The following is a 101,409-nucleotide window of genomic DNA, read 5'->3' as shown; positions in this document are numbered from 1 at the left end:
TTTGTAGTCCTCCAAATACCATAAATACATTATAAAATATTAACATTTAATAATGTGGATAACTTTTAAATCACAAGATTTTTACACATTTTTGTTAATAACTTTGAAATTATATCCTATAATTACAAGATATTTGAAAGTTTTCCACTTTTTCAAGTTATTCAACAGTTTTGTACAAAGTTATTAACAGTAATAAAATTAACTTTTTATAAAATATTGTGAAGTAATAAGATATAATTTAATATGAAGTTTTGTTTTATAAAGGAGGAAATAGCTATGAAAAGAACATGACAACCAAGTAAAATTAAGCACGCTAGAACACATGGTTTTAGAGCAAGAATGGCTACAAAAAATGGTAGAAAAGTTATCAAAGCTCGTAGAGCAAAAGGTAGAGCTAAATTAAGTGCTTAATTTTTATGAAAAATAAAAATATTATAAAAAAAAATCATCATTTTCAAAGAATAATAAGTAAAAAAAGGTTTCAAAAAGCGAGATCCTTTGTAATATATTATGTTAAAAGTGATGAGCTGAATTTTAAATACGGTGTTTCTGTAGGTAAAAAACTAGGTAATGCTGTAATTAGAAATAAAATTAAGCGACAAATTAGACAAATGGTAAGCAAAAGAATCGATAGCTTAAATAACAAAAAACTAAAAATAGTTATTATGGCAAGAAACGAATTCTTGAATAGATCATTTGAATACAATGAAAAAGAATTAGAAAAATTGCTGAATTCAATATATTAGAAAGATGAGGTGAGACTTTTTGTATAAACAAGATTATTCAAAGTATTTGAATAATAATAAAGGAAAAGGTAAAAAAACTAAAAAAGATATCGCAAAACAAATTTGAGGTTGAACAAAATTAGTATTATTTGCTTTCGTTATTATTTCAATGCTTTGAGGTTGTGTACAGATGTACCAATCAGAATTTACAGTCTCTACTGTAACTGACATGTCAGGTAACAAAATTTATGCTCCCGGTGTTTCATTTGAAATTATTATTAATAGTTTAAATGACTACGGAGGAAAAACTCACTGGTTTGTTATTAAGGATGGAAACATTTATGAATATCAACTTAAAGCAATCACAAGTTGAGGTTCTGCATTTGCAGAAACTGGTTCGCCCTTTTATGGATTCTTCGTATATCCATTAGCGTTTGTATTGGTAGGATTCATTAGAATGTTCTCAGGAACAACTGATGGAATATTGGACAGTTCAAAAGCTAATTACGGGGTATCTGCAATCTTTGCAATATTCTTTACATCAATTTTGGTTAGAGGAATAACATTGGCATTTACTTGAAAAACACAAAAAAATCAAGAAAAAATGACTTCAATGCAAGGTAAACAAGCAGAAATCCAAGAAAAATACAAAGGTTCAAACGACCCAGCAGCTAAACAAAAACAACAAATGGAGTTAATGAATTTATACAAAAAAGAAGGAATAAGCCCATTAGGTTCTATGGCAGCACAATTTATGTCAATGCCATTCCTATTTGCGATGTTCTCAATTGTAAGATCTGCAAGAGCATTAAAAGTAGCTACAGTTGGAAAGATTACTTTAATCGAACAACCATGAGCTCAAATTAAAGAAGGACATTGAATATATGCAGCATTGATCGCAGTGTACTTACCATTGCAAATAGCATCAATGATGTTACCGATGTTTTTACAAATGTTTAAAAAGACAAAAAAAGCAGAATCAGAACAACAAAAGAAATCTAAACGTAGACAATTAATCATGCAAGTGGTATTCATTGTTATGTTTATCTTCATTGTTTCTTCTATTGCTTCAGGGGTTGCTATCTACTGAATATTCTCATCTTTCTTCCAAATTTGTCAAACTCTAGCATTTCATTTTCTTAGAGAAACAAAATCAAAAAGATTTATTAAAAAAAGAGAAAAAACAATTCAAGCAGCAAAAGCAAAAGCACTTTCTGATAAAAATGCTAAAAGTGCTAAAAATTAATTCTAATAAATTTAATCACTTCTTTATGAATCATAGAGCTAAAATAAAATTAGCTCACAAAAATGAATCTAACGAAGTGATTTTCTTTTTAGAAAATAAAATAAGAATAAAATTGCTTGAAAAAACAAAAGAAGTCATACAAAACTTATTACCAGTTGAAGTAATTTCAATTGGTTGAAGTGAGTTACAACAAAAAAATATTGTTTATGTTGTGGGAGAGAAATTAGTTCCTCAAAAAACAACAATAAAAATATCAAGTATGTTGAAGTTACTTTATAAAAATCTTTTTGATCTTGAATTAAATGTAGACCTTGCAGACTACTATCAACTTTATCTTGGTGGTTTGTGAGTAAGTGAAGAAAATTTAGTTAAACTTTATTCAGAATGTTTAAGAAACAGAAAAACAATTTATACTTTACCGTTATCAAAAAGAAACAGACAAAAATATTATTATGTTGGAGCAAAACACACTTTTGTAAAAACTAAATCTGTCATATGTGGGGCGGGTAAAGCTTTAAAAATATATTATAAGATAGACAAATAGTCTATCTTATTTTTTGTTATAATAGGTTTGAAGGTAAGAAAATTATGAAACTATTTTTAGAAGATACAATAGTTGCACCCGCCACAAAAATTTCAAAACAAGCAATTTCTATAATAAGAGTTTCTGGAAACGATACTTTTAAAATTGTAAATAGTTTGCTGGATAAAGATTTGGTTGAGGACAACAAACAACAGTTAAGAAGAATATATGATAATAATATTCTAGTAGATGAATCTCTTATTTTAACTTTCACAAAGGGAAAATCATTTACTGGGGAAGACACTGTGGAGATAAATTGTCATGGTGGAGTTTTAGTTACCAATAAAATTATTAGACTTATTATTTCAAAGGGAGCAAGAATGGCACAACCTGGAGAATTTAGTCAAAGAGCTTATATGAATGGCAAGATAAGTTTATTACAAGCTGAGGGAATTAATAATTTGATAGAAGCAAAAAATGATTTGGCATTAAAAATTAATGCCAAATCAATGGCGGGTATTAATGATGATAAATTAATTTCAATTAAAGATAAATTAATAGATGTAATTTCAAAAATTCAAACATCAATTGATTATCCTGATTATGATGATATAGAAGGATCAACACCAGAAGAAATAAAAAGTGAGTTAGTTGAAGTTGATACAAAAATTGAAAAAATTTTAGACTTAAGCAAACGTGCTTTAAAAATAAATGAAGGTATAAAAACTTTAATTCTGGGTGAACCAAATGTTGGAAAGTCCTCGTTACTCAACGCCATGTTAAATGAAGAAAAAGCAATAGTAACAGACATCGAAGGGACGACGAGAGATATAGTTGAAGGAACAATTAATTTTGAAAGTTTTTCTTTAAATTTAATTGACACAGCTGGTATTAGAAATACAAATGACAAAGTAGAACAAATAGGAATTGAAAAAAGTTTAAAATTAATTGACCAAGCAGATTTGATTTTATATGTTGTTGACAACGATAATATAAATATGGAATTAGAAAAAAAATTAGAAAATAAAAACTTTATAAAAGTTTTTAATAAGTCAGATTTAAATAATAATATAAATAAGAAACCAGACATAGTTTATATAAGTGCTATCAATAATGAAATTGATGCATTGTTAGAAAAAATAAAAGAGTTGCTACAAAACGAAGAAATACTTGAGAGTGACTTACCTTTAATAACAAATATAAATTCAATTGCTCAAGTTGAAAATTTATTAGAAATTATAAAAGAAATTGTGAAAAATATTGACTTAGGATTTGACTTAGATATATTAGTGATAGAATTATATAAAGCATTAGATATTATTAACAACTTGTTAGGAGTAGTTGATGCAGATGAAGAAGTAATTGACAATATTTTCAAAAAATATTGTTTAGGAAAGTAGGAAAATTATATGGCAGGAATCTTTGATACACATACACATTTTACAGATGAAAGATACAAAGAAGAAGGTATGGAAACAAAGGAAATGATTAACGATGCTAAAGCAGTAGGGGTTGCAAACTTTTGCTGTGTAGGTTATGACGTAGAGTCTTCAAAAAAATCTGCAAAATACGCAATGGAATTTGACGAAGTATTTTGTGCTGTTGGTATTCACCCAACAGAAGCTCACACAATTAATGAGAAAGATATTAGTGAAATTGAAATTTTAGCACATGCAGACAAAACTGTAGCTATTGGTGAAATAGGTTTAGATTATTATTACACAGACGAATATGTGGAAGTTCAAAAAGAAATTTTTAGAAAACAAATTGCAATTGCATTAGACAATGATCTTGCAGTTATGTTACACCTTAGAGATAGAGATGGTTCAGACCAAGCATATCTTGATGCTCTAGAAATTTTAGAGGAAATGGAAGTTAAAAGAGCTATTGTTCATTGTTACACAAGAGGTTATGATTTAGCTCAAAAATTTGTAAGCAAAGGTTATTATATTTCAATACCTGGAGTTGTAACTTTTGACAACGCAAAAGATTTACACGAAGCTGTACAAAAATTAACAATTAACAATATTCTTGTAGAAACTGATGCACCTTATTTAACACCAGTACCACACAGAGGTAGAATAAATACTACTAAAGAAATTGTTCACACAGTTGAAAAAATTGCTAAACTAAAAAACCTAAATAAAGACGACGTTGCAGAAATAACAACTAGAAACGCCAAAAAAATCTTTAACCTACAATAGGATACAAAAAAAACAGCTTTCGCTGTTTTTTTATTAACTAAGACCAGATTAGATCAAGTTACTTTGACTACCTTTTTTAACGTCTTTTGCGTTTTTTCCATAGTAATCATTTTCAATACGTTTATTAATTGTTTTTTGGAATAATTTTGCTCCCTCAACAACTCCAGCTAATGGGTTTGGTGAGATTTTACATGGTACTGAGAAGATTCCATTAAAGTATTCTTTGATTCCTCTAATTTTTGCTCCTCCACCACAAATCATAAATCCGTTTGAGATAATATCTCCAGCTAATTCTGGTGGTGTGTTTTCCATTAATTCAATTAATAAGTCAGTAATTCTACTGAATGAGTTTACAAGTACATTTCTAATTTCTTCTGAACTAATAATAGCTTCTTTTGGTAAACCAGAAACGATATCTCTACCAAATACTGACATAGTTCTTTCACCTTTGTATTTTGCTAAAGAACCTAATTCCATTTTGATATTTTCAGCTGTTCTTTCCCCAATTGTTACATTGTATTCAGAACGAATGTATTTTTTGATTTCTTCGTCAAATGCATTTCCAGCAACTTTAACAGATCTTGAGATAACGATATCTCCTGCTGAAATAATAGCAATATCAGTAGTTCCTCCACCGATATCAATAACAACATTACCTTTTGGTACATCGATATTTAATCCAGCTCCTAATGCAGCCATTTTAACTTCTTCTTCAACGATAACTATTTCTGCTCCCATGTCGTAAGCAACTTGTTTTAAAGCATCACGCTCTAATTCAGTAACTTCACTAGGACATGCTAGTAAAATAATTGAGTTTTTTCAGTCATTTAACATTTTTAGTTTTGAAAAAACATGTTTTAATAAGTCTTTTGCAGCTTCTAAATCTGTAATAACTCCATCTCTAATTGGTACTACCATTCTGATGTTTTCGTGAGTTTTACCTAACATGTCATAAGCTTCGTGTCCTAAAGCTGTTAGACTGTTTGTGATATTGTCGTATGCCATAATTGATGGTTCGTTATAAACGATTCCTTGTCTTCCAACAAATGCAAGAATATTGCTTGTTCCTAAATCCAAGGCGATAAATGTACGATCTTCAAATTTCATAATCTTCCTCCTGGTCATATTTAATATGTAATCATATTATACATTGTTGTTTATCATAAAGCAAACACTTTACTTTAAACAAATTCGATATAGTGCCTTTTTATGGGCATTATGGCCCTAAAAAAAGTCAATATTTATGAGGTTTATTTGGTGTATGTTTATTAAAAAAATAGTCATAAGACTATTTTTTTAATGTTTGTAAGTAAGTTCCTTGAGAATCTTTGTAGAAACCTTCTTCGATTTTTCTTAGAATTATTTTTTCATAAGCTTTTGTACCTTCAATAACACAGTCCAATGGACTTGCAGCTATTCTTGTAGGTAATTGGAAGATATCATGGAAGTATTTGTCAGCATTTCTAACTAACGCACCCCCACCACAAAGAACCATTCCGTTTTTCATGATGTCCCCAGCTAATTCTGGTGGTGTGTTTTCTAATACTTCAATTACAAGGTCTGTAATTCTTCCAAAAGCTCCAAGTAAAATGTTTCTTATTTCTTCTGAATTTACTTTTGCTTCTTTTGGTAATCCTGAAACGATATCTCTTCCATAAATTTGCATTGAACGTTCGTTTGGATATTTAACTAAAGATCCAATGTTCTTTTTAATATTTTCAGCAGTTGTTGAACCAATTGCAATATTATATTCTGCTCTAACAAATTTTAGAATTTCTTCATTAAAGTAATTACCAGCAACTTTAACAGATCTAGAAAGAACTATGTCTCCTGACGCAATAATGGCAATATCAGTAGTTCCACCACCAATATCAACAATTAAGTTACCTGAAGGAAGTTCGATATTTACACCAGCACCAAGTGCTGACATTTTAACTTCTTCTTCAACGACAACAAGATCTGCTCCCATGTCTTTTGCAACTAATTTTAAAGCATCACGCTCTAATTCAGTAACTCCACTTGGACAAGCCAGTACAACTACTGAATTTTTTCAAAAGTTCATCATTTTTAATCTATCAAAAATGTGTTCTAATAAGTCTTTTGCAGCATCTAAGTCTGCAATAACCCCATCAACTAATGGTGTAACCATTCTGATGTTGTCATTTGTTTTTCCGACCATATCATATGCTTCTTCACCGATAGCAATCAATTTATTTAAATTGTTATCATAAGCCATAATACTTGGCTGATTATAAACAATTCCCTGTCCCGATACATACGCCAAAACGTTTGCTGTACCAAGATCTAGGGAAATGAAAGGTCTGGTTGATTCTACATACATAAATAAACCTCCTTTTTTGTTTTAACTGATATTAAACAAAAGGGAATTATCTACCCATGATGTCATCATGTAATCTTTGAGCTTTAATAATTTCTCAGATTTCTGATTCGAATTTTTTAGTTCCGTTAATAACGGCTAATAATGGTTGTTCACCAATTTTTGTTGGTAATTGTAATGTATCTGCGAAGTATTTGTCGATTCCTCTAATCAAGGCTCCTCCTCCACAAATAGTAATACCATTTCTAAAGATATCTCCAGCTAATTCTGGTGGTGTATCTTCTAAAACTTGAACTGTTAGGTCAATAATTCTTGATACTGGTACTTTTAGTACTTCTCTTACTTCTTCAGGAGTAATTTCGATTTCTCTTGGTAATCCTGAAACAACGTCACGTCCGTATACTTTCATACGTCTTTCGTCTGGGTATTTTGATAATGATCCAACGTTAACTTTAATTGATTCCGCTGTTTTTGAACCAATTTCTAGTCCGTATTGTGATCTAATGAATTTTTGACATTCATCATTTAAGTAGTTTCCAGCAACTTTAATTGATTTTGATAGAACGATATCTCCTGATGCTAATACAGCAATATCAGTAGTTCCCCCACCCATATCAACGATTAGGTTTCCTGTTGGAGCATAAATATTTACCCCTCCACCTAAAGCAGCCATTTTAACTTCTTCTTCAACGAAAACTTGGTCTGCACCTAAGTTTACAGCAATTTTTTTAAGAGCAGTTTTTTCCAATTCAGTAATAACTGATGGACATGCTAATAACATAATTGAGTGTCTTAATTGTTTTGTAATTCTTAATTTTGTAAAAATATATCTTAATTGAGCTTCTGTAGCTCTAATGTCAGTAATAACTCCGTCAACCATAGGTCTTACAACTCTAATAGTTTTGTTTCCTTTACCGATCATTTTGTAAGCTTCATCCCCTACAGCAACGATTTTATTTTCTTTAATTCTGTATGCAACGATTGAAGGTTCGTTATAAACAATACCTTGTCCAGCGATGTAAACAAGAGTATTGGCAGTACCTAAGTCCATTGATACGAATGTTGGTTTTTTGTTTGCCATTGTTCCCAATCTCCTTTTTCTAATTTTTTATTTAAGTAGAATTACGTGGCTCTATTTATGAGTAGAGTACATAATCTAGAAAGATTATAACAAAAAAGAAGACAAATTTCAATAGAAAATTGTCTTCCGTCATTTATTTAATTATAGCAAATTTTAATACATCATATACAATTCTTTTAAAAAATGATCCATTTCTTCTCTTTCTTCTTCTTTGACTACTTTTTTACTGTAATCTTTTTCCATTTGTTCAAAATCATAATAATCTTTTGACATTCTGTGCATGAAAGCTTTATATTGTCTTTTGTTATCAAAATCAAAAAAGTAGAAACAAACTGTACATTTTCAAATGTTATCACGAACATCTAGACCGATAACTTTATGAGAACAATCTATAAAAGAATTATTGTAATAAATTTTTTCAACGTTTGGAATTAGGTTTTTATCCAATTCAAATAATTTTTTCTTCATAGTCGCCCTCCTATAAATATTTCAATTATTATACCACAAAAATAGGGCAAAAAAAAGAGGTCTAGTATGAGACCTCCTCAACTGGGCTATGTGTAACCTCGTATTCTTCGATTGTTAATTCTTTATGAGCGATAGCTCCATCAATTGTAGCGTTTGCAGCATTTTTAACAACAGTTACTGGGATTTCAAAGAAATCTTCAAAATAGAATTTTACACCAGGGATGTTAGCCATACCTCCTGTTACAATAACTCCATTTTTAATAACGTCTCCTGCAAGTTCGTTAGGTGAGTCTTCTAAAACTCCTGTAATTAAATTTGTTAAATTTCCAAAAGTAGATTGTAATATTTTCGCAATATCTTTATCTGTTAATTCAATATCTTTTGGCATTCCAGATGTTAAATCATAACCATAAGCTATTGTTTTCAAAGGAGTTTTTGTTTTAATTAAAGTTGAAATTGAATTTTTAATTTTTTCAGCAGTAATATCTCCAATTAAGATTTGGTGTTTTGCTTTTAAATGTTTTACAATTTCTTGATCTGTTGTATTTCCAGCAGATTTTGATCATTTTGAAGTAACTGTTCCTCCAGTTGCAATAATTGCAGCTGTAGATTTTCCAGCTCCTAAATCAAGTCCTAAATAACCATTAGGTTTTGTGATATCAATTCCAGCTCCAAGCAATGCCAATTTAATGTCATCTTCAACTTGAACATGAAATACTCCTAATTCTTTAATTGCCTTAACTAATGAATTTCTCTCTAAATGAGTTACGCTAGTTGGACAAGCCAATGTAACGATAGCTCCTTTAATTTCATTTTCATATTTTTTTAATATCGTTGCCAAAAATAATTTCAGAATTGCCATATCAGAAATTACCCCACGTTTCATAGGGTATTTTAATTGTAAATTACCACTTAATTTTCCCACAAAGTTTTTTGCAGCATCTCCGATTGCAATAACTTTTTTTGTTTTAAAATCAGTTGCTATAATAGTTGATTCGTTAAATACCATACCAAGTCTCTCGATATGTATTCTTGTTTTGCTAGTACCCACATCTATAGCTACATGTGTTCTTTGATTTAAAGTAACTTTTGCCATATTTTTTACCTCTCAAGTCCTAATTACTATTATTTTATATGCTTTTTTCCAATTATTTACATACAAATTAAATAAAATTGCAAAATATGGGACTAAAAAAAGAAGCTCTAATTTGCTTCTTTTTTTATTATTTAATGTTATATTCTCTTGAATCACGTAATTCAACAACGTCTAATCATTTTTCGATTTGTTTTTCGTATTCTTTAGTTCCTTCAATAACTGTTAATAAAGGATCTTGAGCTTTTGTTACTTTTAATTGGAAAATTGATTCGAAGTATGTATCAATACCTCTTAACAATGCTCCTCCACCACAAATAGTAATACCATTTCTAATAATATCTCCAGCTAATTCAGCAGGAGTGTTTTCCATTACTTCAACAATTAAGTCAGTAATTTTTGAAAATGGTGCTAATAATGCATTTTTTACTTCATCTGGTGAAATAACAACTTCTCTTGGTAAACCTGAAATTACGTCTCTACCGAATGCACGGAAAGTACGCCCATTATCGATTTTTGTTAATGAACCGATCTCGATTTTAATTTTTTCAGCAGTTTTAATTCCGATTAATACGTTGTATTCTGCACGAATATATTTTCTAATTTCTTCGTCAAAGTGATTTCCAGCAGTTTTAATTGATCTTGAGATAACAATGTCTCCTGCAGAAATAATAGCGATATCTGTTGTTCCACCACCAATGTCAACAACTAAGTGTCCACTTGCGATAGCGATGTTAATTCCAGCTCCGATAGCTGATAATTTAACTTCTTCTTCAACAAGAACATTTCTTGCTCCCATATCAGCAACAACTTGTTTTAATGCTCCTCTTTCAAGTTCAGTAACTCCTGAAGGGCAGGCAAGAACTACTAAAGCATTTTTTAAGATATCTGATAATTTAATACGTGAAAAGATAATTTTGATCAAGTCTTTTGCAGCGTCTAAGTCAGCGATAACCCCGTCAACTAATGGTACAACCATTCTAATGTCTTCGTTAGTTTTCCCAACCATTTCGTAAGCTTGCTCACCAGCTGCTATAACTGTGTTTGTTTGTACATCGTATGCCATTGTTGAAGGTTCATTATAAATGATACCTTGTCCACCTAAGTATGCAACTACGTTAGCAGTACCTAAGTCTAGGGCAACGAATTCTCTTTTACGGTCTCATGATGCCATCTTTATTTCCTCCTCTATAAGAAAAAAACCCTTCGTTAATAATTATACATTAATTTGCTTAATAATGCTAGTATTAATATATAAAAAGAAAGGCGACAAAAAATGAAAATTAATCAAGTAATTGTTGTCGAAGGAAGAAGCGACACAGCTAAACTACAAAAGATCTTTGGAAAAGACAATGTAGAGACGATTGAAACCAATGGTCTTGCTTTGAGCGAGTCAACCTTAAATGTCATACAAGATGTAAACCAAAAGCGAGGAATAATTGTATTCACAGACCCTGATGGTCCAGGGCTTTTGATTCGCGACAAGATTAATTCTTATCTTAATTTTAAATGTTTTAACGCATTTATCAATAAGAAAAGCATAAAAGATTCAAAAAAAATTGGAATTGCTGAAGCAAATGACGAAGATATTAAAAATGCACTCAATAATTTGATAACATTTAATAGTGATGAACAAGAATCTATTACTTGGGAACAATACTTGGTTAATGATTTTTATTTACCAAAAAATAGAATAAAAATAGCAAATAATTTTAATTGAGATGAAAAAATTAATTCAAAAAGATTATTTAAATGATTAAATCTTTTATCACTAAGCATTGAAGATGTAGAAAAAATCCTGGAGGAACAATAAAGTGGATTATGCAAAGAAAAAATTCGGACAAAACTTTATAAGTGATAAAAATCTTATCAACAAAATAATAAATATTTTAGATCAAGAACAAGATCATTTGATAATAGAAATTGGACCCGGAAGAGGGGCGTTAACTAAAGAATTGTGTAAACGTTTCAAAAAAGTTGTAGCAATTGAAATTGATACAGATTTAGAAGTATTATTAAAATCTGAAATTAATGAATCAAACTTTGAATTAATCATGGAAGATGTCTTAAACGTTGATTTAAAAAAACTAATAGAAAGTAACTCATGTAAAAAAGTTTCATTAATTTCAAATACACCATACTATATAACTAGCGAAATTATTTTTAGAACTTTAGATGTAAGTAAGTTTTTGGATAAAGCTATTTTTATGGTTCAAAAAGAAGTGGCATTAAGAATATGTGCTAAAGCAAATGAAAATAATTATAATAACCTTTCGGTTGCAGCACAATTTTATTCTGAAGTTAATTATGAGTTTACAGTAAACAAAAATATGTTTAGACCTATTCCAAAGGTTGATTCAGCAATAATTAGTTTAAAATTTCATCAAGCATATTTAAATCAAATTAAAGATGATAAAGCTTTTGTAGCTTTCGTTAGAAAATTATTTAACAACAAAAGAAAAACAATACTAAATAATTTAAGTACCACTATTAACACCAAACAAAGAGCAACAGAAATTTTAGCTTTAACAAAAATAGAAAATAATAAAAGACCTGAAAACTTAAGTATTGAGGATTTCATAAATATTTACAAGGAAACAAAAAATGGAAACAATTAAAGCGTATGCAAAAGTTAATCTTGACTTAAAGGTTAGCAAACCATCTAAAAATGGATATCACAAAATTAAATCAAATATGGTTTTAGTCGAAGATCTATTTGATGAAATAAGAATTGAAAAAAGCAGTAGGGATTCATTTGAATGTAATATTAAAGATTTAGAAAAAAGCAATTTCATTCTAATTGTTATGGATATTTTGAAAAGAAACGGCTATATAAATGATAAATATAAAATTGTTTTGCACAAAAACATTCCGGTCGGTTCAGGATTGGGTGGTGGCAGCAGTGATGCTGTTGCTATTGCAAATTACTTTTTAGGCAGAAATAAGGCGAAAAAAATAAGAAGAGAAATATGTAAAGCAATTGGCTTTGATACATTTTTTTTCATGAAGGGTTATAGTAGTGCTTTTGTAAAAGGTTTTGGCCAAAAGATTAAAAAAACCGAATTAAAACTTATTAAAAAAGAACAATTAATTTTTACGGATGTAAATTGTGAAACAAAAGCAGTTTATAAACATTTTGACGAAATACAAGGTTGAAAAAGTAAAGAAAAAAACCAATTAACACAGGCAGCGATTGAATTATACCCGCAATTAAAAGAGTTTAGTAAAAATTATTCTATGAGCGGTAGCGGATCTACTTTTTTTAAAGAAAAATAAAAGACAGGCATTTAATAATGCCTGTCTTTTTTAGTATATATAACTATGAATTTAATTAAGAATGTTTTTTACATAGATGTATATTATCTAAGTCTTGTTGAGCTATACCTTGTTGCATTTTCATAGCCAAAATGCCAGCAGCAGCTCCTCCGTTATTGGTTTTTTTCATTTCTTCAACACATTTGAAGCATCCTGAATCGAAATCTTTTGTCATATAAAACCCTCCTCAAGTAAATTGAAAATTTACTTAAACTAATTTTACACTAATGTTTCGAAATCTAAAACCCTATCGGCTCATAATGTAGAAAAGTTGATATCATGAGTAGTTAAAAGAACAGTCCCTTTAAAAGCTTGTATTGCTTCTAAAAGTGCTTCTTTTGCTAAAACATCGATATGGTTTGTTGGTTCGTCAAGAACCAACAAACTACAAGGAACCATACTTAGGGCAGCCAATCTAACTCTAGTTTGTTCACCCCCAGATAGTTTTTCCATTGATTGAACCATTAAAGAGTTTTTTACCCCAAATTGTCCAATTTTTGCTCTAGCTTCAGATTCGGTAATGTCTGGAAATTGTCTTAATAAATATTGAACAGGTGTAATTCCTGCTACATCTTCAATTTGTTTGAAGTATGCGTAGTCCACTCCTTGTCCTAAATCCACTTTCCCTGAATAGGGATTTATTTCAGTGGCAGCTGTTTTTAAAAATGTTGTTTTACCAATACCGTTTCTACCACTAATAATACATTTTTCACCTTCACGTAAAGCAAAGTTTAATTCATGTAATAATGGAGATTCATATCCTATAACTAAATCTTTTGCTTCCAAAACAACTGAACTACTAGGTCTCTTGTATGAAAAACTAAATTTAGGTTTTGTTAAATCTCTTCTCTCAGACATTACATCCATTTTTTCTAAAACTTTTTGTCTAGATTGTGCTGACTTTGCAGTACTTGCTCTAGCTTTATTTTTGGCAACATAAGTTTCTAGTTTTTTAATTTCTCTTTGTTGAGCTGAAAAAGCTTTGTCATATTGTTCTCTTAACATTTGTGATTCAGCTAAATATTTATCATAGTTACCCACAAATCTTGTTAATTTAAAATTATCTAATGCATAAATTATTCCACAAGTTTTATTAATAAAGTCATTATCATGAGAAACCATAACGAAAGCTTTTTCAAAGTTTTGTAGGAATTTTGCAAGTCATTCGACTTGTTGAATATCTAAAAAGTTTGTAGGTTCGTCAAGTAATAAAAAGTCATCGTCACTTAAAAGAAGTTTTGCTAAAATAACTTTTCCTCTTTGCCCCCCAGACAATTCTCCCATTTTCATTTGTAATTTATCTAATCCAATTCCTAAACCATCAACCAAGTTTCCGATTTTTTTATCAATCATATCAAAATCATTTAGGTTTAAGATGTCTTGATATTTTAAAGCTTTAACAAGATCGTCTTCTTTATATTCAATTGCCATATCTTCATAAATTTTATTCATTCTTGCTTCTAATTCATAAAGACTACTGAAAGCTAATTTTAAATAAGCATCCACAGTTTGTTCTTTATCAACTTCCTGGTGTTGGTCAAGGTAACCAACTTTAGTTCTTGGGTGAACTTCCACTTCACCTTTGTCAGGTATTATTTTTCCTGCAATGATGTTTAACAAGGTGGTCTTCCCAGCACCGTTAGGTCCAATCAATGCAATATGTTCTCCCTTATTTACTTTAATTGCTGTATCCTCATAAAGTTTTTTATCTCCATTTTTATGAGTGATATTATATAAATTTGCCAGTCCCATGTTTTCTCCTCCTAAAAAGTCCCCAAAAAAGACACTATTTCTATTATATAGTATTTTCCAAGAATAAAAATTAAAAAAAATTTGGACGAAAACGTGCTCTACAAGGGCAAAACTTTTTAAAAAAGTTGGTTAGTTGGTTTACTTACCTATCAGAATTCAATGTTTTTTTACATCCATTTAAATTTATTCTATTTATTAAAGTTGAAATTTGTTATTATTAATATGGAGACTTAAAAAAATGGAAAAAGATAATATAAAAATATTTGGTTTATCATCAAGTAAACCTTTGGCAAAAAAAGTTTGTGATATTCTTGGAGTTAAAGAATCTGAAGCAAAGACATCTACTTTTAGGGACGGAGAAATGATTGTTCAATCATTGGACTCAGTTAGAGGACAAGAAATTTATATAATTCAATCCACTAACCAACCTGTAAATAATAACTTAATGGAATTGTTGATCGCAATCGACGCTTTCAAAAGAGCAAGTGCTCAAAAAATTAATGTTGTTATTCCTTACTTTGGTTATGCACGTCAAGACAGAAAAGCAAAAGGAAGACAACCAATTACTGCAAGATTGATTGCAAATTTAATTGAAACAGCTGGAGCAAACAGAGTAATAACTGTTGACCTTCACTCAGCTCAAACTATGGGATTCTTTAATGTACCAACCGATAACTTTTCAACGGCTCAAACTGTTGCATCAGAAATTATTGACACAATTATTAAAGATAACTTAGAACCCGAGGAATGTACCTTGGTTTCTCCAGATCACGGAGGACTTACAAGAGTTCATGGAGTTGCAAAGTATACTGGAAATGCAACAAATGGTATTGCAGTTATTGCAAAAAGAAGACCAGAACCTAATAAAGCAGAAGTTGAATTTATTCTTGGAGATATTAAAGATAAAGTTTGTTTTGTGATAGATGATATGATTGATACTGGTGGAACTATTATCAATGGAGCAAAAGCTTTAAAAGAAGCAGGAGCTAAAAAAATATATTTAATAGCTTGTCACGGATTATTTAACGGAGATGCAGTTAAGAATATGTCACAGGCAATTAAGGATAAAGTTATCGAGCAAGTTATTGTTGCAGATACAATTGATATTCCTGAAGACAGAAGATTTGAAGGACTTAAAATTGTTACGGTTTCAAACTTGTTAGCCAACATGATAAAAAGTTCTTATGAAAAACATTCGCTAACAGAAGTTTATGAAGATTTCAAATCTTCAATTACAAAAAAAGTGGATGACTTTTTAGAAGGAAGAAAAAAATAAATGCCAAAACTTATTGTTGGTTTAGGTAATCCTGGGAGACAGTATGAAACTACAAGACATAATGCTGGTTTTATTTGTCTGGATGCAATCATGAATAAATTTATTATTCAAAACGAAAAAGAAGACTTCAAAGCAAAATTATATTTTTCAAATATTAATGGTGAAAAAATAATATTTGCTAAGCCACAAACTTTTATGAACTTGTCAGGCGAAGCTGTAGTTGCTATTATGAATTTTTACAAAATTAAAATCGAAGATATTATAGTTATATATGATGACAAAGATTTAAACATTGGGAAATTAAGATTCAGAGAACAAGGAAGCGCCGGAGGACATAACGGAGTAAAAAATATTATCAAACTCTTAGGAACTGAAAAGTTCAATCGTGTAAGAGTGGGTATAGACCCACCTGCAGAAAATTATAAAATAGTAGACTGAGTCTTGAGTAAAATGTCTAATCAAGAAATCGGTGAAATAGAAAATAAAATTGTATCTGTTGCCAATTTTGTAAATGATTTTGCAAGCGGAGATGACTTTAAAAAAATAATGAACAGTTACAATAAATAAGGAGAACATTATGAATAATTTTAAAACACTTGTTGTCGTTGGATCACAATGGGGGGATGAAGGAAAAGGGAAAATAACTGATTACTTCTCTCAACAAACAAATGTTGTAGTTCGTTTTTCAGGTGGGGACAACGCTGGTCACCAAATTAATTTCAATGGACAAAAACATAAAGTAAGAATTATACCGTCAGGAATTTTTAATAAAAACGTTATCAACATTATTGGTAATGGATGTGTAATTAATCTTCAACAAATAGTTGATGAATTTGAATTAATAAAACAATCTGTAAAAGATTACGGAACACTTTTAATTTCAAATAGAGCTCAACTTGTTTTACCATATCATATTCAAATTGATACTGCTCAAGAAGAAGCAAAAGGTGATAAAAAAATTGGGACAACTAAAAGAGGAATTGGTCCAGCTTATCAAGACAAAGCTTCAAGAATTGGAGTACGTCTTGGTGATTTAGCTATACCAAACTTCAAAGAAAGATTTAAAGAAATTCATTCATATCAAAAAGACTTCTTGAAAAAAATGTATAATATCGAAATCGAAGATTTCGAAACTACTTACAATGAACTAATTGTAAACTATGAAAAAATAAAAGAACATGTTATTGATACAGGTGAATACATTGAAGCTGCAATAAAAGAAGGAAAAAAAGTTCTGTTCGAAGGAGCTCAAGGAGCTATGTTAGACATCGATCACGGAACTTATCCTTTCGTAACAAGTTCAAACTGTTCAGCAAGTAATGTTGCAACAGGTTCAGGAATTGGTTTTAAATATATTAATAAAATTTTAGGAGTAGTAAAAGCCTATTCAACAAGAGTTGGAGCGGGGGGATTCCCAACAGAACTTCTAAATGAAATTGGTGATGGAATCCGTGAACGCGGAAATGAATATGGAGCAAATACAAAAAGACCAAGAAGAGTTGGTTGAATTGATGCAGTAGCATTAAGATATGCAATCAGAACATCAGGAATTGATGCTCTATTCATTACATTGCTTGATGTATTGTCAGGTTTAGATGAAATTAAAATTTGTAATAAATATTTATTGAACGGTCGTGAAATTACAAACATGCCAGCGACTACAGAAGAGTATGAACAATGTGAAGCTCTTTATGTTTCAACTCCAGGTTGAAGCGAAGACATAACTGGAGTTACATCTTTTGATGAATTACCAGATGCTGCAAAAAATTATATTAAATTAATTGAAAAAATTTGTGAAGTTGATGTTGTGGGATTCTCAGTAGGTCCAGACAGAACACAAACAGTTTTATTAGATCAAGTATTTTAAAAAAGAAATTCAGGAGAACCACTTATGTTAGATAGATATGCTATAAAAGAAATTGAAAAAATTTGAGATGAAGATAACAAATTAGAAACATGATTGGATGTTGAAAAATTTGTTGTTAAAGCATGAATGGAATTAGGGGTAGTGCCTGAAAAAGATTGTGAATTAATTTTTAAGAATGCAAAAATAAATAGACAAAGAATGTTGGAAATTGAAAAAGAAACAAAACATGACGTTGTAGCTTTTACGCGTGCAATTTCTGAAACTCTGGGTGAAGAAAAAAAATGAATTCACCTGGGTTTAACTTCAACTGACGTTGTTGATACTGCGCAAAATAAATTAATACAACAATCAAATGAATTAGTTGAAAAAGCTTTAAATGAACTTTTATTGGTTTTAAAAGAAAAAGCAATTGAACATAAAGAACAAATTATAATGGGAAGAACCCATGGTATGTATGGAGAACCAACTTCATTAGGACTAAAATTCTTGTTATGATTTGAAGAAATGCAAAGAAATTTAGAGCGACTAAAATTAGCAAGAAAACAAATAGAAGTTTCAAAAATTTCAGGTTCAATGGGTAACTACGCTAACCTTGAATTAGAAGTTGAAGAAATAGTTGCAAAAGAAATGAATTTAAATGTAGACAATCTTTCTACACAAGTAACTCAAAGAGATCGCCATGCTAATTTAATAATGGCATTCTCAAGTATTGCAACAACTTTAGAGAAAATGGCTATTGAAATTAGACATTTTCAAAGAAGTGAAGTTAGTGAAATTTGTGAAGGTTTTGACAAGGGACAAAAGGGTTCAAGTTCAATGCCTCACAAAAAGAATCCAATAAGTAGTGAAAATATCTCAGGTCTTGCAAGATATGTGAGAAGTTTTATTACTATGTCATTAGAAAACAACTTATTATGACATGAGAGAGACATCTCTCACAGTTCTAATGAAAGACTTATGTTACCAGACGTTTTTAACATAATTATTTACATAATAAATAGAATGAAAAATACCATTGATAATGTGGTTGTTAATAAAATTAACATTGAAAAACACATAAATGAACAAAAAGGACTTTTCTTTAGTCAAAGGGTATTAACTTACATCTTAATGAAGTATAATTACTCTAGAGAGCAAATTTATGATTTCGTACAAAAATGTACTTTGGAAGCGCAAAGTAACGGAAGCGAATTCAAAGAAGTTCTACTAAATAACGGTATTTTAAGCTATATTGAAAATGAAAAAGAATTAGAGGAATTATTTGACCTGAAATTCTTTATAAGGAATGTAGATAAGATTTTTAGAAGGGTGTTGTAATAATGTCAGACAATCAGAAGTTAGTAACGGTAATTACAGAAGAAGAAATTAAAGCTGCTGTAATTAAAGCTGCAAATGAATATGGAAAAATGTACGAAAACGAACAGTTGACAATAGTTGCTGATTTATCTAGCACATTTGTTTTTGTGGCGGACTTAATTCGGGAGTTGCCAATTGATGTAACTATTCAATTTGTGGCAAAAACTAAAGACTCAAATTCAACAAAAATTGATTTGGGATTTGAAACATCATTAAAAGGAAGAAACGTGTTAATAGTTTCAGATATTTTCTATAAAGGAAATGCATTAAAAAAACTTTACGATATTGTAAATGAAGAAGAACCAAAAGATGTAAAGATTTTATCTTTAATTGAAAAAAAACATAAAGATAGATCTGCAGAATTAGAAGTTGATTCTTTATTTTCAATAGACGATATTTTCATCGTTGGTTATGGTTTAACAGCAAATGAAAGTTATAGAGGACTTAAAGCTATTTATCACCTACAAACAGAGGAAAAATAATTATGAAAAAATCGTTTTTTGTTTCAACGCCAATTTACTACCCAAGTGGTAAATTGCATATTGGACACACATACACAACTACACTAGCTGATGTTATGGCAAGATATAAAAAAGAAAATGGATATGATGTTTTCTTTTTAACAGGTTCAGATGAACATGGACAAAAAATTGAACAAAAAGCAAATGAAGCAAACCTTACACCTAAAGAATATGTGGATGGGATTGTAGAGTCTTTCAAGGATTTATGAACAAAACTTCATATTGACTTTGATAGGTTCATTCGTACAACAGACGAAGATCACATGAAAGCAGTTCAAAAAATATTTTCTTTACTTTTAGAAAAGGAATTAATTTATCCTTCGGAGTACAAAGGGAAATACTGTGTAAGTTGTGAAGAGTTTTTAACTTATGAACAAATGGATGAAAACTTTGTGCATAACGTTTGTAAAAACGTGGCCAAAGATTTTCAAGAAGAAACATATATGTTAAAAGTTTCTGCGTTCAAAGATTTCTTAGTAGATTTATTCAAAACTAATTTCTTAGAACCTGAAGCTAGAAAAAAAGAAATGTTAAATAATTTTATAAATAACGATCTTGAAGATCTTTCTGTAACAAGAGTAAGTTTCAAATGAGGGATACCAGTTATTGAAAATTCTAACCACGTTATTTATGTTTGAATAGATGCACTTTCAAACTACATCACAGCTTTGGGATGAGGAAGTGAAGATGATTCATTGCTAAAAAAATTCTGAAGTAAAGACAGTGAAGTTTTACAATTTGTTGGAAAAGAGATAACTCGCTTCCACTCAATTTATTGACCTGTAATTTTAAAATCACTTGATTTAAAAATGCCAGACAAACTTTTAAGCCATGGTTGAATTCTAAGTGGTGGAAATAAAATGTCAAAATCTTTAGGTAACGTTGTGGACCCAATTGAACTGATTGAAAAGTATTCAAGTGATGCAGTTCGTTTTTATGTGGCAAATAATTTGCCAACAGATAAAGATGGAAACTTAACTGAAGAATTATTTGTGGAATCATTCAATACAAACTTGGCTAACAATGTTGGTAATTTAATTTCAAGAGTATCAAACATGATCATAAAATATTTTGATGGTAAATTAAATAAAGTTGATCTAGACCTTAACCGCCCATTGGTTAAATTAGGTTTAGAAACAATTGATGAATATAAAAAACAAATGGATGTTTATAACATTAGTGAAGCTACACAAACTGTTTTGAAATTAGGACAAGAGTGTAATAAATTTATCGAGGATACAAAACCTTGAGCATTAGAAAAAGAAGGTAAGCTAGAAGAATTAAATTTAGTTCTGTCTATCTTACAAAAAAATATAATTATCATTTCATTTTTACTAAAACCAATTTTAACTGAAAATTATTCTAAGATGATTGGACAAATGGGATTAGAAAATAATGAAATAAATTTTGAAAATATTTCAGAAAACAATTTTGATTACAAACAAATTACAAATAAACTAGTTTTATTTGAAAGAATTAAATAGAAGGAGGTTCAAATAATGAAGGCGGATGTCGTTGTTGTTGGTGCTGGACACGCAGGAGTAGAAGCTGCACTAGCAAGTGCAAGACTTGGTAAAAAAACTATTCTTGTAAATTTATATGAAGATAAAATAGCAGCAATGCCATGCAACCCTTCAATAGGAGGACCTGCAAAAGGAATTGTTGTAAGAGAAATAGATTCCCTTGGTGGAGAAATGGGTAAAGCAGCTGACGCAACAGCTTTACAAATGAAACTTTTAAATTCATCAAGAGGACCTGGAGTTTGAGCTTTAAGAGCACAAACAGATAAATTAGAATACCAAAACTATATGAGAAAGATTGTCAAAGAACAATCTCTTTTGGAATTGGTAATAGGAATTGTTCACGACATAATGTTGGATGAACAAAATAATGTGAAATCTGTCTGCTTGGAAGATGGAAGAGAAATAGAATGTGAAGCTGTTGTTCTTACAACAGGAACATACTTATCAAGTTTAATTTTTAGAGGTGAAGAAAAATATTCAGCCGGGCCAAATGACGAGATAACTGTTAATTCACTTTCTAAATCTTTTGAAAAATTAGGAATTGAAACTTTAAGATTCAAAACCGGAACTCCTCCAAGAGTTAAAAAAGATTCAATTGATTTATCAAAAACTGCATTGGAACCTGGAACAGATAGAGAACTTGCTTTCTCTTTCTCAACTAAAAATCCAATTAAGTTTGAAGATCAATTGCCATGTTATTTAATTCATTCAACTGTAGAAACAAAAAAAATAATTGAAGACAACTTACACAGAAGTGCAATGTACTCTGGACAAGTTGAAGGTATTGGACCACGATACTGCCCAAGTTTTGAGGACAAGATTGTACGGTTCAATAAGAAAGACACACATCAAATTTTCTTAGAACCTGAATCAGTTCATCTTGATACTTTTTATGTGCAAGGTTTTTCAACTTCAATGCCAATTGAAGTTCAAGAACAAATGCTAAAAAGTTTACCAGGATTTGAAAACGTAGTTGTTGACAAATGAGCGTATGCAATTGAATATGATTGTATAAACCCGCAACAACTAAAACTTTCATTAGAACTTCAAAAAGTTGGTGGACTGTTTACTGCTGGACAAATTAATGGAACAAGTGGATATGAAGAAGCTGCAGGGCAAGGATTAATTGCCGGAATAAACGCAGTAAGAAAAATTGATAACAAAGATCCATTAATTCTTAAAAGAAATGAATCATACATTGGAGTTATGATTGATGATTTAGTTAATAAAGGTGTGGTAGAACCATATCGGTTATTGACAAGTCGGGCAGAGAATCGGCTAACATTAAGAAATGATAATTCAGAAATTCGTTTACGCAAATATGGTTATGAAGTAGGTTTGGTAAACGAAAACGAATACAAAGAATTTTTAGAATATAAAAAACAAATCGAACAAACAATCGAACTTTTAAAAGAAATAAGATTCAGTCCAAAAACTGAACTTGCAATTGAATTAGATAATTTAGATCAAGCACATTTAACTCAAGGGTTAAGTGCTTATGAGATTCTTAAACAACCAAAGGTAGAGATAAATGTTTTAAAAAAATATATTAATGAATTAAATAATTTAACCGACAATCAATTACAAAATGTTTTAATTAACATCAGATTTGAAGGTTACATAAAAAAAGAAAACGAAACAATAAATAAATTTGTGAGGTTGGAAACAAAACAAATTCCAACTGACATAGATTACTCTACAGTAGAAAATATAGCATTAGAGGCAAGACAAAAACTAGAAAAGGTAAGACCTGTTTCAATCGGTCAAGCTTCAAGAATAACTGGAGTTAATCCAGCTGATATTCAAATGTTATTATTTCATTTAAAAAAGAAATACAACGAGGTATAGAAAAAAATGGTAAAGGTAAATAAGAAAAATAAATTCAAAAACAAAACGTTTGAATTTCTAACAATCTTTTCTCTTACCTTTGGAATTGTTGTAGGATCGGGAATCTATTTAAAAAATTCAAGTAACGACGGAGTTCTTAAAGCTGCAGGAAATAATCCATGAGTGGCTATGGCTGTTTGATTATTTGTTGGAGTGTTCGCGTGTATGATGATGTTTTCTTTTATTGAAGCATCAACAGCTGCAAAAAAAGATGATCACAATACTATGGCAACAATGGGTGCCCAATTTTTAGGAAGAAGATTTGGAACTGTGTTCTCTATCTTCTATATAGTAATTTACTTACCAGTGCTTACAATCATTGGAGCATTGTTTACAGTTAATGCGTTGTTTGGCGCAATAGACACATTTTTAATTTGAACAAAGGACACAACTTTAAATGCGTTGTGAGGACAAGAAACTAGAATAACAGTTGAACTTCTAATTGGAGTTGTTGTGTTAGTTTCATTCCAATTTCTTAATTCAAAATATTTTACAACAGGAAAATGAATTCAAATTATTTTCACAATTCTAAAATTCGTACCATTACTAATGGTATTGTTTGGTGGGTTTGGTTTAGCAATATTTGGTAAAGTTGATAGCTCATCATTTGACATGGTTGATGCACAACCGTTCAAAGTAAATCAATTGTTTGCTTGTTTAATTCCAATCTTATTTGCATTTGACGGATTTGTAGATTCTGTTGCTGCTCAAAAAGATATTGAACACAAAAGCGTTGTTGCTCCCGCAATGTTGGCTGGGATAATTTCAGTTTCTGTATTCTATCTTTTAGTAACTGTGGCAATCTTTGTTTCAGCAGATGATGGAAATATTTTAGAAATGTTTAATAAATATGGTAAAGTTGGTCCAAGATTAGGTCTGGCTTTCAATGTTATAATAGTTACAACTTTACTTGCAACTATTAATGCATATACAACTTTATATCCAAAAGTTTTACAAGCTTCTGTTGAAGAAGGATATATTTATAACAAAAACTTTGGAGAAAAAATTAAATATGGAACAGCTTGCTGAGTTAGTGCCATGATTACAAATATAACATTAGTAATCTTTGTAGCGTTATCATTAGGGTTAACTTGAAAAACTGGAGAACCAGATTACTTCTTGGTAACTTACTACTCTGCAGACACTGGGATACTTTATGTATTTATTATTTACGCACTAATAATGGGTGGTGTTTTACATAATAGAAAAACAAAAAAAGTGGACGTTAAGCCATTTAAAAATACTTATTGAATTCAAGTTATAACACTTTCAGTTCTAATAATTATGGATGTTTGAATGTTATATGTAAGTATTATAGATGATGGGTTTGTAGCATTTGCCAGTTCAAAAGATGCAAGCGATTTAGTAATACCAATTCTATTTATAGGTTTTGGAGCTTTAATGGGTGGGACTTACTGATTAAATGAATATTTAATTACAAAAAACAATAAAATAAAAAACGTGAAATAAAAATTAAGAGGTAAAAAAATATGATTAATGTAAATAAAAAAAATAAGTCGAGGAACAGAATATTTGAATTCTTAGCAATATTTTCTATGGCTTTTGGACTGGTAGTAGGTTCAGGAATATATTTAAAAAATAGAAGTGAACCTGGGTCTGGTGGTGTTTTAGACGCTGCAAACAACAACCCCTATCTAGCAATTGTTGTGTGAATCTTTATAGGTTTAATTTGTACACTGATGATGATTTCGTTTTTAGAAATCTCATCTGCAATTGATAAAGATGATCACAATACAGTTCAGTCATGATCTGCAAAATTTATTAATAAAAAATCTGCATCAATGTTTTCAATTTTCTATGTGGCATTTTATATGCCAATACTTGGATCATTGGGAGCAATGTTCTTAGTTGATGTTTTATTCGAACAAGGAATGCAAACATTTGCTAGAGCAGCTTATGGAGTCGATAACTCATTGGCAATGTTTAAATCAAATCATTTAGGTTGATACATAACATTGAAAATAATATTGTCATCAATTTTATTAATTTCTTTTCAAGTGATGAATACATTCACTTCAAAGCCAAGTAAATTAATTCAAACTACTTTTACATTTGTAAAATTCATTCCTTTATTAGCTGTTATCATTGGGGGATTTGCAGTATTCTTCCTTGGAAATAAAAATGGAAACTCATTTGACGCTGCTCAAAGCGATTGAAAAGTTCCAACATTTTTCTCAACAGCTATTCCAATCTTATTTGCATTTGATGGTTTCATTTATGCAACAACTTTACAAAAAGATGTTGAACATAAACAAGTTGTAGAACCAGCAATGCTTGCTGCAATTATTGCAGTTACATTATTCTATATTATTATTACAGTCTCAATTTTTATAGGAGCAAATGACGGAGACATTTTCAATTTATTTGATACAGTCTTTAGTAAAGTTCCAGCTCTAAGTTTAATATTTAAACTTATAATAAGTTCAACCTTATTAACAATTGTAAATGGTTATACCACACTTATTCCAAAAACAATTGAATCAGCTTCACATGAAGGGTTTGTATACTTTGGTAAAAGATCAAAAACCCTATCACATAAAGAAGCGTCAATAATCGGAGCTATTATAACTCAGATTTTATTCTTCGTTACAATAGCAGCTTCACTTTCAATTCAGTCAATTACAGCTGAACCGAGTCACATGATAATTGCAGACTCACTTTCAAGCACAACGGTTCTTTATGCATTTGTTATTTATACTGTCTTAATATTTGGACAAGTTATAAATAGGAAAACTAAAAAAGTACAAGTAAAGGAAGTTAAAGGAGCATTTGTAACAGGGATAATAACTCTTTGTCTACTTTTAGTAATCATTCCTTATGTTTTATATCAATGTTTAATTGATGTATACATACAAAAAAATGTATCTGGAATGATAGTTTCAATTTCTTCGTTTGTTGTACTAATACCAATTGCTGTTTGATACTTTATTAACAAAAGCCTACTTCAAAAATATGGTGAATAACTTGCTTTGCAAGTTATTTTTTATTTAAAATAAATTTTACTAAACTTTTACTAGTAAAATTGGTAAAATAAATAAGGCGAACTCGCTTTTTTTGTTTGGAGGATACTATGTTAAATTGAAGTAATTTAGAGAGTTTAATTAAGGATTTTAACCAAGAAAAAAGACAGAATCTTGAAACCTATATGGAGTTACTTCAACAAGAGAACAAAAAATATAACTTAACAGCAATCGTTGAATCACAAGAAATTATAGATAAACATTTCTACGACTCAGTTATCTTTAGTGAGAGTATAGAAATTGAAAACCAAAGTATTATGGACATAGGAACTGGAGCTGGATTTCCAGGTTTGGTCATTAAAATTTTGTTTCCAGAAACTAAAGTTTATCTTGTAGAATCTAATAATAAAAAAATTAGTTTTTTAAATCTTGTTATAAATAAGTTAAATTTAAAAAATGTATTCACAAAAAATGAGAGAGCAGAAGATTTTAGTTTAGAAATGAAAGAAAAGTTTGACATCATCATTTCTAGGGCAATGGCACCATTAAATATATTACTTGAAGTGGGAGTTCAAGGACTTAAGGTTGGTGGGCAATTTATTTGCTTAAAATCAAAGAATGTAACAAATGAAATTTTAGATTTAAATAATAAAGAATCAGTAATTGGATTAAAATTATTAAAAGAACAAAAAATATCAATTGACAATATAGGCGAAAGAATAAATTTATTTTATTTAAAAGAAAAAAATACACCAAATTCTTATCCAAGAATGTATTCACAAATCAAAAAGAAACCACTGGGAAAATAGGACGGAGAAAAGTATATGGCAAAAGTAATTTCAGTATCAAACCAAAAAGGGGGAGTTGGTAAGACAACAACTTCAATCAATCTAGCATGTGGGCTTGCAATGGCAAATCAAAAAGTTTTATTAATAGATATGGACCCACAATTTAATGCAACAACAGGAGTGGGTTACGAAATAGATAATTCAACTCTAAGTATGTATCATGTTTTTGTTGGAGAAAAAGAATTATCTGAAGTAATAGTAAAAGATATTAAACCAAATGTAGATCTTGCACCAAGTTCTATTGATGTGGCAGCGGTAGACTTAATTTTATTAGAACAAAAAAATAATAATCAAAACGTTCTTAAAGAACAAATTGACAAAATAAAAGATAGCTATGACTTTGTAGTTATTGATTGTCCACCAAGTTTAGGATTAATAAACAGAAATGGTTTAGCGATATCTGACACTGTTTTAATTCCAATTCAAGCAGAGCACTATGCAATGCACGGGGTTGCACAACTTCTTAGAACAATAAAAAAAGTAAAAGAAACTTTAAACAGCAATTTAACTATCGAGGGTGTTCTTGTAACAATGTTTGACTCAAGAACCAGACTTGCACATGATGTGTTAGAAGAAATTATGAAAACTTTTGGACCAAAAGTTTACAAATCTGTTATTCCTAGAAACATTAAAGTTTCTGAATCATCAATTGAGGGTAAATCAATTTTTGAATATGACAGAAATGGACCCGGTTCAATTGCATACGTTGAATTTGTAAAAGAGGTGTTGAAAGAAAATGGCCGCAGCTAAAAAGAAATATAATTTTAAAGGACTAGATGACATCTTTGGAGAATCAGTAAGTGACGTTGTTGGAATTATTGAAAACGACAAAAAAGTCGCAACTGAATTATCTAAGACAATAGATGTAAATCTATTAAAACCAAATCCTTATCAACCAAGAAAAATATTTGAACAAGAAGAATTACAAGAACTTGCAGAATCAATTAAAATTCACGGACTAATTCAACCAATCATTATAAATGAGAAAAACGAAATAGTAGCAGGTGAAAGAAGAACACGAGCTTCTAAAATTGCAGGACTTAAAGAAGTTCCAGTTATTGTTTTAAATTTATCTAAACAGCAAATGGAAGAGTTTGCAATCATTGAAAACATCCAACGTGTTGACTTATCAGATATTGAAGAAGCTGTTGCCTATAAACAATTAGCTTCAAGTTTAAAACTGAAACAAGAAGAAATTGCTTCTAGAGTTGGTAAATCAAGATCTCATGTTGCAAATATAATGAGACTTTTAAATTTACCAGAAAATATTCAACAAGCAATGTTAGAAAAAAAAGTTACTATGGGTCAAACAAAACCTTTACTAACAATTTTAAATAATCCGATTCTATTGAATCAAATTTTTGAAAGAATATTAAGTGAAGATTTAACAGCGAGAGAAGTTGAAGCATTAATAAAAAATAAAGATGCTTTAAATGAAAAACCATCTAAACCAAACAAAAGACCAAACACAATTTATGTAGAAAACAAAATCATGAGAGTGTTAGGAACTAAAGTTTCTATAGATAACGGTAAACTTACAATTAGATATGCTGATGATTCTGACTTAAATAGAATTTTAGAAATCTTAGGATTGACTGATGAAGATTAATTTAAATGATATAGTCATTTTAAAAAAACCTCATCCAAGTAAAACCGAAAAATGAAAAGTAATAAGGGTTGGGGTAATTTATAAATTGCAATCAACAATAGATTCAAAAACTATTTTGGAATTTAAAAAAGAAAATTTAATCAAAGCTATCAAAGCTATAGAGAGTGAAAAATAATATGGGATTACAAGTTGGAATAGTTGGTTTACCAAACGTTGGTAAATCAACATTGTTTAATGCAATAACAAATTCAAAAGTTGAAGCTGCAAATTACCCATTTGCAACAATAGAACCAAACGTTGGAGTTGTTGAAGTACCTGACAAAAGATTAGATAAACTTGCACAAATTTTTGGAAGTAAAAAAACAATTTATACAACAATAGAATTTGTTGATATTGCAGGTTTAATTGCTGGAGCAAGTAAAGGTGAAGGATTAGGAAACGCTTTCCTTGCAAACATCAGAGAGACTGATGCAATTTGTGAAGTAGTTCGTTGTTTTGATGATAAAGACATCACACACGTTGATGGAAGTGTAGATCCAATTCGAGATGTTGAAACAATTGAATTAGAATTAATTTTGGCAGACGAAGCTTCAATTTTAAAAAGACTTCAAAAAGTTGAACCTAAGTTTAAATCATCAAAAGATAAAACAATTATTGCAGAATATAATCTACTTAAAAAATGTCAAGAACAATTAAGTGATGGAAAACTTTTAAACAAACTTGAGTTTGATGAAGATGAAAAATTATTAATTAAGTCTTTCCAATTACTTACAACTAAAAAATTTATTTATGTAGCAAACGTGTCTGAAAGTGAAATAGCATCAGACAATGAATATGTAACTAAATTAAAAAATCACGCTGCAGAAAACGGATGTGAAGTTGTAAAAATTTGTGCACGTATTGAAGAAGAATTAAGTGAACTTGATGCTGAAGAAAAAGAAGTATTTTTAAGTGATGCTGGTATTGAAGAACCAGGACTTGAAGTCTTAATTAGAGCAGCATACAAAACTTTAGGATTAAAAACTTATTTCACAGCAGGACCACAAGAAGCTAGAGGTTGACAATTTAAAGAAGGATTTACAGCTCCTCAATGTGCTGGAATAATTCATACTGATTTTGAAAAAGGTTTCATCAAAGCTGATGTTTACAAATGTGAAGATATCTTTGAAGCAGGATCAGAACAAGCACTTAAAGCATCTGGAAAAATGAGATTAGAAGGAAAAGCATACATTGTTCAAGATGGTGACGTTTGCTTCTTCAAATTTAATAACTAATAAATTATTGATTAACACACCTGTGTTGGTCAATAATTTTTCTTTTATCTATTTAAATGGGTTATAATCTTTTTGTTAGAGGTGAATCATGTTTAGGATAGGTTTTTCAAAAGACAGACACATTTTGACTCTGGGTAAAGGTTTAACATTAGGGGCTGTTAATGTTCCTAGTGTTTTTAAAGCAAAAGCTTATAGTGATGGTGATGTATTGTTGCACGCTATTTGTGAATCTTTATATGGAGCTATGGGTATGGATGATTTAGGGACGTATTTTAATAAAAATACAAAACCTAAAGGCTTTAGTTCAACAGAAATTGTAGAAGACGTTTTGAAAAATCTAAAAGAAAAAGAGTACAAAATAGAAAATATTGATACCCTAATAGTTTTGGATAAACCAAATCTAAAAGAGTATAAATCAACTATAAAAGAAAGTGTTTGTAACTTATTTAACCTAAAACTTGAACAAGTTTCAATCAAAGCTACAACATCAGAATATACTAATGAAAATATTTTAGATGTTTTTAGTAATGTATTAATTTCAAAAGGAGAATAATTATGAAAAATATTAGATTAAGATATGCACCTTCACCAACTGGTTACTTGCATATAGGAAATACAAGAACTGCATTAATGAACTATCTATTTGCAAAACATTATGATGGTGATTTTATTGTAAGAATAGAAGACACAGATATTGAAAGAAACGTTGAAGGTGCAATTGAATCTCAATTCAGTAATATGGAATGATTAGGAATTATTCCTGATGAATCTTTTTTAAAACCAAAAGATGGTTATGGTGAATATATGCAATCAAAGAAATTTGATAGATATAAAGAATTTGCAAACGACTTACTTGAAAGAGGATTGGCTTACAAATGTTTTTGTACACCAGAAGAACTTGAAAAAGATAGAGAAGCACAAATTGCAAGAGGTATTGTTGCAACTCAATATTCAAGAAAATGTTTAAATAGGACTGACATTGCAGAAATGGAAGGAAAACCTTTCAATATTAGATTCAAAGTACCAGATAATAAAGATTACACAGTTAATGACATTGTTAGAGGTGAAGTTACTTTCAACTCAAAAGAAATTGGAGATTTTGTAATTCTTAAATCTAATGGAATTGCAACTTACAATTTTGCTGTTGTTATTGACGATTATGATATGAAAATTACTCATGTTGTTAGAGGTGAAGAACATATTTCAAACACTCCTAGACAATGTATGATTTTTGAAGCGTTTGGTTGAGAAGAACCGACATTTGGTCACATGACATTAATTGTTGATGAAACTAAAAAGAAACTTTCAAAAAGAAGTGGAAATGCTGTATTCTTTATTTCTCAATATAGAGAACAAGGTTATTTACCAGAAGCTATTTTTAACTACATTGCCTTATTGGGTTGAAGTCCAAAAGAAGAAAAAGAGATCTTTACAAAAGAAGAATTTGTAAAAATCTTTGATGAAACAAGATTTTCAAAATCACCAAGTACTTTTGATATGGTTAAAATGAAGTGAATAAACAGTCAATATATGAAAAAATTAACTGAAGAACAATATCTTGAATTTGTTAAACCATTTATTGATAAAGAAAGATTTTCAATTGACAACAAAGACCAAGAGTGATTAGACCAAGTACTTTTATTATTTAAAAAAGAACTTGAATTTGCTCAACAAATTAATGATCACTTAGATATTTTCTTTAATGAAATAGAAATAAGTGAAGCTACAAAAAAAGTTTTATCAGAATTAAACGATTACCAAGAATTAATTGGTGGATTAAAATCAAAATTTGAAAGTCTTTCAAATTTTGAAGAACAACCTATAAAAGATGTAATCAAAGAATTAGGTGTAGAGTTTTCTAAAAAAGGAAAAGACTTATTTATGCCTATAAGAATTTTTTCAACATTTTCAGAACATGGACCAGAGCTTGCAAAAACTATAGCTCTTATTGGTAAAGAAAAAGTGCTTAGAAATATCAACTCTTTAATCTAAGGAGACTTCTATGGATAAATATATAAGAGATAATGTACACGGAGACATTCATCTAAAAGATAAAGTGGCTATAGAACTAATTGATACAAAAGAATTTCAAAGATTAAGAAGAATAATTCAACTTGGGGGAGGACAATTTGTGTTTCCTGGAGCTAACCACACAAGGTTTTCGCATTGTGTTGGTGTGTATCATGTTGTTTCAAAATTCTTAGCAAATGAAAAAATTTCAAAAAATATATCTGAAAAAGACCAATTACTTGTAAGAATTGCAGGTCTACTTCACGATGTAGGACATGGACCTTTTTCTCACACTTTTGAGTCAGTATCAAGCCAAGCACATGAAAAATATACTGTTGATATAATTGTTGGAAATACAGAGATTAATCAAGTATTAAAAAAACACTCAATTGATCCACAAGAAGTGGCATCAATCATTGAGTCAAAACACCCTAATAAACTTGTTAACCAATTGGTTTCATCTCAACTAGATGCAGATAGACTTGATTATTTAGTGAGAGATTCACTAAATACAGGAGTTAATTATTCAAACTTAGATATAGATTGAATAATTAGAAATGCAGATAGTGTTGATGATAAAATGGTTTTTAAAGCAAAAACCTTAAACGCTTTAGAACATTATTTATTAGGACGATATTATATGTTTAAACAAATATATAATCATAAGGTATCTGTTGGTTTTGACAGAACATTTACAAGTTGATTTAGAAGGGCTAAAGACCTATACAATGAAGGTTATGTCTTTAAAAATATTTTTATGGCAGAAACTTTAAAGGAAATCTTTGAAGAAAAAGTTTGCAGTTTAGAAAACTACAATAAGCTTGATGATTACACAATGATCGAATTCATAAAAACTTGTATGTATGAAGATGATGAAATATTAAAAACATTATCAGAAATGATAATAAATAGAAAATTTTTAAAAGTAAAACACTTAAATTCTGAACAAGAATTTGAAGATCTTAAAAAAAATTATGCTAAAGAAACTCACAAATATTTCTTTAGTACTATAAATGATGAAAGATTTAAAATTTACAAAAAGAATAACGGTGGAAAGGATGAAAAAATACTATTACAACAAGGTGATAAATTAAGGGAAATAACTGAAATCTCTGAAATAATCAGAATTTCACCCGAAAATAATGAAAAAAACTTGTATGTTTTTATAAACAATAATGTAAAATAGTATTTATGGAGGAACTATCATGGAAAATAAACCTACAATAGAAATGGCTTTTGACTTTTTACATAATAGCAAAGGCGATGCTAGTTTCGAAGATATTTGAAACGCAATTTCTAAAGAAATCGCAGGTTCAAATGAAGACAAAAACTTCATAATAGCAGAATTGTATAGTGACTTAGTATTGGATAATAGATTTGCGCTAACAGCTGATGGTAAATGAGGATTAAGAGACTATCTAAAATTTGACGATGTAAAGAAACAATATGACTATGTTGACAAATTTGAAACAACAGAAGAGTTTGAAGATATAGATTATGTGAGTGCAGATCTTTATGGAGATTCAGACACTACTAGCAAAATAGGAAAAGTTAAAGACATTCTTGACGCAGATGACTTGGATGACGATGACGAAGACGAAGATGATGATCTAGATTCAGATGAAATTTCATTAGATCTTGATGACAGTTTTGACGACTAATAACTTATAATCAAGTAGTTTTTAACGACTACTTTTTATTTTTTTAATAAAGAAGGGAAATTACAATAATGGCAAAATTTATTTTTATTACAGGGGGAGTCGTTTCTGGTTTAGGTAAAGGAATCACAGGGAGTTCTCTAGGAGTACTTTTAAAACAATCTGGAGTTAAAGTTTTCATGCAAAAATTTGACCCATACCTAAATATTGATCCTGGAACTATGAACCCAATAGAACACGGTGAAGTGTTTGTAACTGATGATGGTGGTGAAACAGATTTAGATTTAGGACACTATGAAAGATTTATTGATGAAAAATTACTTAGAAACTCATCAACAAGTGCTGGTAAAATCTATTCTGAAGCTTTAGATAAAGAAAGAATGGGGCAATACCAAGGAAAAACTGTTCAAGTTATTCCTCATATTACAAATTTAATTAAAGAAAAAATATATAAAGCAGAAGAAGTTAGTGGAGCTGATGTAATTATTTCAGAAATTGGTGGAACTGTTGGTGATATTGAATCACAACCATTTGTAGAAGCAATTAGACAGGTAAGAATGGAAAAAGGTTATGATAATGTTATGTTTATTCATGTTGCATTATTACCTTATTTAAGAGTTTCTGCTGAATATAAAACAAAACCAATTCAACACTCTGTTAAAGAAATGTTGAGTTTAGGTATTCAACCAGATGTTATTGTTGCACGTACTGAAGGAGAAATTGAAGATAGACTAAAAGGAAAAATTTCACTATTTTGTAATATAGCAAAAGAAAATGTAATAGTTTGTCCTGATTCAGATTCAATCTACAAAGTTCCTTTAATAATTAAAGAAACTAATTTACACAAAATTGTTGCAAATCACTTAAACTTAAATCTAAAAGAATTAGATCTTTCTGGATGAGAAAAATTTGTATCAAACATTGATGAATCAAAAGAAGAAATAAAAATTCACTTGGTTGGAAAATATGTAGAATTAAGTGATGCATATTTATCTGTTATGGAATCATTAAAAATAGCAGGTTATGAAATCAAAAAGAAAGTAAAAATTGTATGAGTTAATGCAAGAACATTAACAAAAGATAATTTAGAAAAAGAGTTAGAAGGTACTAAAGGAATTTTAGTTCCTGGTGGTTTTGGAGAATCTGGAATTGAAGGAAAAATTCTTGCTGCAAATTATGCAAGAATTAATAATGTTCCATATCTTGGAATTTGTTTAGGAATGCAAATTGCATGTATTGAATTTGCAAGAAATGTTTTAGGTTTAGAAAATGCTCATACAACAGAGTTAAATCCAAAAACAAACTACCCAATAATTGATATTATTGAAGGAAAAGATAGAGAAAAAATTGGTGGAACTTTAAGACTTGGAAGATATGAAACAAGTTTAGTTGAAAACACTTTAGCTTCAAAACTATACAATTCTTCAACAGCTATTGAAAGACATAGACATAGATATGAATTCAATAATGAATTTAAAGATCAATTTGAAAAAGCTGGTATGGTATTTTCAGGAATGTATGATAAAGAAGATTTGGTGGAAATAATTGAAATACCAAGTCATAAATTCTTTATAGCATCTCAATATCACCCAGAATTTACATCAAGACCAAATAAACCCAATCCATTATTTATGGGATTTGTTCAAGCGGTTAACGATAATAAATAAAAACGTCTCAAAGAGACGTTTTTATTTTTGTTTTTTATATCATAAGTTGTTAATTTCAAAAAAAAGTAATACTTTTTTTTGACAAGATATAATTAAAGTATAAGAACAGAAAGGATTTGTAGAGCAAGAAATATTTATATTGTATTAATAAATATAATTAAAAACACTACAAATAACTTTATTAACTATAATAATAAAATCATTTTTTTGTAAATAAAACTATAAATATATTAATAAATTAGTCCAATCTAATATTTTTTACTTTTGTATAAATATTATTTAGAAATCTTAAAACTGTCTAATGCAGTTTAAAATAACGATTTTAAAGGTGGGGGGAAATCATGAAAAAAATCCTAACAATAATGGGTTTGACCTTATCTGTAAGTACAACAACTAATTTTGTAGTGGCTTGCAAAGAAAGTTCACAAACATCTTACAATTTATCAAATGTGTCAAAGTTTAAGTTTTTTGCAAATCAAAAAAGAGTCGACCTTGAAACTACTTTACATAAAAACTTGGTCGCCCTAACAGGGTTATCTTTAGAGTTAGTTCAAGAAGCGTTTGAAATTACATATGAAGATACAGGAAATGCCCAAGATTATTTAAAAGCAGAAGAAATTATTAAAATCCAATCTACAAAAAAAACAAAAAATATTAAAGGTAAAGGCGAGATAAAAGTATCAAAGTTTCAGATGAGAGATTTAGAAGGGTTTTCTCAAGATGACCCAGATTTTTTTGCAGGAAAAACTTGAAAATCAGTAAAAAAAGCTATAAAAAATAAACTAACTTTAGGGTTTCAAAGAGAGGTTGAATTAGGTGTAAACTACGAAATAGTTAAAGAAGAAGGAACTTTAATTGAATCAGAAACGGGAGAATTAATAATAACTGGTGATAAAACAATAACAATTAATAGTATTGAAAACGATCACAATTTTTTTACTGGAATGTTTGCAGTCAAAACACAAAAATATAATTTAGCAGATATTGATTTTGGTGAAATTAAAGCAGGTTTAAAAAAAGAAGTTGCAGAAAAGGAGATTATCAAGAAAATTGAACTTTTAGATTGGGGAGTTGAGTACAATGTTGATTATTCAATTAAATTTGGATGATCTGGAAAATACTTAGCCCCAAGAGAACAAATTACTATTGTAACCACAAATGAAAGTTATAAACTTAGAGGCCTGCAAATAATTGAAATTGAATGAGAAAAACTACCTTATGATTCATATGCATTTGATTTATCTTGGATTTTATTTCCTTTTCTTAGACATGAATATATTTATAGAGGTCAAAAAATGGATGAAGCTAGAAAATACTTAGTAGAACTTTTAAAAGAAAGTGAGCCAAATGCTATAGAAAACATAGATTTTGTAATAAGTCATAATGATTCTATTTATGGAGATGACTACTTGGGCAAGCGAGTAGAGATATATGCTATAAAGGGTTCAAAATTTATGTACGGTCAAAAAACGTTTAGTTCTGACTTGTCATTCATTCATGCAAATGATAGTCAAAGATATTTACCAGAAAAACTTACTTATGAAGAAATTGAAAAGAAAGTTATTGAATGAGTTCATAAAATTGTAGAAATTGCAGAAATAGATATTGATTTTTATATCGATGTTTGAAGTGCTGACATGCAGGGTGATCACTTTATGAAAGGAAGCCTTTTTATTGTACGCCCTACAGAGAACTCTCGTTTTTTCGATTCACGTAGTAATTTCAAAATAAATATTACTTAGTAAATCAGTACATATTAAAAATGTAACCTTAGGTCATTTGATATATAAAAGATATTGATAACAATAATAAAAAAACTAAAAGTATAAAAGTCTATTAATAAATATAAAGAAAGGAATGAAAATGTGATAATATTACCTATTTTGGGATCGCTAAGTTTAGTTGTGAGCCCAGCAACAACAGTTTTTACAAATATAAATACGAATAAAATAACTGTTCAAAACAGTGCACAAGACCTATCAAAATTAGAAATAGAAAGTTTTGATGTTAACATGTATGGGTTTGGTGTAAAAGATTTTGAAGAAAAAATTATAGATGGTTTATTTGAAAATAATAAAGATAATGAAATTATCAAAAAAATTTATATGAGTTATATAAGAGGGGCTGATTGGATTATTAGAGGGCTTCCATCTTATATGCCTGACAAAGATCATAGCTTTATAGAAGCAAATATAAAAATGATACCACCTTTTTCGTTAACTGAATATAGCGGAATTTTAACATTTAAAGTAAGGATTTTTAATGATTTCAATTTCGAGCCTCTATCGGAATTAATTATTAATAGGCATTTGGGAAGTTTTAGAAATCCAACAGAAGAACAAATAGAAGCAGCGATTTTAGAAAAAAACTCAGAGATAAAAAAAGGAGATTTTTATTTAGAGGATTTAGGGTATAGAAATGCAAAAGTACATTCTTTAAAATATAGTGGAGTTGTTACGGTTTACTATTATAATGGAATTGAAAAAATGCATGAAAAAACTACAATTACTAACAAAGAAATTTTGGTGGAAGCTTATAATTCAACACAGAAAAAAAGTGTTTCTCAATTTGTGACTTATGATGTACATTTAGGAAAAGAGGCGCTTTTGAAATCGTATAATGAAGTGTCTTTGTGATGAAAAGGTTTTACTTGAAATAATGCAAATGGAAATAGATGACACAATCAGGAACACCCATCAGGGAAAAAGGATGAGGCTCTTTACACAAGAATAACATTAGACTTAAAGTCAACCACTACTAAGGTTAGTATAATGGACAGGGTTTATACAGGAACAAATTGAACAAAAGTTTATGGACGTGCTGTTTTAGTGTGAATAAATAATTACAGATTTAGAGTAGGTTATGAAATAGATATTAGTGCTTATGCAACTGCTTGAAATGCTCAATGAGCAAGAACTTCTGCAAGTATGCATATGACAACATTTACCTTAAAGCCAGAATATGGACTTGGTTAGAATATTGGGTAATGAAAGGATAAATCATGAAGAAATTTTTAAAAATATCTGGACTTTCCTTAATTTTGGGTGTTTCAACAAATCTGGTTGAAGCTTGCCAAAGTAGCCTAAATTCAAATGTTTACGATCTTTCAAACTTATCAGATCTAGAATTATTTGCAAACGAAGAAGCAAGAGTTGTGGAAGAAAAAGTTACTTCCAGAATATGAGATGGAACTTTTGGTCTTACTTCAGAAGAAATAGAAAATTCATTCGAAGTCTTTTTTATAAATTATGTTGGTCAAAATGATTATTTAAATTCTGGTGATATTATAAAAATTAATTCAACAAATAGTTCAAAGCATGTTAAAGGAGAAGCGAGTCTTATAGTTTCTAAATTTGATATTTCAAAAATAGATATGAATTATTTTGATAATTACTCATTACATGCGAATGTGCCCTGGACCTTTTTTAAAGAAAGTATTATTAGCTTTTTAAATAGACAAATAAGAAGAGAACTTATATTAGAAAATAATTATAAATTTATTTTAGAGCCAGGAACACTTGTGCAAGAATTTGATAATGCACCTGAAAGATTGGTTGGAGAAAAAACAATAATTATCAGAAGTGTTGATAATTCTAGAAATTTCATAACCGGTTCAATATCTTTGAAAACAATAAAATATGATCTAAATGATTTTGAACTTGGAATGTTTAGGGTAGGTTTAGAAAAAGAAAAAATTAAAGAAATTCTTATAGGAAGAATTAAACTTTTGAATGGAGACTTTAAATATGGTAAGGATTATGGAATTGAATTTGAGCATACAGGAAATCATCTACAGGAAGGTGAAAAAATTACTATATATTCAGAAAACAGTTCTACCAAACTTAAAGGTATTAAAGTTTTAGACCCAAATTTAGTGTAAGTTGATTTGGTTTCATTAAATTTAACTTAATTTTTCTGAAATATACAACAAAATATGCTATTATATAAGTGTCTAGGTTGCATAAACCCAGATAAACTAAAAAAAAATCTATCCTCTAATTGGAATTTAAATTAGAGAGTTAATGCAAGAAAAATGAACCGATGTACTGGTTCATTTTTTTGGTTTTAAAAGAAATATTCACAATAAAGTTGTATAATTATTTCTAGGAGGATTATTTTATGTCAAAAATATATCATAACAAACTAGTTAACGCTAGAGAAATGGTTAAAGCTGCACATGAAGGAAAATATGCAATCGGGCACTTTAACATTAATAATCTTGAGTGAGCAAAAGCAATTTTAGAAGCTGCTCAAGAATCAAACACACCAACTATTATTGCAACATCAGAAGGAGCAATAAAATACATGGGAGGTTTAAAAACAATCGTAGGAATGGTTAATGGTCTTTTAGATGATCTAAACATTACAGTTCCTGTAGCATTACACTTAGACCACGGTCAATCATTAGAAATGGCTAAAAAATGTATAGAAGCTGGTTATTCATCAGTTATGTTTGATGGATCACACTTACCATACGAAGAAAATATCGCAAAAGTTAAAGAATTAATGGACTTTGCAAATGAACACGAAGTTTCTGTTGAAGCTGAAATTGGTTCAATCGGTGGGGAAGAAGATGGAGTTGTTGGAGAAGGTGAATTAGGAGACCCTAACCAAGCAGCTGAAATGTCAACTACTGGAATTTCAATGTTAGCAGCAGGAATCGGAAACATTCACGGTAAATACCCTGAATGATGAAAAACACTTTCTTTTGAAACTCTACAAGACTTACAAGCAGCATGTAACATGCCTATGGTATTACATGGTGGATCAGGAATTCCTCAAGACCAAGTGAAAAAAGCAATTGAACTAGGAATTTCAAAAATCAATGTTAATACTGAGTTACAATTAGCATTTAGAGATGCTACAAGAACTTATGTTGAAGCTAAAAAAGATTTAGACGACGAAGCAAAAGGTTTTGATCCACGTAAATTATTAGCACCAGGATTTAAAGCACTAAAAAACACATTTGTTGAATTAACACAAATGTTTGGATGCTACGGTAAAGCTAAGTAATTCGAACGGATTAAAATGCATTTAACTGCAGAAGAAAAGATAAAAATAATTGAGGAGTATAAAAAGTCAGGTGCTTCGGTAACCAACTTTGCTCCAACAAGAAATGTTAGTGTTGTTTCGCTAAGAAATTGAATTAAAAAGTACGAGAAGGGCGGTAAGGATGCCCTAAAAACAAAATATGAAAAGTAAACTGATGTAGTTTACTTTTTTTATTGCTCTTTTAAATGTTAAAATTAAAATAGTTAGAAATGAAAAGAGTAACATAAGGAAAAATATAAATTTATTGACATATAACAATGTGTGATTTAATTTTTCAGATTAGGGAGAATGAAATGATAGAAATATTAGATATATCAAAGACTTATAAAAGAAAATACGAAGCTTTGAATAATGTAAGTTTTGATTTTAAAAAGGAAGATATTATAGCTTTTGTTGGTGATAATGGTGCAGGTAAAACCACAACAATAAAGGCTATTTTTAATGAATTAAATTTGAATAACGGAAGTATTTTAATTGATGGAGAAAATATTTTTTCAAACAATAATCTAAGTAGAATTGCATTCTTCTCAGATATTGAAAATACAAATTTAAATATTAGAGTGGATAAATATTTACAACATTTTGGTTTAATTAAAAATCAAAAATTAAAAGATATAAATGAAAGAATTGATAAGAATTTAGAACTCTTAGATATCTCTGAATTAAAAACAAAAAGAATTAAAGAGTTATCTGGTGGACAAAAGAAAAGAGTTATTCTTGCAGGAGTTCTTATGCAATCTCCTGAATATATATTCTTTGATGAACCTACTGCAAACATGGACGTAGAATCAAAAATAGAGTTTTTAGAAATAATTTCAGATATTAACAAAAATGGAGTAGGAATACTTATAACAAGTCATAATATTGATGAACTTCAAAAAGTTGCAAATAAACTAATTTTATTAGAGCAAGGTAAAGTAATTTACAACAAGAAAATTGATAAAGAAAAAGAAAATATTTTAGAAATCTATTCATCACTAAAAACAACTAAAAGAAAAAAAGTGGATATTGATTCTCTAATGAATGAAAACATCAAGGAGAGCAGGGAATAATTATGAAAAAGCAAGCTGTAATAAATAATTTAAAAGTTTTTTGAGTAATTTTAAAAGTTAATACAAGATTATCTTTAATTAGTGTAAAAAATTGAATTTGTGTAGCACTTTTTGTAATGATAATTTTTGCTCTTAATCTTTTCATTTCATTAATTAAGTTCAATGATGATGGAATTGCAAGTTTAACAACTTGGGTTTTAATTAAGTTTATGGTTATAATTGCATTATCAATTATATTTGTTGTATTTATTTCAATAAATTTATTTACAGATCACAAAACCAATGGATATCTTAAGACAGAACAAAGAAATGGAATAAACTTATACACTTCATTCTTTACAAGAGTCTTGGCAATTAACTTTATAGTTATAATTGCAAATACCATTTTGGTTTTATTGACTCTTTTAACTTTTTTTACAAGTAACTTAGGTGATAATTGAAATGAATTTGTCTTATCACCAACATTATCATTATATTTCTTTTTAATATTTTTTACACCATTAGCTATTTTTGCAGTTTCTATGTTAAGTGATTTATTTTCGCTATTATTAATGGGCTTCTTGTCATTGATAATAGTTGCAAGTCCTTTATTAAGTATGGCTGCATTCTATAAAGATAACGGTTTAATTAGTAATAAAAATCTTGTTCTATCTCAAGGATATAGACAAGACATCAAAATGGGAAGTAACTTTTATAATTTGTTAAATGATGATACAAATTATAAAAATGTAATAGAAGAAAGTTTAAGTGCTTTTTGAGATGATTTAACGATAGAATCGCATACAGAACAAAAAATAGATTGAATTAACATTCTTGGTTGAACTAATAACGCAGCTGAAGCGCAAATTGTGGATTCTAATGAACCAAGTTTTTATAAACAATTAAATATTGGTTTATTATTTTTTCTTAATGTTTCTGGTGAAAATTCTCAAAATTTTGAAACTATATTTGGGGATTCAAAATTAGGAAAAATAATATCAGAACTTATTAGAGTGACAAGCGAACATCAAGATGAGTTTGTAAAATTTAAATATAATGCCAAAGATAGAGATAATCCTGCTTTAAATAATAAACTTGAATATTTTGTCCCAAATTCTTATACATATTCACGTAACTCCGAACCTTATGAATTCGAAGGTTATATAAAAACTTTGAAGAAATATTTGTCAAATGAAAATAAAAAATTTGCAGATTTAGTTTTAAACTCATATGCAAATTATAGTGTCCCAGATCAATTAGGAATTGACAGAGAAATATTAAGGGACTCAAAAAGTTTTTGAGATACTCAAATATCAAAATATAACCCAATAAAAGCAGAGTTTAAAGATTCAAATAAAACCGAAATTTTAAAAGAAAAAAACAAAGAGTTGGCAGAAATTTATACAAATTATCCAGGTCTTGCTATTTTTAATAACATACTAACAAATCTACTAGTGAGAAGTTATTATTTAGATACTGAGGGAGAGGTTAAAAACCCTGATGCTTCAGGAGAACAAAAATATATTATAAAAAACTCTTATGATTTTTTAGATTTACAAAAGAAATTAAATAAATTTAATAAAGTCAATTTATTAAATCATTTTTATCAAATCTTTAATAGTAATTTGAATAATGAAAGATTCTATATCTTAAATCTTTCATGAGGGATAATTAAAATGCCAGCTAATGAAAATGTGATCTATGATGCCAAAGAGCTTGAAAAAATGAATGATATTAATAATGAAATTAGTTATTACAAAGACAATAAGGTAAAATTTAGCAATAATTCAAGTGTTGGTTCATTAATATCTATATATTTAATATTATCGTTATTGACTTATTTAGTATCAAGTTTTATATTTGTAAAAAGAAGCAAGGTTTAAATAATGTTTCAAAAAGTAAACTGATGTAGTTTACTTTTTTTATACCCTTTTTGTGAGGGTTAAGATGTTAAAATTAAGAAGTATTAATTATCAAAAATTTTGAAGGAGTGATGTATATGGCTTCAAAATTTTGAAAGCCACAAAATAATCCAACCAATTGAAAAGATGTTGATTTGGATAAAAAAATATTAAACAGTGACGGATTTACAGTTTTTCTTAGAGGAATGATAAGTTTCTTTACAACCCAAATAATAGTAGCTATAGCAATTCTGGCAATGTATTTTATTGTTAGAAGTATGGATTGATGAATTTTTTTAGCAGCATATGGTTTTTTATTTCTATTTTTAACCTTTCTTGTTACAAAAGGTTCAATAGAATATTTAGAACTAATGCAAATACTTGTTAAACGTCTTGATAATGGTGAAAAGTGAAATAAATCGATTAAAGTAACAAAGTTCTTTTGTTTCTTACCACTCATTAGAGTGTTATTAATATTTAATTTGTACAGAAAAATCAAGATGGATTTTGCCAAACAAGGTTATAAACTTATTAATAATAAGTTATTACAGTATGAAGGGGAAAGACCAAAAATACAATGATTTCCAGATAAAGGTTCATAAAAAGGGCATATATTTTTTTTAACAAAAACAAAAATTAATTGTTTTTGTTAAAAATATGGTATTATTAGTTTTGTATTGAACTATATGTTATTTTTTAGAAATCAGGAGGTAATAATTATGCCAAAAACAGATATCCATCCAAAAAGTTTCGAAGCAAAATTTGTATGTACAACATGTAGCAACGAATTTATGTCAGGATCAACAAAAGGAGAAGAAGTAAGAGTAGATACTTGCTCAAACTGTCATCCATACTACACTGGAAAACAATCTTTTGCAAATGCAGAAGGAAGAGTTGAAAAATTCAAAGAAAAATTTGTTAAAAAAGATGCTAAGGTTGCCGAAAAACAAGCAGCAAGTGAAGCACAAAAAGCTGAAAATGCAAAAAAAACAAAAAAATAACAAACAGTCTATATTAATAAGCGACCAGGAAACTGGTTTTTTTATTTTCTTAGCATTTTCATATACAATAATAAGAGTTGGAGGTATAACATGAGTTTTCAAATAAAGAATGCAACATTCGTAAATAAGAAGGTTACACCTCAAAATGTTAATTTTGAAGTAAATAAAAGTGAGGTTGCAACTGTAATTGGTGCAGAAGACAAAACTTTAAGACACTTTAAGAACATTTTAATGGGAAGAAACTTAGTTAAAAACGGAGTTTTTAAAATTGATGGTTTTGATAAAGTTAATGCACAATGAACAAGAAGAAAGGTAGCTTTAATAGACTCAAGAAATAGTCTTATTAGAAGATGACCAGAAAAGTTTTGATTATACTGATCATTACTTTTAAATAAGAATTTTTACTCAGAGGCTAAAATAAATTATATTAACTCTAAATATTCTTATCTTTCTTTTGTTACATCAAAGAATAATCAAAGTGATTTAGACATGAGAGCAAAAGTGGAATCAATGGTTGAACAATTCATTGAAAGTTCAGTTGCTATTGAAATGCAATGACTAGATGAGTTTTTGGATAAAATGGTAACTTTTAACGATAATAAACTTCAAGAAAAATATGGAAATATTGAAGAACATATTCGTATTATAGTTAAAGATTATTATTACCTTATTGAAAAAAATGCTAACCTTGAATTTTTACAAACTTTTTTACAAAGTTTGTGAGATAAAGTTTATTCATTCATAGACTTAAATTCTTTATGTACTTGTGAATACAATGCAAGAAAATCTAAAAATAGAGAAACAAGAAAAAAAGCTAAAGAACTTAAGTTTACTCAACAAAACTTTGTTATCAGAAAACAATTAAAAATCATTGATTTAAAAATAGCAAACATTAAAAGAAAAATTTCAAAAAACAAATTTATTATTAAGAACCTTTCAAAACAAATCATCTTTGAATTGAAAAAAACTGATGCTAAAAAATTCAAAAGATTAAAAGAAATAGATGAACTTTTTAAATGAAGACAACTTGCAAAAGATCAAAGATTTGAATTTAAACAAAAACAAGACAACATGGCTTTTGAAGCTCTAGCAGATGAGGCGACAATTATCAGAGGAAAAATTGTTGAGGTTATGCATAAGTATCATAAAGAAGTTTTGGAAGGAAAAGTTTTTGAAGGAGATTTAAAAACTTTTAGAATTACAAAACAAGAATACAAAGATAATATAAAAACAATTAATGCACAAGCATGAGATTGAATTAATAAAACTGTTGAAGATTTAGGAATGAAAATGAACTTTGTAAAAACTACTTTTAAAGTTAGTGTTACAAATAACATTTATTTTAAAATCTTAAATAGTATTTATCTAAAAAAATATAACTTCGTATTTTACAATATACTTTCAAGACTTTCTAAAGAAGAATGTGAAGAACTATTTAATATTGTAGAAAATTTAAAATCTATTAATCCAAAATTTAGTGCAGTCTTTTTAGAAAAAGGAATTGAAAACTCTTATAGACTTTCAAAAAACATTTATGTAGTTGATGAAGAAAAAACTTATGAAACAGATTTTGAATCACTAATGAAAGAAAATTGAAACACTTACGGGAGCTCAATTTTTGCAAATAAAAATAGAGTAGCTTACAGCTATGATGGAAAAACTGTAGAAGTGTTAGGTCAAAAAGTTAAACTTGAAAACACAAGACTTGATGAAAAAGGACAGTTCTTAATTAATCCATTTAAAATTTATTTATCTAAAAAAGAACTAAAAGGAAAGTATATTGAACTAACTGGAAAAATTCGTCAGACAGAAGAATTTAAAGATCCAAATATTTTTGAAATTATTTTAAATAGTGGTGTAAGAATTTTCTTCTACACAACTTTAAGATTTGAACACAAAGCAAGAACAACTATATACTTGTCAGAAGACTCAATATTGAGAACCATCTAGGAGAAAAGAAATGAAAATTAGCGAACAACAAAATGATTTGATTGAAAAAATTTCACAATATGAAAATATAATAATTGCAAAACATATTAATCCTGATTGAGATGCACAAGGTAGTGCTTTAGGTTTAAAAGAAATAATTTTAGATAACTTTGAAAATAAAAAGGTTTTTGTAGTAGGACATAAATTTAATGAAGACAAACTTTTTGAAGATGAACAATTATTAACAGAAGAAATAATTTCAAATTCATTAATGATTACAGTTGATGTTGCAAACTTTGAAAGAATAGATTTTATTGCAAAAGATAATGTAAAAGAAATTTTCAAAGTTGACCATCACATTGAAGTTGACAACTACGGAGATTTTAAATTAGTTGATGAAAGTGCAATAGCTTGTACTCAAGTTGTTACACTTTTTGCTCATGAAAAAAATTTAAAAATTTCAAGCAGTGCTGCAACTTATCTTTACTATGGTTTAATTACAGATTCTGGAAGATTCTTGTACACAAAAACAAATCAAGAAACTTTTAAAACAGCATCTATTTTATTTTCTTGTGGAGCTAAAATGGAAGAAGTTTATAACGATCTTTACACACAAGATTTAAAAATAAAAAAATGAATGAACAAAGGTTTTTCAATGGCAACTTACATTGAAGGTTATCCTATGGCATACATTAAAGTTAAAAAAACAGACCACAGTGAATTTGAACTGACAGAAGAAGAAGTTAAACTAGCTCTAAATGCTTTGGCAGGAATCAAAGAGATTTTAGTTTGATTTATTGCTTATGAAAGTGAAACTACAGATAAAATTAAAGTTTCAATACGTTCAAGAGCATATGACATTAATAAAGTTGCACAGATGTATAATGGTGGAGGACACAAATTAGCATCTGGTGCAAAGTTAAATAACTTTGAAGAAGTTGAAAATATTGTAAATGATTTAAAAAAATTAATCGATAATGAACTATAATAAGTCTTAGAGTGAATTAATACAGGAGAAACAAAATGAGTTACAGAATAAATCCAAAATCTAAAAGAGGTTGAATAGAGTTAATTACTGGTTGTATGTTTGCAGGTAAAACTGAAGAGTTTATAAGAAGGTTGCAAAGATACAAATATGCAAAACAAGATGTACTTGTCTTTAAACCAAAAATTGATGACAGATATTCAAAGAATGATGTTCAATCACATTCAGGTATGAGTATAAAATCAATCCCAGTAGCTTCAAGTGAAGAGTTAAGAGAATATGTTTTTGCTCAAGAGCATGTTGATATTATTGGTGTAGATGAAGTGCAATTTATGGATACAGGAATAGTTGATATTCTTTCAGAAATAGCAGACCAAGGAATAATAGTTATTGCAAACGGTTTAGACAAAGATTACAGAAATAACCCTTTTAGAAATGTGGATAAACTTTTAGTTCAAGCAGAGTATGTTGACAAGTTAACTTCAATATGTCACTCTTGTGGTGGAAATGCAAATAGAACTCAAAGAATAGTTGATGGAGTTCCTGCAAAATTAAATGAACCTTTAGTTGTAATTTCTGCAAATGAAAAGTATGAAGCAAGGTGTAGACATTGTTATATAGAACCAAGTTAGGAGATTTTTTATGAATAAAAAAACTATAGAGGCATTAGAGGTTATCTTAAAACGTTTCCAAACAATTGATTTGGAACTACAAAAAGAAGAAAACCTAACAGACATAAAACTAATGACAGAATTAAATAGAGAAAGAGCTCAATTAGAAGAAACTGCTTTAAAGTATGTTGAATATAAAAGAGTTCAAACAGATATAAGTGACGCTAAAGAAATTTTAGAAGCTGAAAAAGATGCTGATATGAGAGAACTTGCAAAAGCACAACTTGATGAAGGTCACGAACAAGAAGAAAAAATTGAAGAGGAACTTGAATTATTACTTCTTCCAAAAGATCCAAATGATGACAAAAACGTTATTTTTGAAATCAGAGGAGCTGCTGGTGGGGATGAAGCTAACATCTTTGCAGGTGATTTGTTTAGAATGTATTCAAGATATGCAGAAAGAACTGGATGAAAAATTGAAGTTCTAGATCAAAACGAATCTGCAGCTGGTGGATTCAGTTTAATATCATTTATGCTAAAAGGTGACAAAGTATATTCAAAAATGAAATTTGAATCTGGAAGTCACAGGGTACAACGTGTACCAAAAACTGAATCAAAAGGAAGAATTCAAACATCAACTGCAACTGTTGCTGTATTGCCAGAAGTAAGTGATGTTGAAGTTGAAATTAAATCAGTAGATTTAAGAATTGACACTTACAGATCAAGTGGAGCTGGTGGACAACACGTTAATACAACAGATTCTGCTGTAAGAATTACACATATCCCAACAGGAGTTGTTGCGGCATCACAAGATGGTAGAAGTCAACATGACAACAAAGAAAAAGCAATGACAATGTTAAGGGCAAGAATTTATGAAGCTGAACTTGAAAAACAACAAGCAGAATCTGCAAGTATGAGAAAGTCTGCTGTAGGTACTGGTGCTAGAAGTGAAAAAATTAGAACTTACAACTATGCACAAAATAGGGTAACAGACCACAGAGTTAATTTAACTTTAAACAAGTTAGACCAAGTTATGGATGGAAACATTGATGAAATTCTTACAGAACTTGTAAATAATGAACAAAAAGAATTAATTGCACAACAAATTGAAAGTAACTCATAATGAAATCTAGAGATTTATTTGATAAGTTTAAAACAATAATTGATGTAAATACTTTTAACGAAATAATTTATCATATAAAAAAAACATCTACCAATTTATTTCCGTTAGAAATTAATTTAACGGATGAAGAGGTAGATTGTTTTTTTAATATAGTTAATAAATTAGAACAAGGATTACCCTTGGCTTATGTAATTAATTCAAAATACTTTTTTGAAAATACTTTTTATGTTAATGAAAATGTTTTAATTCCTAGACTTGAGACTGAACTAATTGTAGAAGAAGTATTGAATTTAGATTTAAAAAATAAAACCCTATTTGATATTTGTACAGGATCGGGTTGCATTGGAATTAGTTTAAAGTTGAAAGAATCAACTTTAAACTTAATCTTGTCAGACATTTCAAACGAAAGTTTAGAAGTTTGTAAAAGAAACTTAAAATCATTTGGTCTAGAAGCACAAATTTTTCAAGCAGATTATTTAGAGGTTTTTGATAAATCAAATCAAAAACCTGACATTATAACAATTAACCCTCCCTATATTGACAAGGAAGATGAAAATGTTGACATGCAAACCTTAAAAAATGAACCACATTTGGCTTTGTTTGCAGAAAATAAAGGCCTATATTTTTACGAAACTTTATTTTCTAAATTAGAATATTTGTTTAATCTAAACGATGATTTAAAAATAGTTTGTGAATTTGGTTTTGAACAAAAAGATATTCTAGAAAGACAATTTAAAAATTTAGGAGTAAAATATAAAATAGATTTTAAAAAAGATTATTTTAATAATTGAAGGTATTTTGTAATAAGCAATTAAGGAGTGCAAGAAATGAAACTTAAAAATTCATCTTTCAAAGCGATTAAAAGCATAAGGGTATCAATATTATCTAAGTCAATTAAAGCTTGTCTTATTTTTGCTTTCATTTTTATTCCTTCAATTGCTTTCATTGGAATAGTTTATGCAAACCCAAACTTTAAACTGTATGTAAATAACTTTTCAACTTTTAGAGAAGTCTTTGATAAAAGTATTGTGCCAAGTAAAAACCTAATTTTCACATTAATTTGAGTAGGACTTGGTTTGGTATTGTTAGCTCTTATAATAATTATCTTTACAAAACAATTACTTGTTTTAATTGATAAAAGTATATTTTGAAAAAATGTGCACTTCGTATTAATTGTAACTTTATTGGTTTGTGCAAGTATTTGTTTTGCTTTTGCAGCTTATTCTTACTCACTGTTTTATGATCTATACGTATATTTAGCAAATGTAAGTCAAGGAGACCATGTTTTAGATAATGAAAAAATGGCTCAAATTGCTCAAAAGTTTAGTGTTAATTTTGCAAAGACTAAAAACTTTAAATGAAGTGATGAAAATTTAACTTGATGAGTATGTTTATTCCAAATATTAATGGTTATAATTTACTTCTCTGCATTCTATAGTAACTTGGACAGAAAACAAGATGATGAAATTGAGTCTCTTGCAAGTGTTAAAAAGAATTTAGATCAAAGTAAAGTTGCAAAATTAATTGGAAGATTATCAATAAATAACAATAAGAATGTAAGTATTTGATTAATTATTTCAACCATGATAGTTTTTATTCCACAATTCATATTTGTGATTAAACTATCAATGCAGAACTCGTATATTCATTCGTTACTTGATTGAACTTTTAAAGCACCTTACTTATTACAAGTTGAAGATTTAAATGAATTTGATAGATTTAAAAGTCTTAGATTTACAGTTTCTCACTTACCAATTATAGCTACAGGGTTCTTGTTGGCTACAATGTGCATCTTTGGTCTCGTATATTTTAAAGGGATCAAAGCTACAAAAGGATTCTTTATAACTCAGTTCGTAATTCTATTTATTGAATTAATATGTGTTATAAGTGTAAACACTTATGTAATGTATGAAATAAATTCAATAGTTAAATTTTGAAATGATAATGGTTTAATTGAAAAACTAAGTAAATATCAAGATAATTTTGCAAACATTGAAGATGTTAGAAACAACATTTTTGAACAAGAAGTTGTTAAATATCCTTGATTAAGAGGACAACAATACGTCTCACAAGTATTAATTTCAGTAACTTTTGTAATTGTTACTTATACAATTTTAGGAAGTAAAATGAAAAAATTATATAAATTTCCTTTAAACCCCATAAAATAGGGGTTTTTTGTTTGTCTAAATTTTAAAAAAAGTTGCATTGTAATAACAACTAGTGTATTATATATTACTTTTTTGTGTTATAATAGTTATGTGTTAGAGGGGTACTTATGAAATACATGACTAATCTTGAAACAAAAAGGGCAATAGAGTTAATAAATAACAATGAAATTGTTATATTACCAACTGATACGATTTATGGTATCAGTGCAAAAGTGTCTGAAGAAAATAGGTTAAAGATCAATCGCTTAAAAGAAAGCGAATTGGATAAACCATTAATTATTCTAGTTTCAAGTTTAGAGCAAGCTGAAAAGTTTATTGAACTTTCAGATAAAGCTATTGAATTTCTAAATAAAACTTATCCCACTACAGTTATTGAATATAACAAAGAAAAAACAAAAAAAAATGCTGTAAGGCTTGTTAAGAGAGAAGATTTGGTTGAAGTTATAAATCAAACTGGACCAATTTTCTCAACAAGCGTAAACAAAACAGGTCAAAATTTCTTGAGTTCGTTAGATGAATTCAAGAAATTTTTAAACCAAGATGGCATATTTTGATCGGGAGAATTGTCAAAAAACCCATCAAATATTGTGGATTTAACTACTAACGAGAAAAAAAGGTAGCATATATATTACCAAAGAACATTTGTCAATGCAACAATAAATGAGATATTTTTCAAATTTTTATGGTATAATAAGTATGTATTAAAGGGGTGAAACAAAATGTATGTAAATCCGTTCGAACGTATGAAAAAGAAACGTGAAGAGGCTGAGAAATTAAAACAAGAAGCTGAAAAAGAGCGTGAAAAATATGCAAGACTAGGTGCACAAATGGGTTTCACTCAAGATAAGGGCGTAATGCCTTCTTTTATTAAGAGTTTGATAGGTGAAACAAACCAAACTAATGTACCTCCGTTCGGAATGGGAGCTGGATCTCCTGATTCTAGTGGACCTGCATTTATGCCTTCATCAACTCCAAGTTTTGGAGCACCTGACATGGGTAGCACACCAAGTTTTGGCTCACCTGATATGGGTGGCTCACCAAGTTTTGGTTCACCAATGGAACAAACCTCAACAATAACACCAAGCTTTGGAGCACCTGATATGGGTGGCTCACCAAGTTTTGGTTCAATGCCAGCAAATAATATGGCACCAAGTTTTGGCTCACCAATGGAACAAACCTCAACAATAGCACCAAGCTTTGGAGCACCTGACATGGGTAGCACACCAAGCTTTGGAGCACCAATGCAAGAAACAGCACCTGCTGCACCAAGCTTTGGTTCACCAATGGAACAACAAACTCCAGCTGCACCAAGCTTTGGAGCACCTGACATGGGTAGCACACCAAGCTTTGGTTCACCAATGGAACAACAAACTCCAGCTGCACCAAGTTTTGGTTCACCAATGGAACAACAAACTACAGCTGCACCAAGTTTTGGTTCACCAATGGAACAACAAACTACAGCTGCACCAAGCTTTGGAGCACCTGACATGGGCAGCACACCAAGTTTTGGTTCAATGCCAGCAAATAATATGGCACCAAGTTTTGGTTCACCAATGGAACAACAAGTTTCAATGACACAAAATATGGGTATGGGATCACAACAGAATAATGTTGTAATGAACCAACCTAGAGGTCAAAAGATTGGTATTAATAATTTTATTAATGAAATAAATAACAATTCACAACAAGGACAAATATTTGCCCTTGTTGGTGGTGACACTCACCTAAATGAATTAACAAAACAATTCATTAATCTATTGCCACAAAATAAAAAAGTGGAAATCGAAATGAAAGAAGTTCATATGTATGCAGCTCCTTTCTTATTTTTATTGAAACAAATAGTAAACAATGTTCCGCTAGTTTCATTAGATGATAAGAGAGCTCTATGAGAAAGAACTTCATTATTATTGGCTGCAACAGAATATGGTAAAACGGGTTCTGAAGTTGATTTAATAATGGATGGTTTAGGATTAGCAGACCCAATAGAAAATATAAGAAGCGAATTTAAGCAATTATCATTTGATTATAATTTAGACCAAACAACAAGTTTAATGGTTTTAACAGGATTTAATCAGTTAGAAATAACTCAATCAACTAAAACAGTTCAATTTATTAATACTATTTTCCACGATATGCATGAATTTAAATTTGTATTTGAATTTAGTGAATCATTTATGTCACTTGCGCAAACAACTGATACAGTTGCTCAAATCGTTGGATTAATTGATAGTTATATAGTAGCGGGAGATGTTCCTATAACTAATAATAATCAAATGCAAAATCAAACACCTCAAGCTCAAAATTTTGAAGCACCTGACATGGGTGGGGGACCTGGATTTGGTTCACCGATGCAAGAAACGGCACCTGTAGCACCAAACTTTGGAGCACCTGACATGGGTAGCACACCAAGTTTTGGTTCACCAATGGATCAAACGGGAGCACCACAGTTTGGAGGTATGCCTTCAAATTTTCAAGAAGTGGCAACTCAACCTAGTTTTGAGGCACCATTAACGCCGCAACAGCCACAAGAAATGAATAATTTTAATGTACCAATGTCGGAGAACGCACCTCCGCCACAAAGTACGGGCCAAATGCCGCAACAAACATTTGGGGAAGGCCCAGTATCGTCTGCTTCATTTGAAGCACCTGGGGGCTTTACATCCCCTTCAAACAGCACACCATCAAGTGTGGGGTTCGGACTTCCAAGTAGTTTAATACAAGAAGAGGAAGAACCCGAAGAAGAATATGACCCTGGTTTGGATGGGAATATTAGAATTCGCGTTGACTTGAATTTACAAAGAAGAGCTGAAGAAGCTCTTGAGCGCGAAAGACAAGAAGAGCAAGCTCGACTTGAAAGGACTGGACAGGCCGGATTTAATCCGGCAATACTTGCAAAATCAAATGCACCAGTGCAATCAAATGCACCGGGTCAAAAAGTCTTTGAAAATATGAGTATGCACTCAAACAATTCATTAGAGTCTACAAGAGTTGAAGATCCGAGAGGATATGATGCTGTACATGCACAATTGCAAGGTATGGCAAATGCTTTTGAAAATAGACCAAACATTAGCATTGCAGAAGCAACAGCTAATGAAGCAAGAAAAAAAACAGGTGAAAACCTGATTAAAGTAACAGGTAACTGAAAAGACCTTAACAAATAGAAAGAACAAGGAGGAATAGTTATGTTTATACTACTTATAGCTCTAGCTTGATCAACAGTAATTGTTGGAGCAATATTCTTATTAACATTCTCAGTATTAACATTAACAGCATCAATGTGAATGACAACTACAATGTTTGCATCCACTGCTGGTAAGGGTAATTTCTTATATAAATTATTCTTATTCTTATCAAACAACCCAATTCGTACACCTATTTTTAAAATGGGAAATGAATCATTAGCAACAGCAACTTCTGGTGGACTTTTCACTGGAGGAATCAACCCATGAATCATTAATCCAGGAGCTTTAATGGCTCTTAAAAATGGTGGTGGAGCTGAAGGAGCTTTCGGATTCCACCAATGAAAAGTGATCTTAATGGCAGGTTTATTATTATCAACTGCTATTGGAATGATTACAATTTCAGTAATTGAACTAATTAGATTGAAAAAAAGACAAAAAATATCAAGACCTTACGTTAAAGCAATCTTAGTTGTTTTACCAGTATTATTATTAATTTACGGACAAATGGTTACAATTATTGCAGCTGTTTGTTTATTAGAAGCTTGATTATTATTAGAAGCAGTTCTATTTGATTCTGAAGCTCTAAACAACTACGCTGAAGAAAGAAACTTAATCTCTATTTACAAAGAAGAAAGAAAATTCGAAAGAGAGGTAAATAAAGAGGGAAAGTTAACTGGCAACGTAGATTTGGAAATTTTAAATCAGGAAAATCAAAAAAATATGCTGGACCAAAATGGGAAAGCAAAAGCAAATGATAATTCTGCGTTGCCAAAGAAACCAAATAAAGAAAAACAAGCAAAATACTTAGCGCATAGAGAAGAATTAGCTAAGTTAAGAGAAGAACTTTTAGCAAAAGAGTCTGAGTTGGAAGACAAAGACAAAAAAAGACTAAAGGCAGACTTTGACAAAAAAATTAGAAACCTTAACTTTTATGCAAAAACTGCAGGAGGGATCTCAACAGTTGTTGAACCTCTTAAATGAGCAAACTATGTTGAAGAAGAAAAAGTGGAAAAACTAAATACCACTGTTGTAGAAAATCCAAAACACAGAAAAGCTTATGAACAGTGAAAAGAATATAGACAAAAACTAGAAATGATGAGAGCTGGAGTTATGCAAAAAGCTCCATCAATGTCTGCTGGTGAAAAAGATAAAATAAGTAAAAAATTCAACGGAAAAGTTATGAGAGTAAATGCATTGGGTAAAAAATTAAAATTACCAGATGAATATCAAATTCCTTTCCTTGTATTGGATGGTTCAGGACAAACAGCAACTCTAAATGGAGAAGCTTCAAGATTTGAAAGCGCACCAACAAGCGCACCTTCAACTCAAAGTTTTGAACAACCTAATTTATCACAACCAAATGGAGCACCTTTACCAAAAAGTGCTCCAAAAGAATCTGGTTTTGTTCAAAATGCAAACTTCCAAACAGGTTCAATAGATGAAGCAACTGCTGCATTTGGTGGTATTTCATCAACAGCTATTGATCCAAATATTGAAGATTTACATACAAAATATTCTGCAGGTTCTAAACCAGAAACATTTGTATTACCACAAACAACAGTTCATGGAGTAGGCCAATCTAAAGCTGAACTTGAAGCATTAATGAAAGCTAGAATGGCATATGCTGTAAACATGAATATGACTCAAATACCAGTTTCAAAAGAGAATCCAAATGCTGATGAAAAATCAATTATGGAAGACTTTAACTTCAAACAACCTGACTTAATGTTCCAAGTTGTTGCAAAAGAAGCTGCAAAAATTAAAGCTCTTGAAGAAAGAGCTGCTGCAAATGGTACAACAGCAACTGGTACAATTACTGCACCACCAATGTTTGGAACTATTGAAGACTTTGGAAGTGAAGAGCCAGCTGCATTTGTAGCACCAGGAACTGAACAATTAGGAACATTTGTTGCTCCTCAAACCAAAACTCATGGAGTAGGCCAATCTAAAGCTGAACTTGAAGCATTAATGAAAGCTAGAATGGCATATGCTGTAAACATGAATATGACTCAAATACCAGTTTCAAAAGAGAATCCAAATGCTGATGAAAAATCAATTATGGAAGACTTTAACTTCAAACAACCTGACTTAATGTTCCAGGTTGTAGCAAAAGAAGCTGCAAAAATTAAAGCTCTTGAAGAAAGAGCTGCTGCAAATGGTACAACAGCAACTGGTACAATTACTGCACCACCAATGTTTGGAACTATTGAAGACTTTGGAAGTGAAGAACCAGCTGCTTTTGTAGCACCAGGAACTGAACAATTAGGAACATTTGTTGCTCCTCAAACCAAAACTCATGGAGTAGGCCAATCTAAAGCTGAACTTGAAGCATTAATGAAAGCTAGAATGGCATATGCTGTAAACATGAATATGACTCAAATACCAGTTTCAAATGAAAAACCAAATGCTGATGAAAAATCAGTTATGGAAGATCTAAACTTCAAACAACCTGACTTAATGTTCCAAGTTGTTGCAAAAGAAGCTGCAAAAATTAAAGCTCTTGAAGAAAGAGCTGCTGCAAATGGTACAACAGCAACTGGTACAATTACTGCACCACCAATGTTTGGAACTATTGAAGACTTTGGAAGTGAAGAACCAGCTGCTTTTGTAGCACCAGGAACTGAACAAATAGGAACATTTGTCGCTCCCCAAACAAAAGTTCATGGAGCAAATAATTCTAAAGCAGAAATTGAAGCATTAATGAAAGCTAAAATGGCTTACGCTATTAACATGGATTTAAATCAATTACCTGTTTCAGGTGAAAAACCAAATGCTGATGAAAAATCAATTATGGTGGAATTAGACTTCAAACAACCTGACTTAATGTTCCAAGTTGTTGCAAAAGAAGCTGCAAAAATCAAAGCTCTTGAAGAAAGAGCTGCTGCAAATGGTACAACAACAGGTACTATTTCAGCACCACCAATGTTTGGATCAATGGACGATGTTCAACCAAGTGCACCAGCACCAAGCTTTGAACCTTCTCAACCAAGTGCACCAGCACCAAGCTTTGAACCTTCTCAACCAAGTGCACCAGCACCAAGTTTTGCTCAACCTACAACACCAACAGTTAGTGCAATTAGTGATAACAAAGTTGGAGAAATAGAACAAAGAATGGCAAGACTAGAAGCTGCATTGAGTTCATTTGAAGGAGATCAATTAAGAATGATTCAAGAACAATTTACAATGATTAAAAATCAACTTGAAGTTGTTTCAAAAAACATTGAATCAATGAAAACAAGTGATCCAATGTCAATAATTGATTCTTTAACTAGAAGACATGCTTATAATCAAAAATAATAGTTAGACTATTATTTTTTTTTGTTTAATATATAGTTATGAAACAAATTGGAATAAATGATATATCAAAATATCTGGAATGAGATTTTGAAAATCTTGAATATATAGTAAAAAAACAAATAAAGGAAAAGAATATTTATACAGAAATACTTGAAAATAACATTGTCGATGATAAATTGTTATTAAAAAATACTTTTGATATCACTTTAGAGCAATATCCCCACATAAACACAGTTGGTGACAATGTTATAAAACAGTCTATCAAACAATCAGAGTGTATTAAAGATATGGTATTTAAAAGCATTGAAAATAGAAATGGATTTAAAATAAACTTTGTAGAAAATGAATGTGAAAACATTAATCACATAAATTTAGCTAAAAGATATGTAAAAGAATTTAACAATTTAATTTACAAATATAAAGTGAGTGATATTTATTGTAATCGAGTATTAATTTATTCTGACAATAATTATAGTTTTATTGGTCATATTGATGTACTTGTAAAAACAAATCAAGGATATATACAAGTAGAGATAAAAACTAGTCGAATTAACTATGTTGAGAAGTATAATGCTCAATTATACTTGAATAAAAAACTAATTGAAGTTAACAAAGATATAAAAATTAAAGAGTCTTTTATACTTAATATTAGAGAACAACAAGTTTTTTTAGCATCAACTGAATTGAGTAAAAAAGAACAATTCACTTTATTGCAAAGTGCAAGACATTATTGATAAAATGATAGAAATATGAAAGTGAAAAGATAGAAATGAGCCATTTAGGACCTTATGAAATAACATTTATAGTTTTTTTAATTTGCTTGGGTATAACAATTTTTATGTGACCTACACAATATTTCTTAATTAAGAGTTGAAACAATTTAGTCGACAGAAAAAAAAGAAACAAGTTGAAAAAAATTTTATGACCAACAGCTATAATAACTTTGTTTTTTGGCTCAGTTTTTATTTTACTATTTGCTTTTATTTTCAACTTCGTAGGTTCAGAACAATTGTTCAGACCCTTTGCAAACCTTTGTCCAGTAGATTAAAAAAAGTCTTATTTTTAAAAAACTTTCAACCAAATAATTAACTTGACTAAAAATGAAAAATGTTTAAACTTATATGTATAGGAAACCTATAAGGAGAAAACTATGACAAAAGAAGAATACAAAGAAAAAGTTGCTCAACTTAAAACAAAAAAAGTTGAAAAAGAAGTTGAAATTGAAAAAGCAAAAGAAACAATCAAATCAGCTAAAATTGATCTAAAAAACAAAAAAAGTGAAATTAAAATTATTGTTGGTGAATTCAAAATTTTAAAAAGCCAATGAAAAAAACAAGAAATGTAGAATTTAATCATTATATATAATCTTTACAGTTTATATATAATGATTTTTTTGTCCTTTAAAATGAAAACTACTTTTAGTTTATAAAAATCCTTTTACTAGTTTCAATGCTACTATTAATTTAAGGAGGCGAAAGCAATGAATAAAAGCTTACAACATCCATGATAGTTATTTAAATAATTAGATTATTTAAATAACTAAATTGGAGCTATCTGGAAAAGATATAGCATATTCATATGTGATAAGTTATAGCAAAAATATACAACAATTTTGAATTATAGTGTTCTTCCGAAAATGTCATTTTAAAAAGTGTTGTTAAAATCCGATAAACTTCAGATTACAATTGATTTGCACGTTTGCATACCTATCACATCTCCAAATTACAAAAAAATGAATGAATGAAAGAAGGAAGGGAAAGAAAGAAATTTTATAAAAGACGTATTCTTCTTGATAAACAAAATAAGTGATGAAAAACACCTCTAAATTAGAGGTGTTTTTATTTATTAAAATTCTACAATTCTTGGGTGACGATCTTTTAACTCTGTTTTCATGACGTCATATCCAATACTTTTCAATCTGGAGTTATAATCTTTGAAAGCTTTTTTTCTAACTTTGTTTTTGGTTACTGCTCCAATAAATAATAGACCTACAACCAATAAACAACTTAATCCAAATAAAATTTTTAATCCTATATTCATAGAATCTTTATTTTTAATATAAATAATATCTGCTCTTACCTTAACAATATCTCTTGTAATTGTAATTTTTTCAACATCTTGAGTTTCTTTATGTGAAGCATCTCTCAAGAATGCTTCCAAGTAATAAAGATCATATGCACTCAATCCATAAAATACTTTCTCTTCAATTTCTACTTCAACTCTTGAAGGTTCTGGACGGAACTCTAAGTTTAAAGTCATTGTTGGTTGTTCAACAATTTTTTCTTCAATTACAGGTTCTGGTTTTGGGATTTGAATGTAAGTTAAGTTTTCGTTAATCATTTCTTTGATTGGTTTACTTGGTGTTGTTACGGTAATTGGTTCAATTTTTGGTATTTCAATTTTTTGTCTGACATCAATTACTGGTTTAACAGCAGGTTTATTAATAGTTGGTTGTGGATTTCTTTTTAGGTTTATATTTAAATTATCTCTTTTTGGAGGTTCTTTTTTGTCGAAATCTAAGCGTCTACCTGTAGCTCTTCAATCATTATCAATCAAGTCTTCTATATTTGATTGCTTTCTACTTGGCGCATCAGGTCTTGGTGCTCTTTGAGGTGGAGGTGAAGCTTTTTTTACAAATACAAGAACAAAGTTAGTTTCTCTATCACTTGTATTTGAAGATTGTGATTGTATTTGTAAATTATCTTCATAATACAATTGTAAAAGTACATTTTTTAGAGTTGGGTTTTCAACTAAGTTACTTGGAAGTGTGTTGTAAAGTTGTTGAACGCTAATTGTTCTGCTTTTTTGAATGTGATTTAAAACTTGTTCTTTTACCATTCTATATTCTGCACTACTTTTATCAGCAGAAAAATTAGGTCCACCACTTCTAGTTATACCTCTTGATTGCATTGCTTTATTTCTACAAAAATCTGCTCAATCTAAAAACTCACGAGAGTTTGATTCTCCTCAAACCATATTTCCACTCCTTTTCAATACTTCTCTTATTATAATAAAAATATTGTCTATTTAATAACTTATAGTATTAATTAAGGAAATATTGGTATAAAATGACTAATCTTGTTAAAAATTAGGTATTATTATTTTAGATAGAGGTTAAGGAAAATGAAACAAATTAAGCCAATAGAATATGAAAGAATAGTTGTTTCAATGATTAATGAAGTTTATGAAAACTTTGCAAAAAATCACAAAATTGATTTCAAAGCTCCAGAAAACATTGAAGAGTTCTTTAAAAATAACAAGTCATTAGATGTAAGAAAAGACATCGAAAACTTTGGTATAGAATTAGATAAAACATTTGGTGATTGAAAACCATTAGATGAAAACATGGACAGAATGATAGTTATAAATCACTTATTAGCAATTTTACAAAACTCAATTATCGTTTTAATGTCAATTGATAAAAATCTTGAAAGTGAAAAATTAGAAAACGAAAAAATAGTTGAGATGGGCGGAGTAGATATTTTAATAGCAACTGGTGTACAAGCTCTTGGAGTTAAAGCAAACGAATTAACAGAACTGTTTGATGAATTAAAACTTAAAAACGATCCTTTAATTGTCTTTGAACAATTAAACAAACATTTTATAGCAATAAAAAACCTTGAAGCAGAACAAGCTTTTAGTTTATTTATGCAAAACGTTTTAGAATTCATAACTTCATATAGAAATACTTATGAAAAATTATCTCAAGTTAAAGAAGATGAGTTTAGTCAAAATAGAATACAAATGTTTATGGAATACATGAATGCATATTACCTTTTAGTAATATTATTAAAATTAACATTAGTATATCCATACCAAGAAGGTTTGATTGAACAACAAGCATATGAAAATATAGTACCCAATATCAAACTTTATAAGTAATAAATCTTGCTAAAGCAAGATTTTTTTTATCAAACAATTTTTATTTGATAAAACTAGTTTTAGATTTATTGGTATTACCCATAATGAGTGTAAAATAATTGAGTGTATTAATGGCATGGCGTGTTAAGTAAAGAAATATAATTTAATAATATATCAATCAAATGAAAGGAAATTATGACAAAATTAACGAATAAATATTGATATTTAATATTAATATTTGCATTAATTTCTGCAGTTTCAAATGCAGGAATGGTTTACGGTGGATATAGGTTATCTAGCGTACTACAAGGAGTTTTTGAAAGTGATATCAAAGCTGTTACAAGAGACACAATTATTATTGGGTGTTCTTTTATAATATCTTTTTTCACTCACTATATTGCAAGCTTAGTGCAAGTAGTAACAACTAAAAAATTAACAATTGAATTAAAAATGCTAATATGTGCAAAAATTAATTCTTTAACAGATAAAGAATATGATGAATATAAAAAAGGAGACTTTATTTCTTGATTAACAAAAGATGTAGATACAATTGGAAATCTTTGTTTCTCAAGTTTATTTAATGTAACTAAAAGTTTATCAGCTGTAGTTTTAGCAACTTATGCTGTATTTACTTTCCATTGAATAATTGGTCTATCAATGTTTGGAATCACTTTATTAATGATAATTTTACCTTCTTTATTTCAAGGTTATGTTTCAAAGAAAGTGAAGAACATGTCCAAACAAAATGAAGAGTTTTCACAAAGAATTGAAAACCTTCTTAACGGATATAGAATTTTTTCATACAGTAATGAAAAAAGAATATTTGAAAAACTTATTAAAGTTGCAAACGTAAGAGAACAAAAAGCTGTTGCATCTTACGGAAAAGCTTCAGCATTACAAGAGTTTGTACTTTATGGTTTATTCATATCTAGTCAAATGATAATGTTATTTGTTTCTATCTTTTTATCTTTAAATGGACAGACAGAAATGGGAGCAATGTTGGCAGTAACCAACATTGCAGGAACTTTCTTTAATGGTGTAAATGGATTATTTGGATCTGCATTTACTATTAAAGCAGGATCTGTAATATTTAAAAAATTTGAATTTGCAAAAATAGATCTAGATTCTCAACCAAGACAAATAGATTTTCAAAGTTTACAAATTGAAAATGTAAACTATGCAGTTGAGGAAAAACAAATCTTTAGCAACTTAAATTTAAAAATTGATGCAAACAAAAAATACTTAATTGTTGGAGAATCTGGAAAAGGTAAAACTACACTGTTTAAACTAATCTTTGGATTGATTGACAATTATGAAGGGGATTTAAAAATTAACGGTGAACTTGATTACAAATCAATTGAATCGAAAGATTTAAAAAACCTAATGGCTTACTTGCCTCAAGAAACAATTATTTTTAATGACACATTAAGAAATAATATTTCATTATTCAATGAAGATATTTCTGATGACAAAATAATTAAAGCTATTGAACAAGTAAATTTAACAGAGTGGTTTAAAAAACATAATTTAGATTCAGAAATTAATAGTGAATCTAAAAATGTTTCGGGTGGAGAAATGCAAAGAATTGCAATAGCAAGAGCAATTGTCCAAGACAAACCGATAATGATATTAGATGAGGTTACTGCAAATTTAGATAAAGAAAATAGAGAGATTATTGAAAATCTAGTGGGTAAACTAGATAAAACAGTTCTTTACATTTCTCACACAACTAGTGCAGAAAATAACCAAAACTTTAATGAAGTTATTAAACTTTAATAGAAAGAATAATTATAAATTATGAATTCAAATTTAGCTATCTCGTTTAAAGATCTTGAAAAGAGCTTTAATGATAAAAAAATTTTAAAAACCATTAATATAAATTTGCTTAGCAAAAATTTTACTGCAATCATGGGACCATCAGGAAGCGGAAAAACTACTTTGCTAAATGTAGCTTCTGGTTTAGAAGAACCTACAAGAGGTTCTGTTTGAATAGAAAATACAAATATGAGTCTTTTAAAGGAACCTGAATTAACAAAATTCAGAAGAAAAAATATTAGTTATATTTTTCAAGATTATAATTTAATACCTTATTTAAATGTATGAGATAACATAACTATTGTTAATAAACTTTCAAAGCAAAAGATAGATGAACAACAAGTGTTTAAAATTATTGAAAAAGTAGGACTGAAAGATTTTGAAAAAATTAATGTAGAAAAACTTTCAGGAGGTCAAAAACAAAGAGTTGCAGTAGCAAGAGCTTTGGCAAGTCATAGTAAAATTATTTTTGCTGATGAACCAACAGGAGCATTAGATATAAAAACAAGAAATGAAGTTATAGAATTATTAAAAACAAATGCAAAAGAGTTTGGTAAAACATTATTTGTTGTAACTCATGACCCTTTTGTTGCAAGTCAAGCAGATGAAGTAATTTTTTTAGTTGATGGTCAAGTCAAAAAAGTTGTTGAAAGACCAAGAGTTGAAGAAGTTATGAGAAATATTTTAGAATTAGAAAAAAATGTTTAAAGTTATATTTCTACAGTTCAAGTCTAATTGAAAAAATCATCTAATAACTTTTATAACTTTAATGTTATCAACACTATTACTTGCAACTTTTAGTTTGTTATTGATAAATACCTTGTATGTCATTGCAAACAATGAATTTAACAATAAATTAGAAGGTATACAACTTTTATCTACCTTTTCTTCACTTTGTGGAATAGTATTTTTTATGTCTTATTTTAGTTTATTTGGGAGTATAAAACTGTCAGTTAAATTGAGATTAAAACAACACAGACAGTTAAGAATTATTGGATTTACAAGTGGTAATATTAAAAACCAAATTTTTGTTGAAAATTTGGTTATGTCTTGTTTTACGACTTTAATTTCATTATTTTTAGCAATACCAATAGCAAACCTAATTATAAGTATTTTTAAAAACCAAGGGTTAGTAAATGAGCAATTTTATTTAAAGAGAAATTTTAGTTTTCAATGAATATATATTGTAATGACTATAGGTTTTACAATCCTAATAGGATTTATATCTACTCTTGATATAAAAAAACTTGTTAATATAAAAGAATTTAGTTTAGCAAAAGAAAATAATCAAAAAGCTGAAAAAGTAAAAATTACTTTTGGAGTTATTACATTGTTAATGTCTACAGCACTTATTTCCAATAAAGCTACAATGATTGATGGATTAGGACAAAACATTTCAATATTATCTGTCATGTTATTTTTGGTTTCTTTTGCATTGATAGGTAAATGATTTTTCTTAGGATTTGTATTATTTAATCTAAAGTTATTTAAAGGTATTATTTTTCAAAATACCTTTAAATCTCTAAAATTTAATATCGAAAAGATCATAGGTCCAATTACTCTATTGATGTCTTTGTTGTTATTTTCAAATTTTTCAATAACAACAGTTTTGATGGGTGTTGAAGAAAAACATAACCTAATAAATGCTGTTAGTTTAGCGTTAATTGTTGGAAGTTTTAACCTTCTAATCGGTATTAATTTAATTTTTCTATATTTTTCAAATAAAAATATAGAAAATGAAGCACTAATAAAAATTGGTTATACAAAGAAACAAGTCAAAATTTCAACTTTATTAGAATATTTTAGTGCTGTATTATTTGCGATTCTAACTTCAATCCCCTTTATTTTAATTATTAACATTATCATTTGTGCCTATAACAATTGAACAATAAAACCAATAAGTGATCTAATTCTGTTTGGTCAAGTTAATGGGGCTTTACTGGGTATTTTGATTTTAGTGGGTATATGTTTAATAATTAAAAAAACTAAATAATAAGGAAATAAAATCAATATAAAAGACAAAATTTGCCAAAAATTTTGTTTTTTTTGAAAATTATTTCCATAAACAAAAACAATACCTACTGTTGGGTGTTATAATTTAGATAGAATTATATTTTTATATTTAAAAGTCGGGTGTAAGTTATGAACTTTATAAGTTTTAATTTTAAAAGAATTTTATTTTCGAAATACTTTGTTTTTTCAACAATTTCTATTTTGCTATTGAGTCTTATACTATGAACTATTTGACTGCTTGTAAAAATAGAAATTTATATGGTTTGGATAGTTTTTGCAACTTGTATTATTTGACTGACTTCGATTGATATATATACAATTTCAAACATAATGATTGATGATGTTAAAAATGGTGTCTTTGGCTTAGAAGTAAGAAAAGGAAAGAAACCAAATTTGTTAATTTGACAAAAATTGTTAATTTCAAAAGTAATAATATGAAGCACTATTGCTTTTGCCATGTTAATATTTTATTGTTTAACTTTAATTTTTAAACCGCTTCGTATCGATATGTTTTTGGATGGATATATTCCGGGGTATACAGTCTTTTATACGCTTGATATTTTATTGACTGGTTTATGCCTATTGTTTGGTAGTGGTTTGAGTTCCAAACTAATGTCCTTTGTAATTTCTTTTTTCTCAGCTATTTTGGTTTTTTCTCCGCTTATTGGTGTCTTACAAACAATTACAATAAAAGAATTGTTCATTCAAGAACAAACCTTGAATAGGGTACCTTTAGAAATACAAAAAATGGCTAGAAAAAACCAAAATGGTCTTGTTAGTTTCTTATATAAAAATCTTTTAACTTTAAATGAAAAAAATAATATTGAAATTTCTTTAATGGAAGATGCTGATTCTCAAGAAATAGAAACGTATGAGCAAGTAAAACTAAAGTTGAATGACAATAATTTATTAGAAAGAATTTTAATATATTACACATCTGTTGGACAACCTATAGATGTGGATAATTATTTAAATTCAAATTCAAATTACAATAAATATTTAAAATTCTCTATTACCGACAATTATAAAAATAGTGACTTGTTTAATTTTTTTAATGATACAAAAATTGAACAAGAAGAATTTAAACCTAACAATATTTTTATTTCAGATAAAAGTATGGAACAATTGAAGGGTAAAAATCAACTGTTCGACTATATGGATTTTTTAACTACAGAAAGTATGATTAAAAATTTAGAGGACAATTATTCTATAAAAAATCTAAAAACAGAAATTAAAACTTTAAAAGATTTATTTCTTGATTATTGAAACTATCAAAGATTTGGAATAAAAGCTGAATCAGGTTCTAGAGTTTATAATGTTGGTTACTTTGAAAAAAGTTTTGATTTTTATGATGTGTCAGAATTTGCTAACTATTTTTTTAGTTCAATAAATGATGATTATGGACTTAAAGATGGAAATCAACTTTTTATAATACTTATGTCTAACTTTATATTTCAAACAAGTGTTTTAGTTCCCAATACTGGAGAAAACGTTAAAAAAGATTTTGCATATAATTTTGTTTATAACGATTGAAAGAAAAGAAGACAAATATTTCTAACCAATCCCGTTCTTAGCCTTCCATATATGTATTTGTTTACAAAGATTTCAAAAAAACCCGAAGTAAACAATGCCTTGATGGAAACTTTGATGCCGGGACCTGCAATTCAAGACCTGGCTATGTTTGAAAATGAAGATTATATTGAAAGAGATAAATGATCCTTTAAAGACAAGGATGAATTACCAATTCAAAGTTTTGAAAATACAAAATTAGCTTTTAATCCTATTTATTATTACATGAGCTATTTAATCCTTGGTTTTAGCTTCATCTTTATAGGGTATTTGATTTATATTAGAAAGTTAAGACCTTAAAAATGGAGGGCAAGATGTATGATAGAAGTAAAGAAACTCACAAAGACATTTTTTAACGGGAATGGTGTACGAAATATTTCTTTTACAATAAAAAGAGGAGATATTGTTGGGATGGTTGGAGATAATGGAGCTGGAAAATCAACCATTATTAAATCAATATTCAATGAATATAAAAAAGACTCAGGTGAATTATTTTATGATGGTGTACCAATGAAAAAAACTCTTTTTAAAGAAGCGTCTTTCTTCCCGGATCAAAGTTTGTATCCAAACAATATAACTGTTAAAAATTTTTGTCTATATTCTGGTATTCTTTCTGGTTTAAAAAATAAAGAATCAAAAGTAAGAACAGATCAATTGTTAAAATACCTAGGATTGGTTGAATATAGAAATAAGACATTTAAAAAATTATCTGCAGGTATGCAAAAGAGAGCTTTGCTTGCAATTACTATGGTTTCAGACCCAAATATTATAATTTTTGATGAACCTACTGCAAATTTAGATGTTTCTACACGAGTTGAATTTATGGAGTTGATCAAAAAACTTGCAAGACAAGATAAAATAATTTTGATAACTAGTCATATCATTAACGAACTACAAGGTTTAATTAATAAATTGATTATTATAAAAGAAGGAGAATTGGTTTTTGGGCAATATCTTGCTCAAAATGACAATATTCTAGATATTTATAAGAAATTTACAAAAGCAAATGGTGAGCAAAAGGGTATGAAAAATATATTAGATGTATTTTCTAGTTAATTTACAAATACAATAAAATCAATATTTTTAAAAAATATTGATTTTTTTTGCACTAATTCTATATAATATATATTGTGTGAACACAATACACTCGGTATTGTGGAAAGGAGGAAACTGACATGGCAACAATTAACCAATTGGTTAGAAAACCAAGAAAAGCAAAAACTTGAAAAACTAAAGCACCCGCTTTAAACAGAGGAGTTAACACTTTATTAAAAAAAGTTACTAAAATTTCTTCACCTCAAAAAAGAGGAGTTTGTACAAGGGTTGCAACTATGACACCTAAAAAACCTAACTCTGCGCTACGTAAATATGCAAGGGTTAGATTAACAAACGGAATGGAAGTTACAGCTTATATTCCAGGAGAAGGTCACAACCTACAAGAACATAGTGTTGTTTTAATCCGTGGGGGAAGGGTAAAAGATTTACCTGGGGTACGTTACCACATTATTCGTGGAACACTTGATACTACTGGAGTTAACGGTAGAATGCAATCTCGTTCATTATACGGAACAAAAAGACCTAAAGAAAAAAAATAAGAGTGTAATATCACATTAAAACAAGTATCAATTAAATAAAAGAAAGGAGCAATAACAATGCGTAAACATCAAGCAGAAAAAAGAGATGTGCTTCCAGATCCAGTTTATAACTCAAAATTAGTTACTAAAGCTGTTAACAAAATTATGTTAGACGGAAGACGTGGAACTGCACAACACATCTTATATAAAGCTTTTGAAAAAATTCAAGAAAAAACTGGAACTAGTCCAATTGAAGTTTTCAACAAAGCTATAGAAAACATTAAACCTCACTTAGAACTTAAAGTTCGTCGTATTGGGGGAGCTAACTATCAAGTACCAATTGAAGTTTCAACAGATAGAAAAGTTACTTTAGCATTAAGATGATTAATTAACTATTCAAGATTAAGAAACGAAAAAGAAATGATAGATAGATTAGCAAACGAAATTATTGATGCATCAAACGGTATTGGTGGATCTGTTAAAAAACGTGAAGATACTCACAAAATGGCAGAAGCTAATAAAGCGTTTGCACATTATCGTTGATAATAGAAAGATTTATAGGAGAAATAGAATATGCCAAGAGAATTTAGTTTAGATATGACTCGTAACTTTGGTATCATGGCTCATATTGATGCTGGTAAAACAACAACAACAGAACGTATTTTATTCCATACTGGTAAAATTCATAAAATTGGTGAAACTCACGAAGGTGAATCACAAATGGACTGAATGGCACAAGAACAAGAACGTGGAATTACAATTACTTCTGCTGCTACAACAGCATTCTGAGCAGACCACCGTTTCAACATTATCGATACTCCAGGTCACGTTGACTTCACAGTTGAAGTTGAAAGATCACTTAGAGTTTTAGATGGTGCTGTTGCTGTTCTTGATGGACAAAGTGGAGTTGAACCTCAAACAGAAACTGTTTGAAGACAAGCTACAACATATAAAGTACCAAGAATCGTATTCGTTAACAAAATGGATAAAACTGGGGCAGACTTTATATACTCAGTTAAATCAATTGGAGATAGATTGGGAGCAAAAGCTTCACCAATTCAATTACCAATTGGTGCAGAAGATCAATTCTCAGGAATCATTGACTTAGTAGAAATGCAAGCATGAGGATTTGATGGAGCAGCTGATGAAATTGCAAAAGAAATTGAAATTCCTGCTGACTTAAAAGATTTAGCAGAAGAATTAAGAATGCAATTAATCGAAAGTGCGGTTGAATATGACGAAGAATTAATGATGAAATTCTTAGATGGTGGAGAAATCACTGTTGAAGAATTAAAAAGAGCTATCCGTAAAGGTGTTCTTTCAGCAGAATTCTTCCCAGTATTAGCTGGATCTGCTTTCAAAAACAAAGGTGTTAAATTATTACTTAACGCAGTTGTTGATTACTTACCTTCACCATTAGACGTTCCAGCTATTAAAGGAACTTTAGAAGATGGTAGTGAAGATGTAAGAAAAGCTGATGATAGTGAACCTTTCTCAGCTTTAGCTTTCAAAATTATGACAGACCCATTTGTTGGTAAATTAACATTCTTTAGAGTTTACTCTGGAGTATTAAACAAAGGTAGTTATGTTTTAAATGCTACAAAAGACAAAAAAGAAAGAGTTGGACGTCTTCTAAAAATGCACGCAAATAACCGTGAAGAAATTGAAGAAGTTTATGCTGGAGATATCGCAGCAGCTGTTGGATTAAAAGATACAACAACTGGAGATACTTTAACTGATGAAAAACACCCAATTGTTCTTGAATCAATGGTGTTCCCAGAACCAGTTATCCACTTAGCTCTTGAACCAAAAACAAAAGCTGACCAAGAAAAACTTGGAATTGCTTTAAACAAACTTTCAGACGAGGATCCAACTTTCAGAACATATACTGATGAAGAAACTGGACAAACAATCATCGCTGGTATGGGTGAACTTCACTTAGATATCATTGTTGACCGTTTAAAACGTGAATTCAAAGTTGAATCTAACGTAGGGGCACCTCAAGTTTCATACCGTGAAACAATTCGTGCTGCTGCAAAAGTTGAAGGAAAATACGTTAAACAATCAGGGGGACGTGGACAATATGGTCACGTTGTGATTGAATTCGAACCAAACCCAGACAAAGGGTTTGAATGAGTTGACAAAATTGTTGGGGGTAAAATCTCAAAAGAATACATCAACGCTGCAAGAGTTGGGCTGGAAAATGCCCTACAAAACGGAGTTGTTGCAGGGTTCCCAATGATAGATGTTAAAGCAACTATCGTTGATGGATCATACCATGATGTCGACTCAAACGAAATGGCATATAAAATTGCCGCTTCAATGGCATTGAAAGAAGCTGCTAAAAAAACTAACCCAGTTTTATTAGAACCAATTATGTCAGTTGAAGTTACTGTACCAGATGAATACTACGGAGATGTAATGGGTAACATTTCATCAAAACGTGGACTAATCGAAGGTTCAGAACAAAGAGGAAATGCTCAAACAGTTAAAGCAAAAGTTCCATTATCAGAAATGTTTGGATACGCTACTGAATTAAGATCATTTACTCAAGGACGTGGAAATTACACTATGATTTTCAGTCACTACAACGAAGCTCCAAAAAGCATCGCTGAAGAAATTATCAAAAAAGCAGGTAAATAGGGGTTTATTATTTACCTAACAATTAAAAAAAACTATTGTATTTTTGACAAAATGTAATTAAAATTATTATGACATTTTGTCCGAGACACAAAATGAAAGGAATGAAAAAACATGGCAAAAGAATCATTTGACCGTAGTTTACCTCACGTTAATATTGGAACAATAGGACACGTTGACCACGGTAAAACTACATTAACAGCTGCTATTACTAAAGTTTTAGCTGAAAAAGGAGGAGCAACTTTTACAGATTACGCAAACATCGATAACGCTCCTGAAGAAAGAGAACGTGGTATTACAATTAATACATCACACGTTGAATACAAAACAGAAAACAGACACTACGCACACGTAGACTGTCCAGGTCACGCCGATTATGTTAAAAACATGATTACTGGTGCTGCACAAATGGATGGTGGGATCTTAGTTGTTGCTGCAACTGATGGACCTATGCCTCAAACAAGAGAACACATCTTACTTTCAAGACAAGTTGGAGTTCCAGCTATCGTTGTTTTCTTAAACAAATGTGACATGGTTGATGATGAAGAATTAATCGACCTTGTTGAAATGGAAGTAAGAGACTTACTTTCAGCATACGACTTTGATGGAGACGGAGCACCTGTAATTAGAGGTTCAGCTCTAGGAGCATTAAACGGTGATGCAAAATGAGTTGAAAAAATCGAAGAATTAATGGCTGCAGTTGATGCATACATTCCTGAACCAACTCGTGATACAGACAAAACTTTCTTAATGCCAGTAGAAGACGTTTTCACAATTACAGGACGTGGAACTGTTGCTACAGGTAGAGTTGAAAGAGGAATCGTTAAAGTTAACGAAGAAGTTGAAATCGTTGGATTAGTAGAAGAAAGCAAAAAAGTTGTTGTTACAGGATTAGAAATGTTTAGAAAATTACTAGACTTTGCTGAAGCTGGAGATAACGTTGGAGCATTATTAAGAGGGGTTAACAGAGAAGACATCGAACGTGGTCAAGTTCTTGCAAAACCAGGAACAATCAAACCTCATACAAAATTAAACGCTTCAGTTTATGCTTTAACTCAAGAAGAAGGTGGACGTCACAAACCATTCTTTAACAAATACCGTCCACAATTCTACTTCCGTACAACTGACGTAACTGGTGAAGTACACTTACCTGAAGGAACAGACATGGTTATGCCTGGAGATAACGTTGAATTAGTTGTTGAATTAATTAAACCTATCGCTGTTGAACAAGGTACAAAATTCTCAATCCGTGAAGGTGGAAGAACTATTGGTGCTGGAACAGTTGTTTCAATTATCGAATAATTAAAGTTATAAATTTATTTATGACAAACAAAAACTCATAACGCAAGTTATGAGTTTTTTTATATTTAATTAAAAAAAGCTCGAATTAAATTCAAGCTTTTTTCTTTAAAATTCAAATACCATATTGTATCATGTATGTCCTGCAAATTTAGATTCAGAAACACCGTGATTTTTGAAATTGAATTTTTCATAATAAGTGACCAATTCCTTAACACAAGTTAATGAAACAGCTTTTTTGCCTTCACTCTTGGCTTGTTCTAAGAAATTTTGTATAAGTCTAGAACCAATTTTAAATTTTTGACATTCTTTGTCAACGGCTAAAGTTACTACTCAATAATAAGGATCGCTATCAATATTTTCTTTTGTAATCGTAAAAACTTCATCCTCAAGATAAAGTGATGATGAACTTTTTCCAACTATAAATCCCATAACTTTACCTAGCTCATCACGAGCAACTATAAATGAAGAAGATATCTTTTCTATTCTCTCTTTGTAAGTCTCTCTTGAAAGTACTTCTTGGGGAACAAAATTTTCAACCTCTATTTGGTATATCTTATCCAAATCTGATAAAACAGCTTTGTCAAATTTTATATACATATAAATCTCCTTTCGTATATATGAATTATACACAAAATAAGATAAAAAAGTCTGGTTGCTCTGTTTCAAATTGGTGCAATATAATATATAATTTCTTTATAGAAAGGTATTAAAGATTTACAAGTATAAACAGTACGGGAATACTGTTTAAAAATAAAAAAAGATAAGTAAGTAATTAATAATAATTACTCAAAACATGTGTCAAATGTTTATTTATTAAACAAATTACCAATTATCAGTAGCAATAAAACTAGATAAGGGGTTGCGGGATGAAAAAATTATTAAGTTTAGTGGGAGCTATATCAATGTTTGGTTCAAGTGCAACAGTTGTTGCTTGTGGAGGAGTAACTGTAACAAATGATTATCTTCCTTCAGATAAAAATATATCATATATAGAATTTAGTCTTAGACTTGAAGCAACACAAAAAGAAGTGTTAGAAGACTTAGAAAATGCAGTTGAAATTTTTTCAACACGTCTAAGGGTTAAAGACTTATTTATACAAATTGTTAGAAATGAACAATTTGTATCCTTTGATGAAAACTATATAGTTCAAGAAAATGATGAAATAGTTGTAATGGCAAAAAAAGAAGCAGATCCTTATAAAGGTGTTTTAAGAAGAACTGCTGAAGAATTAAGAGAAGACCTTAAAGATTTAAGACAAAGTCTTTTCCTTACAACATCAAATATTCACTTTTCAACAACATACAAAGATATATATAATGATATGAATACAAGAATTTCTGGAAACTTGAAAGAAGAAGGTTTCAAAATAACAATTAATGATAAAGAAGTTACACAAGAAAATGAAAATACATTAATAGGAAATGAAGCGATTATTAGAATTGATGCTCCAGAAAATTCAAAAAAATATAAAGGTTATAAAGAAATAAAACACAAGTTTGAAAAAATGGATTCAGATTTTCAACCCCCTTCTTTTAAAGATATGGGAGGTAATTCAAAACAAGATTTTGAAAATTGATTAAGTGCTACTGTTAATCAAAGAGCATCATCGTTCTATTTTGGACAAATAAATTTGGTTCAAGGTATTGATTGAGTTATTAAAGGTCTTGAAGAATATAAAGATCCAGAGAATATTATAGTTAATTGAGATGAAGTAGAAACAATACCAGATATGGCTTTTATAAGTGTGGACTTTAAAGGAGAAACACTTCAATCTAATGAAACTATTTTTGTAATTATAGAACAATAAGGAGGTTTGGACATGAAAAAATTATTAAAACTAACACTGTCTCTCACCGCTTTAACCAGTACAGCAACTAGTGTTGTTGCTTGTAAAACAACTTCTGAAGGTAGTTCAATTTCATTGCCTGAATTTAATAGTATTAAAATATTTGATACAGGAGCACAAGTAAAGTACAAAATTTGAAATGAGTTTTTAAATAACAGAATTTATTTAACATTAGATGATTATGAAGTTTATTTACAAACTCAAAATGAAAAGATTTTATTGAAAGATGATTATGTCATTCAACCAGAAGATACTTTGTTTATAAAAATATTGGACAAATCTGTTAATCGTTATAGAGATATGTCTTTTGTAGTAAAAGATAACAGAAAAAAATTAGACAAATTAAAAATAACACTTGATAGAGAATTAACAGTTAAAGAAGTTTTTGAAAAAGTTTCAAAAACCATAACAGATTTAGCGCCAATGGCAATTTTTAAAACTGATTATGAAGTATTAATTGATGGAAAAAACTATGAAGAATATGATTCAAGCTATATTGTAGAAGAATACTCACATGTAGAAATTAAAGCATTAGAGTTTTCTCAAATTTTAAAAGGATCTATAAATCTGGAAGTTATTTTACCAAGATTTAACATTTCACTTCTTTATTTAGAACTTAATAGTTTTAGTCTTTATGACGAAGTGTTAAGTGAAATAAATAATAAATTATCATATTGAGAAGGCAATGCTGAAATTTCTATAACAAGAGATGGTAAAAAAATAGAATTTGATAGCAATTACATTGTTGAACAGAATGATAAATTTGTAATTAAATCTATTGAGGGTAACAAAGTTCTTAAAGGAGAACTTCAGGCAACAATTGTTAAACGAAGAGTTAACTTTGCAAATCTTTATTTAACTTTAACTTTAGGAAAAAAAACATCAGATTCATTGCAAGCTCTTGCAAATAAAATGAACGCCTACTTTGAAAAGGAAAAAATTGGTATAACAGTTAGTGAAAAAGATCTTCAAATAACTGGTTTAAAAAATGATACATATATAACAAAAGATTCTACAAATGTTTATTGTAGTTACATAAACAACGGTTTAACTTCTAATGTAAATGCAAGAGTAAGTATAATTGATGTTTCGCTTGGTGAATTAAGTTTAAGTTCTGGTTTTATTTGAAGTGATTACGAAACTTTAATCCAAGAAATTGAAACTACAATTAAAGGTAATTTTCCTGATTTTGAAATGGATAGAGAATATGAAATAACAAATAAAAAAGATGAGAAAATTACAGCAGATTATACTCCAGACTTTGGAGAAAAAGGTCAAGATTATTTAATACTTAAAACTCTAACGAGTTCTAAATATATAATTGAAGGCAAAAAATGCCAATTGTAATAAAACAAAATAAATAAAAAGGGGGAATATTTATGAAAAAAATATTAATGACTTTAGCAAGTATTTCACTTGTAAGTTCTTCAACAGCTACTGTTTCTTGTTTTTCACAAAACTACTATGAAGACTATATAAAAGATCATAATGATATAACATCAATTAACTACAAGTTCTTAATTGGTAAAACCGGAAAGACTATAAAAACAGAATTAGATACATTAATGAAAAATTTTAATATTGACCTGTCTATAGATTCATTAGATATTTCGATATTAAGAAATTATGACTTTGTAAACTTTACAGATAACTATATTGTTCGAGAAGGTGATTACTTAGTGGCTACTTTAAAATTTGATTATTATCCACTTGGAGGAACTATCACTGCATTAGCCGAAGAAGGAAGAGATGATATTGGAAGGCTGGGATGAGATAGAGTTTTTGATGGTAAAATTTTAGCTCCAGATAGTACTTATTCAGATGTAAAAAGTTCAATAGATAATTTCTTAGGTCAAAAATATAAAGGAAGTAAATTTTCAATTTACATAAACAAAAATAAAATAGGACAAGAAAATTTAGACACAATTTTAAAAGACAAAGATGTCATAAAAATTGAAACAACTCAAGATTCGTTTGAAATTACAGGAAACTTAGAATATACATACCATTCAAAAAAAGTTGATGTTATGAAAATGCCAAAAGTTTCTTTCTTCAATCTTGGACTTGGAAAAGATAAAGAGGCTTTTGAAAACTTCTTATCAGAAAAATTAAATGAATTTGTTTCAAAGAAATATTTGAACGATATAAATGTTTCATTAGACCAAGATTGAACTATTGAAAAGATGAGCTTTAATGGTGAAGACAAACCTTGAAGTGAAGTTGACCAATTAACTATTAAAGATAAAATCACTGTTAATTTCATGGGAAACTTCTTTAACAAAGAAACACAAGAAATAGAAATATCAGGTTAGGGGGAATTAAAATGAGAAAATTGTTAAGACTTATTGGTTCATTGACTGTTGTAGCGTCAACCGCAGCTACAACTGTATCTTGTCAAGATACATTCTATAATAGAAATTTTTATAACTCAGGAAAAATTAGAATAGGTCATACTGGTCTTGAAGCAAAAATAATTCTTTGACAAGACCAAACAGCTATATCTGCTCACTTTGCATTTTCTGCTTTAGAATTTTTCCTAGAAGTTAATGAAGAGAGAGTGGAGTTAAAAGATGATTACATAATTAAAGCAAATGATGTAATCATAATGACACCAAAAGATAAAGAATTAAGAAAGTATGAAGATTTAAGGATAGTGGTTTCTGAAAAAAGAACAAAAATAGGAAACATTCGTTTAACTTATAAAAAATTATATTCAGTTGAAAAAATTTTAGAAATAGCTATAGAAAGATTGAACAGATCTTATCCTTCTAGTTATATAAAAGAAGATTTTGAAATTTTTATAAATAATAAAAATATTTTAGACTTAAATGGTAAAGACTTCGTTAAAGAAGGAGACACTGTAAAGATTGAAGCTGTGCCAACTTCAACTAGATTAGTTGGAAGTTATGAAACAAAAGTTATTTTAGGAGTAGAAGACCTTAAGGACTTTAAAGCTACAATCTTTAAAAATCAAACGCACCAAGGAATAGCAGAAGAATTAAACTTTTTATTCCCAGGATGAGAAGATAACATTGATATTACTGTTAAAAGAAATGGAACTTTAGTTGAATTTAATGAAGAGTACGAATCAGTTGAAGGAGACATAATTAGTTTTGATGCAAAACCTAACAGTAATTTATATAAAGGATCTTTACAAAGAAATGTTCTTGGAATGGATACTACGTTTGTAAATTATTCAACTTTTAAAATTAATGCAGGTCAGACTGTTGGTGAAGCTAAAAAAATGATAGTAGAAACTTTCAATTCATATTTTAAAAATAATAATTACAATATTACTTTTAAAACTAGTGATATTGTAATCAGATACTATGCAGATGAAACTGGATTTGAGGATGATTATACAGTTAAAGCAAATGATGGTCTTTTTGCGTTTATAAATAATGAGTACACAAACGGAAAAAACTTGGAACAAAGATTATATATACAAAGAATCGATTTACCATTTAAGAACTATGTACTTTATTGATATGATTATGAAACTTTTATGAAACAATTTGAAGAATTAATACATGCAGATTTCCCATTCTTTGATATTACAAAAGAATTGGAATTCCTAAATGAAGAAGGAAGACGTTTGCTAGAACCAACAGATTTTACAAATCTTTCTGGCAAAACAATTTATTTTGATAGTGCATATGGTGCAGAATTTCTTGCATACAACGTGAAACAATCTAAAATAACTTTTATTTAAAAAAGAGTATGAATGAGAGAGAGGACAAATAAATGAAAAAAATATTGAGTTTATTGGGTGCAGTAAGTATTATTGCAACGCCAGCATTAACAACTGCTTGCGGTACATTTACCTCGGTGGGTGAGCAATTCCCGGGAAAAAATATAAGTCAAATAAATTTTAAAATGTATGTTAATGAAACAAAAGAAGAGATTTTAGAAAACCTAGACAAAGCTTTAAGTGATTTTGGAAGAAGACTTTCTATACGAAGTGTTGATGTCTACATGGTAAGAAATGAAGTGATGATAGATTTTAATGATGATTATATAGCTGAATACGACGATAAAATTCTTGTTGCTGCAAAAAGAAGTGCAGATCCTTATGGAGGTTATTTCACAACATGAGCAAGAGCGAAAGGTACTGATCTAGGAATGTCTAATTTTTCTTATATATTGGATGGCAAGAGAATGTTTTTTACAAACACATATAAGACTTTAAAAGAAGAGGTTATTAAAGAAATAGAAAGATACAGTGACGGTCCAGATCCAAAAGTAGATGTTTATGCCGAAACAAAACAAGGTTTTGTTTTAATTGACGACACTAATCTAACTACACAAATTGGTGCTGGTAATAGAATTAAAATGGTTGCACAAAAAGGTGCAGAAATGTTTTCAGGATCTAAAATTTTGGAAAATGAATTTAGAAAATATAATTTAAAACCATTTGTAATAGAAATGGCTAACATGACTGGTCAAAACGATAAAGAATTATTTGTAGACCGTTTTGAATATGGATTACAAAATTTATTAGAGTCTTATTATTTTCAAGTATCTTCAACTATAGAAAATGAAGATTGAAAAGTCAAAGAAGTTATTAGAACCCACAAAGATGGAAGTACAGAAATTTTAGCATGAGATGACAATTTAAATGCTCTGCAAACTGGAGACCAGGTTGTTGTTAAAACAATGGGAAACATTTTTGAAGAAGCAGAAGTTGCAATTAAAATGGTAAGGTATTAGGTGATGATGAAATGAAAAAAATTTTACAATTATTAGGATCTTTTACAATTGCTGCAAGTTCATCTTCGTTAGCGGTTTCTTGTGGTGAACCAAAAATGGGTTTTGCCACACTTCCAGAAGTTTCAAATATTTTTGTTGGGGATAATGGTAAACAAGTTAAATATAAAATCTGAGATTCTTATGCTAGCACAAATTATTTCTTATTAATGAGTGAGTACGAAGTTTACATTAAAAAAGATTCTAAAGAAACTAAACTAACTGATGATTACATTATTAAGAATGGTGATGTAATTCATATTAAAGTATTAGATACAGAATTTAGAAGATTTGCAGATACTGAATTTCAAATTTTTGATACAAGAGCAGATCTTTCAAAACTTAAATTATCATTTGATGAAGAGATTAGATATACTGATTTAAAAAGAATGATATCTGACAAAATTTATGATTTAAATCCAAGGTTCTTCTCAGAAAGTGATTTTATAGTTTTAGTTGATGGAGAAAATTCAGACAGATTTAACTATATGTCTGGTTATATTGTTGATGGAGCTGTAATAGAAGTAAAAGCTTCTGAGGATTCAAGAGCACTAACAGGTAGTTATAAAACTACTTACACAATTAAAAAATTAGATATTTCAAATATCAATATTAAAATTAAAGCCTTTCTTGATATAGAAAGAGTTAGAATAGCTATCAAAAATGAACTACCAAATTACTACGGAAACGTTTCAATAATTGTTTACAGAGGTAATGATCAAGTTGTTTTTGATTCTAAATACGTTTCAAAACCAGGGGATGAGTTTTTAATAGAAGCAATTAGTGGAAATACTCTTTATGAAAATAAAGTTAAAACTACTGTGATGCCAGGAGATTTAAGTGAATTTAAATTAAGTCCAACAATTATGGCAGGAACTAAAAAACAAGATGTTAAGGCAGAACTTTTAAAAAGCTTAAATGAACAATTAAAAAAAGCTGATGTAGATTTAATTTTAAATGATTCTGATATCAATATTGATTTAACTAATGCTCCAGATTACATTAAAAAAACTCAAGCATTAAATAAATTAATTGTTAAAAATGAAAACATAGAAACATTAGAACTAGATGTTAACATTACATCTTTTGATGATTACAATGCTTTTAATATTAAAATTGGAAGTTACAAAGAAGTTTTAGATGCCGCAAATGTGCAATTAAAAAATGAAGTTCCATTTTTAGATATCTACAAAGACTTTGATGTTTTTAGAGAAGTGTCAAAAAACAATCAATTAGTTTTAGAACCTTTATTGCCAACAGATACACTTGAACTGGCAGATACTTTACAACTGTTAGGAAAAAGAAATTCAGATTATGTGGATGAAGGTAAAGCTCTTTATTTGATAGCAATTTTAGATTATTAAAATACACGTCACTGACGTGTTTTTATTTTCTAACATAGATATTTAAAAAAAGATATAATTACATTTAGAGGTAATCATGAATAAAGATTTTGAAAAGCAATATAAATATATTTGAAAAACAAAAACAAGTAGAGATGTAAAATACAAACAAACGAGTAGTGAATATTGCACTAAATTTGTTACTGAACTTGAAAAAACAAGGCAAGTCTATAATGTTGACACCATTAAAGACTTGCCTGAAAAAATATCTGGAGTTTATTTAATATATTCTTTTAAAAAAGATAAAACCTTAAAATTTTCTTATATTGGTGAATCTATAAATATATTGCAAAGATGAAAAACTCATATTTATAATTTTAAAAAAGAAAATAAAGAGTCTTCAAAATTCAGAAAAAAAGAAAAGAAACTAGAAAACTTAAGATTTTTAGTTTTAAGTGAAATTGAAGACCAAAACTTAAGACTTAAAAAAGAAACTTATTATATTTATGCTTTAAGATCTAAGTTCACAAATACAAATACTAAATTAGCAAATAGAAAAATGAGATGTGAAAATGGTCATGGAGTTAAACGAACATTTTTAACTTACCATAAAGATAAACCATATTTTGAAATGTACATATATGGAACATGTAGAAATAAAATTTGTGATAATAAATTTTTAATTAATTAATAAAGTGGTAAGATACTTATATATATAGAGGAGATGACACAAAAAATGATTACAAGTAATAAAAATACTTATGAATTAACTTTGAAAGCTTGTACTAAAGATTCAAACGTTAACTCTGTTGTTTTAAAAGAAGCAGGAGTTTCAACTTTAGTAGCTGAAGAAAAAACAATCTACTTATGTGTAGATGCAAAAGCTGACTTAGAAGCTTTAAAAAAATTAGTTGAGGGATTCGTAGCAAATAATAAATATGATTTAAACGTAGACTTAAACTCATTTGTTGAAGTTTTTGAAAACAAAGAAGAAGTTTTCCAAGTTTTAACTGAAAGTTTTATGTTCTGATCACACCAAGTGTTCGAAATGAAAAAAGAAGTTAAAAAACAAAAAAATTATGACTTAATTTTTGATGCAAAATTTGAAACAATCTTCAAAGACTCAGAAATTAAAATGGAATTTGTAAACTTTGCAAGAGACTTACAAGACTTACCACCAAACGTTGGTACATCAGTTGAAATTGCAAAAAGAATTGAAGAAAAAGCAAAAACAGTAAATGGTGTAAAAATTACAATTTACGATAAAAAACAAATTGAAGACATGAAAATGGGATTACTTTTAGGAGTTAATGCTGGAAGTTATGTTGACCCAAGAGTTGTTGTTTTAGAATACGTTGGAGATCCAAGTGCTAAAAGAACTGCTTTAGTAGGAAAAGGAATTACTTTCGACTCAGGAGGATATAACTTAAAACCTGCTAACTTCTTAGAAAACATGAAATTTGATATGTCAGGAGCTGCAATTGTTTCTTCAACAGTTATGGCTTTAGCTAAAAAAGGTGCAAAATGTAATGTAGTTTCAGTTGGTCTATTAACTGATAACAGAATTGGTGGAAAAGCAACTTTAACAGAATCTGTTTTAACATCAATGAACGGACAAACAGTTGAAATTACAAACACTGATGCTGAAGGTAGATTAGTATTGGCTGATGGAATTACTTACGCTGTAAGAAATGAAAAAGCTGAAAGAGTTATTACTGTAGCTACTTTAACAGGAGCTATTGCTGTTGCATTAGGAAGATGATTTACTGGAACATTTGCTTCAGACAACCAATTCTACTCAGAATTTGAAAGTGCTGCAGATTCAGCACAAGAACCAGTTTGAAGACAACCAATGATAGCAGATCATTTAAAAGCAATGCAATGTTCACAAGTTGCAGATCTTGTTAACTCAGAACCAGGAAGAGAAGCTGGTTCATCAACTGCAGCTGCATTCTTAAATTCATTTGCAGAAGAAAAATCATACATTCACTTGGATATTGCAGCAACTGCTGACAGAAATAGACGTGGTAGAGCACCAATGACAAGAACAATGTTTGAATTATTAAATAAATAAAAAATTTAAAAACACCCTTAAAGGGTGTTTTTACTTTGTTTTAGCAAATCAAAATATGCTAATATAAATATATGAAAAGAACACAAGCACAAAATGAATATAAATGGGATTTTTCCCACCTATATGAAAATACTGAGCAATGAAAGAAAGACCTTGAAGAATTTGAAAATATCATAACAAAAATTTCAGATTTAAAAGGAAAGCTAGGAGAAGAAAAAAACTTTCAAAATTACTTAGACCTAGATGTTGAAGCTGACTTTAAAATGGCAAAATTAAATCAGTACATACATCTTTATGATATAAACCAAACTGATAGTGAACTTCAAGAATTAGATTCACTATTTACAAATGTATTACAAGAAACTGGAGTTAAAACAAGTTTTGTAATTCCTGAAGTTTTAAAAATAGGTAAAGAAAAAATATTTTCTTTTATAAATAATAAAGATTATGAACAATTTAAATATAGATTTGAAAGTATTTTTGAGAAAGAAAAACATATACTTGAAAATCACAAAGAAGAGTTATTAAGCAAAGTTGATAGAAGTAGAGTTGCAACAGCTATGTTGTATGACAGTTTATCATATGCAGATAAACTAGAAAGTACAGTAATGGTTGATGGAAAAGAAGAAGTGGTTGACACAACTTTCTTTAAAAATACATTAGAAGATAGTCGACCACTTGAAGATCAAAACTTTAGAAAAGAAGTTTGAGATAAATATTTTAACAATGTAACTCAAAGAAAATATAGTTTTGCAAAAATATATGAATCAATTATTTTAAAACAAGTTGAAGACAAAAAAGTTAGAAACTATGATTCAGTACTTGAACAAGCATTATTTAATGATGGAGTTAGTGTTGATATCTATAAAAAATTATTAGAAGTTGGAAAGAAACATATTCAACCTTTAAAAGATTATTATTTATTAATTAAGAAAAAAAATAAACTAGATAATTTTTATACAACAGATAGAGAATTAAAGTTAGTTTCAGAATATAATGAAAAGTTTGATGTTGAAACTGGAATCGATACTGTAAAAACTGCTTTATCAGAACTTGGACCAGAGTATTTTAAAAAATTACACATAGCTTTTTCTGATAATAGAATTGATTACTTTGAAGATACCAATAAAGTAAGTGGAGCATATTCTTCTGGGGGAACTGGAGTAGAACCTATAATTTTAATGAACTGAGATGATAAACTTTCATCTCTAAGTACATTAGCTCATGAAGTTGGACACTCAGTACATACTTTATTTTCTGAAGAAGAACAAAAATATCCTTTAAGTGATTATCCAATTATCTTAGCTGAAGTTGCATCAACTTTTAATGAACATGTATTATTTGATTTCTTATACAGTACAACAAATGACAAAAATAAAAAAATCTATTTACTACAACAAAGAATTTTTGATTTAATATCAACATTTTACAGACAAATTCAATTTGCAGATTTTGAATATAGAGCACATAAACTTGTAGAAGATAAAGAACCATTAACAAGTGAAATTTTAATGGAATTATTTAGAGAAGTTGAAAATGAATATGGATATGACGTGTTTGATGATAAAGATAGAGAAGTGTATCATTGACCATACATTTCTCACTTTTTCCACTCACCATTTTATGTATATAAATATGCAGTTGATTTAGTTGCAAGTTTCAAATTATTTGATGACTTTAAAAGTGGAGATAATTTAGCAATTATAAATTTCTTAAAAAAAGGAGGTTCAAAAAAACCTCTTGAAATCCTAAAAGAATGTGGTGTTGACTTTGAAAAAGAAGACACTTACATGCCTTTAATAAATGAAATTAAAAGACTTAATAGCGAATTGGAAAGTTTGTTATAAAATAAAAAGCCCCGAAAGGGGCTTTTTAAATATTCTATTGAGAAAGGATTATCATCCTTTGTTTACAGTCTTTAGAATTTAGTTGGGTTTTCCTTAATAGTTTTCAAAACATCATCAATGTGATGTGTTGGATGTACATTTTGAAAATCAAACACAGGTTCTAAGTCAGTGTTTAAAATAAAAGTACATCTTCTAACTCCGTCAGTTATGCTTCCGTCGGGTCAATTAACTTTTCCTCAAACATCAAGTTTGTGTACTAAGTCTTTTTCAGTATCTGCTATTAAAGGAAAATCTAGTGAAAAATCACATGCAAATTCATTTTGATCTTCACTTGTATCATCACTGATTCCAACAACTGTGAATTCAAGTTCTTCAAATTCATTTAATCTCTTTGTGTACTCTTTAACTTCTTCAGTACATCAAGGAGTATTTGCTCTTGGATAAAAAAACAATACCATTCCACGTGGTCCCAATAATGATGAGAGGTGAACTTTTTCACCTGTATCTAAAAAATATAAGTGGTCAACTAGTTTCATAATTTTCCTCCTAGACAAATTCTAACATATTATGAAAAATAAAAAAATGAAACTTAGCAAGATAAGAAATAAACTATAAAATTTATTTAACTATAATTAAAGTATAACAATTAAAAAAAGTACAATATCTATCTGATGTAATTATAATAAAATAACAATTATAAATTTTAAAAACCAAATTAGAAATGGGGTTTAAAATGATTGAAATAATACAATTGTCAAAGGTTTTTAAAAACGGAGCAGGAATTAAAAAAATAGACCTATCAATAAAAGAAGGTCAAATTTTTGCTATTCTTGGACCAAATGGAGCTGGAAAATCAACTCTCTTAAAAACCATATTCAAAGAGTACCTACCCGATGAAGGAAAAATAACTTTTAATGGTGAAACAGAAGGTTTTTTAAAAAAATTTAGTTTCTACACAGACCAAAGTTTATTTCCTAAGGGAATAGGTATCGGTTTTTTCTGCAGGTACACTGCAGAGTTGGTGGGGATAAGTGCTTCTAAGGCTAAAGAAAGAACGAAACATTTGTTAAAGACCTTAGAATTAGAAAAATATACTAAAAAAACATTTGCTTCATTATCTGCTGGAATGCAAAAAAAAGCTATGCTAGCTGCCACATTAATAAATGAGCCAGAGTGTATTTTTTTAGATGAACCCACTGCAAATCTAGATGTTGAATCTAGAAGAGCATTGCTAAATTTATTAAAACAGTTAAAAGACCAAGGAAAAACTATAATCATAACAAGTCATATAATAGATGAGTTACAAAATATAGTAGATCATGTTGCAATTATAAAAGACGGTGTTTTTGTCTATGATAAACCTTTTGATAAAGACAAAGAACAATTAGAAAATTTGTACTTTAATTATATAGATTCAAAAGGTTTAGAACAAAAATACGGTGATTTAACAAATTTTGAGGGGGAAATAAATTAATGAGAAGTTTTTTGGTATGTACAAAATATTCTGCAAAAACTGTATTATTTTCTAAACCCTTTTGAATTGCAAATCTAGTAGCTTTTTCTTTCTTTACAATATTTAATACCGTTGCTAACTCATTAATATTAAAAAATAATTTAACTGATTTTAGTTTTGCTCAAATTCATACTGTAAATTATTGTATGTTATGAGTTCATTTCGGAATAATTGGGATAATCTTTATGTACGACTTTTTTTGAACACAAAGAACTAATGGAATAAAAATGATGGAAATAAAAAGTGGTCTGAAACCCTATCAAATATTTTTAGCAAAAATATTTGTAGTTACAGCTCTTATTGTTACAATTATTTTATTTTACGCAACTTATATAGTAGTATTAACTTCAATTTACTTTAGTTCAAATAATAACATTGTAAACACTTTTACAATAAATCTTTACAGTTTGCTTTATTTATCTTTAATTGTCCCTTCAATAGCTCTACTTCTGTCAGTCTTAAACTTGAAAAAAGCAGTATTGATAGTATGTTCAATAATAATTTCTTTATTGGCTTTGTCTCCAACTTTGGCTGAAATGTTTTTCAGCCCAGTGCGACTTAAGGCTAAAAATTCAAATTCAGGAGGAAGCGATTTCAATTTGAGTGGTGGTGCAAACAGCATTTATTTCCATTATTTATATAAAAAACTTAAAACAGATTCAAGTCTCGAGGTGATTTTCAATGAAATTGAAAATATAACTAAAAATATAGATATGATGAAAGAAACAATACACCTTGAGAATGAAGAGGGTCTAAATGATTTTCAACAGAATTATTATAGAAAAACTATTGATTACTTAAAAAGAATAGATTTTTATAAGGTTGGTGTGGATGTTGAAATTATTGACTTTATAAACAAAATTAATTTTAAATTGTTGCCAAGTGCTTATAAAGAAATTAAGTATACAAAACCAAATTTAACAACAGTTCAAGAGCAATTATTAAATACAAAACAATCTAAAAGAAATCAAAAAAATATTGGTGCATATAATTACTTTAATAGTCATGATGTAGTAAAAGAAGTGGAAGAATTTGCAAATTTATTTGAAAATAATTTAGATTCAAATAAAAAAGAATGAAAAAAAGTCAACAAAAAAATAGTTGATACATTTAAAAAAGACTTCTATTTCAAAGGTACTTCATGGCATATAAACTCAATGGGTTTATTTTTCCCTATTGATTGATCTATAGTAAACGAAAACTCAGGCATATTGCCAAAATATAATGATCCATTTGAATTAGATTTGTTAATTAGAGATGATTGAGTTGATTCTGTTGGTAAGAAAAAATATCAATCTGCACTCTTTAAAATGATGAATCAAAAATCTATTATGTCCAAACAAAATACTCCTGAAACATATTATGCAACCAAACCTGAAAGAATGGGTATTTATTTAAATCCCGTTATGTGGTTCGATGTATCAAGAGCATTTGGATTTATTAGCCTAGATTTTGAAACGGTTGTTTTGGCTCAAACTCACGGATTGTTCAACACATATAATTTTTATAAAGTTGATTATGAATTTGTTGAGGATATAGAATCTTTGATACAAGAGATCAAAATATTAAGTTATAACTATACAGGTCCAAGTAGAGGAGTTTTATATTCCATAACTTTGTTTATACCATTTTTAATAATCGCGGGAAGTTATTTTATTTATAGAAAAAATATTTATAAATAAGAATGGGAGATAAAAAAATGACATTGAAGTTGAAAAATATTCAAATTATTTACAACTTTATTTTACTGATGTATATCAAAGAACAATTCTATCCAGATATCCTGGTAAAATTGGAAAGCCAAAAGATTTTAAGGAGTCATTAGACGTATTTGAAGAAATCTCAAAAGAGCAGAGAGAAAAACTATTTGGAATAGATAGACCAATGAGTAGAGTTTATATTAGAGATTATGGAGCAAATGATAAATTGGAATTTCTGAACAAATATAGATACGCATATTTTAGATATAGTTATGGATATAATTTTGCAAATAATGGTAATAATTCATGAACTCACAGTAAAGATGGGGTCAACATGGGGACACCAGGCTATGACGCAGATATGATAACCCTAACTTCAGGAGATTCTAATAATACTGTTATTGATGGTTATTTCCAACACACATCAGCTTCTAGACATGTTGCTAGAATTCAATTTAATATCAATTGAATAACTAGAGATGTATTTGATTTTGGATTAAAAGTAGTTGCTTCACTAAATTATGGAAATAATTCTTCATATGTTCATGCAGCTTATGTTGGTATAAAATTACATTATGCATATTTCTTTTAGAGAACAAAAAAATAGAGTTATATAACTCTATTTTTTAAACTTCTTTTCCTTCAAGCAAGGCTTCTAAGTAATAACCAAGACCACCTTCATCGTTAGAAAGTTGTGTAATACCTGCAGCAACACTTTTTAAGTCATCACTACCATTTTGCATAGCTACACCATAACCAACTCTCTTAATCATTTCATAATCGTTCATTTGATCTCCAAATGCAATTACGTCACGAATATCTGTGTTATAGTATTGAGCTAAAATATCAGAAACAAAACCTTTGTTTACGATTTTGTTAGTTAAAGTAATCATAGAAACTGCCTCTTGGCTCATGTTTCCATATACATTTCCTGATTGAATTTTAATTGAGTTTTTGAATTTTTCAAGTTGTCTGAAAATTTCATCCTTTTGTTTATCATCTTTCAAAAATAAAACAACGTTAGTAGATGGACCTTCTCAAGCTTCATAGACATTAGAGATAAAGTAATCATCATCTTCAACATCATCTAAATGAAAGAATTTCTCAATAAATTCATCTTTTTTACTTACAACAGCTTTGTTATAGTTTTCAATTAAGATGTTTTGACAAGCATCTTTAATTATTGGATTATGAATAATACCTTGAACAATGTCTTCGCTTATTGGTAAAACTATTCTTTTAAAACGTCTTTTTAATGGATCATGAATATGTGCCCCATCAAAGTTAGTTAATAAAGTAGTTAAACCTAATTCTTTGTAAAAACGAATACTTGCTCTATGTGGACGTCCTGTGATTATACAAACATGATGTCCATCTTCTCTTGCTTTAATCAAAACTTCTTTTGTTTTTTGGTGAATTTCTTCACCATTTGCTTTTAAAGCAGTTCCATCCAAGTCAATTAGTATTAATCTTTTTTTATCTAAATGTTGTAATTTCATTGATACCACTTCCTTTTTATCGATAGTTTTATTTTAAAGTAAATTGCCAATAAATGCTAGTTTTTAAAAATATAGTGCTTTTAAACTTAAAATAGCAATAAATTGTACAAATCTTATTTCTTTTTTTTTTTTTTTTCATATAATTAGTGTATTACTACGGGGAGGTAATTATTATGAAAAAATTATTATCAATGTTAGCAATCACAGGAATGGTTACAAGTGTTGGTTCAACGGTTGTAGCTTGTAATTCAACTCCTTCAACAGGGAGTGGAAATGGAGAAGAACAACAAGTAGACCAAAGTAAAGCTTTGGATTTGGCAAGTCTACCAAAAGATTGAGATTTTCTAGAACCAGGAATTACAATTACAAATTTACAAAAAGAAGTAGCAAAATATTTATCACAAGATGTTGATAATGATATCAACTATACTGATGGTACTTATTATATAAAGGTGTATGAAAATAATAGTAAAGATGCAATGTTAAGTAAAGATATCATAAGAGCAGGTCAAAGCTATAAAATTGAATCATTCAAAGCAAATAAATATTTTAAAGGAAGTTATCAATTTGAGTTTGAAAAAGTAAGTCTTAACGAGGTTTATCTTGGAGATACAGCTAATGAATGAGCATTTGTAGCTGCAACAAACTTTGAGTCTGCAAAAGATGTAATAGTGTCTTCACTATTTAAAGGGGCATTTACATCTGATTTTAAAGAAATTAGTGCAACAAACCTGGATGAAAAAGGCAATATTCAAGTTGGTAGTGAAATTAAGCTTGTTGTTGATCCAAACACAAGTTCATATAAAGATAGTGAAATTACAATTAAAATGGAAAATAAAGCTGATGCTTTCTATTTATTTAAACAGTATGCAAGTAATTTATTCACATCTAACGGAGCGGATTCATTCTTTAATAATTTAAAATGATATAGTGAAAATCAAAAGAGAGGACCATTGGTAGATATTTTTACCACCGAAACTGTAAAATTTGATAAATTGGAAAGTAATGCATTCAAACCTGAATCCGAAGTTACTGTAAATTATGCTGAAAATAACTACTTTGAAAACCAAGGAAATGAAAAGAAAACAGTTAAAGAAATTAAAGAACTAGTTTAATTAGAAAACTGTAAAATAAGTGATTTCACTTATTTTTTTTTTTTTTTTGCGTAAACAGGGCACTCACATTGATTGTGTGTAGTATACATTATTTATAAGAATATAATTAATTTAAGAATTTTAATTAAAAAAATTCTGTGCGAAAGAAATGATTTAGGAAAGGTGATGTGTTGAAAACTAATGAGGCAAAGTCTGTTTTAGACAGAGAAAAAAGAATTTGCTTTATAGAAAAAATACAAAAAGTTTTAAGTGAATATGAAATAGAATATAGAAAAATTCGTTTTGAACAACTAGATGATAATAAACAAATTGCATATTTAAACAAACTGAAAAGAATAGCAAATTCAAATAATGTACCTTTATGTTGAAAAAGTATGGTTAAAAGCTATGAATTTAGAAATATAGTTAACAACAAATAATGTAAATTGGTGGACGGTTGGGTTGTTGATGAAGGATGTATGAATGATTAAATTATTAAGTTTATTGGCAAGTGCAACAATGGGAGTAACTCCAATTGCTGCAAATGTTCAAGGGATTCAAAGTGTTCAAGCAAAAGAATCTATAGATATTTCAATGATTGATGGGTTTGAAAAAGACTTTCAAAGTAGTTTTGCAACTCACAATTACAATAGTTTCATATCAATTGCAGAATTATTTGCAATTGAAGCCTTTGAAAATGAAGGTGTACAAGTAGAATCAAGTTGATTATCACTTAGTGATGTAGTAAGTGATGTTGATGGAAGAGAAATTTCAAACCAAGATATTTCTGGAATGGCAAATGGAGCGGGTTCAGAAGTTTGAAATATTAAAGTAAGTGCAACACAAGAAGGATTGGAAAATGGTTTAGTAGGTCAAGCAACTATTAAAGTTAATCTAATCTTTAAAGCTGGAGATCTGTCAACTTTAAGTGCTCAGACTTTAGAATTACCAACTTATTACACAACAGTAATTGGAATAAATAATTATGCAAGAGAAGTTTTGATGGACACTGTAGTTTATACAGTAGATAATGCTATTTTCTTTGCATACATGGGTGGAGCAGATTGAACTGCAATTCAAAAATTCGATGAAGAATCAAATGAATATGTAGCGTTAACTCAAACAGATGTAAATGATTTGGTTGTTAGTGGTGAAACTTTACCTGTAACAATAGTTCTTTACTCAAATGTATATGGTAATTCAAAAGGACTTACTGGTTATGCTGTATTTAATATAAACTTATCTATTAGTATTTTAGGATAATAACAAAAAAGAGCGAAAGCTCTTTTTTGTTATTCTTTTTGCCATTATTATTATTATTATTTAGAAATGTTAAAATAATTGGGTAAAAATAAATAGAGAGGTTATAAATATATGATAGAAATCAAAGACTTATCAAAGGTTTTCAAAAATGGAGCAGGTATCAAAAATATTAACCTATCAATTAATCCAGGTGAAATTTGTGCCATTTTAGGGCCAAATGGAGCAGGGAAATCCACATTATTAAAAACAATATTTAAAGAATATATACCTAATTTTGGGGAAATAACTTTTAATAATCAAACTGATAATTATTTAAATAATTTTAGTTTTTTTACTGACCAAAGTTTATTCCCAAAAGGTGTTGCAATTGAATTCTTTTGTAGATATACTGCAGAATTGGTTGGTGTTAAACCAAATGAAGCTAAAAAGAGAACAAAGTATTTACTTGATAAATTAGAATTAAGCAAGTATGCAAAAAAAACTTTTGCATCTCTTTCTGCTGGAATGCAAAAAAAAGCAATGCTAGCAGCTTCATTAATAAATGAACCTGAATGTATTTTTTTAGATGAACCAACAGCTAATCTAGATATAGAGTCTAGAAGAGCTATGATTAATTTATTACAACAAATGAAAAATGAAGGAAAAACAATTGTAATAACAAGTCATATAATTGATGAGTTACAAAACATTGTAGATCATGCTGTTGTTTTAAAAGAGGGCAAAATTGTTTATGATAAAAAATTTGATAATAAAAAAGAAAAACTAGAAGATATATACTTTATGCACACTGACTCTAAAAAAGCAGAAGATAAGTTTGGTAATTTAACTAATTTTGGAGAGGAAGTAAAATAATGAATAAGTTTTATATATGTGCAAAGTATTCAGCTAAATCTATTTTATTTACTAAACAATTTATTATTTCAAACATTGTAGCGTTTGCTTTCTTTGTGTTATTTAACACAATTTCATATGCAGCTTTGAGAGCTAAAAATTATTCATCATTCAGCTTTGCTGAAATTCATACTGTAAACTACTGTATGTTATGAGCTTTTTTCACTGTAATTTCTGCTGTGTTTATTTATGATTTTCTAGGTACACAAAGAAATAATGGTATTAAAATGATGGAAATAAAAAGTGGGTTAAAACCATACCAAATTTATTTAGCTAAAGTTTTGGTTGTATTAGTATTCACTTTTATATTGATTTTAGCTTATGCAACTTTAATATTAATTATCACTACTTTATTTTTCTTGGATAATACAAGAATTATACAAATTTACACAGTAAATTTGTATGGGTTACTATATATTTCACTAATTGTACCTTCAATAGCAGCTGTTTTAACTTCATTTAATCTTAAAAAAACTGTTTTAATTACTTGTTCTATTATAATTTCAGTTCTTGGGTTAAGTCCTACATTGGTAGAAACATTTTTTTCAACTATGGATGAAACAAAAGAAGATGGAGACGGTGAAACAATTGGAACATGATCATCAGATAAAGTTTACTATTATTACTTGAATCAAAAAATTTCAAAAGACAAAGATTTTGATGTTATATTTAATGAAATTAAATCATTAAAAGAAAATACTGATGAAGTTTTAGCAACTTTATTTGTTGAGGAAGATAATTTGTCAAAGGAATCCAAATCATATTATGCAGAAGTAATTAAAAATCTACAAGAGAAAAACTTATTTAAATTTGGTGAAGGTTTAGAACTTATAAATTGAATAAATGCTTTTAATAAGAATTGAGGAAGTAACAAATTTGAAGTAGATTTTAGAGAAATTAAATATGACCAAACTAAATTATCAAGTTTTCAAAAAATATTATTAAATGTAGATATAGAATTTAATAATGAAAAATATAATTTAAGTAGTTCTTTTGATCTAAACAGTTTTAATACCACAAAAAATATTTCAAATTTCTCAACTTCATTTATAAATAGTTTAGAATCAAATAAAAAATCATGAAAAAAAATGAGTGATGTTATTTTGAATTACTTTAAAAATGATTTCTATATGAGTAACTATTATTCTGTTGAACCAACAATTTATAATGAGATTATTCCCAAATATTTAAAACCAGATAATACTGATCATGAACTTATGGAATCAATTGACATCAATAGACAAATGTCATATGAGAAATTATTGTATAAGGCTGTATTATTTCGCATAATTCAGCAAGAATCAATAATTTTAGGGGAGAACAAACCTACAAATAGAGTTTCTAGAAAAAAACAAAGAATTGAAATGTATCTAAACCCGTTCCTTTGATTTGATGTAACAAGAGCTTTTGGAACAATAAAACTTGACTTTGAAACTGTTGTTGCAGCACAATCTAATGGTTTGTTTATGACTTATCAGTTTTATGAAGTAACTTATACTAAACTTGAGAACAACAAAGTAGAATTACAAGATTATAATTATGTAGGCCCAAATAGAGGTATTATGTATTCAATAGCCTTATTATTACCCATTCTAATCATGGTGGGTGCCTATTTTGTTTATAAAACAAAAATGTATAAATAGGAATTTTATAAAGACAAAAAAACTCTAAATAAAGAGTTTTTTTGTCTTTATATTGTAAATAAAGTGGTTTTGTATATGTTAAAATAACTTTGTTAATTTTAAAGAGGAGATAAAACTATGAAAAAACTAAGTTCAAATCAAATAAGAAATATGTGATTAGACTTTTTTAAGTCTAAACAACACTATTTCTTGGAACCTGCAAGTTTAGTACCAATTGATGACCCAAGTTTACTTTGAATAAATTCTGGTGTTGCTACACTAAAACCTTACTTTGATGGAAGAATGAATCCACCAGCTCCAAGACTTACAAACTCTCAAAAATCTATTAGAACAAATGATATTGAAAATGTTGGAGTTACTGCGCGTCACCAAACAATGTTTGAAATGCTGGGTAACTTTTCAATCGGAGATTACTTTAAAAAAGAAGCAATTCACATGGCATGAGAATTGCTAACAAGTAAAGAATGATTCGATATGGACCCAAACCTTTTATATATCACTGTTTTTGAAGAAGATGTTGACGCTTATGATATTTGAACTAAAGAAATAGGTATCAAAGAAGATCATATTTTCAAAGGGACAAGAGATACAAACTTTTGAGATGTAGGACAAGGACCTTGTGGACCAAATACTGAAATCTTTTTTGACCGTGGAGAAAAATGAGATCTAGAAAATATCGGACCAAGATTGTTAAAAGATGATATTGAAAATGATAGATACATAGAAATTTGAAATATAGTTTTTTCTCAATTCAATAACGATGGAAACAATAATTATGCAGAATTGCCAAGAAAGAATATAGATACGGGTGCTGGATTAGAAAGAATGGTGTCAATTTTTCAAGAAACACCAACAAACTTTGAAACAGACTTATTTATGCCAACAATTCAAAAAATTGAACAAATGTGTGATTCTAAATTTAAGTATTCTATTGATAATTACTTTAATGAAAATCCAGAACAAACAAAAATCAATACTGCTTTTAAAGTTATTGCAGATCACATAAGAGCTGTAACTTTTGCAATAAGTGATGGTGTATTTCCTGGAAATAAAGATAGAGGATATATTATTAGAAGATTGATCAGAAGAAGTTCAGTGTATGGAAGAAAACTTGGTATCAATAAAGCGTTCTTATTTGAGTTAGTAGACAATGTAATTGAAGCTATGAGCCAATTTTATCCTTACATTATTGATAAAAAAGATACTGTAAAAGAAGTTATTCAAATTGAAGAAAACAGATTTTTACAAACCCTATCAAAAGGATATGAACACTTAGAAAATATAATACAAAAAGAAAAAACAGTTAGTGGTAAAAATGCTTTACTATTATTTGAATCTTTTGGTTTCCCAATTGAATTAACTAAAGAAATTGCAGAAGACTTAAATGTTGAAGTAGATGTTAAAGCATATGAGCAATTATTAGAACAAGCAAAAGAAGTTGCTAGAAATTCTAGAAAAGATGATAAAGCTTGAAATAAACAATCTGCAATTTTAACAAGTTTATCTGTTGAAAGTGAATTTACAGGATATGAAACTGAAGAAAATGAAACTGAAATTAACTTTATGTTTAAAGATGATAAAGAAATTTCAACTTCAAGTGATGAAATTGTATTTTTAACTTTAAAACAAACACCTTTCTATGCAGAAAAAGGTGGACAAGCTGCAGATAATGGAGTACTTGTTGATGAAAACGGAGTTAACCACCAAGTTTTAGATGTACAACAAGGACCAAATAAACAACATATTCACAAAGTTCATGTAAATGGAACATTGTCAGTAGGACAAAAAGTTAGTGCAAAAATAAATAGTGAAAAAAGATATTACACTATGAAAAACCACTCAGGAACTCACTTATTACAAGCTGGAATTAGAGAAGTTCTTGGAGAAAATGCAGTACAAGCAGGAAGTTATAATGATGAAAACGGTTTAAGAATTGATATTTCATTTAATAGAATGCCAGTACAAGAAGAAGTTGATGCAATTCACGCATCTGTTAAAAGAGAAATCGAAAATGCTATTCCAAGAGAAATAATTTATTGTACTCTTGAAGAAGCTATTGAAGTTCACAACGCTTTAGCTTTATTTACTGAAAAATATGGAGAATTGGTTAGAATTATAAAATTTGGAACTTATTCTTGTGAACTTTGTGGAGGAACACACGTTGCAAGTTCAAAAGATGTAGAAGATATTTATATTACAGAAATTGAATCTAAAGGAAGTGGAGTTTATCGTTTCCATGCAGTTACAAGTCACAAAGAAGTGTCTTCATTCTTGCAAGAGCAATTTGCAAAACAAAAACATGAAATACAACCAGCAATAGATAAATTTAACAAAGCTAAATTTATTATTGAAAATAAAGAAATTGAAAATGCTATTGGTGAAATTATGAATATGCCAGTTTTAAGAGAGAATTTACCTAAAATTAAAATTAAAGTAAATGAATTTAAAAATGCATTTAAGTTATATCAAAAAGCAACTGAAGAAGTAATGGTTGAAGAAAAATTAAAAAATTACAAAAATTATGAACCAGTTGAACAAGACGGAGTTAAAGTTTTAGAAATTAAAACAACAGATCTTGAAATGAAAGAAATGAAAGCTCTTTCAGATTACTATCAAAATAAATTTGACAGTCTTGTGGTAAAACTAATTAACACAGAACTGAAAATTTATATTGTAAGCAGTTCTGAAAATATTTCAAAAACACATAGTGCAATTGAAATATTTAAATCAACAAGCGAATTCTCTGTAAAAGGTGGGGGTAATCCAACTTTTGCTCAAGGGAAAATATTGTAAAATACCTTCAAAAGGTATTTTTAATTTCTACAACAAATCAATGTTTTAGGCATTTTTAGCAATAATCTCACTTTTATTTTGGTGTTAGTTTTGATAAAATCAATAAGTTAGGGGAATAAAAAATGAAGAAAAAAAGTAGGGAGTATACATTTTTATTTTTACCAGCTCTAGTAGTTCTGGTTTTAACTTGCGCAACCTTTATTGTCGCATCATTTTATGATAGACAAATACAAGAGTATTTTGCTCAGGGGTTCTACTACAAGTGAGTAAAAATATGAATTGTCTTTATGGATGAACTTGGATTATTTCAATTTCTTCCTGCAATCTTTGTATTTTGTGCAGTTATTTGAGAAAGTTTCATTCATTATCAAATCAAATTTGGTAAAAAAGATGTTATTAGAGATTATTCTTGAATAGGTATTTTTTATTATATTGTAGCTTATGGATTTTTCTTTTGAATAGTTATTTATCAAGGGTATATGAGAGTTTATGAAGACACAGGTTTTGGTCAAGGAATTGATGCAAAACTTATGGAAACTACTACATATAGAATTGTTGCATATTGAATTATTAAATCAACAGAATTTGCAATAATGTTATATGCAACAATATACCTAAGAGTGCTTTTCCATAAGAGAAGCGATGTTTTAGAACAAGAATATTGAGTAGATTCTTTAAAAGGTTTAGTTTATATTGGTTATTGTTATACAATGATCTTTGTTTTAAAATGAGGAATGGGAAGACCATTCTATTACAGTACTATTTTTAATCAAATTATAGAAAATGAAGCAACTCCTAGAGGTTGAGAATATTCTGGAGCTGTAATGTGAGGTACTGGTGACGGTACTCAAAATATGCCATATTACGAATGATGGCAACCCAACCACTTTTTAGATAACCTAAAAGAGTGAGGTTCAGTAAGTGGAGCTAAAGATACCAATACTACAGGGTGATGAAATAGAGCCTTTCCTTCAGGACATACATCAGGAACATTTTGTACTATTACAATAATGTACTTATTTATAAACCCCCAAAAAGGAAGAGTATTGACAAACAAAAAAATTGTAATTATTGCATTGTGATTCTTACACTTAAATTCAATGAAGTTTGCATTAATTGTTTATCGTTTCCATTGATGAACAGATCTGGACTTTTCAACAATCTTTTGTATAGCGATTTTCCCACTAGTTCCAAAATTTGTGGATAAACACTTACGTTGATGAACAAACCTAATTAAAGCTAAAATGTTCAAAAAAGCTTTAACTGGATTTGTTGTTGAAAAAAAATTAGGATTTGATTTATATACAAATTCTGAAAAATATCCAGTTAAAGTTGATTTCTTCCTATATGGAAAAAATAAACAAGAAAAAATGGATAAGAAAATGAAGCATTACTTCCATGTTAAAAGTGAACCAAAAGAAGTGATAAAATGACAAGAACAACCTAATTAGGTTGTTCTTTTTTGTCGGTGTTTGGATTGTTTTTTAAGTGATTTTAAATTACTATATAGTTATTATGAAAAAAGAAACAATAGAGAATATAAAACTTGGGTTTAAATATTTCTTTGCAATTACCCCTTTAATCGGGATAGTGGTATTTGCAATTGGTCAAAGTATTGACCTATTTTCAAACCCAGATACTTTTTGAGTAAAAAGTGTTTTAGACAGAAAGGATTTATTTGAAGATAATTTTTTTGAAAAGCTTACAAGTTGAAATGTTGGGGAAAAATTATTATTTTTGTTTTGTAGAAACTTTTTAACATTTACCACAATGATAAATGTTGCTTCATCATGCTTTTGAATTTATTCAATTAAAAATCATAGTAAAGAAGGAAGCGGAAGATTTGATAACTATAGATATGGAATCATGATTATGGGAGGAATACTTTGAATAGCATTCTTCTATAACTTATCACTATCAGTAACTGGAGCTATAAAAGTTATGAAATGATATACATATGTAAGTTGATTGACAGAGCATTCAATACCGCAATTTTCTATGGTAATTTACTTTTTAGTATTTTACAAAAAAGTAAATGTTACAAGAGACAAAAAACAAATAGCAATTTTGTGAGCAGAAACTGTAGCTGTAGTTAGTGGTTACTTAGTTTTTTTCACAATAACAGGAGCAATTAGTCAAGCGACTAATTCATTTCCGTTTTTTGCAGATATGTCATCAACAGGTCACTACGTTTATGACTTTTTAGACATGACAAAGGCAAATACAAGAGTTAATTTAGGATTTTTAAATCCATTATCACAATGATTTTTAGCAATTATTTTATTTTCAACAACCCAAACCCTATATTTCATAGGTACTTATTTTTTAGCAAGAAAGCAGAGTGTACAAAATGTTTAGTAAAAATAAAGTATCAATATGATACCTGTATGGTCCGATAATTACGGTTTTCTTTATATATTTAGCTTTCTTTATTGCAACTTCAATTTATAATGTTGATTTAAAAATAGCTGAAGTTGCAGACGATGCACTAAATTATGAAATTTGAAAATACTGAAGTCAATTTTATGCAGTTGCTGGAAATACAGAGCTGATTATAACTTTTTACATTTTATTACTTTTAACAATTCAATCATTAAAATATAGAGGAATAGAAAATAAAAAAACCGGTTTCTTTTATACCAATAAATATTTAATTCAAGTTTGCGTTATTATTTTTTGTGCAATTTGAACAGGTATTCATATTTTTCAGTTAGTTAAACTAAAATATGGTAGTTCAGGATTTGGACCTGGATTTGATGCAGAACTATTAGACAGTTATAAATACAAATTTGTAGGAAAAATATTGGTTATTTGTTATCAAATCCCAATTGTTTATTATGCTTCATGATTTTTAGTTGTTAAGTTGCCAAAAGCAGACAAAGAATTTCACTACAAATATATGTCTGGAGCTATTAAAGGGATGAGTTTTACACTCCTAACCTATGCGTATGTTGTCTTTATTAAGGTTTTTGGAGCAAGACCTTACTACTACAACGTGATATTTGGTGATCTTTTTGAAAAGATTCCAGAAGAAAGACAAAAATATTACATAGAACATAGAGAATTCTTCTTTGGAAATAATGATGGAAATGGTAATTTTACTCAAAATGTTGAAGGGGTTTGACCTTGATGAACTGTAAATAACGTCTGAATGAGGGGGGAAGGATATACAAATAAAACCTTCCTAGATTACGCTTTTCCTTCAGGGCATGTAAATGCATGTTTGTGTACAGCTTCAATTTATTATGTTTTTTATGATAAAAAATTAAATAGAGAATTAGATCTAAAAAGATATCTAATACTAATTTGATTGCTATTTTCAACACTAAGTATGAGCTTTGCAGTGGTAGTTATGCGTTGACATTGACTGTCAGATACATCATTTTCAATAGTTGTTGGAATTATTATGTTTTATGCAACACACAAGTTAATTGATGCAATTATCAATAAAAGAGAAAACAAAATTAATGTAGCTAAAAGTGCAAAATAACTTTAAAATATATGAAAATAAACCCCTATTTATGGGGTTTATTTTTTTTATAAAAAAACTGTAAATAACTTGTATTGCTCTATTGATTATGACATAATTGAAAGGCATGTATATTTTGTGTTCAATAAGACAACACACTAAGAGGGGTTGTCAATGTGTAAGGAGGACCAAATGGCTCAACAAAAAATTAAAATCAAACTTAAAGGTTACGATCACGCCATTGTTGACCAATCAATTGCTAAAATTATTGAAGCGGCTGAGTCAACAGGAGCTAAAGTACGTGGACCAATTCCATTACCAACAGAAAAACAAATTATTACAGTATTAAGAGCTACTCATAAATACAAAGATAGTAGAGAGCAGTTCGAAATGAGAACACACAAAAGAATACTTGAAATCGTTGAACCAACACCAAAAACAATGGACTCATTAACTAGAGTTCAATTGCCAAGTGGTGTTAATATCGAAATCAAATTATAAGAATTTAGCAAAGTATACATGATTATCATAATTCAGGAGGAAATATCACATGAAAGGAATCTTAGGACGCAAGTTAGAGATGACACAAGTTTTTAGTGAAACTGGAAAACTTATCCCTGTAACTGTTATTGCTGTTGAAACTAACACAGTTTTACAAGTAAAAACAGTTGAAAAAGACGGATATTCAGCATTAAAACTAGGAACTATCAACAAAAGAGCTAACTTAGTAAACAAACCAGAAATGGGTAACTTTAAAAAAGCTAACTCAGAACCTAAGCGCTTCGTTAAAGAAATCAGAGATATGGAAGGATACGAAACTGGAGCTGAAATTAAAGCTGCAGACGTATTCAACGCTGGTGAATTTGTCGATGTAACTGGTATATCAAAAGGTAAAGGTTTCGCTGGAGCAATCAAACGTCATAACTATTCAAGAGGACCAATGGGTCATGGATCAGGTTATCACCGTGGGATTGGTTCAATGGGAGCTATTATTAACAGGATTTTTAAATCAAAAAAAATGGCTGGACATATGGGTCATGAACAAGTAACTATCCAAAACTTAGAGGTAATCAAAGTTGATAGCGAAAGAAACTTAGTTTTAGTTAAAGGATCAGTTCCAGGTCCAAGAAAAGGTTTTGTAATCATTAAGCAAAATGCTAAAGGTGTCAAAACAACTGAAGCTGCAAACTTATTAAGTAGAAATGCAAAAGCAGCACCAGCTGCTGCTGTAAAAGAAGTAGAACAAGCAGCACCAGCTGCAGAATAATTGGAGGTATATTAACATGAAAGCACAAGTGTTAGATGTTAACGGTTCATCGGTAAAAGAAATTACAATTAGTGATAACGTTTGAGGAATTGAACCACACCAACAAGCAATCTACGATACAGTAATTTCTCAACAAGCAGCATT

General features: G+C 29.0%; 94 protein-coding genes (1 of these 94 running past the window's edge). 82 read left to right on the top strand and 12 right to left on the bottom strand.

The window, feature by feature from the left end; translation table 4 throughout:
* Positions 1-276 precede the first annotated feature (276 nt).
* From rpmH to SCHIN_RS06275, 6 genes are read left to right on the top strand one after another with little or no spacing between them, the layout of a single operon-like run.
* Positions 277-411 (top strand): 50S ribosomal protein L34, encoded by a 135-nt coding sequence (gene rpmH / locus SCHIN_RS06300; protein ID WP_025363633.1) that lies wholly within the window; start codon positions 277-279, stop codon positions 409-411.
* Positions 412-416: 5 nt separating this feature from the next.
* A complete protein-coding gene (rnpA, locus tag SCHIN_RS06295; protein ID WP_166508777.1) occupies positions 417-746 on the top strand; it encodes a ribonuclease P protein component in 330 nt (109 codons plus the stop codon).
* 19 nt (positions 747-765) lie between these two features.
* On the top strand, positions 766-1,971 hold the full coding sequence (gene yidC, locus SCHIN_RS06290) for a membrane protein insertase YidC (protein WP_208057186.1): 1,206 nt from the start codon (positions 766-768) through the stop codon (positions 1,969-1,971).
* Positions 1,949-2,515 carry a hypothetical protein gene (locus SCHIN_RS06285; protein ID WP_166508775.1) on the top strand — a complete coding sequence of 189 codons (567 nt, stop codon included), beginning with the start codon at positions 1,949-1,951 and terminating at the stop codon, positions 2,513-2,515. The genes yidC and SCHIN_RS06285 overlap by 23 nt, the downstream gene beginning before the upstream one ends.
* Positions 2,516-2,559: 44 nt before the next feature.
* A complete protein-coding gene (mnmE, locus tag SCHIN_RS06280; protein ID WP_166508774.1) occupies positions 2,560-3,894 on the top strand; it encodes a tRNA uridine-5-carboxymethylaminomethyl(34) synthesis GTPase MnmE in 1,335 nt (444 codons plus the stop codon).
* Between the two features lie 9 nt (positions 3,895-3,903).
* Positions 3,904-4,698, top strand: a complete 795-nt coding sequence (locus SCHIN_RS06275) for a TatD family hydrolase (RefSeq protein WP_166508773.1) — start codon at positions 3,904-3,906, stop codon at positions 4,696-4,698.
* 48 nt (positions 4,699-4,746) lie between these two features.
* On the opposite strand, the gene mreB (SCHIN_RS06270) is transcribed toward SCHIN_RS06275, so the two are convergent.
* From mreB (SCHIN_RS06270) to mreB (SCHIN_RS06245), 6 genes are all read right to left on the bottom strand, one after another.
* A complete protein-coding gene (mreB, locus tag SCHIN_RS06270) occupies positions 4,747-5,805 on the bottom strand; it encodes a rod shape-determining protein (RefSeq protein ID WP_166508772.1) in 1,059 nt (352 codons plus the stop codon).
* Between the two features lie 181 nt (positions 5,806-5,986).
* A complete protein-coding gene (gene mreB / locus SCHIN_RS06265) occupies positions 5,987-7,039 on the bottom strand; it encodes a rod shape-determining protein (RefSeq protein ID WP_166508771.1) in 1,053 nt (350 codons plus the stop codon).
* 46 nt (positions 7,040-7,085) lie between these two features.
* Positions 7,086-8,117 (bottom strand): rod shape-determining protein, encoded by a 1,032-nt coding sequence (mreB, locus tag SCHIN_RS06260; RefSeq protein ID WP_166508770.1) that lies wholly within the window; start codon positions 8,115-8,117, stop codon positions 7,086-7,088.
* Positions 8,118-8,270: 153 nt separating this feature from the next.
* Positions 8,271-8,585 carry a hypothetical protein gene (locus SCHIN_RS06255; RefSeq protein WP_166508769.1) on the bottom strand — a complete coding sequence of 105 codons (315 nt, stop codon included), beginning with the start codon at positions 8,583-8,585 and terminating at the stop codon, positions 8,271-8,273.
* Positions 8,586-8,646: 61 nt separating this feature from the next.
* Positions 8,647-9,681 (bottom strand): rod shape-determining protein, encoded by a 1,035-nt coding sequence (locus tag SCHIN_RS06250; RefSeq protein WP_166508768.1) that lies wholly within the window; start codon positions 9,679-9,681, stop codon positions 8,647-8,649.
* Between the two features lie 127 nt (positions 9,682-9,808).
* Positions 9,809-10,852, bottom strand: coding sequence for a rod shape-determining protein (gene mreB, locus SCHIN_RS06245; protein ID WP_166508767.1), 1,044 nt, complete (start codon positions 10,850-10,852; stop codon positions 9,809-9,811).
* Positions 10,853-10,954: 102 nt separating this feature from the next.
* Between mreB (SCHIN_RS06245) and rnmV the strand changes: the two genes are divergently transcribed.
* The 3 genes from rnmV to SCHIN_RS06230 are packed head-to-tail and all read left to right on the top strand — an operon-like array spanning position 10,955 to position 12,954.
* On the top strand, positions 10,955-11,491 hold the full coding sequence (gene rnmV, locus SCHIN_RS06240) for a ribonuclease M5 (protein WP_166508766.1): 537 nt from the start codon (positions 10,955-10,957) through the stop codon (positions 11,489-11,491).
* Between the two features lies 1 nt (position 11,492).
* Positions 11,493-12,296 (top strand): 16S rRNA (adenine(1518)-N(6)/adenine(1519)-N(6))-dimethyltransferase RsmA, encoded by an 804-nt coding sequence (gene rsmA / locus SCHIN_RS06235; RefSeq protein WP_166508765.1) that lies wholly within the window; start codon positions 11,493-11,495, stop codon positions 12,294-12,296.
* On the top strand, positions 12,283-12,954 hold the full coding sequence (locus SCHIN_RS06230; RefSeq protein WP_166508764.1) for a GHMP family kinase ATP-binding protein: 672 nt from the start codon (positions 12,283-12,285) through the stop codon (positions 12,952-12,954). Before rsmA ends, SCHIN_RS06230 begins: the two co-directional genes overlap by 14 nt.
* Before the next feature lie 55 nt (positions 12,955-13,009).
* Here SCHIN_RS06230 and SCHIN_RS06225 read toward each other — a convergent pair whose 3' ends face one another.
* Positions 13,010-13,168, bottom strand: coding sequence for a hypothetical protein (locus SCHIN_RS06225; protein WP_166508763.1), 159 nt, complete (start codon positions 13,166-13,168; stop codon positions 13,010-13,012).
* Positions 13,169-13,212: 44 nt separating this feature from the next.
* A complete protein-coding gene (locus SCHIN_RS06220) occupies positions 13,213-14,745 on the bottom strand; it encodes an ABC-F family ATP-binding cassette domain-containing protein (RefSeq protein WP_166508762.1) in 1,533 nt (510 codons plus the stop codon).
* A 238-nt stretch (positions 14,746-14,983) separates the two neighbouring features.
* Between SCHIN_RS06220 and SCHIN_RS06215 the strand changes: the two genes are divergently transcribed.
* From SCHIN_RS06215 to SCHIN_RS06025, 39 genes are all read left to right on the top strand, one after another.
* A complete protein-coding gene (locus tag SCHIN_RS06215; protein WP_166508761.1) occupies positions 14,984-16,021 on the top strand; it encodes a ribose-phosphate diphosphokinase in 1,038 nt (345 codons plus the stop codon).
* Complete coding sequence (gene pth / locus SCHIN_RS06210) at positions 16,022-16,588, top strand: aminoacyl-tRNA hydrolase (protein WP_166508760.1); 567 nt, start codon at positions 16,022-16,024, stop codon at positions 16,586-16,588.
* A 7-nt stretch (positions 16,589-16,595) separates the two neighbouring features.
* Positions 16,596-17,888, top strand: a complete 1,293-nt coding sequence (locus SCHIN_RS06205; protein WP_425057177.1) for an adenylosuccinate synthase — start codon at positions 16,596-16,598, stop codon at positions 17,886-17,888.
* A gap of 24 nt (positions 17,889-17,912) precedes the next feature.
* Entirely contained in the window at positions 17,913-19,205 is a 1,293-nt protein-coding gene (gene purB, locus SCHIN_RS06200) for an adenylosuccinate lyase (RefSeq protein WP_166508758.1), read from the top strand.
* A gap of 2 nt (positions 19,206-19,207) precedes the next feature.
* Complete coding sequence (locus SCHIN_RS06195; protein ID WP_166508757.1) at positions 19,208-19,726, top strand: phosphoribosyltransferase; 519 nt, start codon at positions 19,208-19,210, stop codon at positions 19,724-19,726.
* Positions 19,727-19,728: 2 nt separating this feature from the next.
* The gene (gene metG / locus SCHIN_RS06190) at positions 19,729-21,249 is read left to right on the top strand and encodes a methionine--tRNA ligase (protein WP_166508756.1); all 1,521 of its coding nucleotides are present in this window, start codon (positions 19,729-19,731) and stop codon (positions 21,247-21,249) included.
* Positions 21,250-21,264: 15 nt separating this feature from the next.
* A complete protein-coding gene (mnmG, locus tag SCHIN_RS06185) occupies positions 21,265-23,136 on the top strand; it encodes a tRNA uridine-5-carboxymethylaminomethyl(34) synthesis enzyme MnmG (RefSeq protein ID WP_166508755.1) in 1,872 nt (623 codons plus the stop codon).
* A 6-nt stretch (positions 23,137-23,142) separates the two neighbouring features.
* Complete coding sequence (locus tag SCHIN_RS06180) at positions 23,143-24,645, top strand: APC family permease (protein WP_166508754.1); 1,503 nt, start codon at positions 23,143-23,145, stop codon at positions 24,643-24,645.
* A 20-nt stretch (positions 24,646-24,665) separates the two neighbouring features.
* On the top strand, positions 24,666-26,159 hold the full coding sequence (locus SCHIN_RS06175) for an APC family permease (RefSeq protein ID WP_166508753.1): 1,494 nt from the start codon (positions 24,666-24,668) through the stop codon (positions 26,157-26,159).
* A gap of 107 nt (positions 26,160-26,266) precedes the next feature.
* Complete coding sequence (rsmG, locus tag SCHIN_RS06170) at positions 26,267-26,965, top strand: 16S rRNA (guanine(527)-N(7))-methyltransferase RsmG (RefSeq protein WP_166508752.1); 699 nt, start codon at positions 26,267-26,269, stop codon at positions 26,963-26,965.
* 15 nt (positions 26,966-26,980) lie between these two features.
* A complete protein-coding gene (locus tag SCHIN_RS06165; RefSeq protein ID WP_166508751.1) occupies positions 26,981-27,754 on the top strand; it encodes a ParA family protein in 774 nt (257 codons plus the stop codon).
* Positions 27,741-28,613, top strand: coding sequence for a ParB/RepB/Spo0J family partition protein (locus SCHIN_RS06160; RefSeq protein WP_166508750.1), 873 nt, complete (start codon positions 27,741-27,743; stop codon positions 28,611-28,613). Before SCHIN_RS06165 ends, SCHIN_RS06160 begins: the two co-directional genes overlap by 14 nt.
* On the top strand, positions 28,603-28,788 hold the full coding sequence (locus SCHIN_RS06155) for a DUF951 domain-containing protein (RefSeq protein WP_166508749.1): 186 nt from the start codon (positions 28,603-28,605) through the stop codon (positions 28,786-28,788). Before SCHIN_RS06160 ends, SCHIN_RS06155 begins: the two co-directional genes overlap by 11 nt.
* 1 nt (position 28,789) lies before the next feature.
* A complete protein-coding gene (ychF, locus tag SCHIN_RS06150) occupies positions 28,790-29,887 on the top strand; it encodes a redox-regulated ATPase YchF (RefSeq protein WP_166508748.1) in 1,098 nt (365 codons plus the stop codon).
* 88 nt (positions 29,888-29,975) lie between these two features.
* Complete coding sequence (ispF, locus tag SCHIN_RS06145) at positions 29,976-30,440, top strand: 2-C-methyl-D-erythritol 2,4-cyclodiphosphate synthase (RefSeq protein WP_166508747.1); 465 nt, start codon at positions 29,976-29,978, stop codon at positions 30,438-30,440.
* 2 nt (positions 30,441-30,442) lie between these two features.
* Positions 30,443-31,879, top strand: a complete 1,437-nt coding sequence (gene gltX / locus SCHIN_RS06140; RefSeq protein WP_166508746.1) for a glutamate--tRNA ligase — start codon at positions 30,443-30,445, stop codon at positions 31,877-31,879.
* Positions 31,880-31,889: 10 nt separating this feature from the next.
* Complete coding sequence (locus SCHIN_RS06135; RefSeq protein ID WP_166508745.1) at positions 31,890-33,083, top strand: HD domain-containing protein; 1,194 nt, start codon at positions 31,890-31,892, stop codon at positions 33,081-33,083.
* 19 nt (positions 33,084-33,102) lie between these two features.
* The gene (gene rpoE, locus SCHIN_RS06130; RefSeq protein WP_166508744.1) at positions 33,103-33,558 is read left to right on the top strand and encodes a DNA-directed RNA polymerase subunit delta; all 456 of its coding nucleotides are present in this window, start codon (positions 33,103-33,105) and stop codon (positions 33,556-33,558) included.
* A 68-nt stretch (positions 33,559-33,626) separates the two neighbouring features.
* Positions 33,627-35,222 (top strand): CTP synthase, encoded by a 1,596-nt coding sequence (locus SCHIN_RS06125; protein WP_166508743.1) that lies wholly within the window; start codon positions 33,627-33,629, stop codon positions 35,220-35,222.
* Between the two features lie 341 nt (positions 35,223-35,563).
* The gene (locus tag SCHIN_RS06120) at positions 35,564-36,964 is read left to right on the top strand and encodes a hypothetical protein (RefSeq protein WP_166508742.1); all 1,401 of its coding nucleotides are present in this window, start codon (positions 35,564-35,566) and stop codon (positions 36,962-36,964) included.
* Positions 36,965-37,126: 162 nt separating this feature from the next.
* Positions 37,127-38,197, top strand: coding sequence for a hypothetical protein (locus tag SCHIN_RS06115; RefSeq protein WP_208057185.1), 1,071 nt, complete (start codon positions 37,127-37,129; stop codon positions 38,195-38,197).
* Between the two features lie 26 nt (positions 38,198-38,223).
* Positions 38,224-39,102 carry a hypothetical protein gene (locus tag SCHIN_RS06110; RefSeq protein ID WP_166508740.1) on the top strand — a complete coding sequence of 293 codons (879 nt, stop codon included), beginning with the start codon at positions 38,224-38,226 and terminating at the stop codon, positions 39,100-39,102.
* Between the two features lie 239 nt (positions 39,103-39,341).
* Positions 39,342-40,235, top strand: a complete 894-nt coding sequence (gene fba / locus SCHIN_RS06105) for a class II fructose-1,6-bisphosphate aldolase (protein ID WP_166508739.1) — start codon at positions 39,342-39,344, stop codon at positions 40,233-40,235.
* 15 nt (positions 40,236-40,250) lie between these two features.
* Complete coding sequence (locus SCHIN_RS06100) at positions 40,251-40,424, top strand: transposase (protein ID WP_166508738.1); 174 nt, start codon at positions 40,251-40,253, stop codon at positions 40,422-40,424.
* A gap of 143 nt (positions 40,425-40,567) precedes the next feature.
* Positions 40,568-41,326, top strand: coding sequence for an ABC transporter ATP-binding protein (locus SCHIN_RS06095; protein ID WP_166508737.1), 759 nt, complete (start codon positions 40,568-40,570; stop codon positions 41,324-41,326).
* 2 nt (positions 41,327-41,328) lie between these two features.
* The gene (locus SCHIN_RS06090; protein ID WP_166508736.1) at positions 41,329-43,188 is read left to right on the top strand and encodes a hypothetical protein; all 1,860 of its coding nucleotides are present in this window, start codon (positions 41,329-41,331) and stop codon (positions 43,186-43,188) included.
* A 116-nt stretch (positions 43,189-43,304) separates the two neighbouring features.
* Positions 43,305-43,808 carry a hypothetical protein gene (locus tag SCHIN_RS06085; protein WP_166508735.1) on the top strand — a complete coding sequence of 168 codons (504 nt, stop codon included), beginning with the start codon at positions 43,305-43,307 and terminating at the stop codon, positions 43,806-43,808.
* Between the two features lie 117 nt (positions 43,809-43,925).
* On the top strand, positions 43,926-44,207 hold the full coding sequence (rpmE, locus tag SCHIN_RS06080) for a 50S ribosomal protein L31 (protein WP_166508734.1): 282 nt from the start codon (positions 43,926-43,928) through the stop codon (positions 44,205-44,207).
* 90 nt (positions 44,208-44,297) lie between these two features.
* Complete coding sequence (locus tag SCHIN_RS06075; RefSeq protein ID WP_166508733.1) at positions 44,298-46,157, top strand: hypothetical protein; 1,860 nt, start codon at positions 44,298-44,300, stop codon at positions 46,155-46,157.
* A 10-nt stretch (positions 46,158-46,167) separates the two neighbouring features.
* Positions 46,168-47,124, top strand: a complete 957-nt coding sequence (locus SCHIN_RS06070) for a DHH family phosphoesterase (protein WP_166508732.1) — start codon at positions 46,168-46,170, stop codon at positions 47,122-47,124.
* 35 nt (positions 47,125-47,159) lie between these two features.
* The gene (locus tag SCHIN_RS06065) at positions 47,160-47,753 is read left to right on the top strand and encodes a thymidine kinase (RefSeq protein WP_166508731.1); all 594 of its coding nucleotides are present in this window, start codon (positions 47,160-47,162) and stop codon (positions 47,751-47,753) included.
* 10 nt (positions 47,754-47,763) lie between these two features.
* On the top strand, positions 47,764-48,855 hold the full coding sequence (gene prfA / locus SCHIN_RS06060; RefSeq protein WP_166508730.1) for a peptide chain release factor 1: 1,092 nt from the start codon (positions 47,764-47,766) through the stop codon (positions 48,853-48,855).
* Positions 48,855-49,670 (top strand): peptide chain release factor N(5)-glutamine methyltransferase, encoded by an 816-nt coding sequence (prmC, locus tag SCHIN_RS06055; RefSeq protein ID WP_166508729.1) that lies wholly within the window; start codon positions 48,855-48,857, stop codon positions 49,668-49,670. The genes prfA and prmC overlap by 1 nt, the downstream gene beginning before the upstream one ends.
* Before the next feature lie 12 nt (positions 49,671-49,682).
* On the top strand, positions 49,683-51,023 hold the full coding sequence (locus SCHIN_RS06050) for a hypothetical protein (RefSeq protein ID WP_166508728.1): 1,341 nt from the start codon (positions 49,683-49,685) through the stop codon (positions 51,021-51,023).
* 107 nt (positions 51,024-51,130) lie between these two features.
* Complete coding sequence (locus SCHIN_RS06045) at positions 51,131-51,643, top strand: L-threonylcarbamoyladenylate synthase (protein ID WP_166508727.1); 513 nt, start codon at positions 51,131-51,133, stop codon at positions 51,641-51,643.
* A 99-nt stretch (positions 51,644-51,742) separates the two neighbouring features.
* A complete protein-coding gene (locus SCHIN_RS06040) occupies positions 51,743-54,184 on the top strand; it encodes a hypothetical protein (RefSeq protein ID WP_166508726.1) in 2,442 nt (813 codons plus the stop codon).
* A 21-nt stretch (positions 54,185-54,205) separates the two neighbouring features.
* A complete protein-coding gene (locus SCHIN_RS06035) occupies positions 54,206-57,502 on the top strand; it encodes a hypothetical protein (RefSeq protein WP_166508725.1) in 3,297 nt (1,098 codons plus the stop codon).
* Positions 57,503-57,540: 38 nt separating this feature from the next.
* Positions 57,541-58,239, top strand: coding sequence for a hypothetical protein (locus SCHIN_RS06030; RefSeq protein WP_166508724.1), 699 nt, complete (start codon positions 57,541-57,543; stop codon positions 58,237-58,239).
* A 413-nt stretch (positions 58,240-58,652) separates the two neighbouring features.
* On the top strand, positions 58,653-58,847 hold the full coding sequence (locus SCHIN_RS06025) for a hypothetical protein (protein ID WP_166508723.1): 195 nt from the start codon (positions 58,653-58,655) through the stop codon (positions 58,845-58,847).
* A 500-nt stretch (positions 58,848-59,347) separates the two neighbouring features.
* Here the strand turns inward: SCHIN_RS06025 and SCHIN_RS06020 are convergent, their stop codons facing one another.
* Positions 59,348-60,478: a hypothetical protein gene (locus SCHIN_RS06020; protein WP_166508722.1), complete on the bottom strand. Its 1,131-nt coding sequence runs from the start codon at positions 60,476-60,478 to the stop codon at positions 59,348-59,350.
* 147 nt (positions 60,479-60,625) lie between these two features.
* Between SCHIN_RS06020 and SCHIN_RS06015 the strand changes: the two genes are divergently transcribed.
* From SCHIN_RS06015 to tuf, 10 genes are all read left to right on the top strand, one after another.
* A complete protein-coding gene (locus tag SCHIN_RS06015; RefSeq protein ID WP_166508721.1) occupies positions 60,626-61,384 on the top strand; it encodes a hypothetical protein in 759 nt (252 codons plus the stop codon).
* Positions 61,385-61,558: 174 nt separating this feature from the next.
* A complete protein-coding gene (locus SCHIN_RS06010) occupies positions 61,559-63,139 on the top strand; it encodes an ABC transporter ATP-binding protein (protein ID WP_166508720.1) in 1,581 nt (526 codons plus the stop codon).
* 21 nt (positions 63,140-63,160) lie between these two features.
* Entirely contained in the window at positions 63,161-63,886 is a 726-nt protein-coding gene (locus SCHIN_RS06005; RefSeq protein ID WP_166508719.1) for an ABC transporter ATP-binding protein, read from the top strand.
* Complete coding sequence (locus tag SCHIN_RS06000) at positions 63,879-65,171, top strand: FtsX-like permease family protein (RefSeq protein ID WP_166508718.1); 1,293 nt, start codon at positions 63,879-63,881, stop codon at positions 65,169-65,171. The genes SCHIN_RS06005 and SCHIN_RS06000 overlap by 8 nt, the downstream gene beginning before the upstream one ends.
* A 149-nt stretch (positions 65,172-65,320) precedes the next feature.
* The gene (locus SCHIN_RS05995; RefSeq protein WP_166508717.1) at positions 65,321-67,060 is read left to right on the top strand and encodes a hypothetical protein; all 1,740 of its coding nucleotides are present in this window, start codon (positions 65,321-65,323) and stop codon (positions 67,058-67,060) included.
* An 18-nt stretch (positions 67,061-67,078) separates the two neighbouring features.
* Positions 67,079-67,816, top strand: coding sequence for an ABC transporter ATP-binding protein (locus tag SCHIN_RS05990; RefSeq protein WP_166508716.1), 738 nt, complete (start codon positions 67,079-67,081; stop codon positions 67,814-67,816).
* Between the two features lie 119 nt (positions 67,817-67,935).
* Complete coding sequence (gene rpsL, locus SCHIN_RS05985; RefSeq protein WP_069117440.1) at positions 67,936-68,355, top strand: 30S ribosomal protein S12; 420 nt, start codon at positions 67,936-67,938, stop codon at positions 68,353-68,355.
* Between the two features lie 57 nt (positions 68,356-68,412).
* Entirely contained in the window at positions 68,413-68,880 is a 468-nt protein-coding gene (rpsG, locus tag SCHIN_RS05980) for a 30S ribosomal protein S7 (RefSeq protein ID WP_166508715.1), read from the top strand.
* A 27-nt stretch (positions 68,881-68,907) separates the two neighbouring features.
* Positions 68,908-70,977 (top strand): elongation factor G, encoded by a 2,070-nt coding sequence (gene fusA, locus SCHIN_RS05975; protein WP_166508714.1) that lies wholly within the window; start codon positions 68,908-68,910, stop codon positions 70,975-70,977.
* Between the two features lie 111 nt (positions 70,978-71,088).
* On the top strand, positions 71,089-72,276 hold the full coding sequence (tuf, locus tag SCHIN_RS05970; protein WP_166508713.1) for an elongation factor Tu: 1,188 nt from the start codon (positions 71,089-71,091) through the stop codon (positions 72,274-72,276).
* A 105-nt stretch (positions 72,277-72,381) separates the two neighbouring features.
* On the opposite strand, the gene SCHIN_RS05965 is transcribed toward tuf, so the two are convergent.
* Positions 72,382-72,873 (bottom strand): GNAT family N-acetyltransferase, encoded by a 492-nt coding sequence (locus SCHIN_RS05965; RefSeq protein ID WP_166508712.1) that lies wholly within the window; start codon positions 72,871-72,873, stop codon positions 72,382-72,384.
* 269 nt (positions 72,874-73,142) lie between these two features.
* Here SCHIN_RS05965 and SCHIN_RS05960 point away from each other — a divergent pair, with 269 nt between their 5' ends.
* The 9 genes from SCHIN_RS05960 (at position 73,143) to pepF (ending at position 84,133) form a co-directional block, all read left to right on the top strand.
* Positions 73,143-74,084, top strand: a complete 942-nt coding sequence (locus tag SCHIN_RS05960) for a hypothetical protein (RefSeq protein WP_166508711.1) — start codon at positions 73,143-73,145, stop codon at positions 74,082-74,084.
* Positions 74,085-74,096: 12 nt separating this feature from the next.
* Positions 74,097-75,470: a hypothetical protein gene (locus tag SCHIN_RS05955; protein ID WP_166508710.1), complete on the top strand. Its 1,374-nt coding sequence runs from the start codon at positions 74,097-74,099 to the stop codon at positions 75,468-75,470.
* A gap of 32 nt (positions 75,471-75,502) precedes the next feature.
* Complete coding sequence (locus SCHIN_RS05950) at positions 75,503-76,435, top strand: hypothetical protein (RefSeq protein ID WP_166508709.1); 933 nt, start codon at positions 75,503-75,505, stop codon at positions 76,433-76,435.
* An 11-nt stretch (positions 76,436-76,446) separates the two neighbouring features.
* Positions 76,447-77,835: a lipoprotein gene (locus SCHIN_RS05945; RefSeq protein ID WP_166508708.1), complete on the top strand. Its 1,389-nt coding sequence runs from the start codon at positions 76,447-76,449 to the stop codon at positions 77,833-77,835.
* Positions 77,836-77,867: 32 nt separating this feature from the next.
* Positions 77,868-78,833 carry a lipoprotein gene (locus SCHIN_RS05940; protein ID WP_166508707.1) on the top strand — a complete coding sequence of 322 codons (966 nt, stop codon included), beginning with the start codon at positions 77,868-77,870 and terminating at the stop codon, positions 78,831-78,833.
* A gap of 11 nt (positions 78,834-78,844) precedes the next feature.
* Entirely contained in the window at positions 78,845-80,233 is a 1,389-nt protein-coding gene (locus SCHIN_RS05935; RefSeq protein ID WP_166508706.1) for a lipoprotein, read from the top strand.
* Positions 80,234-80,309: 76 nt separating this feature from the next.
* Positions 80,310-80,903, top strand: a complete 594-nt coding sequence (locus tag SCHIN_RS05930; protein ID WP_166508705.1) for a GIY-YIG nuclease family protein — start codon at positions 80,310-80,312, stop codon at positions 80,901-80,903.
* Positions 80,904-80,948: 45 nt separating this feature from the next.
* A complete protein-coding gene (locus tag SCHIN_RS05925; protein ID WP_166508704.1) occupies positions 80,949-82,286 on the top strand; it encodes a M17 family metallopeptidase in 1,338 nt (445 codons plus the stop codon).
* A gap of 71 nt (positions 82,287-82,357) precedes the next feature.
* Positions 82,358-84,133 (top strand): oligoendopeptidase F, encoded by a 1,776-nt coding sequence (gene pepF, locus SCHIN_RS05920; protein ID WP_166508703.1) that lies wholly within the window; start codon positions 82,358-82,360, stop codon positions 84,131-84,133.
* A 71-nt stretch (positions 84,134-84,204) separates the two neighbouring features.
* On the opposite strand, the gene SCHIN_RS05915 is transcribed toward pepF, so the two are convergent.
* Positions 84,205-84,669 (bottom strand): peroxiredoxin, encoded by a 465-nt coding sequence (locus SCHIN_RS05915; protein ID WP_166508702.1) that lies wholly within the window; start codon positions 84,667-84,669, stop codon positions 84,205-84,207.
* Positions 84,670-84,866: 197 nt separating this feature from the next.
* On the opposite strand from SCHIN_RS05915, the gene SCHIN_RS05910 reads away from it, so the two are divergent.
* The 3 genes from SCHIN_RS05910 (at position 84,867) to SCHIN_RS05900 (ending at position 87,938) form a co-directional block, all read left to right on the top strand.
* Positions 84,867-85,607, top strand: a complete 741-nt coding sequence (locus SCHIN_RS05910) for an ABC transporter ATP-binding protein (protein ID WP_166508701.1) — start codon at positions 84,867-84,869, stop codon at positions 85,605-85,607.
* On the top strand, positions 85,607-87,328 hold the full coding sequence (locus SCHIN_RS05905) for a hypothetical protein (protein WP_166508700.1): 1,722 nt from the start codon (positions 85,607-85,609) through the stop codon (positions 87,326-87,328). Before SCHIN_RS05910 ends, SCHIN_RS05905 begins: the two co-directional genes overlap by 1 nt.
* 202 nt (positions 87,329-87,530) lie before the next feature.
* The gene (locus tag SCHIN_RS05900; protein ID WP_166508699.1) at positions 87,531-87,938 is read left to right on the top strand and encodes a hypothetical protein; all 408 of its coding nucleotides are present in this window, start codon (positions 87,531-87,533) and stop codon (positions 87,936-87,938) included.
* Between the two features lie 34 nt (positions 87,939-87,972).
* On the opposite strand, the gene SCHIN_RS05895 is transcribed toward SCHIN_RS05900, so the two are convergent.
* Positions 87,973-88,845, bottom strand: a complete 873-nt coding sequence (locus tag SCHIN_RS05895) for a Cof-type HAD-IIB family hydrolase (RefSeq protein WP_166508698.1) — start codon at positions 88,843-88,845, stop codon at positions 87,973-87,975.
* Positions 88,846-89,018: 173 nt separating this feature from the next.
* On the opposite strand from SCHIN_RS05895, the gene SCHIN_RS05890 reads away from it, so the two are divergent.
* The 12 genes from SCHIN_RS05890 to rplD all read left to right on the top strand — a co-directional run.
* Positions 89,019-89,960 carry a Vmc-like lipoprotein signal peptide domain-containing protein gene (locus SCHIN_RS05890; RefSeq protein ID WP_166508697.1) on the top strand — a complete coding sequence of 314 codons (942 nt, stop codon included), beginning with the start codon at positions 89,019-89,021 and terminating at the stop codon, positions 89,958-89,960.
* 170 nt (positions 89,961-90,130) lie between these two features.
* Positions 90,131-90,379, top strand: a complete 249-nt coding sequence (locus SCHIN_RS05885; protein WP_166508696.1) for a hypothetical protein — start codon at positions 90,131-90,133, stop codon at positions 90,377-90,379.
* 43 nt (positions 90,380-90,422) lie between these two features.
* Positions 90,423-91,202, top strand: coding sequence for a hypothetical protein (locus tag SCHIN_RS05880; protein WP_166508695.1), 780 nt, complete (start codon positions 90,423-90,425; stop codon positions 91,200-91,202).
* A gap of 111 nt (positions 91,203-91,313) precedes the next feature.
* Positions 91,314-92,054 (top strand): ABC transporter ATP-binding protein, encoded by a 741-nt coding sequence (locus tag SCHIN_RS05875; RefSeq protein ID WP_166508694.1) that lies wholly within the window; start codon positions 91,314-91,316, stop codon positions 92,052-92,054.
* Positions 92,054-93,736: an ABC transporter permease gene (locus tag SCHIN_RS05870; protein WP_166508693.1), complete on the top strand. Its 1,683-nt coding sequence runs from the start codon at positions 92,054-92,056 to the stop codon at positions 93,734-93,736. Before SCHIN_RS05875 ends, SCHIN_RS05870 begins: the two co-directional genes overlap by 1 nt.
* A gap of 117 nt (positions 93,737-93,853) precedes the next feature.
* Complete coding sequence (gene alaS / locus SCHIN_RS05865) at positions 93,854-96,529, top strand: alanine--tRNA ligase (protein ID WP_166508692.1); 2,676 nt, start codon at positions 93,854-93,856, stop codon at positions 96,527-96,529.
* Between the two features lie 122 nt (positions 96,530-96,651).
* Entirely contained in the window at positions 96,652-97,980 is a 1,329-nt protein-coding gene (locus tag SCHIN_RS05860; RefSeq protein WP_166508691.1) for a phosphatase PAP2 family protein, read from the top strand.
* 64 nt (positions 97,981-98,044) lie between these two features.
* Complete coding sequence (locus SCHIN_RS05855) at positions 98,045-98,887, top strand: hypothetical protein (RefSeq protein ID WP_166508690.1); 843 nt, start codon at positions 98,045-98,047, stop codon at positions 98,885-98,887.
* Positions 98,880-100,019 (top strand): phosphatase PAP2 family protein, encoded by a 1,140-nt coding sequence (locus tag SCHIN_RS05850; protein WP_166508689.1) that lies wholly within the window; start codon positions 98,880-98,882, stop codon positions 100,017-100,019. Before SCHIN_RS05855 ends, SCHIN_RS05850 begins: the two co-directional genes overlap by 8 nt.
* Positions 100,020-100,190: 171 nt before the next feature.
* The gene (rpsJ, locus tag SCHIN_RS05845; RefSeq protein WP_166508688.1) at positions 100,191-100,499 is read left to right on the top strand and encodes a 30S ribosomal protein S10; all 309 of its coding nucleotides are present in this window, start codon (positions 100,191-100,193) and stop codon (positions 100,497-100,499) included.
* A gap of 49 nt (positions 100,500-100,548) precedes the next feature.
* On the top strand, positions 100,549-101,265 hold the full coding sequence (gene rplC / locus SCHIN_RS05840; protein ID WP_166508687.1) for a 50S ribosomal protein L3: 717 nt from the start codon (positions 100,549-100,551) through the stop codon (positions 101,263-101,265).
* 16 nt (positions 101,266-101,281) lie between these two features.
* Positions 101,282-101,409, top strand: partial view of a 50S ribosomal protein L4 gene (gene rplD / locus SCHIN_RS05835; protein WP_166508686.1) — the start only. It continues 499 nt past the right edge of the window; only the first 128 of its 627 coding nucleotides appear in the window; its start codon is at positions 101,282-101,284; the stop codon falls past the right edge of the window.

The sequence above is a fragment of the Spiroplasma chinense genome (assembly GCF_008086545.1).
Classification (GTDB): domain Bacteria; phylum Bacillota_I; class Bacilli_A; order Mycoplasmatales; family Mycoplasmataceae; genus Spiroplasma_A; species Spiroplasma_A chinense.
This window is presented reverse-complemented; position numbering and strand designations above follow the sequence as displayed.